Source organism: Blastococcus sp. TF02-8, from assembly GCF_003319175.1.
In the GTDB taxonomy this organism is placed as follows: domain Bacteria; phylum Actinomycetota; class Actinomycetes; order Mycobacteriales; family Geodermatophilaceae; genus Blastococcus.
The window spans coordinates 112,018-226,428 of sequence record NZ_QOHK01000007.1 but is presented as its reverse complement, the minus strand read 5'-3'; the positions used below and the strand labels follow the sequence as shown (position 1 = coordinate 226,428).

Sequence of the window (114,411 nt, the reverse complement as noted above, 5' to 3'; positions counted from 1 at the left end):
TGTGGCGGGCACTGGACGAGCCCACCGACGAGCTCGTCGCCTCCTGCCGCTACGCCGACCGGCGGCACTTCCTCGACGCCACCCGAACCCTGCGCGACGCCCTCGGCTCCCTGGTCAAGGGCTCCCTCGCCGGGCTGTTCGACGACCACACGTCGATCGACGTCGACTGGCGCGCCCCGATCCAATCCCTGTCGCTGTCCCGCCTCGAGCCGCTCGGCGACCAGGCCGTCGGCATTGCGCTGACCTGCCTGAACTCCTGGGGCCAGGCGATGCGAGAGATCGCCGACCCGGGCGACCTGCGCATCGTCATCCGCGACGAGACGTGGCGGCAGATGCGCCTGGGTGCCGAGGCGATGAAGAGCCTGGACGCCAACCTGCGGTTGTCCCGCCGCGACGCCGATGTGCAGATCCTGCTCGCGCACAAGCCCTCGGACATGCTCACCGCCGGCGACGCCACGTCCCAGGCGGTCGCCATCGCCCGCGACCTGCTGCACCTGTGCGACGTCAAGGTGCTGCACGGCCAGGACCAGGCCGTCGCCGACGAGCTCGGCAGCATGCTCGGGCTAACCCCGATTGCCCAGCGGGTGGTCACCGGCTGGGCGATCGCCGGCAAGGGCCGTGCCCTGTGGCTGGTCGGCGACCGGACCTTCAAGGTGCAGACCGTCCTCACTGCCCCCGAGCTGGCCCTGACCGACACCAACGAGGCCCTGACAGGACCTCCGGCATGAGCGGGACGGCGGAAGGACTGGCGCGGGCGTACGCGAAGCGGTGGCTGTGGAAGGTCGCCGCTCCCGTCGCCGTCCCGATGTTCTGCGTACTGACGCTGCTGCTGATCCCTCTCGCGGTTCTCGCCGGTCCGGAGGCATCGACGGCGGGGGCGTCGTCGGCCTGCTCGATCGGCGGCACCGGCGCCACCGTCGCCGGCATCGAGCTGGACGCCGTCCAGATGGGCCACGCGCAGACCATCGCCGACGTCGCCGCCGCGCGGGGGCTGGATGCGTACGCGGCCACGGTGGCGCTGGCCACGGCCTACCAGGAGTCCCGCATCCGGATGCTGGCCAACGACGGCAGCAGCCCCGAACTCACCGCCGAACAGGCCGCGGTGACCGCCACCAGCCTGACCTATCCGCATGACGGGCTTGGCTCCGACCACGACAGCGTCAACACCTTCCAGCAGCGCTGGCTCGCCGGCTGGGGCACCGTCGCCGAGCTGATGGACCCCGTCTACGCCGCCGAGGCCTTCTACGCGCGGTTGGTTGAGGTGCCCAACTGGCAGACCATCCCGCTCACGCAGGCGGCCCAGGCCGTGCAGATCTCCGCCGCCGGCGGCGCCTACGCCCGCTGGGCGCCGCTGGCCCGGGAGCTGACCGCCATGCTGTGGCCGACCGCCCAGGCCGCAGCGGCCGCCCCCGCCGGCGCGGTGGCCGGCGTCTGCCCAGGCCTCCCGGTCCCAGCCGGATCGTGGATCCGGCCCACCGCCGACACCGTCACCTCCGGTTACGGGCCCCGTGGGGGCACCCTGCACGCCGGAGTCGACATCGCCGGCCCCCGCAACACCCCCGTCTACGCCGCTGCCGACGGCACCGTGCTTCGAGCCGAGTGCACCAGCGACTACTGCGACCGCGACGGCAGTCTGAGCCTCGCCGGCTACGGCAACCTGGTCGAGCTCGACCACGGCGACGGGGTGACCACCCGCTACGGGCACCTCTCCGCCTACACGGTCACCGCCGGCCAGCCCGTCGCCGTCGGAACGCTGGTCGGCTTTCAGGGCTCGACGGGAAACAGCACCGGTGTCCACCTGCACTTCGAGGTCCGCCAGGACGGCACGCCGCTCGACCCGGTCCCGTGGCTGGCCGACCGCGGCGTCGATCTGCACGCCTCCGATCCCCGATGAGCCGCCTGGACTGCAATGAGGGAGAAGGCATGCACCACGTGAACGCAGGCGGTCGGCGATGAACGCCGGCCGGGCGCGGCCCGACGTCGGCCCCACCAGCTGGGAGATCCCGCTCGCCGCCGCCCTGGTGTGGGTGACGGCCGCCGCGTTATTGCTGCCCGCCGGCCGCGCAGCCGCGGCACTGCTGGCCGGCGGCGGCTGGGTATGGCCGCACGGGTCGGCCGCCCTGGTTGCCTCCGTCGGCGGCTTGCTCACCGCTGAGCCCACCGCCGGGCTGGACGCCGCGCAGACGGCGGCGCTGCCGCCGTCCGCGGCTGTGTACACCGCCATCGCCGGGTGCCTCGCACTCTTCGTAGGCGGCAGCGGGGGAGCGGCCTGGGCTGGGCACCGATGGCTGACCGGGCGGTCGGGCATGGCCACCCGCGGCCAGGTCGCCGACGTGCTCGGCAGTGATCGGCTGCGCCGGGTCGGCCCCGTCGTCCGTCCCGACCTGACCTCGGCTCGTCGGCGCAGCCCTCACCGCGTCGTGAACACGGACGTGGGATGGCGGCTGGGCGACGCCGCAGTCCCCGCCGCCGGGCAGCTGTGGGTGCCCTTCGATCGCACGACCGGCGTCTACGGCCCGCAGGGGTCGGGCAAGACCCTCGACCTGCTCGCTCCTGCTCTGCTCGATGCGCCCGGCGCGGCGCTGGTCACCCTGACCAAGGCCGAGGATCTGCTGCTCACGGTCGACGCCCGCGCCGCCGGCGACCGTCCGGTCGCCGTGCTCGACCCTTTTGGAGCGGTTCCTGGACTGCCGGAGCTTGTGTGGGACCCCGTCGCCGGCTGCGTGGATCCCATGACGGCCGAGCGCCGCGCCAAAGCATTCACCGCCGGCACGGTTCCCGGTGCGGTCACCGGCGGCACCACCGACTCGGCGGCCCGCTTCTACGCCTTCGAAGCCGCCAAGGTGCTCCAGGGCTACCTGCACGCCGCCGCGCTGACCGGCCGTACCATCGAGGACGTCCTGGAATGGGCCGCTCACCCTCAGGGGGCGACCCAGCCGGCCGACGTCCTGCGCGCTCATCCGCACGCCGCGCCCTTCTGGGACGGGCTGCTGCACGGTGCTCTCCACGGCGACCCGCGCACCGCCGGGAACACCGCCACCACGGTGCAGCAGGCGCTGACCCTGTTCTTCCAGGCCGACATCCGCCGCCGGTGCACTCCCGGGCCCGGTCGGCCGGCCACCGACATCGCTGCGCTGCTGGCCGCCGGCGGCACCGTCTATCTGCTCGGCCGCGAAGATCCCTATGCCTCGGCGGCGCCGCTGATGACGGCTTTGGCCGAGCACGTCCTCGACACCGCCCTCCAGCTGGCCGGCGACGCGCCGACCGGGCGGCTGTGCCCACCGCTGCTGGCCTGCCTGGACGAACTGCCCTCCACCGCGCCGCTGCCCACGCTGCGCACCCGGATGGCCAACGACCGGGCCCTCGGGGTCGGCTTCCTCTACGCCGCACAGACGTGGCGGCAGCTGGTGCTCATCTACGGCGAGGACGAGGCCCGCGCCCTGTTCGGGCTCACCAACGTGCTCGTCGCCTTCGGCGGCGGCAAGGACGGCGGCTTCTACCGCGAACTCTCCGAGCTGCTGGGCAGCACCCGGGTCCGGCGCACCTCCTACAGCTACCGGGGCACCGGATGGTCCCGATCCACCCACGGCGAGACCGTGCCCGTGCTGCGCCCGGAAGAGATCCGCCAGCTGCCGCCCGGCCGGGCCCTCGTGGTCGCGGAGAACGCCCCACCGCTGATCGCCGGGCTGACCCGTTGCCTCACCGGACGCCGCGGCGCGCAGCTGCTCGCCGCACAGGCCTCGGCCCGCGACCGTGTCGCTGCCGCCCGCGAGCACACCCTCAGCATGGTCGAGCGCACCGGTCGCGCGCACGCCGCTGCCCACCGCACAGGTCTCACCCCGGTCGAGCGGGGCCTTCGATGACCGCCTCCCTCGTGGCCATGCCATTCCCTCCGCCGCCGCGGGAGATCCGCCGGGCCTTCGAGCAGCTCCGGCAGGCCGAGGACGCCGGCCTCGAGCCCCCCGGCCTGCGACTGCTGGACCGGCCCTGGGACCCGGCGACCTGCTCGGCTCATGTGCGCACCCGGCTGTGGCCGTGGCTGGACGACGTCGTCGCCTGGCTCAACCGCAGCTACGCCTGGCAGACCACGCAGGCCGTTCCCTCGTGCTGGCCGGCCCATCCCCACCTCGTGCAGGAACTCGCGGTCCTGGCCTGCCTGCGCGCCATTGCCGGCGACGCGGCGGCTCCGCACGCGCTGGAGGAGTGGCACCGCTACGCGTTGCCCGCCTTCCACGCCCGCCTGGCCGAGCGGATCGGCATCGGCTGTCCACCCGGCCGGCACACCGACTGGCCCGCCCGCTCCTGGGCTGCCGAATACGACAGCCCGCAGGCGACCGCAGCGCGTCGAGCGTTGTTCGACGGCGACCTCGGCGCCACCGCGACCGGCCGCGCCCCCGAAGCGGCAGGAGGCCAGTGATGCCCATCGCCTTCCCGTCCGACCGCGGCGACTGGGTGTCGATGCTCGACGGCGTGCGGATCAGCCGCGCCTGGATGGTCCGGCACACTCCAGAGCTGGTGGCCGCCTGGTGCGACGCGGCGACCGCCGAGGGCCGCCGCGCGATCGCCACGCGCATCCTGCAGATCGCCGCCGACCTGGAGAGCGAACCCGAGCACGGCGATGACGACGCAGCCACCGACCCGGCCTGGCGGCAGCTGGTGGCCGGCATCGACGCCCGCCTCGTCCGCGGACCGGACTGGCTGCCACTGGCCGCCGCCCTCGCCCGTGCCGCGGCCGCCGGCTACGACGTCGCTGCTCGGCTGCCTGTGCTGGCCGCCGCCGCTCCGCTGCCCACCCGGCACCCGGCTCGCGAGCTGCACTGGCGGCTGCTCGATGACTGCGTCGCCGCCCTTCCCACGCGCGGCGCCACCGATCACCGCCCTTCGAGCGCACACAGACCGGACGGTCCTCCACAGATGTCCCCCAACAGCCCTGCAGCCCACCGCGGCGACGCAAGCGTCGGCAGAGACAACCCCTGAGAAAGGACGTGCCCCATGGCCGTCGACACGGTCAGCGACCCGCTCGGCTACGCCGCCTCCCTGCTCGACGCCGTCGGCGCCGACAGGGAGCAGGTGCCGGCCGACATCGCACTGGAGTGCCTCTACGCCGCCGAACTCCTCGAGCTCGCCGGCGGACGCGCCCAACCCGTCCCGCTGATCGACGGCGACCCCGCCGCCAGCATCCGCGCAGCGATGGGCGCACTCGGCCTCCTCGACGAGCAGGCCTTCGCCAGCACACCAGTCCTCGACGCCGCGCGGGCCGCCCGCCACGCCCTGCGACGGCTGGGCTGAACGGTGGTCACCACCCTGCGACAGCTGCTCGACGATCTCACCGCTAGCGCCGGTGTACGCCCCGCGGCGACGACCATCGAGGACGCCAGCGGAGCAGTGGCTCACCTAGGCCGGGCGCTGTCCGGACTGGCCGAAGACGGGCTCACCCCCGGCGACAGCCACCGGCAGCGCAACGTCACCGCGCTCGCGGCCGCCTGCATGACCGCCGGCCGACTGTGGCCGCACAGGGGCGGGCCGCTCACCGACCTCGCCGGCGCCACCGCCGACCTCATCGGCCGCGACCGGTCCGTCATGGGCCGCTCCCTCCGCTGGGCGGTCACCGTCGAGGTGGCCGAGGTCGCCGACCAGTGCGCACGGCTCGGTCGCCGTCTGCTGCCGGAGGCGGCAGCTCCTGAGCTGAATGTCGTCCGCCAGTGGGCCGCCACCATTGAGCGTGACGCGCAGGCCGATCCGCCGACCGCCGCGGCCTCCGTGGTGCTCGAGCGTCTGGTTCCCCTGCCTGGCCCGCCGTCAGGAGAGGCCGAGGTGACCGTCCTGAATGCCGCCGCCGGCCTCCTGTCTGCGCTCGACCGTGCACAGCGAGCCGACGACCTGACACTTCGGGACTTCCGTGCTGCCGTCGCCGCCGCCGAGCTCACCAGTCGCTACGCCGCCCTCGCGGCGGGCATGACCGGAAGGGACGCCGGACCGCCGCTGGTCGCCGGGCTGGCCTGGCAACTTGCCGGTCGCGCCAGCACGGTCTTCCACGACGGTCACCGAGGAGCGCCCGGCGACCGCGGAGGCGTCGTCGCGTCGTCGCAGGCGCTCCTCCGCGCCCTGCGCAACGAGGTCGGCGCGCCCGCCGACATGGGCGAGCAGCACGGCCAGAGGACGCCCGCGGACGTGGCCTCGGTCCAGCAGGTCGCGAGCCACATGCCGGTCCTTGCTGACCGCCTCATGATGGCGGTCGAGCACTGGTCCCGCACCGGTCAGCTGTTCGCGAACGCCCGAGACCTGCCACGCATGGAGGCCATGCCCGAGAAGCGAATCGAAGCGGTGATCGCCGGAAGGCACGTGCGGGCCAGCGGCGCCGACTTCGACGACCTCCGGCAGGTCGTCGGTCGGGCTGCTGATCTGTCGACAGGACTGGCCGATGCGCTGAACCGCGTCACCGGGACAGGGGCAGTGGTGCAACGGCATCAAACCGACCGGCGGGACTGGGGAGCGAAGGTGCCGGGCGACGCCGAGCGCCTGCTCACTCGCGCCCGCACCGTCGACCGCGACAGCACGGGGACCCGGCTGCTCCATTCGCCGCGACAGATCCCGCCGTCCCGATAGTCGCCCTCACGCGGGAGGAGAGCCCACTTGGCCAGCAATGCAGGGCCGTTAGACCGGCTGCCAGTGCTCCATGGAGCCTGCATCGTCCAGCGTAAGACCACGTCTTGGCGTCGACGATTCTCGGACGGGGCGGGTGGCGAACCACTCAAGCCTTCCTCCTGGGCAGCCTAGGCACCGGATCTGTCGGAGGGTCCTGAGAGGATTGCTGTGTCGCCGGTCACGGCGCCGATCGAGAGGAGTCTCATGCCTGGGCAGCCGCATAAGCCCGACCACCCGGAGCACCCGGAGCACCCGGAGCACCCGGAGCACCCGCACAGCCCCAAGCCGCCGCCCGGGCCGCCCCCGGGCCCGCCGAACCCGCCGCGTCCGCCGAAGGACCGGCCGGTCGGTTGAGCGCGCGTCCCTGGTGGGAGGAGTTCCCCGGCCGCCTCGAGAACGAGCTCGAGCGCCTCGAGGCGGCCGGGGTTCGCCATGTCATCGACGAGGGCGCACGCGCGGCGGGCGTCGTGCAGCTGCGAGTCACCGCCATCGGTGGTCAGCCGACCGACCTCACTGTCACGTTCCCCGACCTGTACCCGTTCGTCCGGCCGTCGGTCCGTCTCACCGGCGCGGACGCGGCGACGATGACGCACCACGTCCATCCGTTCAGTGGGGACCTGTGCCTGCTCGGCCGAGCGACGGCGTTGTGGCGCACCGGCGACACCCTCGCGTGGCTGCTGACCACCCAACTGCCCAGGACCCTGACCGCCGGTCAGGCCACCACCTCCTCGGCGGAGGAGATCGCGGCCATGTCGGGGGTGGAACAGGCGCAGGCCGAGCCGTGGACGGACTACTACACCTGCTTCGCACCCGGTTCGATGATCCTCGTGGACAGCACCTGGACGCTGCCGGCGGCGGCGACCCAGGGGCGGCTCCAGCTCAGGCTGCACCGCCTGGACCCGGCGGGCGTCGACAATCCGCCGGGTATCGGGTTCCTGCACGGCGCGGCGTTCACCATCGCCGACAAGCACGGTCTGCCCGTCGGCCGGCTCTCCGGCCAGAACCCGGACCGGTTCCCGCTGCCGTACACCGGGCGCTGGGCCCGGTTGAACGCTCCCGTGCACGCCGACACCCCGGCGGCGTTCCTGGAGGCGGCCAAGAAGGTCGTCCCGGACCTGTTCGACGGAGGGTGGCAGCCGGCCCCACGCTCGGCCCCGGGGTGGGACGTGCAGATCGTCGGGCTGACCTTCCCGGAGGAGCGGGTTCACCGGGGCACCGGTGACGGGTGGGTCTTCCTCGTCCGCCTTCGCCAGGGCGGCGCACGTCCGCAGCCGCCGCGAACCGGTGGCCGCAATCGCCGCCCGCAGGCGCCGACCGGGAGGATCACGACCCACCTCGTCCGCGCGGGGTATGCCGGACGGGCCGACATGGCCGACCGGGTCCCCGAGCTGGCCGGCTTACGCGCCCGTCATGTCGCCGTGTTCGGCGTGGGCGCGTTGGGCGGCACGGTCGTCGAACATCTGGCGCGAGCCGGCCTGGGGCAGCTCACCGTGGTCGATCGTGACCACCTCGAGCCGGGAAACCTCGTCCGGCACGCCGCGCACCTGGACATGGTCGGCTGGAGCAAGGCCGCCGTCGGGTCGCAGATCGCGCTGCGCGTCGCACCCGAGGTGATCGTCTCTACGGCGGGGTACTCACTCGGCGCTCCGCGCGCCCAGCGGAGTCCAGACGAGCGCAACGAGATCGACATCTGGAACGACGTCATCGACCAGGTCGACCTCGTCGTGGACTGCACCGCGGAGAAGGGGCTCCAGCAGGCGCTCGCCTGGCTGGCGCGTCGGCGTGGCAAGCCCTACCTCGCGGCGTCGGCGACCAACGGCGGCTGGGGCGGCCGAATCGTCCGCCTGCGCCCGACGCCGGGAGCCGCGTGCTGGGCGTGTCTGGAGTACGGCCTGGAGGACGACTCGATTCCGGACCCTCCCGCCGCACCGGCGACCGCTGGCGTCCAGCCGGTCGGCTGCGCCGACCCGACTTTCACCGGAACGGGATTCGACATCGCCGAGGTGGCCGTGCACGCCGCCCGCATAGCTGTCGCCACGCTGCTGGCCGGCCAACCCGGCGGGTACCTCGACAGCGGCCATGATCTGCACATGCTCGCTTTGCGCACCCATGACGGTGTGCCGGTCCCGCCCGCGTGGACAGGCCTGGAGTTGGCGGTCCACCCATCATGCGGCGGCGAGCACTGACGTTCGGTCGCACCGGACACATCTGGTGGGCCGGTGTGGCCCTGGAGGAGGCGCTCCGCGAAGCGCAGCGGGCGTTCCCGCTGGAGACCGGCGGGCTGCTGCTCGGCTGGTCTACCCGCCCTGGCAGCGTGCTGATCAGCCGAGTCATCGGCCCCGGCCCGGACGCCGCCCACCAGCCCACCTCGTTCACCCCTGACACGGCGTGGCAGGAGGCGCAACTCGCCCAGGCGTACGCGCAAGCAGACCGGCGGCTGCAGTTCCTCGGCGACTGGCACACCCACCCACGAGGCACAGCAAGGCTGAGCAACACCGACCGGGCTACCCTGCTTCGCATCGCAGCCCACGCCGACGCCCGCGCCCCATACCCAGTGATGGCACTGCTGGCCGGCGGGCCGATGTGGCAGGTCGTCGTCCGCCAACAGATCAGCCGGCGGAGGCCTCCCCCCCGCTTAACGCTGCACGTTTGGCAGTAGCCGCGAGCCGCGCCATCACCGACATCGCGAGACAGAACGCGTTTTCGTCGACGGGCGCGATCGACGAAACCTCGGAGCGCGCGACCCGCTTGCTGGCCATGAGCCTCGTGAATGCCAGCGGCTCAACGCGCCCGGCGAGCAGCCCTGGCCCACCACTGTGACCCATTCCAGGCCTAGCCCGAGCTGACGCCAGCCACGATCGTCGTGCCCGGGGGGTCCTTCGGTCGGCGTCGCCGAGACCACGCGCGGAGCGAACGCCCCGGCGAGGCCGACGTGTTCAACCCAGAGGCGAGCGGATGCCAATCTGTGCCGACGGATCCCCGGCCTTTCTGGCCAGTCGAACAACCGAAGGCAGTTCCGTCCGACCAACTGTGATCATGTGCCGCTCGCCGAACCATCACCGGGAAAGACCCTTTGGGCGAGTTGCCTCACGGCACCTGTCCCGTAGGGCTGTCCGTGAATAACTTTCGCGTGTAGGCGTCGGGCGGGACGCTCGTTCGGGAGCAGCCGTGCTCCTGCGAGGCACCGAGGTGTTGGAGTCGGCGCCGAGTACGGCCTTGTGGACGGTGCCGGGCGGCACGCCGAGCACCTCGGTGACGCGGTCTATGTGCGTCAGCCACCGGCCGGGTGACAGGGCGGCAATGATCGCGCCGGCCTCGCGCAGTGCCGCATGGATGTCCGAGTCGCTCCTTTCGTGCGAAGCCGAGCCGATGCGGGCGGCGAGCAGGATGTCGGCGAGGCTGCGTGAGGAGTCGATTGCCGTCCGCAGCCCGATGGCGCCGTCACGGTGAACGAGGTCGGCGGGATCGAGTCCCTCGGGTAGGGCGAGGCGCCGCGGGGCGTCACCGCGACTGGTGAGTTGCCAGTAGATGCGCTCGGCGGCGCGCTGACCGGCCAGGTCGTTGTCGGTGGCCACGAGGATGCCCGGACCGTCGTCGCGGATGTAATGGCCGAGGAGGTCGGCCTGCCGGTCGGTGAGGGCGGTGCCGAGCGTGGCCACGCCGACGGTCTGCCCGGCGCCGGCCATGGTGAGGGCGATGGCGTCCAGCGGTCCCTCGACGAGAGCCGGAATGGCTTCAATGGCGAGCGCGGCTCGGGTCTCGTAGAGGCCGAACAGGTGCTCGCCCTTGCGGTAGAGGTCGGTACCTGGGGTGTTGAGGTATTTGGGTCCGGCGCGTCCGTCGTCGGCTGCGGTGGGGTTGCGGCGGGCGATGAAGCCGACGATCGCCCCGTCGGCGTCGTGGATGGGAAAGGTGAGCCGGTCGCGGAACCGGTCGATCAGCGCACCCGTTCGGGCGCGCTGGGCCAGTCCCGTACCGACCAGTTCGGTATCGGTGGCGCCGAGGCCACGCAGGTGATTCACGAGCGCCGTCCAGCCGGCGGGGGCGTAGCCGGGGGTGAAGCGAGGATCACCGGCGAGGTCGGTGCCCAGCCGGTCGCGCAGGTAGCCGGGTGCCCAGGAGGTGGAGCAGCGGTCGGTGAAGAAGGCGGCGGCCTGGGTGTTGAGTTCGATCAGCCGGTCGCGGCCAACGACGGCGGTGGCCCAGAAGTGCTGCTCGAGCAGGTAGTCAGCGTCGTCGGCGGCCTCGACCGCGCCGGTGAGGGTGAACGGGTCCGGTGTGAGGTACCGCGGCGGCGACGCCGGGGGAGGGGTGTGGTAGTCGGGGTCGAGCGGCGCGTCCTCGTCGCCGGGCGGCACCTCCGCCAGGCCGATGGCGGTCGTGGGGGCGGGCACGGGCGGCAGCAGGTGCGCGTCGTCGGGTGGCTGCAGATCGGCCGGCAGGGGTTCGGGGTGGTGCACCGGGGCCAGGTCGGTGAGGGCAGCGATTCGGAAGACGAGCGCCTCGGCCAGCCCAGTCGCGTCGGCGGTCACCGCGGGTGGCAGCCCGGCGAATGCGGCGGTGAGCAGGTCGGCGGGGGACCAGCCGGTGCGGATGCCGTTGGTGACCGCGGCGACCAGCGCCGGCCACGCGGGGTCGGCCAGCACGCGCCCGGCCTGTTCGTCGGGCAGCCGGCCCAGCAGGGTGGCGCACCAGTCCGGGCGCGGTCCGGCCGCGCCCGGCGCCGCGGGAACGGTGGCCGGGGCAACGTGGGGCGACAGCCGCCACCACAGGGCCGCGGCGGGCAGGTCGTCGGGCAGGGGGCGCTGCGCGGCGACGGCGGCGAGCATGCCGGCGGCATCGAGACCGGCGCGGTCGGCGGCGGCCAGCCGGTCGGCGAGGACCGGCCAGTGCTCGTCGCGTCGGATGCGGGGGTCGATGCCGTCGGCCAGCGCTGCCCACACCGAGCTGTCCCGGGCGGGAGCGGCGGCGGTCACCGCCTCGTCGAGTCGCGTCTGGGATCGGCGTTCCGGAGCCGGCCGCCGAGGCGGTCCGGTGGGGCGCCGGTCGCTGTCGGGAACGGCGAGTGCTGCGCGCCAGACGGCGAGATCGGTCCGCAGTGCCTCGTAGTCCGGGTCCAGCAGGCGCTGAGCCCAGACCGGTGCAATGGCCGCGGTCATCTCGATGACGGCGGAGGCGACTCGTGCCGCGCAGGTAGTGACGTGATCCGCGCGGGCGGCGAGGTAGGGACCCCACTGCGGATCGTCGGCCAGGGCGGCCGGGATACCGGGCAGCCACGGCAGCGGGCCGACGGGGCCGAACTCGGGCAGCCGGTGGTCGAGGACGGCAGCGGGGTCGTTCGCCGTCTCCAATTCCCGCGCTTCCACCGTCGTCCTCAGGGCGGCGACTGGGTCGGCACCGGTGAGTGCGAGTAGCGCCAGGTGTCCGCGCAGCGCCGGCCACGCCGGCGCGCTGCTCAGTCCCGGGTGCAGGCGCTCGGCGGCGTCCTCCAGTTTCTCTGCAGTCGCAGCATCCAGGCGGTGGTCGGCGGCGACGCGTAGCGCGTCGGCGTACCGGGTGGCGGCGGAGTGCAGCTGCTCGGCCGGGTCGGCCAGCGCCCGGCGGGCGCCGGCCGCGGAGGTCTGAACGCCGTCACTGGCCAGCATGCCGGCCAGCAGGTCGGTGGCGGTGGGCGGGAACACGGCTGCGGGGGTGACGATGCTGTGCGGATCGCCATCGCCGACGGTGGCCACATACAGGTGGTTGGCGGCGCGCCCGCGGGAGAGCGCGACGTAGAGCAGCTGTCGCGACTCGCCGCCGGTGAGCACGGTGTGGCAGACGTCGGCGGTGACGCCCTGGGCGCCGTGCACCGTGGTCGCGTAGCCTAGCTGCACGTGCTCGGCGACGTAGCCCGCCGGCAGGGTGATCCGCCGTCCGGTGCCGGTGTGAATCACGTCAAGGGTGCCGTCCCGGCCGACGGCCCGGACGGTGAAGCGGTCACCGTTCTTCACCCACTCGGTGGCGGTGATCGGCAGCCGTCGGTTGTTGGCGCGGGTAATCACCGGGTCCCCGGTCCCGGCGCGAGTGCCGTCAGCCAGCTCGACCTCTGCACCAGGGGAGGAGGCGGTGCCTGCCAGCCGGTCGGCCCGCGCCCGCTCGTTCAGTTGTGTGACCAGGTCCCGGGTGGCGGCCAGCAGCAGTGCGTCCATGCCGCGGGCGGAGTCGGCGGCCCAGGCGGCGTAGGCCTGCTCGGCGCAGGCGGCCAGGTCCCCGACGTGCACTCGGCCGGAGTCGAGGTAGAAGGCAAGCCCCAGGGTGTCGCCGTCCCGGACGGCGACGGTGGCCGCGGCCTCGGCCGGGTCGGTGAAGCGCACCAACTGGGTGAGGGTAACTGCGCCGCGGTTGGCGGCGATTTCGGCCAGCACGCCGCCGGCGGCGACCGAGGTCAGCTGCTGGTGGTCGCCGACCAGCCGCACCGATCCGCCTCGCCGCAAGACGTGCTCGACGGCGCGCGCCAGCTCGCGGGTGCCGGCCATGCCGGCCTCGTCGACGACCACCAGCGTAGTCGGCCCGATGTCGGCCACCCAGTCGGGTGCCTGTCCGGCGTCGAGGCACCAGATGAGCTTGGCCAGCGTGTCGCACGGGGCTAGCAGGGAGTCGCGCAGCCCGGCGGTGGCCACGGCCGACGGCGCCAGGCCGAGCACCGTGCCACCGCCGGCCGTCCAGGCGCGGGCCAGGGTGGCCAGCGCGGTCGTCTTGCCCGCGCCGGCCGGGGCCAGAGCCAGTTGCACCCGGGTGCCACTGCCCGCGAGCTCGCGGACCAGCTGTGTCTGGCCGGGATTGAGTTCGGCGCCGTTGGCGGTGGATTCCAGCAGCGTCAGCTCCACGGTGGCCGGATCGGTACGTCGTCCGTCGCTGCGGCCGGCGGCGGTCAGCAGCAGCGCCTCGGCATCCAGCACCGCCTGGCTGGTGTAGAGCCGAGCACCCGCCACGGTGTAGACGCTGGCACCGTCCGTGCGGCGCAGCTCCGGGGGCTCGACCACCGGATCCGACTCGCCAAGCGGAACAGACAGAGCAGGGGAAAGCACCCCCTCGGTGACCCGGGTGACCGCGGCGTCCACGTCATCCGGTGCCAGGGCGGCGGCCCGCACGACCCGCTCGGCCTCAGCGCGCACGTGCCACACCTGCCAGGTGGCCCGCGCCTCCGAGACGGTGTCCAACACCCGGACGGCGGCCGACCGGACCCAGGCCTCGGTGAGCCCCGGGCGCGGGGACCCTCGAGCGCCCAATACGCGGCCGAGCATCCGGGTGATGCGGTCGGTGCCGCCGAGGACGGCGGTGGCCTCCCGCCGCCAGGTGGCCCGCTGCTCGGCTAGGGAGCGAGGGTCGTGCTTGGGGCCACGCGTCTCCAACGTCGCCTGCTGCGCCAACGCGATCGACTCCACCGCCGTCGGCGGCCGGCCGTGGTCGCGTTGAAAGTCGCCGGCCAGCACCGCGCGGCGAGCGTCGATGTCCCGACGCCGCGACGACCATGCCGCCTGGAGTCCCTCGTCCATACCGGCGATCTCCCGCACCGCCCGCCGTCCCGGCTGAGGGCCAGGCCGGTCGGCGAACCGGAGCCCCAGTCGCGTGACCAGGTGTGCCTCCAGCCGGGTGTCGTAGCGCTCGGAGGCGGCGACGGCGGCCTTGTGCAGCACCCGCCCGTCCAGCGCCCGCCAGTGCCCGTCGGGGGTCTGCACCTTGTTGCTCACCGCTACGTGGCTGTGCAGATCGGGATCGCCGGCGCGGGAGTCGCGGTGGGCGAACACCGCGGCGACCAGCCCGGTGGTCTCCACTTGCCGCACCCCGTCGGTGCCCAGCCGGGTGAAGCATGCGTTCTCCTCCAGCCACGCCATTGCGTCGGCGACCGCGGCGGCGTGAGCGGCCTCGACCTGCTCGGCCACCGCCCGCGGTGCCAGCGCCCACAAGGCTGACACCGACTTGACCGGGGAGAAGGTGAGGTCGTAGCCGGCCACCGCCGTCGTTGCCGGCCGTGAGACCCGGGCGAGGAACCCCGACAGCTCGCGGGCGTCGCGCGGTGCGCGGCCGTAGGCCTCGGCGAACATGGCGTGGCCGAGGGCGCTGCGGATTCGCGCGCGGTCGCCGTCCGGAACCGGGGCGGTAGCCGGCTGTCCGCGGGCAGTGTTGAAGGCGGCGAGCTCCTCCGCACAGCGGGCTCGAAAGCCATCGACTTGAGGAGTGAAGACGTAGAAGGCCCGCCCCAGCGCTCCTGCCGCCCGCGCCTCCTGCGGCGTCTGTCCCCGGGCGAGGGCCTCCTTCGCCAGCCGATCGGCGTCGGGGTGTCGCCCCTCGCCGAAGAGCGCCTTCATCTGCTCTTCGGCGACGGGCTGACCGTCGCTCACTCCGCTGAGCCCGGCCAGGCCGTTGCCGGTCCACCTCCCTGGGGATTCGCCGCGCTGGGAGTAGTAATCACACAGGCCGGCGTGACCCCGTTCCGTCGCGTCGAAGGCTGCCACCTGCCGCGTCAGGTATGTGTAGCCGTCCCCGGCGGTCAGCTTGTGCAGCGTCATCACGGCCGCGGACCGTAAGGGGGTGGACTCCACTGCGGCTGCCGCACTTCTCCAGTAACCCCGTGGCGCGCCGCGGGACCGATCCGCCGCCGTCCGTCGGCCTACAGGAATTGCTGGTACGAAGCCCTGGATGTGCGACCAACCTTGAGAAGGCCTCCCTTATGCACCTGAGTCTTGCCCGGAACTCTTGGGCGGGAAGTGCCGCACCATCTCGCTGATGTTGAGACGACAGCCACTGAGGCAGTCGAACTCTGTGGGATCTACGAAGGCACCCGCCTCGTTCCAGCCGACCGCCGCACGTTCCCCGCAGCGAGGGCAGGACTCCCAGGTGATCCACTCACTCCAGCTCACCGCCACCCCACCGTCTGTGGCCCCAACCGCGGCACATCTTTACCCGTCGCGTGCGGCCGAACACACCTCAGGCCACCCGGACTCGGGGGGGCGCGGTGGGCACTCGTCACCCGCCCACGGCCCGTCACGGAGCGAACGACCGAAATGCAAGACGTGTGTGGCACTTGATCTTGACGTTCTCCAGTGACCTTGCGAAGCCGGCGCTCGCTGGCCTCCGGCGAGCACGTCGTCGAGGGGGCATGTCGGGGTGACGCGCACGAAAATTTTGGACGCAGGTGACCGAGCGCAGAACCGGCCGCTGCCTTGGCCTTCGCCAACAAGTCGGCGCGCGGCACATATCTCTAGAGGTCAGGGGCTCCCCAGCCAGGCTCGGGCGGCGGTTGCGTGGGGGCGCGTCTCCCGCAGCACCGGTGCAATCTCAGCCAGCCGACGAGGAAGCCGATCGAGTCGTCCGGGTCGGCAAGTTGGGCGGTCCCTCCTCACCGGCGGAGCGCCGCAAGAGGCCGAAACCCGCGTCGCGATCGGCTCTTCTGTGAAGCGGTAGCTATTGATTCAAGGTGCACTCGACACGAGCTTTTCTCGCGAGGCCAGCTGCTTAAGGTAATCCTTTAGGGCGTCATCGGGGTTGTAATCGGGCTGAGGCTCGATGCATTGTTCGAGAATTCCCAAGAAGCCGAGAGCGGCGAGATGCCACTCCTCTGGCCCGTCAGGACCCGGAATCATAATCTGCCTATTGACGATATCGGGAGTTAAAGACTGGCGGAGTCCCAGGCCCTCAACGACGGATGCCCCAACGGCAGCAAGCGTTTCGTACGAATTGATGTAGCTCTTCAGGCGAAAGCCGAACATGATGGACATGTCGGCGTAAAAATTGCTCATGCGCTCAATAAAGACTCGTTCAGCAGCTTGGAGGGCATCGCGGACACGTGTGCGCGCCTCATTATCAGACAAAGACATCACGGTAGCCGTCAAGGCAACGTAAGTGCGCCATTGACTTGAAGCGACAACGGCATTGAAGTTCTGTCGTGCCGCTCTTCTCACCGTTTCGCGCAGGACACGACGACGGCCCTCTTCGGTGCGCAGTTCTTCGATCCGTTCGGCGACGATACTCCGCGCCAATCGGATGGTCTCCTCATCGAACGCGGCAGTTCCTTGCCAGCTTGGCCCGGCGAGATCGCACAGCAGGTCGACGTAAAAGTCTTCCTTCTTGTCCCATTCGCGGTACACCGATGTGCGAGACACTCCAGCTTCTTTGATGACCTGGTCCAAGGTCATGCTTTCCAGACTGACGGTTAGTCCGCCGGCGCGATCTACGAGCCGCTGGGCGGCGTCGAGCATTCGCCGCCGAACCTTGGAGACGTACTCATCCTCGTCCCCGGCTGCCCGCAGGACTCGGGAGCGCTGCGGTGCTGCCACGTCATGTCTCCTCAGGTGTCGCCCCCGAAAAGGGCACAACGGCTCGCTCTACACCTTGCTCCGCGTGAACACAAGTTTCTCCGGGCAGGCACGCCTTGATCAAATGCTCACCCACCGTGTCCCCAACATGGGGAGATCGGCATCTTAAGTAATCATCTGTACCAACCTGGGACGCCGTGTTGCAACTGCCGGACGTGCGGGTAGAGTGACGCACGTCACGCAGCCAGGCGAGACGGCTGCTCCGGGCGGCGTCACCCGGACAGGGGCGACCGCCCCGCCGACGAGGGGAGGGGGTGAAACGAGTGAGCAACGGCCGATTTGACACCTAGGACAACAACCCGGACGCGTGGGTTGGCGTCACGGAGGGCTTCCACCGCGACACCAACCAGCAGATCCAGGACTTCATCGTTCAGGACAAGCAGGCGAACGAGAAAATCCACTTGGGGATCGACATGGACGGGAACGAGGTCTTCAGGACCCCGTGGCACCGAGGCTGATTCGTCGTCCGTAGCAACGGAGGACTGGGGCGGGCTCGTGGAGTGTGACGAGCGCTCGTCCGCAAGACCAGAAGGCCCGGGCCGTTCACGCCGGCCCGGGCCTTCTGTGCTTCATTCTAAGCACGCCAGCTTGGGGTCATTTCATGATGTGGACGGGTGTGCTCCGTCCCGCATCCCGCAGCCATTGGCCGCCCGATACATTGCCCGGACCGACCGACCGCTGCCTGAGAGGGAGGAGCGCGATGAGCCAGGCCGGTGATGCCGACCTGACGGTCCGTCCTTCACCGAGTGTCATGCAGCACGCCGTCAGGCTGTTGGTTCTCCTCGACGGATGCGGCGAACCGGTCGTGCAGGGCGACCCTGACGGGTGCGTCGCGGTAATTCGGGCAGAAGTACGCCTCCAGGCCCTCGACTTCTGGCTCAGGAACCCCGACTACCTCGCGGGCGAACTCCTCGCGATGGTTGAAGCCGGTGCGCTCCCCGCTGACGAGTACGTTCCGGTGATCGAGAATCTACTCGAGAGTCCCGAACCGGACTTGCACTGGTACCCGATGCCGCGATGGCACCACGGCGCATATGAGGCCATCGACGATGCCTTCTCCATGCTGTCCGCGTACGGACTTGCGCAGGTGCGCCGCAAGGGCAACATCCGGAAGACAGCCCGCAGCCAGTTCTTCTTGACCGAGGCCGGCCGGGCTGCCGTCGACGACCTGAGGACCGAGACGGTCTTGTCGTGGTACACCGACCAGGTCAAGCTCGTGGCCCTGGTCGCGGGCTCGGACGTGGGCAGCAAGCTGAAGCAGCGCCAGTACGAGCAGGCCGAGTACGCGCGCACCGAGCTCGGCACGAACATCGCGCCTATCCACGCCGGAGTTCGTGAACGCCTGGACGCGATGAAGACGACAATGGCGGGCAGCGCTACCGGCGCAGAAGGATTGTCATGACCATCCTCGGTAAGGCGGTCCTCGCTGAATTGCAGCGCCGCGGGGTAGAGATCGACCCAGACCTCATCGACAAGGTCCTGCTCGACGCGGACGTGTCCTCGACGGCGTCGCGGGGCGTGCCAGCCCGATTGCGTGTCCGCCGCCTCCAGGTCACCGGCACCAAGCACTACTCCGAAACGCCGGGCGAAGAGACCGAGCCAGCCGAGCTGAAGACCGCGCCCATCAACCTTAACTGGACGCCGGGCGACGGCGTGAACGGGGTGGGCAGTGAGAAGAACCTTCGCGGAAAGTCGTCGGTGCTGCACCTCACGATATGGGCGCTGACCGGGCGCAGCCATCTCCAGGCTGACGTCGCCTCCTGGGTCGACCACGTCGACGCCGAGTTCCACGTCGACGGTGTCCCGTTGTACGTCGAGTTCGACGTAACCGACGGTGTGCCGGGCGGGAAGGTGGAGCAACAGCTACCCTCCGGTGGCCGGACCGTCCTCGGGACGTTCGCCGGCGAGGCCGAGTTCGAGTCCGTTATGGGATCGGTCATGCTCGAGCGGCTCCGCCTCGACGCGATTTCGGTGTTTTCTAACGGTGTAGAGACCGAGCACGCGTGGCCCTCCTACGCCGCGGCCCTGACCGTGCACGCCGACAAGCTCGACCCGATCATCGGCAACGAGAACACCCTGAAGACCCGCATCCTGCAGATGTTCGTCGGCACCAGTTGGGCGCCGGTTGACGCGCAGGTTGCCACCGCTCTGAACTCCCGGACGTTCGAGCAGGACGAGCGTAAGACTCAGCGCCAAGCGGCGGCCTCTGTAGCCGCTGCCGCCCTGGAGCAGGCCGAGAATCGGGTAGCGGCCGCGAAACAGGTCCTTGAGGAATTCGACCCGGAGGACCCCGACGTCGACACCGTGTTCGCACTCGCGTCCGCGGCTTCCGAGCGGGCCCGGGAGGCGCACAACCTGTCGCTGCAGCTCATGACCGCCGACACCGCGGCCTCCGAGGTCCGAGCCCAGCTCCGGGTCGAGGAACTTCGTCAGCAGGCCGCCGTCGAGGACGCTGTCGCGCGGCGGCTGTTCAACGGAATGACGCCGACTGTGTGCCCGCGGTGCTCGACCAGGGTCGACGCGGAACGGTACGCCGCCGAGCCGACGACGCACGAGTGCTCCCTGTGCCTTCACGAGCTCGAGTTGGACGAGCACGTGACCTTTCCCGAGCCAGGCAGCGGCGGCCCTGGCGGCGATGCTACTGAGGCAGACAGCACCACCGAGGCCGACGAGGCCGTCGATCCGCTCGACGCGCTGCGAGTTGCGGTCGCCGACGCCGAACTGGGCGTCTTGGGCCTGCGGGAGAAGTACCGGGCCGCCGAGGCGCAACGACGCGAAGCCGAAGACGCGGCAGTCAAGGGTCGGGAGAAGATCGATTCCGCCCGTGCGCGCCTGAAGGCAGAGCTAGAGCTCGCCCGGGCACAGAGCGCGCTCGACACTCTCCGCGATGCCGTCAACGGGCGGCCGGTCGCGCCGGTCGCGGACGAAGCGCTCATGGTGTTGGGCGCGGCGTCGGACCTGACCAAGAGGTGGGTCAAGGACGACCAGGGGCCGCTGCTGGAGTCGGTCTCTGGTGCGATCGCCGCACTCGCTCGACGATTCGGGTCCACCAACATCACGTCGGTCAAGCTCAAAGGCAACGGCAACATGGATGTCCTCAAGGGCGGCGCGAATACCACCTACAGCGGCCTGACCAACGGGGAGAAGCTGCGTATCAAGCTGGCGGCCGTCATCGCGCTCATCGAGCTCGGGCACCGCGATGGCGTCGGTCGTCACCCGGGCCTGCTCTTCGTCGACTCGCCCGCCGCCGAGGAGATCCCCGAAGCAGACCTGAAGATCATGCTGGAGGCCATGACCGCGGTCGCCGAGGAGACCGATCTGCAGATCGTGGTGGCCACCACCCACGGCCCGATGCTCAGCGCCGTCCTCCCGGATACCAACCTGCTTGTCGCCACCGGGACCGACTTCGTCTGGTGAACCCGATGTCCGCCCCCCGCTGTACATAGTCCACAAGCGCGCGACCGTGTCGACGAGGAGACGCAGTGCCGGATCGGCTCGATCCAGGTGTCATCATCGCTTCGCTCCGGGCTGCCTTCACCGGTGCTGAGCCCCCCGAAGATCTGCTTCAGCAGCTCGGTGGGTGGGATGCGGTCCAGGCTGTCGCTCCGACCCTGGTCGATGACCCGCTCCTATTGCCTGTGACGGCTCTGCTCGCCCGGGACGCCTACGCCGCGGCAGGGGCCGGAGAAGATCTTGAGGCGCTCAGGCCTGCCGCTACTGCGGTCGCTGCCGCTGTGCTCGACACGGCCGACCCGGGCATCTTTGCCTCCGGCGTGGACCTGTTCTGTGGCGACGGCATCCTCTCTCGGGTCGCCGGGGAACCGATCGCAGCCCGCTGCCTGACGTTGGCGGCACCCCCAACCGGTGAAGAGCACGGACTCACTGAGGCGTCCGTTGTTCGCCGCGCCGTCGCCCTTGAAGGAGCGGCCCGCCTCGCGGTCAGTGGTCGCGGTTCGAAGAACAAGCTTCTCGGGCTGCTGGAGGACGTCCTCGAACCGCAACCCCGCAGGTATGCGCAGGCCGTAGCCCGGACGGTGGCGATGGCGTTCGACCATTGGTCGCCCGACGACGAAGTTGCCGACGTCATCGACATCCTGACTGGTGTCACCTCGCCGAGTTACGACCAAGCCCCGGGGCGTGAGGTGTTGACGCGCAACGAGGAGTTCCGCAAGGACGCGGCGCCAGATGCCGAGTGGACCCTCGCGAACGTCGCCGTAGCCAAGGCGCTACGCCTCACCACGGTGGCGGACATTTGCGTGGCACTCGACACCGCGCTGGAGCACCTGGCAACCGTAGTCGCGCTCGACGACCGCGATGATGCCGAACTCCTACGTGCGACAGTCTTACTTCTGCGCAAACTTCTCTCGTCACTGCCGACCGGGGACGGCCCTCACGACGCCGCGACTTGGGACATCGAGCTAGCCGACGCGCAAGCACTCGCTGCCCGCGCGACGGAGTTCACCCTCGATAGACACGGGCTCAACCACTGGAGCGGCGACCGGAAGGTAGCCGTCCTTCAAGGCTGGAGCAGGTTCGCTGACGACCTCGCGTTCCTCGGTGATCAGCTAACCCGCGACAGCCTTTACGCCGCATCGGTGGTGCTGGACGACATCACCTCCATCTACTCGGCCTCCCGTGCCTACGAGCTGACCACCGGAACCCACGAAGCCCAGAACGTCGTCGCGGTCATTCGTCCCGCCATCGCTAGCGGGTTCGCAGCACGAGCCGGACTTCTGCGACACCTCGTTGACCACACCGACATCCTGAAGGGCCGGCTCGCTAACGCTGAGGGCACCGATGAGGCCGATGACCTGCGGGCGCGGCTGGCGACCGCGGAACAGGTCCTAGAAGCAGCTCAAGCGAGTTTCGCTACACCGCCGGAGCCGTCGGGAAAACCGCCCGAGCAGGCGGCGAAACTCCCGCCCCTGCTGGCTGACCTTCTCGGCCCCGTCCCCGCGGTGGCCGAGGCTCTCGGAGGCGTGCCCGAAGAAGAGCTCGGGCGTCTCGCGGCAGGCATCGCCGACCTGCAGGCCGCCACCGCCCTCGACCCCGACGTGATTGTCACGGCCACCCGGAAGCGGATGCTCGCAGCGCTGGCGAGCGCCGAGGACTTTCGCGACGACGTCGTACCCGCTGTTGCCGCCGTGCTCGACCAACTCATCAAGTTCGTCAGGCAGCGGCTGAACTCCCAGGAGTCATGGAAGGGCTACCAGTTCGATCCGGACGCGAACGAGCACGACCTGCATGTTGACCTGTATGAGTGGCTGTGCCAGGGCCAGTTCGGCAGTTTCACCAACGTCGAGGTTCAGGAAGTCGGAGCCGGCCGGGTAGACATCCAAATCCAGTTCTCGGGATTCCACTTGTATCTGGAGCTCAAGGTCGACGACACAGCGGTCCCCGTCGACGGCAAGGCTGCATACATTAGGCAGACCGCTTCGTACCGAGCCTCCGACGTTCGCATCGGATTCCTTGTTGTGCTGCGCATGACTCCGCCGAAGGACAAGTCACCGTTTGAGCACTTGACCGAGTACGTGTCACACACGACTGTCCCAATCAAAGGCAGCGCAACCGAACGGCACGTTGTGATGCTGGAGATTCCCGGCAACCGAACAAAGCCCTCAAGCGTGCGCTGACGTATGTACCAGCCCGTCCTTAGCGGAGGCCTCGGAGCCCCCCACGGAGTCAGCGGGTGATCACCGAGCGGATACGGGACCGGTCCATTCGGGTCCAAAGCTCTCCCGGGCACTCACCCTTCAGATACTTCGGCGATGGGTGGGGCAAGCCCAGGTTGGCCGCCGGCGCCTGGACCCGCCTCATCGTCGAGGTTAATCGCCTCGTCTTGAGGCGGGTAGGAGGGTAGAAAGCCTCCGAGCCCACGGTCTTGCGACGGCTGTCGGAATCGGCCGGGACATGGATTCATGCCCAGTATCCGACAAGGCATGAGCACGCCGCCGGAAGGAATTTGGAGTCAGGGGATCCACCATGGCGGGTATTCAACTTGTGGGGTCGATGCTTGCATCGGCCCATCCGCGTCCTTGCGGTCTGTGTGGGGACGTTCGGCGGCTGTCCCGAGCGCACGTTCCGCCACAGGTTGCAGGCAACGCGGCGAGCGTCCTTCGCGCCCCCGATGTGATCGACGGCGGCGTGCGCAGGGCGGGTCGTTGGAGTCAAGGTGGCATGTGGGTTCGCGGCCTGTGCCGAGATTGCAACAGCCTTGCAGGGATCGCCTACGACCGTGCGTACGCCGACTTCGCTGGTCAGGTGGCGCGACTCACAAGTCCCTTGGCAAGGAGGCTAGCGGTGATTCCGGGCGAGCCGCCTGGCGTGCGCTTCGCCCCAGGCTTGGTTGCGCGCTGCGTGCTATTTGGAATGTTCGCCATCAATCCCCGCCTCCGAATCCTGTTTCCCGACCTAGCCGCGGATCTGCGTAAGGAAACTCCTGCCGGGGCTGGTCCAGTGCGCTGGCCGGATCAGTTGCTGTTGCGGGTGGGTCGCAGCCATCCGTCACTCCCGCGCGAAGGAGTGTTGTCGAGCGGGGTGTGGTCGATGCGAGTACTGACAGAGCGCGTAGTTCACTTCTCTTTCGGCGACATCGTCTTTGCACCACTGGTGTGGAGTCTGGTGCCGGCACATTCAGGCAGCGAACGGGACGGACTCGGCCCCCAGATCACCAAGAGGCTTGGCGATGCCAGTGGATGGGTGCATTATGGACCAGACCGAACATCGGTCGATCTTCGCTCCCTTACTCGCACGTTCCCGTCAATGGCCCATCCGCTTCATGTCAAGATGGACGACTGGGTTGAATTACTGACCCGGGATGGCAGTGATGCGGATGCGGTGATGGTGTTCGGCCGTCTTCCCTGACGTCGCGAACTCAGACACTCTCAGCTTCGCCCCGACGAACCAGGCGTTCACCGGTTCGATGGGCGCCCTGGGTGTTCTTGGTGCCACCGTGGTGGCCAGTGGCGGAGGTCCGGTGCTGGCTCACTCCCACAGCGTGTTGCCCATGCGGATCGCGGCGTCGCGGCCGAGGGCCGGCATGGCTGTGCGTTTCCAGGTGTTCCGGTTGCAGCCGGTCGAGCCGGTGGTGGCCGATGCCCGGATGCAGATGCAGCCGCACGGTGCTCCAGTGTCCTGGCGCGGACCTTGCGCGCCCGCGATGTTGTTCAGCCAGTGGCCCAGCCACTCGCCGACCGAGGGTGCGCGCCCTGCCGCCTCCCCGGTCCCGGCGTCCCGACTGGCCTCAAGAGCGCGGACCTTGGTCACCACGTCGCCCCGCCTGGCGCCCGAGACGGGGCGTCGGTCGCGCCGTCCGTTCTCCTACTTGCCCATCGACACGAAGCCGTGCCACTCCGCGTCCTGGTAAATGGAGGACTCGCCGCTGGCGCGCTGTCTCTACGGCACTCTCCGACAAAGGGCCTGAGCCTGGCCTCCATCCTCCGCGCGCATCGGCTCCTCTCCCGCGCTCTACGCGTCGCCTCGCAACGCGCCAAGGTCGCCCCGAAGCGTTGCCACACTCGTCGATCCGCCCACGGTCAAGACGCCGGAGACCGCCCTGCCGCTAAGCGAGCATGAGGCCAGAAAGGTGATGGCCGCTGCGCGGACGCGTCGCAACGCCGCCCGCTGGACCGTGGCGCTGGCCGTCGGACTGCGTCAGTCCGAGGTGTTCGCCCTGCGGTGGAGCGACGTCGAGCTGGACTGACAGGCGACCCAGACCTGCTGAGAGGCGCGCCACTCAGACTCAGCAGGGTCTGCCGCCCACTTTCTCACAACTGTGGGCGACGCCAGCCTCCCTGGCGAGGTCGGCTGGGTTGGGATCGACGCCGCCCATGGCCGCCGCACCGGCGCCCCGCCGGCCCACGGGCAGGATGGTGCGCTTCTGCCCACCTTCGAGCTCGAGCGCCAGGGCGGCGTAGATGGCCAACACGGCAAGAGCGAGGCCCACCCACCCCGCAGCTGCCTTCCAGCCCGCGGCGTTGGTCAGCTCGTAGCCGCCGGTGACGAGGAAGCGGACGCTAGCCAGCCCCATCACGGCGGCCGGTACCAGCTTGCTACCTACGGCCGCGGCGGATGGCACGAGCAAGGCCAAGCCTGCCGTCAGCAGCAGCACGCCGAGGCCGGCGCTGACCGCGCCCGGCGGCGAGGTTAACGTGGTGAGTCCAATGACGGCCCACGTTCCGGACAAGACGCCCATCCCCGTCGCCGCCACCGGGTCCCTGGTGAGCAAGCCGAGCACGCAGGCGAGGGTCTGGAGAGGCACCGTCGCCACGATTGCCGTGAAAGCCGCCACTCGGGCCTGCGACGGCGGTATCCACCCCAGCTGTACCGCGGCGAACATCGTGGCCAGCGCCAAGAAGCCCAGGGGAAGCGGCGTGGCCAGCGGCCGGAGTACGACGCGCGTCGCGGTCGACCTTATCAAACGGGACCGTTCATCAGGAACCGGGAGAGCCGGTAGGCGCCCCAGCCGTCCGTGTCGCGCGTGGACGCTCAGGCAGGCGGTGGTAGTGCGCCATCGTTCCTGGCGCGAGCTCGCCGACACTGCGGCAGTATGACCCCGATGAACGGTGGTGAACGATCGTCGAAGCGGCAGGGCGCCTTGGTCCATCAATACGCAAGTGGATTGAACACCGCGGTTACCGGGAACGCTCAGGCATTCGGCTTCTCGACCACGATCACAGCGACTTTCGGCGCCATCTCCCTCGACGAAGGCAGTCTGTCGCTCATCGAACTCTTGGCATTTGCTGTGTCCGCGATCGCCGCATTCTCACTACTCAATCTACTGGTCGCCCGGCTGGGGGATGAGGGCTCGAACGCGATCTCGTCCCGGACCTTGCTGATCGGAACGGCGACCGACTTCCTTTCTGTCGGTGCCGGCCTCGGTGTGGCCATCGGGCTGGGTCAGCTTCTCGACGGGTGGCTGCCGTGGGCATTGGGCGCGTTCGGCGCCAGCCTCGTCTACGTGCTGGTTCAAGCCGTGGAGATGACCCTGGGACGCGAGCGGGAGCAGAACTCCCGTGACGATGAGGCGCGAGCATGAGCCTCGCTGCTTCGGGAAGGCCAGTTGCCAGCCTGCGCTGACTGTTCCCCCCTCGAGCGTCGAGGTGGAGGGGGAGGAGACAACAAAATCAGACCGCGTCGGCGGCCCGGGGCAGGTGGACCGAAGGTGTCCGGCTCACGGTTTACGTGAACGGTCACGCCCCTGTTGCTCGCGGCGTGCCCAACACCGATTGATCCACCACGCAGGGACGGGGGTGGTGGCAGCCGAGCGTGTCGGGACGTCGCTCACGGACGGCGCCGGGGCTCGCCCGCGGTGGGCGAAGGCTTCTCGCCCAAGTCGCCGCCGGGCTGCTGGCTGGCGGTGGTCGACCCGTCGCGCCGTCGCTGGCCGGGAAAGCGAAGTACCAGGCCGGTGGTTGCGGCGTCGACGTGGGCTTGAGATCCACCGGTCATCGGGACGTACAACACGTTGCCCAGGTCGTCGCGGGCGGGTCGGCCGGTGCGGCGCTGCCGGACGAGGCGGTACAGACAGGAGGATTCGCTGACGGGCAATTCGACCCAGGCCGGCGGTTCGCTTGCGTCCACGGTCCACCTCTGGCCGTGCGCCGGGCCGCAATAGGCGCGTGCCTCGACATCGGCGTGGGCCTCCGGGCCGCCTTCACGTGGGCGGCAGTGTTCAGCGTACGAGGCGGATCTGTCGGCCGACGTCGTGACGACCAAGTCGCCGAGCCCTGCCAGTTGCAGCATGCGGACCAGAAGAGAGCTGGCATTGACCAGCACGATTCTCCGACCGCGGCCGAGTGCCTGGCTGCGGACACGCGCCAGGGCGTGTAGGCCTTCGACATCGCAGAAGGTCAGCTCAGAGACGTCGACGATCAGCAGGGAATGGGGCGCGATGTCCAGAGCCGAGACCGCATCGGTCAGGCGTTCGACACGGAATCGGTCCAGCTCTCCGATGAGCCTGAGCTGACCGGCACGCCAGTCGATGGACAGCTCCAGCGGACGCTGAGTTGCCTTGTCCAGTGATGACATCCAGGTCTCCCGGGGCTGCGATCGGCGAAGCCATCGCGATCCGGCGCGAAGTCGGGTGCGGCGCCGAGGCCGGTGTCTCGACCCGTTGACGATGCTCAATGTTCTTGTCCGAAACCGGTCCGTCCGTAAACACGAATGCTGCGGGCCACGGCGTGTCGGCGTGACACGCCGACGCCGTAGTCGCCGGCTACACAGCCCGAATCGATGCGGCCGGCGCGGAAGACCACTTCAAGGATCGGGCTGAGGCGGTCCTCGCCACCCCATGGACGATTCGCGCTTCGTTGTTCCGAGCCGTGCGGGGGTGGAAAGGCAGAGCAGATCGCCGTGGCCATCCCCGACAGGTGTGAGGTTCCGAGACTGGGTAGAGGTCGGAGTCGCGAATGCCGAGGCTCAGGGGGGCACGTGGTTCAGGTTGTGGTGAGATCGCGGGCCCAGCTCGAGGATGGGCTCGACCGATGGGCGTGCGCGATGTCGTCGACCGGCTGGCTCCGGGCCCCCCGCGCGACCGGGATCTATCGGACGGCAGTGAGGTTGGCGCAGCCGTGATGGCCGCCAGCAACCGGTTTCTCAGCCGTGGGGAGACGCCGACTCGCGAAGGTCCCGCTTACCCGCGTTGGCTGGACCACGGCGCCGGTATCGCCACGCGGTTCCTGATGATCCTCATCGCGGTTGCCGCGGTGTTGTGGTTGGCGTTGCAGGTGTCGACCATCGTCACCGGCGCAGTGCTCGGCTTCGCCGTGGTCTCGCTGCTGTGGCCCGCGGCGCGGTGGCTGCGTCGGCATCGTGTACCGCCGGTCCTGGCCGCCCTGCTGACCGTGGTTCTTTTCCTGGGCGCCTTCGTCATGCTGTCGTGGTTCGTGGTCGTGCAGGTGGTCGCCAGTGTTCCCGAGCTCGTCGATGCCGGCTCCTCGCTGGCGGACTCGTTCACTGACTGGCTGGCGGGCCTGCCGTCGAGCGAGGACTCGCCGGTCGTCCGAGAGGTCCTCACAGAGCTGGAGTCCTCGGTCGGCACCCTGCTCGCAGGGCTTGGGAGTGCTGTGCTTAGCGGGGTGGGCGCCGTGGGCAACGCCGCCACGGTTTTCGGCGTGGCCGTGTTCTTCGCCATCTTCGCGCTGACTGGCGGCGACGCACTGTGGCGGCAGTTCCTCCAGGTGCTCCCGCGTGAGCGGCGGGACCCGGCCACGGACTCCTTACGTGCGGTCATGGACACCCTCGGAGGGTGGTTCTACGCCTCCACGCTCACCGGCTTGATCGACGGCCTGTTCATCGGAGCCGGTCTTCTGTTTCTGGGCGTGCCGCTAGCGGTGCCGATCGGCGCCCTGACGTTCATCCTCGGGTACATCCCGATGGTCGGGGCCACGCTCGCTGGCGTTGTCGCCGTGGCCGTCTCGTTCCTGGCCGGCGGCTGGGCCACTGCGCTGTGGGCGCTGCTCATAGTGCTAGCGGTGCAGCAGATCGAGGGCAACGTCCTGGCTCCGCTGCTGCTGTCGCGGGCGGTCAACTTCCCGCCCCTGGTCACGCTGCTGCTCACCACTACCGCGGCCTCAGCCTTCGGGATGGTGGGGTTGTTCCTCGCGGTGCCGGTGGTCGGGGCGATCGTGGCCGCAGCGGCCGCGTACCGCCGGGCTCTCGATGAGCGGCTACTGGGCCCGCCGACACCCGATCAGTCACCGCGGCCGGAGGCGACGCCGCTACCCTCCGAGGAGTAGAGACATCGGCGGAACGGGCAGCCCGGTCGTCGTCGATGATGGTGCTTCCGAGGTCGTTTCCGGCGTCGGCGTGGGCGACCTGGCGAGAATCGTCGTCCTCTTGCGCGCCGACAGCGTCCCCGATCGGCGTACGTGAACCGCCTGGTGCCGGGTAGGGCGCGCACATGGAAGAGCTGCTTGCCGACGTCGTCGGCGTCCTGGTCGTCATCGTGGAGGCCTGCGGTGCCGCCGTCATCATCGTGGGAGCGGTACGGGCCTTTCTTCGTTTCATCTGGGCCGGACTGCGCGAGCGCAGTTCCTCCGCGTTCGTGCCCGTGCGACTCACGCTCGGTCGCTTCCTGGCACTGGGGCTCGAGTTCCAACTGGCTAGCGACGTGCTGCGGACGGCGGTGGCGCCGAGCTTCCGTGATCTGGCGCAGCTGGCCGCCGTGGCCGCGATCCGCACAGCGCTGAACTATTTTCTCGGCCGGGAGATCGAGGAGGAACGCCGCCAGGTCGCCGCGGAGCGCGACGTGCGCGCCCAGGGCGTGCCCGCGACCGATCCGGCCGACCGGGTGCGAGGGCGGATGGTGTGACGACGCTGCAGGAAGTGACGAGCACCGCTGCGACGCTGATCGTTGCGGCCGGGGTCGTGTCCGGCCTGGTCGTCGTGGTGGTGATTCGTCGTCCGCCGCTGGCGCTCGGCGTGCTGCTGGACATGCTGGTCGCCGCTGGTCTGCTGAGACTCGTGGGCACGCCGGGTTGGCCGGTGCTCGCGACCACCGCAGTGATCCTGCTCCTTCGGCGAGTGGTCTCGGCGGGGTTCCGAGCCGCCCGGCACAGCTGGTCCGACGATGGCGACGGCGCCGACGGCGGTGCGCCGGCACAGGGCTGGCCGCTCTCGATGGCGCGGCTGGTCCATCCGGCCTGGCGCCGGTGACCGGGCGCTCTGCCGCAAGGGGCGAAGCACGCGTGGCCCCGCGGATCCGGCGCGCAGTGTCGCTGGCGTCGCTCCGCGAGGCCTGAGGGTCAGTATCCCGGTCGGGTCCCTACGGCGACAGCCTCGCTGTGGCTTGGGCTTGCGTGGTCGGTCTGACGGGGAATAGGCAGCATGGCGTCAGACGACGTCGCCGAGTATGGCGTTGCAGGGATTCGCATTGCGGGGAGAGGGAGTGAGTGATGGTCCAGTCACTGGAGCCAGACCGCAGCCACGATGACGGTGACACCACAGACGAGCAGAGTTCCGGCGGTCCGGAGAATGCGGGGGCCACCGACCAGGTTGTGCCGGACAAGCAGATCTACCGTTGGAAGGATGACGGCGGCGCGGTGATGCCCGACAGCTGACCCTGTCGCAGCCAGGGGCGCCGAGTCGACGGTTGCGGCCCGGCCGTTAGAGGGCAAGGTTGTCCAGGGGCGGCAGCGGGCAACGGGCCGCCTGCGGGTAACAAGCGCCGGCGACGGTCAACGCGGCGCGCGGCCGCTGTGCTCGGCCGGGTCGGTGGGGTCGTGCGCGATGGCGGCCAGCCGGGACACGTCCGCCGGAGGCAACCCGCTGCTGGCGCCGACGGCGTCCATCAGGCGGTCGATCTGCCCTTGGAGCGCCGGGACGAGCTCCGGCCGGCCGCTGCTGCCGACGTGCGCCTGCAGCATGCGCAGCACCCGCAACAGGGACGCTGCGACCTGGCTCTGCGGGGGCGCTGCCTGCCGGAGCTGGTCGAAGGCGTGCGCGATGTACTCCTCGTGCGACAGGTCCCACGGCCGCAGCAGCACCTTGCCATCCGGCCCGGCCACCGTCCGGGGCGGCAGCTCGATGACGAGCACCTTGCGCAGCAGGCTGCCCAACCGCAGGGTCACCTCGACCGCCGTCGTGGGGTCGTTGATAGCCGAACTGAGGGCCCGCAACCCGATGTCCACCAGCTGCCGGATCGCGAAGTCGACGTCTTCCTGCATGGTGCGGGTGTCGGCGACCAGCACCGTCCTGGCCAACGCCTCACATACCGCATCCGCGTCGGCCGGCACCGGCCAGATGGTGACCAGCGGTTCTCCTTCGTGGATGTACGCACCGTTGCGCGTGTCGAAGCGGACCGTGCTGCGTGGAGGGACGACCGCGAGTATCTGGCCGCTCGGCGCCTGCGTCACCCAGCCGTCCCGTGGCGCCGGCACCACCAGGCCGCCGTCGGAGTCCGGCGGCGTGGTGGCGGGCCCTGGAAGCTCGTCGCACGAGGAGCGCACCAGGGCGTCGATCACGAGCTCACCCTCGGCGGCGATCGTGCGCACCACTTGGCCGACCTGCAGGCCGCGGGCCAGGTGGTCGAGGTGGGCCACGATGAGCAGGACCGTGGTCACGGTCAGCGCGATCGCCATGGTCATCGAGATGCGCGGCGCCGGGGTCGCCGGCTCGTCATCGATGTGCCGCAGGGTCAGCACGCTGAAGACGAAGGTCGCGATGAGCAACCCGATGACCACCTGACTGAGCCGGTCGCGGATGAACGAGCGCATCACGCGCGGGGAGAACTGGCTGCTGGCCAGTTGCAGGCTGACGACGGTGAGCGAGAACACGACACCGGCGGTGGTGATGGTCGCGCCGGCCACTGTGCTCAGCAACCAGGTTGCGGCGTTGCTGTTGATGTCCAGGGTCAGCGGGACGGCGTGGCCCGCGGCCAGCCCCCTATCTATCGCTGCCGCCGCCTCCGCGAGGACGGCGCCGAGGACCACGAGCAGGGCCGGCAGAAAGAAAAGGCTCTCCCGGAAACGGTAGAGAGCCGCTGCTATGCGCAGTTGCGGTAGCGGCACAGGTCGTCTGCTCACCCGCGCAGATATGCCCGACGCGCCGGCGAATAGACGCAGGTACACAGGGCAGCGCGTACGTTCTTGTGGGTAGGTGCCGGATCCCGTGCCGTGGTGTGGCGCGGCCAGCCGATCTCCAGCTGGTTGGAAGTCTTGCTGACCGAGCTGGCCAAGCGCGTTCAGCGGATCGAGCTGGTCGGCGAGCCAAAGCCGTACCTGCACGACCCGCTGCGCGGCTGCCTCGCAACCGGTGCGAGTGCCCCCACGTGGACCCGGGCGGCGGTCAGGAGGCGGCTCCGAGCCACCCGACCGCCGCCGGCAGTCGTGCGGCGCGCGTCGTGGGAGTGTTCGTGCTCACACCGGCGCATGGCTTGTCACGTGGTCGGCCACGGTTTCAAAACGGCGCCGGAGCAGACCAGGTCGGCGGCCGCGCGGATGCGCGGGTACATCACGACGTCGCGGGTGATGTGGCCGATACCGCGGCCATCGCTGGTCGGTGTGGAATGAAACCGGCATGAGGGCTCCGTTTCCGGCTCGCGTCCACCTCAGTCTTCACCCTGTTCGGATTCGCGGAGGGCCCGGTCGAGGGTCAGCCGCAGAGGGGAGGAGACGACCGCATCGACGGTCGCGTCGCCGGCCCCGGCGAAGGTGAAGGTGATCGGAAGGTATTTCGCAGTGCGCAGGGTCGCGTTAATTCCGGTGAGTATCAGGACGCGATCGCCGGAATCACCGGAGAATATCGTTTCCCCGGGCCGGATCGCGATCGATAGGGCTCCGTCGCTCGGGGCTCCGTCGACGACAACATCGGAGAAGTCCGGACCGGTCACGCCAATCAGCTTCTCCTCTGCTCGACCCGTGTTCACGACGGCGAACTCCAGTCGAGCGGCGCTGCTGACCTCGTACACACCTTCCGGCGGCGGGGCGAGCTTGATGTCGCGCATCTCGATATCGCCCACCGAGGCCTGGACGTCGGGGGCACGAGTGTATGTGCGCTCCCCGCACCCAGCGGTGCCGCCCGCCATCAGCAGCAGCCCGATCAGTGCGAATGCACCCACTTGCTCGCGCAGGCGTTCCATGTCGATGTACTCCCTGAATCGAGGCCGGCCCATTTCCGGGACTACCCCGTGCGTTCTGAGATAGCCCACGCTCACCCGACCCGTTCCGATCAGCGGCTATCTCCGCTGGTCATGTGAGGTTTGCTCTGGCATGGTGGGCAGCATCCCGGGTGTGACCGAGCGCACAGGCCGGCAGGCGGGGCGGCGATCCCACGACAGCACCGAGTGTGCTGGCGCAGCTCCGCCGAGTTTTGGTCTCACGAGGGGAGTCGCCGATGCTGCTGTCGCTGCATGAGCGGGAGCGCTTGATGATTTACACGGCGGCCAAGCTTGCCGCGGAGCGCAAGGACCGTGGCTTGAAGCTCAACCTCCCTGAAGCCACCGCGTTGATCACGTCGTTCCTCCTCGAGGGGGCGCGCGACGGGCGGATGGTCGAGGACCTCATGAGCGCCGGCCGTGACGTGCTGCACCGCGACGACGTCATGGAGGGCGTGCCGGAGATGCTCGCCCAGGTGCAGGTGGAGGCGACGTTCCCCGACGGGACGAAGCTCGTCACGGTCACGGCACCGATCTCATGACAGCCCGCGGCGAACACCCCAGCGACGACCCCGGCGGCAAGGACAGCCGCCGTCGAGGCGGGACGCGCCATCCGCACAGCGGACCGAACAGTCCCAGCCAACCTCGCCGCCCGGGCACGGGTGAACGTCAGGCCGAGCGGCGGCACTACACCGGCGACGACCCGCACGCCGACGAGCCGCTGATCCCCGGCCAAGTGCTGTACGGCGACGACCCGGTGGTGATCAACGCCGGCAAGGACGTCGTCACCTTGCGCGTGGAGAACACCGCCGACCGGCCGATCCAGGTCGGCTCCCACTACCACTTCGCCGAGGTCAACCCCGGCCTGTCCTTCGACCGCAAGGCCGCGTGGGGACGTCGGCTCAACGTGCTCTCCGGAGGCTCCATGCGCTTCGAGCCCGGTGCCGCCGAACAGGTCGAACTCATCCCGATCGCAGGGCAGCGCATCGTCGCCGGGCTGCGTGGCGAATGCGGAGGTCCGCTCGATGGCTGAGATCAATCGGCAGGAATACGACGCCTCCTTCGGCCCGACCACCGGCGACCGCATCCGGCTGGCCGACACCAACCTGTTCATCGAGGTCGAGGAGGACCGCTGCGTCGGCGGCGACGAGGCCGTGTTCGGCGGCGGCAAATCGATCCGCGAGTCCATGGGCCAGTCCCGCGCCACCCGCGCCGAGGGCAGCCCCGACCTGGTCATCACCGGCGCCGTCGTGCTGGACCACTGGGGCGTCATCAAGGCCGACGTCGGCATCCGCGACGGCCGGATCACCGCCCTGGGCAAGGCCGGCAACCCCGAGACGATGGACGGCGTCCACCCGGACCTCGTCATCGGCCCATCCACGGAGATCGCGTCGGGCAACGGCCTCATCCTCACCGCCGGCGCGATTGACACCCACGTGCACTTCGTCGACCCCGCCTCCTTCGAGGTGGCGCTGGCCGCCGGCACGACCACGGTGGTCGGCGGCGGTACCGGACCCACTGAGGGCTCCAAGGCAACCCTCGCGACGCCGGGGGCGTGGTGGCTGCAGCGGATGCTGGACGCGGTCGACCCGTGGCCGGTCAACGTGCTGTTCCTCGCCCGCGGCAACACCGTGTCGCATGAGGCGCTGTGGGAGCAGCTGCGGGGCGGGGCGGGCGGCTTCAAGGTGCACGAGGACTGGGGCGCCACCCCGGCCGCCATCGACGCGGCGCTCAGCGTCGCCGACGAGTCCGGCGTCCAGGTCGCCATCCACAGCGACACCCTCAACGAGGCCGGCTTCGTCGAGGACATGCTGGCCGCCGTGAAGGGCCGGACTTTCCACAGCTACCACACCGAGGGGGCCGGCGGCGGGCACGCGCCCGACATCATCCGCATCGCCGGCGAGCCCTACGTGCTCCCGGCCTCGACCAACCCGACCCGGCCGTTCACGCACAACACCATCCCCGAGCACCTCGACATGGTCATGGTCGCCCACCACCTCAACCCGCAGGTGTCCAACGACCTCGCGTTCGCCGAGAGCCGCGTCCGCGCGGGCACGATCGCCGCCGAGGACGTGCTGCAGGACCTCGGCGCGCTGTCGATCATGTCGTCGGACGCGCAGGCGATGGGCCGGATCGGGGAAGTCGTGATCCGCACGTGGCAGACCGCGCACCGGATGAAGCAGTTGCGCGGCCCGCTGCCCGGTGACGGGCGAGCCGACAACAACCGCGCCCGCCGCTACGTCGCGAAGTACACAATCTGCCCCGCCGTCGCCCACGGCCTCGAGCACGAGATCGGGTCGGTCGAGCCGGGGAAGATGGCCGATCTGGTGCTGTGGCAGCCGGCGCTGTTCGGCGTCCGCCCCACGGCGGTGTTCAAGGGCGGCATGGCCGCGGTCGCCGCGCTCGGCGACCCGAACGCCTCCATCCCCACGCCGCAGCCGGTGCTCCCGCGGCTCGGGTACAACGCCCACAGCCCCGCCAGCGCCGACACCGCCGTCGCCTTCGTCTCCCAAGCTGCGGTCGACGACGGCCTGGCCGAGCGGCTCACCACCCGCCGGCCACTGGTCGCGGTCGGCAACGTCCGCGGCCGCACCAAGGCCGACCTGCCGGAGAACACCGCCCTGCCCCGCATCGAGGTCGACCCGGACACCTACAGCGTCCGCGTCGACGGCGAGCTCATCGAGCACGAACCGGCCACCGAACTGCCGATGACCCAGCGCTACTTCCTGTTCTAGTCCGACCTGGGGGAGTCCGGGATGCTGTTGACACTGAAGGAACGCGATCGGCTGATGATCTTCACGGCCGCCCTGGTGGCCGAGCGCCGCAGGGAGCGCGGGCTGAAGCTCAACCTGCCGGAGGCCACCGCGATCATCACGGCGTTCCTCCTGGAGGGTGCGCGCGACGGCCGCACGAAGGCCGACCTGCAGAACGACGCCCGGAACGTGCTGAGCCGGGACGATGTGCTCGACGGCGTCCCGGAGATGCTGGCTCAGGTGCACGTGGAGGCCACGTTCCCTGACGGCACCAAGCTGATCACCGTGCCAGAGCCGATCCAATGAACATCGGCCGCACGATCAAGGACACGTTGACCAACCAGCTGGACAAGCCGGGGCCGTTCGGGCTGGCGAGCACCGCCGTCTCCTGGGCGCAGAGGGCCGCCCAGCGCACGCCGGTGCTGAACAGGCTCGCCGGGCGGCTGGAACCGCCACCGCTGACCCGGCAGCGACCGGGCACCGGTAGACACGTGGTCCTGGGCTCGGGCAAGGGCGGCGCGATCGCCATCACCCATCCCGGCGCGGACTCCTCGGCGAAGGCGGGGACTCCCGGCCAGATCCTGTATGGCGAGGGACCGGTGCACATCAACATCGGTCGGGAGGCGATCACCCTGACGGTGGTGAACACCGGCGACCGGCCGATCACGGTGGGCTCGCACTACCACTTCGCCGAGACGAACGCGGCGCTGGAGTTCGACCGGAAGGCCGCCTGGGGACGACGGCAAAACATCATGGCCGGCAGCATGACCCGGTTCGATCCCGGCGCCTCGCAGACGGTCGAACTCGTTCCCTACGCCGGACGGCGCGTGATGCCCGGTTTCCGCGGCGAGAGCTCCGCTGGCGAAAGAGAGGGCGGGTCCCATGCCTGAGATCGACCGGCAGATGTACGTGTCGATGCTCGGGCCCACGACCGGCGACCGGCTGCGCCTGGCCGACACGAGCCTGTTCATCGAGATCGAGACCGACCACTGCGTCGGCGGCGACGAGAACGTCTTCGGCGGCGGCAAGTCCGGGCGCGAGTCGCAGGGGCAGTCGCACACCCCGCGCACGGAGGGCACGCCCGATCTCGTGGTGACCAACGTGGTGGTGCTCGACCACTGGGGCATCGTCAAGGCCGACGTCGGCATCCGCGACGGGCGGTTCGTCGGCATCGGCAAGTCCGGCAATCCCGACATCATGGACGGCGTCGATCCCGCCCTGGTCGTCGGACCGTCGACCGAGGTGATGAACGGCACCGGCCTGATCATGACGGCGGGGGCGATCGACACCCACGTGCACATGGTGTCGCCGGACATGTGCACGGTGGCGCTGGAGGCGGGGACCACGACGCTCGTCGGCGGCGGCACCGGCCCGACCAGCGGCTCGCAGGCCACCCTGGCCACACCGGGCGCCTGGTGGCTGGAGCGGATGTTCGAGGCGTTCGACCCCTGGCCGGTGAACGTGGCCTTTCTCGGCCGGGGGACGACGGTGTCGCAGGAGGCTCTTCGGGAGCAACTGCGGGCCGGCGCCGCGGGGTTCAAGTGTCACGAGGACTGGGGGGCCACGCCGGCGGTCGTCGACGCCGCACTGACCGTCGCCGACGAGTCCGGTGTGCAGGTCGCGATCCACAGCGACACCCTCAACGAGGCCGGATTCGTCGAAGACCTGCTGGGCACCGTGCGCGGCCGGACGTTTCACAGTTTCCACACCGAGGGTGCCGGCGGTGGGCATGCGCCCGACATCATCCGGATCGCTGCCGAGCCGAACGTGCTGCCGTCGTCCACCACGCCGACCCGGCCGTTCACCGTCAACACCGTCGACGAACAGCTGGACATGATCCTCGTCGCCCACCACCTGAATCCCAAGGTGCCCGTGGAGCTGCAGTTCGCCGAGAGCCGGGTGCGGGCGAGCACGATCGCGGCGGAGGACGTGCTGCAGGACATCGGGGCCATCTCCGGGATGCAGTCCGACGCCCAGGCCATGGGCCGGCTGGGGGAGACCATCCAGCGCACCTGGCAGACCGCCCATGTGATGAAAGAACTACGCGGGGCGCTGCCGGGCGACGGGCGCGCCGACAACAACCGGGCCCGCCGCTACGTTGCCAAGTACACGATCGTCCCCGCGGTCATCCACGGGCTGGAGCGGGAGATCGGCTCGATCGAGGTGGGCAAGCTCGCCGACTTCGTCCTGTGGGAGCCGGCCCTGTTCGGCGTCAAACCGACGTCGGTGTTCAAGGGCGGTATGTCCGCGATGGCGCTCCTGGGCGATCCCAACGCGTCGGTGCCCACCCCGCAGCCGGTGTTGCCCCGGCCCGGGTACAACGTGCACACCCGCGCGGCGCAGGCGACGAGCCTGGCCTTCGTCGCCCCCACGGCGCTGGAGGACGGCCTCGCCGACCGGCTGGCCGTGCACCGGCGGCTGGTGCCCATCGAGAACGTGCGCGGTCGTACCAAGGACGATCTGCCGCTCAACTCGGCCCGGCCCAGCATCGAGGTGAACCCCGACACCTTCGCGGTGCGGATCGACGGGGAGACGGTCACGCACGAGCCGGTGGACGCGCTCCCCATGACCCAGCGCTACTTCCTCTTCTGATGACGGGGGAGACCACGGCTGCGCTGCTGCTGCTCGCGGACGGGCGGCTGCCGGCGGGCGGTCACGCCCACTCCGGTGGCCTGGAGCCCAGCGTGGCCGCCGACCGCGTTCGCGACGTCGCATCGCTCGAGACATTCCTGCGGGGCCGCGCCGTGACCAGCGGGCTGCTGGCCGCCGCGTTCGCCGCGAGCGCCTGCGCTGCCGTACTCGCCGGCGACAACGGCCGGCTAGGCGTGCTGGAGGAGGAGCTCGACGCCCGCCAGCCGTCCCCGGTGCTCCGACAGACCTCGCGCAAGCTCGGCCGGCAACTGGTGCGTGCCATGCGGGTGATCCGGCCTCATGACTGCTGGGCCGGGCTCGGTCGCAGCCCCCACCACCCCATCGTTCTCGGCGCCGCAGCAGCCGTCTCCGGCCTGAGACCGTACGCGGCGGCGCTGGCCGCCGTCCACGACGCGGTAGCCGGCCCGGCGACCGCCGCCGTCCGGCTCCTCGGACTCGACCCGTTCGCCACCCACGCCGCCCTCGCCCGGCTCGGCCCGCTGCTCGACGCCATCGCCGCCGACGCCGAGCGGTACGCCGACGCCGACCCCGCCCACCTGCCCGCCGGCAGCGCCCCGCTGCTGGACCTCGCCGCCGAACACCACGCCACCTGGGAGGTGCGTCTCTTTGCCTCATGACCACGACCACACTCACGACCACCCGCATCCGCACGTCGACACCGCCGGTGTGCTGCCCCGCGAACCGGGTCGAGCGCTGCGCATCGGGATCGGCGGCCCAGTCGGCTCCGGCAAGACCGCGCTCGTCGCCGCCCTCTGCCGCTCACTAGGGACCGAGGTGAACCTGGCTGTGGTGACCAATGACATCTACACCACAGAGGACGCCGATTTCTTGCTCCGCAACGGCGTCCTGCCGAACGAGCGGGTGCGGGCGGTGGAGACCGGCGCCTGTCCGCACACCGCGATCCGCGACGACATCTCTGCCAACCTCGAGGCTCTGGAGGATCTCGAAGAGAGCATCCCCGGGGTGGAACTGCTGCTGGTCGAGAGCGGCGGGGACAACCTCACCGCCACGTTCAGCCGCGGCCTGGTGCACAAGCAGATCTACGTCGTCGACGTCGCCGGCGGGGACAAGGTCCCCCGCAAGGGCGGGCCCGGTGTCACCCGCGCCGACCTGCTGGTGATCAACAAGACCGACCTGGCCGACCGGGTCAACGCCGACCTGTCCGTCATGGACCGCGACTCGCGCGCCCAGCGCGGCGACCTGCCGACGGTCTTCCTGTCCCTCACCGAGGACCCGACGGCGGCCCCGGTCGCCGCCTGGGTGCGCGGCTGCCTCGCCGAGGGAACGGCGGAACCCTCGGGCGTGGCGTCGGGGAACGCCGCCACCGGCTGATGCGCGCCGCTGCCGCGCTCGGCGTGGAGGCCGTCGCGCTCCGCGGCGGCGCGGTTCGTAGCCGGGTCGCGACGCTGCGGTCCCAGGCACCGCTGATGCTGCGGCTCACTCACCCGAAGGGCCCCGAGCCATGGACCAGGCTCGGCGACGGAGCCGCCCGCGTCTGCCTGGCCGCGGGCGCCGCGGGCCCCATCGGCGGTGACGCGTACGCACTGGACATCCAGGTGGGGGATGGCAGCACTCTGGTCCTGCGGGAGATCTCCGCGTCGCTGCTGCTGCCCGGCCCGCTCGGCGGCCAGTCAACGCTGCACACCACTGCGCGGGTTGGGGCCGGGGCGACGCTGGTCTGGCTGCCCGAGCCGATGATCGCCGCGCGCGGCTGCCACCACCTCACCGACGTGCAGGTCGACCTCGCCGCAGGTGCCAGGCTGGTGCTGCGCGAAGAGCTGCTCCTCGGGCGGCACGGGGAGCAGCCCGGCGATGTGGTCGCGCGCCTGCGGATCCGCCTAGATGGCCGGCCCCTGTTGCACCAGGACCTGGCGCTCGGGCCCGCGGCGGTGGGCTGGAACAGCGCGGCGGTGACGGGGGGACGGCGAGCGCTCGGTTCGCTCGTCGTCGTCGACCCCGCTTGGGCCGACGATCCGCCGCCGCCGACATTGGTGGGGGACACCGCGGCCGTGCTCCCTCTGCCTGGTCCGGCAGCACTGGTGTCGGCGCTAGCGGACGACGCACTGCAGCTGCGCGCCTGCATGGACGCGGGACTGGCGCTGCTCACCGCGTCCAGCGAGGACCGACGGCCCGGGGTCGCCTCGTGAGACGCGAACGAGCGAGGGGGCAGCTGACGGACGGACGAAGTGGGTCGCCGAACTACCGGAGGCCGCCCTCGTCGGTGGACCCAGAGGAGATGAAAGGGCCGGCTGGTGGGCGACTGGCGAAGTCGTGCGCCGCAACCTCCACTGGGCCCGCACCCATGCCGTGCCGTCGGTAACGGTCAGTCCTTCCTTCTGCTCCCATCACCGCTGCACGCACCGCGTCGAACTGTCCCCTCGTAGCGTTCACATCGGCGGTGGATCGGATTTCCGGCAGCCGGGTGGCGGCCAGGAGGCAGACGTCGTCGTCACGCTCGTCTGAGACCGCAGACCCGGCGATCGCGGCACGCAGCAGTTCCGCGGCCCCACCTGTGCCCTGGGACGAAGCGAGGATCGCGCGGCGGAGGCGGGCCAGCCCCGTGTCGAGATCCTCTCCGCGGGTCTCGATGAGTCCATCGGTGTACAACAGCACCGCGGCTCCGCCATGCAGCCTTGCGGACGCGCTGGCGTAGAAGGAATCAGCCGTTGCGCCGAGAATCATGCCCTGAGCCTGGTCCAGCACTGCTGGTGCGGCACCGGGGGCGCACATCAGCGGGTAGGGATGGCCTGCGCTGGCGTACTCAATGTCTCCGCCGGCCCGCTCCAGGTACAGGATGGCGGCGCTAGCCAGGGCCGGGAAAGGCGCAGCGTTGAGCAGCCGATTGAGCTGGGTGAGGACCTGCCCCGGCCCGTGACCGGCGGTCACGTAGGCGCGCATGGCTCCACTGAGCCGTGCCATGAGGCCGACCGCAGCAGGTCCGTGCCCGACAACATCGCCGATCGCCAAGACCAGTCGGCCGTCGGGCGCGTGAAGGACGTCGAACCAGTCCCCGCCCAACTGGATGTCGATCGAGGCCCCGAGGTACTGGGCGGCCAGGTCGAAACCAGGAGTGTCGGGCAGTGTCGGGAGCAGGCTGGTCTGCAGTTCGTGCAGCACCTGCCGCTGCCTCGTCAGGGTGGCCTGCAGCTCCGCCTGGAGCTGCAGCACCTCGGTGACGTCGCGCGCCACAGCGGCGACGCCAATCGTTGGCCCGCCGGGTGCCCGGACTGGGAAGAAGCTCTCCAGCCATGTCCGCGTCGTGTCCGGGTCGGCCGGGGTCGTCCCGACAATCTGTACGTCACGCAGGGGTTCGCCAGTCTCAAGCACTCGACGTAGCAGCGGTTCCGCGCCGTCCCGCAGGTCCGGCAGCAGTTCGAACACCAGCGCACCCTCGTGCTGGTCGACGGTGAAGCCGTTCATAGCGGCCAGCTCGTTGTTGATTCTGACGAAACGCAGTTCCGGATCGATCAACGCGAAACCTATCGGGGCGTCCTCAAGGAGCGAGGAGACGATGGCGGCCTCCGACTGGACCAGCCGGCGCAACCGCTCCTCCCGACTGAGATCGACGACGATGGCAACCCATTCGTAGGGATCCCAGGACACTGCAGCCACAACCGCCAGCACCGGGATGCGGCTACCGTCCGGGCGCAGGAAGTCCTTCTGCACGACCGCCGACCCGGAACGACGGACGTCCCCGATGGCCGCGGCATCCCGCTCGGCATGGTCAGCCGGCGTGATCGTCGGCCAAGCGATGCCTTCCGCCAACCCGGCACGCCCGCGACCGAGGATGCGTAGCAGCTCGTCGTTAGCCTGTTCGATGACATCTCCGCAGCCTGAAGCCATGCCGACTGCATCTCCGGCGAAGAGCGCACGCAGCCGCGCCGCCTGCCGATGCGCCTCCGGCGTCGGAACGGCCTCGTCTGTCACGACGGCGAGTCTGCCAGTACCGGCTGCACATTCACTGCCACCGTCCCACTCGGGGGCGGCCTTCCCCGGAACCAGCTACCCTTCGAGTCTCCGATGGGGAGAAGAGTCCTTTGCCCTGAACAAGGCACTCCCACGCCGTCTACGGCCCTCGGGCCGGGGCGAGAATTCCCGATGACCACCACCGGCGAATTGTTCTACGCGTCCACGCTCACCGACTCTGTCGACGGCATCGCTATCGCTGGCGGGCAGCTCAGCTTTCGTCGTTGGTGACGACCACAGCGGGGCTCGCATTGGGTGTCGTGGGATTGTTCCTCGCCGTCCCCGTGGTCGGCACCGATGTGACGCGACCATCACCTACTGCCCGGACGCCCGTGACTACCGCCCCACCTCCAGCGGCGCTCGATCGACCGCTCCTCTCCGGCGACCGCCGCGGCCCCCTAGAATCAGCACCCTGACTCTGCGCTTCGCTCATAGGGGCTCGGCCTCTCCGATACCGAGCTCGGTCCCGCATGAGCGGCCTTCTGCGATGTCCTGCGGTTGCAGATAGATCGTTGAGGCGGCGACGTCGCTGCCAAAGCCTTGTGGATCCGCCGCTTCCGCCCGCGAGGTCTCCTCGGGGCGGATGGAGCGGATCTGGAAGCGGATCACCCGGGTGAACTGGCAGTCCTCGGCGACGGATTCGATGGTGAAAGCCACCGGTGGCCGTGCGGCGCCCCGCACGATGTTGTCCAGCCCGCCGGCGCCGGTCGAGCCTTCGACGAGGTCGATGCCGGCGTCGCTCTGGACGTCGGCGGGCTCGTTCTGCGCGTGCACGTGGCCGGTATTGGTCTGCCGGATCCGGTCGCCGAGCAGTTCCCGTGCCTCGCCCGCCATGACTGACCCGTGGGCGGCGAAGATGTCGAGGAACGGGCGGTCCCGCTCGTTCTCGCCGGTCACGTTGGCGAGGGCGTCGGCAGTGGCGGAGCGCTGGAGGGGGCCGGTGACCGAGCCGTCATCGGAGCCGTAGGCGCCCGGGCCGCCGTAGGTTCGGGGATCGGACACCCCGGCAACTGTCAGGCCGAAGGCCCGCACCATCCCGGCGGTCACTGCGAAGCCATCGGCGGTGGACTGCTTGCCGCCGAGCACCGTGACGCCGGGGATCGTACGCATCACGTCCGCCGTGTCGGGCGAATCGTGGTTGCCGGCGATCCAGAGCATCGGGGTGTCGGCGGTGACGGCCCTCATGGCGTCCAGGTACGTCGAGGTCAGCTCGATCGACGTGCCGAACTCGCTCTCGTCACCGGTATTGACGATGAGGTCTACGTCGTAGCTCTCCGCGTAGGCCTGCACCAGCGGATAGTTCGCGGCCAGGTGCATGTCCGAGATGAACATGATCTGCAGCGCTGTTCCGGCCGCCCGGTCCTCGTCGATCTGTTGCTGCAGGGACGCCTGCAGGCCGACGATCGAACCGAGGACGTCGGACACCTTCGACTGCTGCGTGTAGTAGTCCGCGAGCTGCCCGGGGAACAGCTGGGCGGCGGCCAGGGTTCCGGTCAGCCGTGACTGGCGTGCCCAGTCGGGGTTGTAGGTCACCCAGCCGTACAGCGCGACGGCCATGACGACGGCGAGCGCCGAGCCGAGCTGGCGCATCCGGTGCTGTAGCTCGTCGGGCCGGCGCGGTCGCCCCCGCAGATAGCGCAGGGACATGTTGATGGCGGCGGCGGCGAGCAGGCCGAGCGCGACGCCGAGCACCACTTCGGCGACCAACCAGGCGGCGATCCGCGGGAACTGCTCGGCAGCGTCGGCTTGCAGCCGCTGCGCGAAACCGGCCCGGTCCTCACCGGCCGCCCGGGCCAAGTCGAGGACATCAACGTCCGAGGGCGTGATGCGCACGCCGACCGGCAGCCCGCTGAGGTCGGGGAAGACCCAACTGCCTAGCGTCGTCTCGGCCGAGAGGCCGGGCCGGGTGAGCAGCGAACCCTCCACCCGAAACGGCACGCCTTGCACCGTGGCTCGGTACGGAAAGGAGTGCAGGAGGGCAGCCGCGCCGGCGAGGGGGAGGGCGAGGCGCAGCATCCAGCGAACCAGTCCGGCGAGCACGACGGACAGCGCCGCGGCCGCCCGCCGGGCCACGCGTGCGGCCACCGTGCCGTCAGGAGGCAGCGTGCCCGGGCGCGCAGCGTCCTGCTCTGCATCTCGCTGTCCCTCGCCGTTCCGATGGCCGCTGGGCTGCACCCAGCCATCATCTCCCGGTCGTCCCACCCCGGCCCGGCCACGGCGACATCCGTGCTCGGACATCGGTCTCCGGTGCCCTTATGGTGCGACTGCCGGCCGCAGGTGTGGACCGTGCGGACGTCGACGCGTTCGTGCACCGAGCGAGATCAAGGGTCTGAGGCCGGCGGGGCAGTGGCGGGTCGCGGTCGGTCGCGCTGTCGTCAGCACGCAGCGCGTGGTTCGCCCGATGGGGAAGTCCGCCAGGCGCTCCGCCCATCGGAGGGCGGCCGGCCCAGCGGACGAGGTCCGGGTCAGGGGTTCAGCATCGCGTCGATGCGCGCCGTGTCGTCGTCCGTCCAACCATCGGGCGGCGCGACCGCAGCCCAAGCGTCGAGCAGCAGGTCGTCGTAGTTGTGCCCGTGCCCGTCGGGCACCGATTGGGCGTGGGTCAGGTCGGCGGTCACCTGCCAGAAAGTGACGATGGGGTACCAGCTCATCGAGGGGGAGACGTCCGGGCCGCGGGTCTCGGCCAGCCAGTCGGGTCGCTGGAACAACAGCTCCGGTGTCCACCACACGATGGGGTCCGAGGCGTGCTGCAGGTAGAGGACACGCGGGGCCTCCCACGGAGTGGACGGTTGCGTCAGCTCGCCCGCATTGCCGGCGAAGCGGACCACCAGCCCGTCGGCGTACACCGGCTTCACCTCCGGCGTGCCCGGATCGCGCCGAGCCACCAGCGTCGACCAGAGTTCATTGGAGTGCGGCGGCCCGACCCACAGCACGCCGTCGGCCTGGGCGCGGATGTCGGCCAGCGAGCTGAAGGCGGCCTCCGATCCCTGCGAGCCGAGGCTCTCCCCGTAGACCAGCAGGCGCGGGCGGGCGCCCTGGGGGAGCTGGTCCAGCCGGGCGTGCACCGCGTCGAACAGCAGCCGGCCGGTCTGTTCGGCCCGTGAGCGGTCGACCAGGAAGGACAGCCAGCTGGGCAGGTAGGAGTACTGCGCGGACACGGCGGCGGTGTCCCCGCCGTACATCAGCTCCACGCTGCTGACGGCAGTGTCGTTGACCCAGCCGCTGCCGGTCGAGGTGGCCACCAGCAGCACGGAGCGGTCGAAGGCGCCGGTCCGCTCCAGCTCGGTCACGGCCAGGTCGGCGCGCTCTTGCGGCGTCGGCGCGCTGTCCAGCCCCGCGTAGACCCGGATCCGCTCCGCCGCGCCGCGCCCGGTGACGGCGTCCAGCTGCTGCGGTGTCGGGCCCCCGGTGACGAATCGCCGCCCCTCCCTGCCCAGGGAGTCCCACGAAACGAGGGAGTTCGGCGAGCCGGAGCGAGTGGCGCTGGATGGCTTCTCGACGCCCTCGTGCGTCAGCGAATCGGCGGCGCGGAAGGCGGCGTCGGCCGCCGTCAAGGCCCGCTGCAGCAGCACGTCGTCGGTGACGGAGGCAACGACGACGGCCACCAGGACTGCGGCGACCACCGAGGCCGGCCGGTGGGGCAGCCCCACCCAGCGACGCAGCAGCCGCGCCACCAGGCGGTACAGAGCTCGGACGATCCGGGACAGGGTGATGAGCACGACGGCGACGAGCAGCAGCACAGGTCCGGCGCGCAGCCAGCCGGCGGTCGTACGCCGGTCGATGCCGACGAGCGCGGCGATCTCCCGCTGCCAGCCGGCCGAGACGAGCAACATGACGGTCAGGACAGTGGGGATGGCTCCCAGCAACAACCACCAACCCCAGGCCCCGGCGCGTCGCCGCAGCCGGCGTCCGCCCGCCTCCCGGAGGCGGCGCCACCTGGACCAGCGACGCAACGCCCAGGCCCCCACCACGCCCACGCCATAGCCGGCCGCCGCCGAGATGCCGGATACCACCCCCTGGAAGAGCCAGTCGCGGGGCAGCAGTGACGGCGTCATCGCCAGTGCCGCGAACGCCGTCGCCGTGATCAGCCCGCCCGGATGCGCCCGCAGCCAGGAATTCCCGTGGTCCGCGGGCCACGGCGTTACCTTTGCGCCGGCGAGAACTGGACCATCCTCGGCCGGAGGTCCGTCGGCAGTCACCGTCGTCGGGCGGGAGGAGTGCGGCAGAGGATTCCGGCGGCCTCGGTGTCGGTCTTCGCCGGCCCGGCGTCGGAGGGCCGGCCCTGGGCGGTAAGCATCATCGAGGTGGCTCCATTGCTCGTTCCTACCCGGCGCTGCCCGGCCGAGACGCCTGGGAAGCATGTGGGGGGGCGGACCGGGCGTCAGTAGGTGCGGCGCAGCCGCATGCTCAGCGGGCGGCCATCGGGGTCCAGCACGGACCGGTAGAGCGGATCGATGATTCCCCGACGCCAGAACGGCAGATCGGCGGCCCCGGCCGGAAGCGGGTGGCAGCGCAGCCGGCCCGGCGGGCGGTCCCCGCATCCCCGCGCGTGCCACGTGTCCAGAGCGGCAGCGCTGGCCCTGACGGCGTCGGCCGCGGTGTCGGGGTCGAGTAGTGCGTCGTCGACATCGGTGCCGAGGTGCTCGCGCATCAGCCGCAGCCGCAGATCTCGTGCGAAGCAGCGGGCGCCGTCGCCCAGTCCGCCGGGATCGTGTGGTTCCCGGCCGTCATGGCGGTCGTCGACGACCGCCGCGGCCAGTTCGCTGTCGTGCGTCCAGGAGCGGACGTTGAAGTTGTCGCTGCCGACGACGGCCCATACGTCGTCGACGATGCAGACCTTGGCGTGGACGTAGATCGGCGTGCCGGCGCGGTTCTCCACGTCGAGGACCTGCACTCGTTCGCCGCCGGCGGAGCGGACCATGGCCAGTGCCTCGGCGTGGCCGTGTCGGGCGGCGGTCGCGTAGGACGCGCCGTCCCCGTCGGGATGCCGGGGGACGACGGCGATCAAGTGCAACCGCGGAGCGCGACGCAGTGCGGTGGCGAAGGTCCGGGCGACGTCGACCGACCACAGGTACTGGTCCTCGATGTACACCAGCCGCTGGGCGCGGTCGAGGGCCTTGGCGTAAGCCCGGGCGATGCTGCGCTCGCCGCGCGGGGCGAAGGGGTACGCCGGCCGGCGGCGCGGATAGGTGCGTAGCAACTGCACGGCACAGGATCCCTCGGCCGGCGGGTCGTCGAGAGGTGCGGGCAGTGGCCGGGCGGCGCGGTCCACCCCGTGCAGCCGGTTCGGGAGCAGGTGCCAGGGCAACCGCACCAGCGCGGCCGGATCGTTCCAGCGCTCCCGGACGACCTCTTCGGCGTCTCGGACGGCGGGGCCTCGCAGCTGCAGCTGCACGTCGTGCCAGGGTGGGGTCGGGCCATAGGCGGCGGCCAGGGGCGCGGTCTGCGGATCTCCGGTGTGAGCGGCGTCGTCACCCCGGCTGTGTGCCAGGTCGATCCCGCCGAGGAAAGCGACGTCCCGCTCGAGCCGGCCGGGGTGCCGCACCACCACGAGTTTCTGGTGGTGACTGCCACGGCTGCGGATCCGCATGTCGAGCAGAATCTGCCCGCCGACCTTCCGCAGCACGGTGGCCACCTGCCGGTTCTGCCGGGCGGAGTAGGTCAGTGCGCTGGCGTGCGAATGCCAAAGCAGGCCTCTGACCAGCGCACCACGGGACGCCGCCGCGCTCAGCAGCTCACCCAGGGTGCGTCCGGTACCAGCGAGCCGTTGACTCGTGTCGGCCCGCCAGCCCAGGAGTAGCACCAGATCGTCAGCGTCGGTGCCGTCGAGCTCCTCGGCCAGGCGAGTGAAGTAGGAACGGCCGTCCACCAGAGCGCGTACCCCGTTGCCCTCGGTGAACGCGCGCAGCCGGGTCGAGTCGTTGCCCCGCTCCGCTGCGCTGAGCAGCCAGTCCCGGGGCCCTCGACTGCCCGGTCGGGTCAGGTCCAGCGCCCGGCGTACGAGCGGCAGCAGTTCCTCGGCGTTGGGCGCCCACACCACAGGCACACTGCCGGCTCCAAGGGTCGGGGATGCCGAACGGCTCTCGTCAACGGGAGTGGGCGCCGCGACCGAGCGGAGCACGATCGCGGCGACGCGAGCGGGGTGTTGTCGCGCGAGCTGGTCGAACAGCTCAGGGTCGTGCCCGCCGTCGTCACCGACCAGCACCCACCTGCGGATCGGGTCGGCAGCCATCAGATCCAGCATCGCCTGGAGCTTGCCGGCTCGACCCCGGCCCAGGAGGTACCCGGCGAGCGGGCCACGACCGGTCAGGTGCAGCGCTCCGGGGGGATGCGCCTCCTCGTGGAGCAGCCGCAGCAGCGGACGGTGGGCGGCGGCCGGCAGGGCGCTGACGTAGTGCACGGGGGTGCCCGGAGCGCTGTTGAGCAGCCCCTGCACCAGCCCGGACATGCCCAGCACGGTGCGCCGGTCCCGGCTGGCGTGCACGAGGAGCCCACGCAGCCGGCGGGCGTGCGTCCGCATCGATCCGAACGGCAGCGCCCCGTCGAGGTCGTACACCACCCCCAGGCCCCGTGCGCTCACCGGATGGAACCTGCGGCTGTCTGGTTGCCCGAGTCGCAGCTCTCCGGGAGTCGGTCGGGCCGGCGGGCGGTCAGCCGCTGGTAGCGCTGGGCGGCGAGCTGCGCCGGCGCGCTGAAGGCGGCCGCGAACTGGTTCACGTAGAAGACCAGCAGGTTCACCGGCGCCTGAGCGGTCTGAGTGAGCTCGGTCGCGCCGCGGGTGCGCTTTCGGAACAGGAGAACGGAGCCGACGAGGAGGGTGGCGCCCACGTCGGGGTCGAGCACTGCTCGTTCCAGCAGCAGGAGCACACCGCGCCTGTCCTCGATGCCGACCCAGGCGGACCCGTCGGTCCACGTCAAGACCGTGCCGGTGGATGCGTTGCCAGAATCGAGGGTGATCGCGCCGATGGTCACCAGGTCCGCCAGAGCCGACAGCCCGAGAACTCGCAGCGCCACAACTAGAGCGGGGCGGAGCCGGGAGCGGGTCAGCCAGCAGTCCACGAGCGCCCGGACGTCTGTGTGCGTGCGGCTCACCCCGAGGGCCCTCGCGGCTCGGGTCGGCAACGCCCCCGGTGGACACGTGTCCAGCAGTGCGCCGGCCAGCTGCTGCCGATCCGGATCTCGCGCGTCGATCGACGTGGGCATGCCCCACTCAAGCCGACAACCAGGTGATCGACCAACCGGGTGACGGAGCTCGGGAGAGGAAACCGGCTCCAGTGAGACCTGAGGCATCCTGCGGCGGGTTCTTGTCGCGGGCCGGGCGTCTGACCACTCGGACCCGGCTCGGAGGTCAGAAGCTGCACGGCGACGTCCGGAGGGGACCGGAGGTCGGCGCGACCGCGCGGACGTCGAGCCGGACTGATCAGTGCAGCAGCACCATGATGGCTACCAGAACGGTACCGACGCCGGAACCGGGCGCGACATGGCACACGAACTCGAGCACGCCCAGGTGCGAGCGCAACCCATCCAGGAGCGCCCACCCGGCGAGGATCGCCGTGATGGTCCACAGGCCGGCCAGCGCAGCCGCGTTCGGACCGGCACCGAGTACGTCGGCGAGCACGACCACGGCCAGTGGAAGGAACGAGGCGCCGACCAGCGTCCACTCCTCCGCGAGCGGAGGTCCCACCTCTCGTCGGTCGACCCGTCGCCCCGACTACAGGTGGCGCCCGACGAGTTCGGCATAGACGTGCGCGCGCCAGTAGACGATCTGCGTCAGGAGGGTGAGGGTGATCAGGAGGGAGACTCGACCGGCTCTGGGCGGCGATCAGCGCATCGGCCAGCAGGGAGCCATGTACAGCACCGGCTGGGTTGCGAGTGCGCTGGGTCTCCGAACGTCCGGGCCGTCAGGCTGCCTGGGTTCAGCATCGCCGCCACGAATGCCGGTGGCATCTCGCGCAGATGCAGCGGCAGCTGGCCGCGGCCAGCCGCCGATGATCGCCCGGCGCTCGTGGTCGGCCTCGCCCAACCCGAACCTCACGTGCAGATCCAGAGGTGCGGCGACGGCCCGGCGGACACGATCAGCCGGAAACGGCGATGTCGCCCTGCGCCACCGCACACAACACGGTCTCGCCGTCACGCACAACGGAGACGTCGCAGCGGCAGACGACCCGGCTCCGTCCCGCCCGGACGACGTAAGCCTCCGCGCGAAGCAACTTCCCCTGCGCCGGGCGCAGGTAGTCGATAGAGAACCCGCCGGTCAGGACCCTGCCGTCGGTAGCGGACCCGGCCGCGAAGGTGAGGGCGTTGTCCGCGGCATAACTCAGCACGCCGCCGTGCACGAAGCCGTGCTGCTGGAGCAGGTCCTCGCGGACGTCGACCTCGAGGACCGCGTGCCCACCGCCGAAGGCGGTGATTCTCGCGCCCACGAGCACGCTGAAGGGCTGCTTCGCCAGGACCGCCTGGGCCTGCTCCACGCTCGCGGCTCCCACACCTCAACCCTAGAGCAGAGCCAGGATGACCCCGGCGAGGTCAGCACGGATCTATGAGCCGCTGGAGACGTCCGATACGCCGATCCTGTTCCGGACGACGCTTGGGGACGGAGCTGGAGTCCGCACCAGCCCCGAAGGTCCGTTCCTATAGGCTTGGTCGAGCCACCTTGCGGTCAGGAGGCGGGGCGCTGAGTCCGAGAGGCGGACGTCCTCTTCGGGGCGGGCGGCGTCGGGCAGCAGGCGGTCGAGCCAGGGCGTCGCAGATGTGCTCGGGCGGGTGGTGGCGAGGTAAGCGGCGGCCTGGTGCAGGGCGTGGAAGCCGGCGTCGAGGTCGAGGTTGCGACGTTCGATCACTCCGTCGGTGTAGAGCACGAGGGTATCGGCGGTGCCAATCGGCGTGCGGGCGTCGGTGAAGGAGATCTCGGAGTGCACGCCCAGCATGGCGGCGCCGCGGGGTGGTTGCAGCAGCCGGGGCCCGGCGGGGGTGATCAGCAGGGGTGGCAGGTGGCCGACCTGCGACCAGGAGAGGGGGGCGACAGGAAGAGCTGGTCGTCGCCCTGAGGCCGACGTGGGTGGACGGGTGCCCAGACCCTGTCCTGACTGGAAGCCCACGTGCCAGGCCCTTCGCCCGGCACGTGCGGCCGATGATCCTGACGGGGCACCCGGCGAGATCGGTCACGACGCCGGCCCGAGAAGCAGGCCAGGGCGTGCCTTATCCGTGCCTTAAGCACCGGCCAAAAGGGGCGGTCAGCGGTCAACAAGGGTCAGCACCGTCAGGGCACGGGAGCGGCGTCACAGCCCAGTTGAGCTGCGCCGACGGGCAAACGAGCTGGCTAGAGCATGGAGCGGGTGACCGGGATCGAACCGGCATGGCCAGCTTGGAAGGCTGGGTCCCTCCACCCGTATCTTTGCTGGTTCTAGCCTAGACCGCCAGTGTTCGTGCCTTCCGTGTGCCTTTTGAGCGCGGCGCCCGATTCGCTGGTCAATGCCTACGGTGCACCGTTCGGCCGAGGTGCATGGGCGGCGCCGGGCGCTTAGCTCGGTGAAGAGTGTGGGAGGGGTCGGCACCCACTCCTCGCTCAGCCATGGGGGCTCGACGTAGCGCGAACGACACACGGGCGTCGGGGCCTACAGGCCGTCGAGCGGCCCGGTCGCCTGTGAGCCAGCGAGAATGAGCTGCCGGCCTCGGCGCCGTGCGGGTTGAAGTCAAAGCACTGCGCGTAGTGGCCGGCCCGATCTCTCGGGGGAGGTCTGCTCGGACGGTCACACCGCTGCCGAGCAGGTCCGGGCGGTCCCGCACCGCTGTCGAGCGGACCGCAGACACGACCCGCTCTGTCCGGGCTCCGCGCCGTTCCGACCACGCCGCACGACGGGTCGAGCCACCTTGCGAGGCCGCTGCCGGTCAGTCCTCCAAGCCCTCCTGTTCGGCGTAGGTGTCCAGCAACGCGCGGGCGCGGGCACCCGCAGCGCCCTCCTGATCCAGTGCAGAGCGGAACGAGTCCAGCTTCTGCTCGCCTGCCGGGAAGGGAGGCAGCAGGGGGACGTCGGGGTCGGTGCGTACCTCGATGACGACAGGCCGGTCGGCGGTCAGCGCTCGGTCCCATGCCGGCCCGAGATCGGCGGGATCCTCGACTCGGATGCCGGTCAGCCCTAGCAGGTCGGCGTAGCCGGCGTAGGGGAAGTCGGGCAGCGCCTGGCTGTCGTCGAAGCGCGGGTCTCCCTCCATCTCCCGCTGCTCCCAGGTCACCTCGGCGAGGTCGCGGTTGGTCAGGACGCAGACGACGAACCGCGGGTCGACCCACTGCCGCCAGCGGTGCGCGACCGTGACCAGCTCGGCGTTGCCGAGCATCTGCATGGCGCCGTCGCCGGAGAGTGCGACGGCCGGCCGATCCGGTGCGGCCAGTTTCGCTGCCACTCCGTAGGGCACCGCGCAGCCCATGCAGGCCAGCGTGCTGGACAGGTGCGCGGGCACACCGCGGGGCAGCCGCAGCTGCCGGGCGTACCAGTAGGTGACCGAGCCGACGTCGACGGCGACTTGGGCGTCGACCGGTAGCCGCGGGCTCAACTCGGCGAAGACCGCCTCGGGGTTGACCGGCGTGGCCGGCGTCGCTGCCCGCTGCGCGGACAGCTCGTGCCACGACCGAACGGCGTCCTCGACCTCGGCCCGCCACGGCGACCCACTGCGGTCCTCGAGGAGCGGCAGCAGCGCCCGCAAGGTCTCGGCGGCGTCGCCAGGCAAGCCGACCTCGATCGGGTAGCGGTCCCCCAGGTGGCGGCCGTCGACGTCGACCTGAACGGCCCGGGCCTGGCCAGGAGCGGGGTAGAACTCGGTCCACGGGTCATTGGTGCCGACCATCAGGAGGGTGTCGCAGCCGCCGAGCAGGGCGGCGGACGCCGTCGTGCCCAGGTGGCCCATGACCCCGGCGGCGGCCGGGTGCGCCTCGTCGACGTAGGGCTTGCCGAGCAGGCTGGTGGCGATCCCGGCACCCAGCCGGTCGGCGACGGCGACGACGTCCTGCTGGGCGCCGCGGGCGCCCTGGCCGACCAGCAGGGCCACCCGCTGCCCGGCGTTGAGGACTTCCGCGGCGGCGCGCAGGTCCTCCTCGGCGGGCAGGTGCCGCCCGCGCCGCCAGGTCGGCGCGGTGACGACGACGCCGTGCTCCTGCTCCGGCTCGGGAGCCGGCTGCTGCTGCACGTCGTGCGGCAGGACGACGACGGTCGGGGAGCGGGTCTCCAGCGCGGTGCGGAAGGCGCGGTCGAGCACCAGCTGCGCCTGCTGGGGGGCGGTGACCGTCTGGGCGAACTGCGCGGCGACGTCCTTGACCAGCGAGAGCAGGTCGATCTCCTGCTGGTACTCCGCGCCCAGCACGGTGCGCTGCTGCTGGCCCATGATCGCGACCACGGGCACGCTGTCGAGCTTGGCGTCGTACAGGCCGTTGAGCAGGTGCACCGCCCCCGGCCCCTGCGTGGAGAGGACGACGCCGACGCCGCCGGTGTACTTGGCGTGCCCTACCGCCATGAACGCCGCGGCCTCCTCATGCCGGGCCTGCACGAACGCGGGGTCGCCGTCGGCCCGGCGCAGCGCGCCCATGACCGCGTTGATGCCGTCGCCGGAGTAGCCGAACACCCGCGGGACGCCCCAGGCACGCAGCCGCTCGACGACCAGGTCCGCGACCAGCCGCTCGCTCATCGCGGCATTCCGGCCGCGCGCCGCACCAGGTCGTCGTAGACCGACGGGTCGTCGGAGTCCACCACCGGGTAGCCGGCATCGGAGGAGTGCTGCTCGGTGCCGGGATTGTGCACGTCGGACCCGTCGGCGAGGAAGAAGTGCGGGCTGCCCTGCACCTCACCGGCGTGCGCGCGGTAGTCGGCCATCATCGGGCCCCGCGCGCGGCCGTCGTCCAGCGCCGCGGCCAGCGCGCCGGCGTCCACGGCGTCGCAGCCGCGGGCCACGTCCACGATCTCGTGCAGCATCGAGATGCACCGGCTGTCGCGGAAGAAGGCCAGCCGCAGCGCCATGTCCAGCTGCTCGGCAGCGGCGGGGGACTGCGCCTTGGCCGCGCGCACCGCCTCGTTCGCCAGCAGCACGGTCACCGGCCAGTCCGAGGGCTGGCCCTGCCACGGGGTGATGCCGAGGTCGGGCTCGAGCTGACCGACGACCGGCAGCTCGGCGTTCAGCATGCGCATGGGGATGGGGAAGGAGTTGACGTCCTCCAAGAGGAAGAGCCGGTGGTCCACCCGGACGGCGTCATCCAGGCCGAGCCGCGACCGCGCCGCGTAGAAGCGGTGCAACGCGACGGTCGACCACGCGCAGATCACGTCGGTGTAGACGGCCACGGTCCCGGGGGTGACGTCGACGGTCATGGTCGCGCCCTACCCGCGTGACGTCCCGGCACGCACCCGGGCGCCACCTTGCCCGGCCAGCGCCCGAGCGGGGACGTGGACGTCGCTGCGCGTGGTGAGGCCGGGCGAATCAGCTCTTGTTCCCCGGCTCGTTGCGACGGGTCTCGAAGGTCTTGTGCCCGTTGGGGCAGGGCGGGATCTCGTCGCCCTGCTGCACGTGCACCTTCTCGCTGCAGTGGGCGCAGTAGAAGTCGCCTGTCTTCTGCGCCTTCTCGCCGGCGTGGGCGGCCATGGATGCCTCCTGGGTGGGATGGGAGATAGGCGGTCAGTGCAGGGCCAGTCCGCCGCCCTGCGCCCGGCTGTCCGGATCGATGCCGAGCTCGCGGAGGAGGTCGGCATCGCGCACGGTGTCGACCTCCACGTCGAGCTCGTCCGCTGCCCGACGGGCCGCGTCGACACGTCCGCCTGTCCGCAGCACCTGGACGACGTGCGACCTGTCGATGTTCACGCGGTACCTCCCGTTCCCGGCGGATCTCCGGGTGCCGGTGTGATCGGACGTGCCGGCGGCGCCCGCCGTGATGCGGTCTGACTGGGTCAGGACGACGGGTCGAGGACGACCTTGGTCCAGCCGGTCTGCCGCTGGTCGAAGGTCTCGTAGGCGTCGAGCACCGAGGGCATGTCATCGACCTGGGTCAGCACCGTCGAGGGGTCGATCGCGCCGGTGCGCACCAGGTCGAGCAGGTGCGGGATGTAGCGGCGGTGGTTGCAGTTGCCCATCTTCACGGTGAGGTTCTTGTTCATCGCCGCACCGGTCGGAAAGCTGGTCATCTGCGGCGGGTAGACGCCGATGATCCCGATGCTGCCGGCCTTGGCGACGGCCTCGACGGCCCACTGCAGCGACTGGCTGGGCGCGTCGCCGGGCACCCAGGTGTCGCCCTGCGGGTTCTGCTCGGGGGCCACCTGCGAGCGCTCCTGCTCGAACTGCCCGGCCTGCTGCTCGGCCGCTTCGGCCGCCGGCCCGCTCTTCGGGCGCTGCGCGTCCACGCCGACGGCGTCGATCACCCGGTCGACGCCGATGCCACCGGTCAGCTCCTTGACCACGGCCACTGGATCCTCGGCGTTGAAGTCGATCGCCTCACCGCCGCGGGCACGGGCCTGGTCCAGCCGCGAGCCGATGCCGTCGACGACGAGCACCCGCCCGGCCCCCTGCTGGAAGGCGCTGGTGACGGCGAACTGGCCGACCGGCCCTGCGCCGAGCACCAGCACGGTGTCGCCCTGGCCGACCTCGGCCAGCCGGGCGCCGAACCAGGCCGTCGGGTAGATGTCCGACAGCATGATCGCCGCGTCGTCGCCGACCTCGTCGGGCAGCCACACCGGTCCCACATGCGCGAAGGGGATGCGGGCGTACTGCGCCTGCAGGCCGTCGACCGGGCCGGTGGTCTGCGGCCCGCCGAAGAAGCAGGTGCCCGCGTCGGCGCCGTTGGGGTTGGCGTTGTCGCACTGGGCGTAGTAGCCGGCCCGGCAGTACGAGCACGTGCCGCAGGCGACGGTGGAGGGGATGACCACCCGGTCGCCCGGCCGCAGGTTCCGGACCCCCGACCCGACCTCGCGCACGACGCCGACCGCCTCGTGGCCGAGGATCGTGCCCTCGACCATCCCGCTCATCGTGCCCCGCACGAAGTGCAGGTCGGTGCCGCAGATCGCGCTCGCGGTGATCTCCACGATCGCGTCGGTCGAATCCTGGATGGTCGGATCGGGGACGTCGTCCAACCGGATGTCCCCGACGCCGTGCCACACCACTGCCTTCACGTGTCCTCCTGGAACGAGCATGCACCGCGGACCTGGGCTCGATCGCGGCCGTCGCCGTTCGCGCCCTACCCGGTCGGACGGCGCTCACCCGTCCCCGTCGCGATGCGTCCCGTCGAGGAGAGGCGGGTAGGGGCGCCCTGCTCGAGCAGCCGGGCGCCGCAGACCACCGGCAGGAGCCGCCGTGAAAATCGTCATGTCCCTGTACCCCGCGCCCGAGAGCGGCGCCCCGCCAGAGCTGCTCGGCTGCGCCGAGAACGCGCTCGGGCTGCGCGAGTGGCTGGAGGGCGAGGGGCACCAGGTCGTCTCCACGTCGGCCCGCGAGGGCGAGGAGCTCACGAAGGAGCTCGCGGACGCCGAGGTGCTGATCACCACGCCGTTCTGGCCGGTCTACGCCGACCGGGAGCTGCTCGAAGCCGCTCGTGAGCTGAAGCTGGTGCTGACCGCCGGCGTGGGCTCCGACCACGTCGACCTGCGCGCCGCCGCGGACCGCGGCCTGCTCGTCGCCGAGCAGACCGGCAGCAACGTGGTGAGCGTCGCCGAGCACGCGGTCATGCAGCTGCTCGCGCTCGTGCGCAACTACGTGCCGGCCTACCAGCAGGTCGTCGACGGCCGCTGGGACATCGGCGAGATCGCCGCCCGCTCCTGGGACCTGGAGCGCAAGACCGTCGGCATCTACGGCGCCGGCGCCATCGGCCAGCTCATCGCGATCCGGCTCAAGGGCTTCGACGTGGAGACCCTCTACTACAAGCGCACCCGCCTGGAGCACCCGCAGGAGCAGGTCATCGGGGCGCGGTACGCGCGGCTGGAGGAGATGCAGGAGCGCTGCGACGCCATCGTCATCACCGCGCCGCTGACGCCCGAGACCGAGAAGCTGTTCGACCGCGACGTCCTGTCCGGCATGAAGAAGGGCGCCTGGATCGTCAACGTCGCCCGCGGCGGCATCGTCGACACCGAGGCCCTCGTGGAGGCGCTGGAGTCAGGGCATCTCGGCGGCTACGCCGGCGACGTCTGGTACCCCGAGCCCGCGCCCGCCGACCACCCGTGGCGGCGGATGCCGAACCACATGCTGACCCCGCACGTGTCCGGGACGACGCTCGACGCCCAGCGCCGGTACGCCGCCGACACCCGGCTGTGCCTGGAGGCCTACCTGGCGGGGGAGCCGCTGGAGAAGGACCACGTCATCGTCCAGGACGGCGAGATCGTCGGCGGCGCCTACAAGGCGGCCTTCTCGGGTTGATCGGCCTGCCGGCCAGGTCGCCCGCGACCGGGCCGGCACGTCACCCGGCGATCGTCTGCCGTTCGGGCTCGATCCAGACGATGACGCGCTCGGTCTTGATCTGGTCCGGGGGGTACGGCTTGCCGTCGTACTTCTGCGACAGCTCGTCGATCTGGTCCCGCGCGGCCTGACCGCGCTCGGTGCCCACCACCCGGCCCCGCACCTCGGCGTACCGGTAGGGGTCCGCCTCGTCCCGGATCGCCAGCGTGACGCGGGGATCCCGCTCCAGGTCCTTGAACTTCTGCCGGTGCGGCTCGGTGTTGACGTACAGCCGGTCGCCGTCGGTGCCCACCCAGATGTACTGGGTCTGGATGTGGCCGCTGGGCATGAGCGTGCTGATCGCGGCGTAGTTGGGGCCGTCGGCCAGCTCGCGGGTCACCGGGTGCAGTTCTGGTCCGTCCTGGGTGTCAGCCATGCGGCTCGGATACCCGTCGCGCGGTGGCGTACTCCCGCGGCACGGCCTCGCTGGCGTGCCGCGGGAGCAGGGCAGATCAGGCGGCCGGGTGCAGCAGCACCTTGGTCCAGCCGTCCTCGCGCCGGTCGAACCGGTCGTAGCCCTCGACGGCCTGCTCCAGGCCCAGTTCGTGGGAGACGATGAACGACGGCGTGGCCCGCCCGGTGAGGATCAGGTCGCGCAGCTGCCGGTTGTACCGCTTGACCGGGCACTGGCCGGTGCCCATCGACTGGCCCTTGGTGAAGAACTGGCCGTACTGGAAGGGGATGCGGCCCTCCTTGGCGAGGTCGGTGGCTGCACCGGGATCCTGGGGCATGTACACACCGACGACGCCGATCCCGCCGGTCGAGCGCACGACCTGCACCAGGTTGTCGAGCACCAGCTCCGGGTGCTCCTGCCCGGAGGGGTCGTGGGCCTGGTAGCCGACCGCCTCGACGCCGCGGTCGACCCCGCGCCCGCCGGTGGCGTCCATCAGCTGCTCCACCGGGTCGCCCTGGGAGAAGTCGACCGGGGTGGCGCCGATGCTCCCGGCCAGCCGGAGCCGGTCGGGTTCCTTGTCGACGACGAAGACCTCCGAAGCGCCGCGCAGCAGCGCGCTGTGTGCCGCCATGAGCCCCACGGGACCCGCGCCGAAGACGGCCACCCGGTCGCCGGGCTGCTGCCCGGAGAGCTCCACGCCGTGCCAGCCGGTGGGGAAGATGTCCGACAGCATCGTGAAGTCGTTCTCGTGCTCGGTGCCCGGTGGCAGCCGCAGCAGGTTGAAGTCCGCCCACGGCACCCGCAGGTACTCGGCCTGGCCGCCGTCGTACGGGCCCATGTTGGCGTAGCCGTAGGCCGCGCCGTCCATCCCCTCGGTGGGGTTGGCGCGCAGGCAGAACGACGTCCATCCGGTGGTGCAGTTCCGGCACGTGCCGCAGGCGACGTTGAACGGGACGGAGACCCGGTCGCCCACCGTGATGCGGTCGACGCCGGGACCCACCTCCTCGACGATCCCCATGTTCTCGTGGCCGAGGACCTTGCCCTCCTCGACGCCGGTGCGGCCCTCGTACATGTGCAGGTCCGACCCGCAGATGTTCGTCGTCGTGATCCGGATGACGGCGTCCGTGGGGGACTGGATGGTCGGGTCGGGCACGTCCTGGATCGCGACGTCCTTCGGGCCTCGGTAGACGACGGCCTTCATGTGCTTCCTCCTGGGAGCTCGGGGTCCCCGCCCTACCCCCGACCGGTTGGCACACGCATCCACACGGGGGTGTACCGGTGAGGTCGCCGGGTAGGTCGCGGACGACCAGTCGTCGACAGGCGATCCCGATCCCGATCCCGATCCCGATCCCGAATCCGAGGAGTTCCCGTGGCCCTGGACTATCCGACCCTGCCCGGCGACATCGACCACCTGATCGCCGACGACCATGCCGCCGTGGACCGCCAGTTCCAGCACCTGGAGGCCGGCCGCGGGAACCGGCGGGTGCTGGTGGACCAGATCTCCTTCCAGCTCGCGCTGCACGCCTTCGCCGAGGAGACCGTGCTCTACCCGATCTGGCCCGAGATCGGCATGACCGACGAGCACGACGACGCCGAGCACGAGCACCAGCAGATCAAGGACCTGCTCGTCGTCCTGGGCCGCACGGACCCGGGGGAGACCCAGTTCGAGGAGGCGCTGGCCAAGCTCATCGGCGTCGTCCGGCACCACGTCGACGACGAGGAGAAGGAGGAGCTGCCCGAGTTCCGGCAGAAGGCCGGCGCCGAGCGGATGGCCCAGCTGGGCAAGGAGTTCCTCGCCGCCAAGCGGCAGGCGCCCACCCGGCCACACCCGCACGCCCCCGACGAGGGCATCGCCGAACGGATCGCCGGGATGCTGGCCAAGCCGCTGGACCACGTCCGGGACCTGCTCTCGGGCAAGCAGAAGGAGATGGCCACCGACCCCTCCGGCCTGCTGACGCCGCAGGCCCAGGCCATCGTCGACGCCCACTCATCCCTCGGCCCGCTGCCATTCGAGATCCTCGAGCCCGACCAGGCGCGCAAGCAGCCCGGCCCGAAGGAAGCGGTCCAGAAGGTCATGGCCGAGAAGGGGCTGGAGGGTCCGGAACCGGTCGGCTCCGTCGAGGACCTGGTGATCCCCGACGCCGCCAACGGCCAGATGCGGCTGCGCGTCTACAAGCCCGCCGACGCCGGCACCGAGGCACTGCCGGTGATCTTCTGGATTCACGGCGGCGGCTGGGTGCTGTTCGACATCGACGACCACTACGACGACTCGTGCCGCGGGTTGACCAACAAGGCCCGGGCGATGGTGGTCACCCCCGACTACCGCCGGGCTCCCGAGGCGGTGTTCCCGGCCTCGCACGACGACGTCCTCTCCGCCTACCGGTGGGTTGTCCAGCACGCCGCCGAGATCGGCGGCGACCCCACCCGCATCGGCATCGGCGGGGAGTCCGTCGGCGGCACCATGACCGCCGCGACGATCCTCCGGCTGGCGCAGGCGGGTGAGTCGGTGCCGGCGGCCGCGGTCTGCGTGTACCCGCTGACCACGGGCGAGCAGTTCGGCGAGTCGATGGACGACGCCGCCGACGGCCGTCCGCTCAACCGGGCCCTGCTGTCCTGGATGGCCATGCACGCCTTCCAGGGCGTGCCCGACGGCGCGAAGGACCCGCGCGTCGATCTGCTCGGCTGGAGCCGCGAGCAGCTGGCGCTCATGCCGCCCACGCTGGTCATCACCGACGAGCGGGACGTCCTGCGGAGCCAGGGGCAGCAGTTCGCGCAGAACCTGGAGGCGGCGGGCGTGGCCACCACGCACCGCCACTACGACGGCGTCATGCACGAGTTCTTCGGCGCCGCGGCCGTGCTAGACGAGGCGGAGCAGGCCCAGCAGGAAGCGGCCACCCACTTCACCCGCGCCTTCGGCGCCGCCCGCGCGACCGCTGGTGCCGCGCCGCTCGGCGGGACCTCCCGGTGACGGCGGCGCTGCGGCCGGCGGTCGACGAGACGATCGGCGGGCTGGAGGTCGTCCACCAGTTCACGGGTGCCATGCCCACGGGCGTCACGGTGTCGCACGGCGGACGAATCTTCGTCTGCTACCCCAAGTGGGGCGACGACGTCGGGTTCACCGTGGGCGAGCTCCGGGACGGCCAGGAGGTGGCGTTCCCGAACCAGCAGCAGAACGACAACGTGAGCGACGCAGACCCCGACCGGTTCGTCTCGGTGCAGAGCGTCGTCGTCGACCCGGCCGACCGGCTGTGGGTGCTCGACACCGGCAGCCCGCTGTTCCAGCCGACCGAGCACGGCGGCCCGAAGCTGGTCTGCGTCGACCTGACCACCGACGAGGTCGCGCAGACCATCCTGTTCCCGACCGACGTCGCGCTGCCGACGACCTACCTCAACGACGTCCGCTTCGACCTCCGCCGCGGGGAAGCGGGGACCGCCTTCATCACCGACTCCTCCGACCAGGGACCGAACGGGATCATCGTCGTCGACCTGGCGACGGGGGAGTCGTGGCGACGGCTGCACGAGCACCCGTCGACGAAGGCCACGACGCCGCCGGACCTGCGGATGGTCGTCGAGGGCGTCGAGTTCCTGGAGCGGTCGCCCGACGGGAACACCTCGCCGGTGACGATGGGCGCCGACGGCATCGCGATCGCCGCGGACGGCAGCCGGCTGTACTACTGCCCGCTGGCAGGCCGCCGCTGGTACAGCGTCTCGGTGGACGCCCTGGTCGACCGCGACCAGGACGACGACGCCGTCGCGGCCACCGTCCAGGACGAGGGCGACAAGGGCTGCGTCAGCGACGGCCTGGAGACCGACGACCAGGGGCGGCTCTACGTCACCGACGGGGAGCACGACGCGATCCACCGCCGACTGCCCGACGGGACGTGGGAGACCGTCGTCCACGACCCGCGGCTGCTCTGGCCGGACACCATGTCCGTCGCCGCCGACGGCTTCCTCTACGTCACCGCCAACCAGCTGTACCGGCAGGACAAGTACCGCGGCGGTGAGGACCAGCGGCGCAAGCCCTACGTCTTGTTCCGCACCCCGATCGACGCCGGTCCGGTTCTCCTGCGCTGAACAGGCGGACGTCGGACATCTCTGCGCGCTCGAACTGGGTGGCGATGTCGGCCGTGGTGCTGCGGTAGGTGGTCAGCATGTCGAGGGGCATGCCGGCCGCCCCGCGCGGAGAACCTGGTCGCCAGATCCTGACCGCGCGGAGCAGCAGCGGCGATGGCTGGAGAGGTGCGTCAGCCCAGCGAGGCGACGAGCTCTCGGCAGGCCTGCTCGCAGCGGCGGCACGCCTCCGCGCAGACCCGGCAGTGCTCGTGCATGGAGGCGTGCTGCCCGCACTCGTCGCCGCATGCCTTGCAGGCCGCGGCGCAGGCCTCGAGGACCGCGCGGGTCAGGTTGGCGTCGTAGCCGGTGTGGCGGGACAGCACGCGGCCGGTGGCGTCGCAGACGTCGGCGCAGTCGAGGTTGGTGCGGATGCACGTGGTGAGCTCGGCGACCGAGTCCTCGCTCAGGCAGGCGTCGGCGCAGGCGGTGCAGGCCTGAGCGCACTCGACGCACGCCTCGATGCACTCCCGCAGCTTGTCGCGATCCACCCCGCCGAGGTCCTTCGGGTAGGTCTCGAGCATCTGGCCTGCAACGGTCACGGTGTCCTCCTCGAACGTGCCGGCGGTGGGCGTCGTCGGGACGCCTGTGGCTGCCGCCTGGCGCAGATCGACCTACCCCGGTCAGGCGTCCGCCGCACGGATGTCACGAATCAGTCATGCCCCGCGATGTCCTGAGATGCGCGGCGGGAGAGGGCGTGGTCGGCTCGACCGGATAGCCATGCAGCGGAGGAGGAGTGCGATGGGGCGCATCGACCGGATCGCCGAACCGTGGGGGACTCGCACGCCGTACGGGCCGGGAGAGACCTGGCCGACGCGGGTGGACTCCTACCTGGCCGACGGGCTGACCGAGGACGACGTCGACCGCTGGGTCCAGACGGCGTCGATCCTGCACTCCAACGGCGATGCCTACGACATGGCGGTCAAGGATGGGCAGATCGTGGGCGTCCGCGGCCGGGCCGTCGACCGGGTCAACCACGGCCGGCTGGGACCCAAGGACCTCTACGGCTGGCAGGCCAACAACTCCCCGGACCGGCTGACCAGGCCGCTGATCCGCCGGGACGGCGAGCTGGTGGAGACCGACTGGGACACCGCGATGGACGCCGTCGCCGGCCGGGTCAAGGAGTTGCTCGACGAGCGCGGCCCGAGCTCGATCGCCTTCTACACGACCGGGCAGCTGTTCCTCGAGGAGTACTACACCCTGGGCCTGATCGCGCACGGCGGGATCGGCACGAACCACGTCGACGGCAACACTCGGTTGTGCACGGCCACCGCTGCGGCGGCGCTGAAGGAGACGTTCGCCTCCGACGGGCAGCCCGGGAGCTACACCGACGTCGACCATGCCGACGTCATCGTGCTCTACGGGCACAACATGGCCGAGACGCAGACCGTGCTGTGGAGCAGGGTGCTGGACCGGCTCGCAGGGCCGAATCCGCCGCAGGTGATCTGCGTCGATCCCCGAGAGACGCCGGTCGCCCGTGCAGCCACCGTGCACCTCGCCCCGCGGCCGGGCACCAACGTGATGCTGATGAACGCGCTGCTGCACGAGATCATCGGCAACGGCTGGGTCGACCGCGGCTACGTCGACGCGCACACCGTCGGCTTCGACGAGCTGGCGAAGCGGGTGCAGGACTACCCGCCCGAGGTCGCCGCCGAGGTGTGCGACGTCCCGGTCGAGCAGATCCGGGAGGCCGCCCGCATCATCGGGCAGGCCCAGCGGCTCCTGTCCACCGTGCTGCAGGGCTTCTACCAGTCGCACCAGGCCACCGCCGCGGCCGTGCAGGTCAACAACATCAACGTCGTCCGCGGCATGCTGGGCAAGCCGGGCTGCGGGATCCTGCAGATGAACGGCCAGCCCACCGCCCAGAACACCCGCGAGGCCGGCGCCGACGGCGACCTGCCGGCCTTCCGCAACTGGTCCAACGACAGCCACATCCAGGACCTGGCCCGGGTCTGGAATGTCGACCCCATGGACATCCCGCACTACTCGCCGCCGACGCACATCATGCAGCAGCTGCGCTACATCGAAGAGGGCTCGATCCGGTTCTTCTACGTCACCGCCACCAATCCGGCGGTGTCCCTGCCTGAGCTGACACGCATCCGCTCCCTGCTCTCCCAGGAGCGGCTGTTCCTGGTCGTACAGGACCTGTTCCTGACCGAGACCGCGCAGCTCGCCGACGTCGTCCTCCCCGCGGCCACATGGGGGGAGAAGACCGGCACCTTCACCAACGTCGACCGAACGGTGCACCTGTCGGAGAAGGCCGTCGACCCACCGGGGGAGGCGCGACCGGACCTCGACATCCTGATCGACTTCGCCCACCGGCTGGACCTCCGCGACAAGGACGGCGCCCCGCTGGTGAAGTGGTCGGACCCCGAGGGCGCGTTCGAGGGGTGGAAGGAGTGCTCGAAGGGCCGGCCCTGTGACTACAGCGGTCTCTCCTACGACAAGCTGCGAGGTGGCAGCGGCATCCAGTGGCCGGTCACCGACGAGCACCCCGACGGCACCGAGCACATCTACGTCGACGGGCAGTTCTGGGCGCAACCCGACTACTGCGAGAGCTACGGCCGGGACCTGGTCACCGGGGCCCCGCTGGACGAGACCGAGTACCGCGCGCTCAACCCGACCGGTCGGGCGGTGCTCAAGGCCGCGGAGTACCTGCCGCCGCACGAACTGATCGGCGTGGACTTCCCCTTCCAGCTCATCACCGGCCGCACGCTCTACCACTTCCACACGCGCACCAAGACCGCCCGCGCGCCGCAGCTGCAGGCGGCGGCACCGGAGGTGTGGGTGGAGATGTCGGCCTCCGACGCCGCCGACCGCGGCTGGTCCGAGGGCGACCTGCTTGCGGTGACGACCCCGCGGGGCCGGGTGGAGGCGAAGCTCCGGATCAGCGGCATCCGGCCGGGGGTGCTGTTCTTGCCGTTCCACTACGGCTACTGGGACGAGCCCGCCGGGCACGAACCCGACGGCCACGGACGGGCGGCGAACGAGCTGACCCTCACCGACTGGGACCCATGCTCCAAGCAGCCGATCTTCAAGACCGCCGCGGCCAACGCCACCCGGCTGGCCCCCGGCGACGGCCCGGCAGCGGCACCGACGACCACCGGCTCGAGGCCCGTCGCCGGGGACGTGCCCCCGACCCGGGGCGGAGCTGCGGCCGAGGCCGTCGAGGAGCTCGCCACCGGAGGTGCGCGATGAAACTGGGACTGGCCATCGAGGAGCTGCACCGGTCGGAGAACCACCTGGCCCGGGTACTGCTGGCCGTCTCCGACCGGCACAAGGCCGACCACGAGGTCTTCTACGTGGCCCGCGACATCGCCGGCTGGTCGCAGCGGCACGTCGCCGAGCTCGCCCGCATCGGCGCCGACTTCGGCGTCGACCTGGATGCCGAGCCCGAGGGCGAGCCGGGCATCCTCGAGAAGCTCCAGCAGGCGACCTCGGATCTGCTCGGTCGTCGTCCCGAACCTGGGCTGCTTCTGCTCGCCGACCTGCGGCACGTGCACCGGGAGGCGGCTGGGGTCTCCCTGGACTGGGAGCTGCTGGCGCAGGCGGCGCAGGGCGCCCGGAAGCGGGAGCTGCTCGGCCTGGCCGAGCGCTGCCACCCCGACACGTTGCGGCAGATGCGCTGGGCCAACGCCAAGCTCAAGGAGTCCGCGACCCAGGCCCTGGTGAGCTGACCATGACCACCCCGCAGACCCGCGTCGTCCTCCGACCGCTGGCCACACCGCTGCCACTCGGCTTCCTCGCCCTGGCCCTGGCCACAACGGTTTTCGCCACCGTCCAGCTCGGCTGGATCCCGCCCACCGAGGGCCGGGTGGCCGCCCTCACCGCGCTGGTCGCGACCGTGCCGCTGCAGCTCACCGCGGCGGTCATCGGCTTCCTGGCGCGCGACCCGGTGGCCGCCACCGGGATGGGCGTCCTCAGTGGCACGTGGGCGGTCGTCGGGCTCACCACCGTGACCTCCCCGCCCGGCACCGCCAGCAAGGGCCTCGGAGTCCTCCTGATCGTTGCGGGGATCTCGATGTTCGTCCCCGCGTCCGCCGGTATCTCCAAGCTCGTCCCGGCCGCCGTCATGGCGCTGGCCGGCATCCGCTTCCTGGTCACCGGCGCCTACGAGCTCACCGGGTCTGCGAGCTGGAAGACGACGGCCGGCTGGGTGGGCCTGGCCCTCGCGGTGCTGGCCCTCTACGCGGCCCTGGCTCTCGAACTCGAGGGGGCCCGCGGGAGGACCGTCCTCCCAGCCGGCCGGCACGGTCCGGCCGAGGCCGCGGCCCGCGGCGAGGGGTCGCTCGAGCCCGACGCGCTGGCTCGAGAGGCGGGGATTCGACCGCAGCTCTGAGCGAGCCGCGCCGCTGAGCAGTCCCCGGGTCCTGACCGGCACCCTGCTGGCTGTGCTGCTCCGACTGCGGGACCGCCGCTACCGGGCGCATCGCCGAGGCCGAGGCGCGCGATATGGACGCCGACGCTGTCCCCTGCTCCCCGCTGCGTCTCGGGCCGCGCGAGGTTCTCGCCGACCGTGGGTTACGGCCACGACAACTAGCGGCAGATCCTGCGGGCCAGGTACATCCCCCGCATCGCCCGCTTCGGGGTCGCGGAGTGGCCTGACGTCAGAGCCAGGACCGGGCTCGCCGTTGTTGTGGCCGCGATGTCGATGCACCTTCGTATCCCTACGGCCATCCCCGCTCGAGCAGTGGGGTGATGGTGACCTCGTTGAGCACCACGTCCGGTGGGGTGGAGGCGACCCAGCTGATCAGTCGGGTGACCTGATCGGGAGCCAGCGCGTCGGCGGACAGGGCCGGCTCAGCGGAGCCGGCCCGATCTTCCGGTGACCAGACCCCCAGCTGGTGTCCATGGCGCCGGGATACAAGACACAGGCGCGGATGCGGTGCGGCCTGCCTTTGGCCGCGTGCCTGGGTGAGACCGGTGAGCCCGAACTTGGCCTAGCAGTAGGCCGCGGCGTTCGCCCAGCCGCGCCGGCCGGCCACCGAGGACACGTTGACGATGGGTCCTCCGCCGTTGTCGCGCATGTCCGGCCAGACCGCCTTGGCCAGCAAGAATGACGCGCGCAGATTGACCGCGAGCACCCTGGCCCAGGCCGCGACGTCGAGCTCGACCACGGGACCGGGCACATCAGTCCCGGCCGCGTTGACCAGGAGGTCGACGGTGCCCAGGTCAGCGCGCACCTGGCCCATCGCCCACTCGATCGCCTTGGCATCGGCGAGGTCCACCACGACCGCTCTCGCGCGGACCCCTGCGGCCCGCACCTGCTCCGCGGTCTCCTCCAGGTCGGTGGATCCGCGGGCCAGAACCGCGACGTCGGCGACGTCGGCAGCCAGTGCCAGAGCTGTGGCTCGGCCCAGACGGCTGCTGCCGCCGGTCACCAACGCGATGCGCTCACGCAGCCGAGGTGAATTGCTCATTCCTGCCTCCGGTGTCCCCGTCACGGCCACTGGGGCCAGCCTGCCCGCCACGGGCAACTGGTGCTGAGCAGGGTCGACGGGCAGGGTCGTGACACCCGCTGGCGGAGCTGACCCGGCCTTGCGCCGGAACCTTCAGCAGCGGAGCCTGACGGGTATCGTCCAGCCGATTGCCGCCACCGCGCGGGCAGCTCCATCAGGAGGACCGCACGATGGGCCGCTCATCCGCGTCACGGGGACCAGGAATGGCGCCTTGCGCTATGCCATGGCTGCGCGGGTCCCGCTTCACCGGTTGGGGCCACGTGGGACCACGGGACATCGGATCTCCAAGTCGACCCCACCGGTGGTGGCGTTGCCCCGCCGCCACGCCCCCGGGCGCGTCGAGCTCGGAGTCCGGTTGACCGCGGCGGAGGAGGGCCCTGTGCGCACGGTTGTCGAAGCGTCCCAGCTCATTCGGCGCCGTGCAGTCCGGGCCGGGTGCAGCTGTGCCAGCTCGGATGCATGCGGGAACAGACTCAGCGAGCGTCCGTTCGGCCGCTGGTGCTATTCGCGACGCTGTCCCTGCAGTCGTCATCGGGCACTCTCCGGCCGGCGATTCCGCTATCAGGCGTCCTGGTGTTCGCGGTGTGGGACCAGGCTGCAGCTGCCCAGATCCCGAAGGTTCTCGTTGAGCGTCTGGGCGAAGTCGTGCTCAGCGTCCGACCAAGCGGCACCGCCGACCAGGTAAGCAGCGAGTGCGGAGCGCGGCTGAGCTCCAACGAGACCGGCGTAGCCCCACCACAAGTCGGTCGGCGGCAAGGCGCCCAGCCGCCACGAGAGGACGGTCAACGGGCAGGCAGAAGTCGCACGAGGTGCGCGCACGCGCAGCATGGTCTCGCTGAGATGTACGGCCGTCCCCCGTCGGCGACCACTCCTGAGCCGACCGCCGCCGGCGCCCGGGAGCACGCAGGAGGTGCTCACCGTCCCGACGGCCCCCGACGCCAGCCGCATCACCGCGGCGGCGACGTCGGGCACGTCGCGGCTCTCCCGCGTGGACGGCGCCGCGCCACCCACGACTTCGTGGACTCGGCGTGGCGGTGATCCGCCTGCTGATCGGTGCTTGGAGGTGGAGCGGCACCATCGCGGAAGGGAAGGACGCCCGACCGGACGAGGGCCGTTTGCCCGTCAGCCGCGAACGGGTAGCCGCAGGCCACGCGGGCGACCCAGCCGGCGGCGTGCTGCCCGCGAGAGGAGACCGGCGTGACCGGCTCGGTGTTGCGCGCAGGGCTGGCCGCCGCGGCGGCGGTGCTGGCTCTCGGGGGATGTGCGAGCACGCAGGAGGGCGACGTCCGCGACGTCGCGGCGGCGTTCGTCGACCCAGCCGCGACGCCGGACGACCGGTGCGACCTCCTGGCCCCGGCCACGCGTGAAGCGCTGGAGTCCCAGGAGTCGGCGCCCTGCCCTGACGTCCTCGGAGAGCTACCGATGGACGGCGGCACCGTCGAGTCCGTGGAGATCTGGGGCGGCAACGCCCAAGTGCGGATGACCGGGGACGCCGTGTTCCTGACCGAGACCCCCAATGGCTGGGGGGTGGTGGCGGCCGCCTGCGAGTCGCGTGGTGAGGCGCCCTACGACTGCGAGGTAGAGGGGCCATGAGAGGCGTCCACCGGCTGTACGTCATCTACCCGACGGTGATCCTCCTCGGAGTCGCCTACGTCACCCTGCTGGGGCTGATGGGGCGATGACCGGCCGCCGCGGCTTCGTGAAGGACAACGCCCTCGGCCTGGCGTTCGGCGGGCTTTTCGTCCTCACCCTGGTCGGCCAGGCGATCTCGGGGACGGCGGACTACAACGCGCAGCAGGTCGCCAACGGCCTGGAGCCGGTTTCCTTCCTGGATTACGTGACGTCGTCGTCGTTCGGAGTCGACGTGATGGAGAACTGGCAGTCGGAGTACCTGCAGTTCTTCCTCTACATCTTCGCCACGGTGTGGCTCGTGCAGCGAGGCTCGGCGGAGTCCAAGGAGCCGGGCGACGAGGGCATGGAGTCCGACGAGGAACAGCGGGTGGGCGCCCACGCTCGGGCGGACTCCCCGGCGTGGGTGCGCGCCGGCGGCTGGCGGACGACGGTCTTCTCCCGCTCCCTCGGGCTGGTGATGGGCGGGATCTTCCTGCTCACCTGGGCGGCGTCCTCGATTGCCGGCTGGGCTGCCTACAACAGCGAGCAGCTGGCCGACAAGCAGGACCCGGTGAGCTGGGTCGGCTACCTCGGCGAGGCCGACTTCTGGAACCGCTCCTTCCAGAACTGGCAGTCGGAGATGCTGGCCGTCGGGTCGATGGCGGTGTTGTCGGTGTACTTGCGCCAGCGTGGATCGCCGGAATCCAAGCCGGTCGGCGCAGCGCACGCTGACACCGGCGAGACCGGGTGATGCAGTCAGCGCTCGGCGGTCCCGACAGGTGTCGTTCAGTTCTGGTGCCTGTCCTGACCGGCGACACCGTCGACGATTCCCTGCGCGATGTCGCGCAGCTTGCGGTTGGACCGCTGTGAGGCGGCGGCGAGGAGATCGAACGCCTCCGTCGCGTCGCAGCGTCGTTGGCTCATCGGGATGCCTTTGGCCTGTTCGATGACGGCACGGGTGCGCATCGCGATGTCGAGGTTTTCGGCCAGCTCGCGGGCGCTGTCGTAGAGGTGCATGTTGTGGACCGCGACGGCGGCGTAGGAGGCGAACGTTCGGGCCGCGCCTTTGGCGTCGTCGTCGAAGGCGTGGGCCTCTACCGCGTAGAGGTTGAGGCCACCGTGGATGCCTTCGCGCACCGGCACGGGCACCGACAGGGAGCTCAGCGATCCGCGTTCGACGCAGATCCCGGCGTAGTCGGGCCAGCGCGTCTCCTCGCGGGCGTCAGTGATCTCCCTGATCTCCTCGCCGACAGCCGCCTCCAGGCACGGGCCGTAGCCGCGGCCGTACTGCGTCTCGTCGAGGTCGAGGGCGAGCCTGCCGGTGTAGGCGGCTGTCGTGGCCTTGTCGTTGGCGATGAGGCTGACCGAGGCCTCCGCGACCCCGGGGATGAGATTGACACCGGCCGCCATCCCGATCCGGGTTCGCGGCTGGTGACGCCAGTGTGCGCGCTGCGACGGCGGAGAGCCAGCCGCTCGACGTTCCCATTGGGCAGGGTGGTCGGCGGGCGCCGATGTGGACATTCGAGTGCCGCGTGCGCGTAGAGTGTGGGGAACCAGGCGGTCACACGCTCACGGCGAGTTGGCGCCGTCCCGATGACCGGACCCCGGACGCTGCCGAACTCGGCCCCCGGTTCCTCGTCCCGCCCGTCCGCTCGTGGACGACCGGTGACGCCAATCTTGGACTGTCGCGAGGTGCGATCCCGCAGTCCGTCCTAGAGCCGAGACCGCCGTGTCCACGCCTGACCCGGGCGACATCGAACCGCCGCGCGACCCCCGCGCCGCCTTCGCCGAACTGAGCAAGATCATGCTCGGTGAGCAGCCGCTGTCGGCGACCCTCGAACGGGTCGCCCAGCTGGCCAAGCAGACCATCCCCGGGGCCGCCGACGTGTCGGTCACCCTCCTGCAGGACGGCGAGGTGGCCAGCGCGGCCTTCACCGGGCCGCTGGCCGCTCAGCTCGACCGCCAGTACGAGGCCGGGTTCGGGCCGTGCATGGACGCCGCGACGTCCGGCACGACCATCACCATCGACGACACCGCCCACAGCCGCCGTTATCCCGACTTCGCCCGCGCCGCCGCTCGCAAAGGCGTCCGGCACACGATGTCGATCGGTCTGCCCGTGCAGCGCCAGACCATCGGGGCGCTCAACTTGTACGGCACCGACGACGTCCCGTTCGACGAGGCGACGCAGGAACTGGCCACCGCGTTCGCCTCCTACGCGGCGGTGGCCGTGGCCAACGCCGGCGTCTACGCCAGCACCGCGACCCTGGCGGCCAACCTGCAGCGCGCCCTGGAATCCCGGGCGGTCATCGACCAGGCGAAGGGCATCCTCATGGCCCGTCACCCGGGCATGTCCGCCGACGCCGCCTTCGATCTCCTGTCGAAGCAGTCCCAGCTGAGCAACCGCAAGCTGCGCGACATCGCCGCAGAGCTGGTCGACGAGGTCCAGCGCGGCGGCCAGGACTGACGTCGGATCGGCCGCACCAAACACGCGGCCGGTCAGCGGGCGCACAGCGCGGTCCGTCCCGTGGGGAAGTCGGGCCGGCAGCCCGGAGACGACAGTGCGCAGCGCCCGCAGGCCGCCGGTACTGGCGGCCTGAACGACGACAGAGAAGTCGTGCCGACGGTCGAGAGCTCTCGGCGTAGCGACCCGAGCGAAGGTTGCCTGTGTCAGGCACCTGACGCAGCGGCGCTTAGGCATGCAGTGTTCAGTGGCTGGTACCGCGTCCCCGACACGACCACTCTTGGTGCCACCGTGGTGGCCAAAGGAGTGCGTTCAGGGGTGTTCGGAAGGGTCCGCCTCTGACCGTGCGTGCGCCTGAACTGCGGGGATGTACTTCAGTGAACACCCCCGGACCCCCTCAAGCCGCCCTGGCAGTGTGGGCGCCGGGCGGCCGCTCGCTGAGCTTTCTGTTCCTCGGTCAACTGGGCCAGGTCGCCTCCGGGGTAGGCCATAGGGTGGGGCGTGCTCCATCTGCTCGTTGACACCTCCACCTGGCTGGACCTGTGCAAGCGCCGCGACGGGCAGCGCTGGATCGTCGCGCTCCGAGTACTCGTTCACCAGGGGCGGGTCGAGCTGCTCGTCCCACGACTCGTCATCGACGAGTTCGAGCGGAACCGAGATCGGGTTGAGACTTCGATGACAGCGAGCATCGCCCAGCGGTTCAGGCTTATCAAGCAAGACCTCGACGACTACGGCGGCTCGGACAACGAGCAGGCGCTCAAGGTCATCACGGACCTTGCCCGCCATGCGCCGCTCATCGGAGCCATGACGACCCGCAACTTCGACGAGGTGCTCGACCTGCTCCGAGCCGGCCGTGGCCTCGAGCCAGGGGACGAAGAGAAGCGCGGGGTGGTCGAGCGCGGGCTGTCGAAGCAGGCGCCGTTCCACCGGTCCCGCAATAGTGTCGCCGACGCCTTGCTCATCGAGCTCTACGAAACGACTCTCCGCGGCGTCGACCTGGACCACGAGCCGCACGCATTTATCACGAGCAACAGCGACGACTTCTCCTTGCCCGCCGGAGACATGCGGCAGCCGCATCCTGACCTCGCCGGTCTGTTCGCAGCGGAGGGGTCGACGTACGGGCTGGGAGTCGACGGCCTCAATCAGGTCCTCCTGGACTACTTCGGCGACGAGATCGAGGAGTTGTTCGCGGAGACCTACTTCGAGGAGGAGCCCCGACGGCTGGACGAGATCGTGGAGGCAGAACGGGAGCTGTTCGACCGCATCTGGTACCACCGTTCCCTCCAGCACGAGTACCGGCTCGAGGACGCTGGGGACGACGCCGAGCTGGAGCGCCTACTCGCGATTGCAGGGCCAGGGCGCCGGCGTGTTGAGGGGCTGAACACAGAGCCTGGTCAGCTGGGCCCGTACACGGATTTCGAGCTCGGGATGCTCAACGGCAAGCTTTCGACCCTGCGCTGGGTCCTCGGCAGCGAATGGGACTTCCTCGACACATGATGGCGATTCCCGGAGCCGTGGCGCCCCAGCCGACGGCCACCTCAAGTAAGAAGAGCCGGTTTCACCTGGCAGTGCAGCGAGCCGTAGGACAACGCGCTCGTAGCTCGGCCCGCTCGAGGACGTGCCTTTTCCGTGCCTTAAGCACTGGCCAAAACCGGTGGTCAGCGGTCAACAGGGGTCAGCTCGGCAAAGGCACGTGAGCGGCGCTAAGGCCGCGCTGAGCTGCGCAGACGGGCATACGAGCCGGTCAGGGCGTGGAGCGGGTGACCGGGATCGAACCGGCATGGCCAGCTTGGAAGGCTGGGGCTCTACCATTGAGCTACACCCGCGAGGTGCCCGGACAGCCTAGCGGCTGTCGTCCCGTGGCCCCGCAGTCCACCCTCGCCCGGGCGCGCGGCGGGGCGCCCGGGGTACGCGCCTAGACTCAGCCGGGCTACGGGGTGTAGCGCAGCTTGGTAGCGCACCCGCTTTGGGAGCGGGGGGCCGCAGGTTCAAATCCTGTCACCCCGACCGTGGGCGCTGCGGGCGGCGCATCCCGCCCCGGCGCCCCAACCCCCGACGTCCGTAGACTCGGGGGTCGACCGGCGCCGTCGGAGCACTCCGGCGCCCCATCCGCTGTCTTACCGAGGAGCACTGCCGCTGTGAAGAGCACCATCGAGGAACTGAGCCCGACTCGGGTCAAGATGGCGATCGAGGTGGCATGGGGCGACCTGGACCACGCCTTCGGTGAGGTTTACAAGGAGCTGGGCAAGCAGGTCCGCGTCCCCGGCTTCCGCCCCGGCAAGGTGCCCAACCGCGTCCTCGACCAGCGCATCGGCCGTCCCGTCGTCCTGGAGCAGGTCGTCCAGCACGCCATCCCGGAGCTCTACGCCGAGGTCGTCCGCGAGAACCAGGTGCGCGTCCTCGGCCAGCCCGAGGTCGAGGTGACCCGCCTGGACGACAACGAGTCCCTCGCCTTCACCGCCGAGGTCGACGTCGCCCCCCAGCTGACCCTGCCGGCGCTGGACGAGCTCGCCGTGACCGTCGACGACGTCGAGGTCACCGACGAGGAGATCGACCAGCAGGTCACCGTCATGCGCGAGCGCTTCGGCATGCTGCAGGCCGTCGAGCGCCCCGCCCAGCAGGGCGACTTCGTCTCCATCGACCTCGAGGCGAAGCTGGGCGGCGAGGTCCTGGAGGACGGCTCGACCACGGGCATGTCCTACGAGGTCGGCTCGGGCAACCTCATGGAGGGCCTGGACGACGCCGTCGTCGGCCTCTCCGCCGACGAGTCGAAGACCTTCCAGACCGCGCTGCTCTCCGGCCCCAACTCGGGCGAGATGGCCGACGTGACCGTCACGGTCCGCTCGGTCAAGGAGAAGGAGCTGCCGGAGCTGGACGACGACTTCGCCCAGACCGCCAGCGAGTTCGACACCCTCGCCGAGCTGCGCGAGGACGTCCGCACCCGCCTGGCCCGCACCAAGGTGATCCAGCAGGGCGCGCAGGCCCGCGACAAGCTGGTCGAGCACCTCCTCGAGACCATCGAGGTGCCGATGCCGGAGAACCTGGTCGAGCGCGAGATCGAGTGGCGCAACCGGTCCTTCGAGCAGGAGCTGCGCCAGGCCGGGATGGACTGGGACGCCTTCCTCCAGATGACCGGCGCGGAGAGCCGCGAGGCCTACGACGCCGAGCAGAAGAAGAACGTCGAGGAGGCGGTCAAGACCCAGTTCATCCTCGACGCGATCGCCGACGCCCGTGAGGTCACCGTCGACAACGACGACCTCTCGGCGCAGATCATGGCGCAGGCCCAGCGCAACCGGGTGAGCCCGGAGCAGTACGCCCAGCAGCTGCAGCAGTCCAACAACATCGCCGAGTTCGTCGCCGACGTGCGCCGGACGAAGACGCTGGCCCAGCTGCTCGAGCAGACGACGATCACCGACGCGTCGGGCAACAAGGTCGACCTCGAGGCCCTGCGCCCGAAGACGGTCCAGGCGACGTCCGACGAGGACGCCGAGCTCTCGGCCGAGGCCGCCGCCGTCGAGGCGGTCGAGGGTGCCGTCGAGGACACCGAGGCGGTCGACAAGGCCTGATCCGCCTCCCCGCTCCACCGACGACGCCGTCCTTCCCCGCTCGGGGAGGGGCGGCGTCGCGCGTTTCCGGCTGCTTCGCTGCGCCGACGGCGAACACCGCCCTGATCGGGACTGCGACGTCGGAGGTCCGCGTTAGGGTCGACAGGACTCAGGCGACCACCGGGGGCACCGCTCCCGGAGGGCCGTTCGAAGCCCGCACCACCCACCGAGACCGACTGAACAGATGAGTCCTACGGAGGTCACCGCACCCGTGAGCACTACCGACCCGAACCTGGCGAGCGCGCCGATGCTGCGTGGCGCCGCCGGGGGGATGAACCTCAACGACTCGGTCTACGAGCGCCTGCTGCGCGAGCGGATCATCTTCCTGGGCACCCAGGTGGACGACGTCATCGCCAACCAGCTGGCCGCGCAGATGCTGCTGCTCTCCGCCGAGGACCCCAAGCAGGACATCCACCTCTACATCAACTCGCCCGGTGGCTCGGTCAGCGCCGGCATGGCGATCTACGACACGATGCAGTTCATCGACTGCGACGTCGCCACCTACGGGATGGGCCTGGCCGCCTCGATGGGCCAGTTCCTGCTCACCGCCGGCACCAAGGGCAAGCGCTACGCCCTGCCGCACGCGCGGATCATGATGCACCAGCCGTCCGCCGGCGTCGGTGGCACCGCGGCCGACATCGCCATCCAGGCCGACCTCTTCCGGCGCACCAAGAAGGAGCTCAACGAGCTGCAGTCCTTCCACACGGGGCAGAGCGTGGAGCAGATCGAGCAGGACTCCGACCGCGACCGCTGGTTCACCGCGCAGGAGGCCCTGGAGTACGGCTTCGTCGACCACGTCGTCAGCCGCGCCACCATGACCGACAGCGCCAACCCGGTCTCCGACAACTGAGCGCCTGAGGACAGACACAGATGAGCTTCCAGATGCCCTCCAGCCGCTACGTCCTCCCCTCCTTCGTGGAGCGGACGAGCTACGGCATGAAGGAGTCCAACCCGTACAACAAGCTCTTCGAGGAGCGCATCATCTTCCTCGGGGTGCAGATCGACGACGCGTCGGCGAACGACGTGATGGCGCAGCTCATCACGCTCGAGTCGAACGACCCGGACCGTGACATCACGATCTACATCAACTCGCCCGGTGGCTCCTTCACCTCGCTGATGGCCATCTACGACACGATGATGTTCGTCCGTCCGGACATCCAGACCGTCTGCATGGGCCAGGCCGCCTCGGCCGCCGCCGTCCTGCTCGCGGCCGGGACGCCGGGCAAGCGCCTCGCGCTGCCCTACTCCCGCGTGCTGATCCACCAGCCCTCGGGCGAGGCCGGTGGACAGGTCTCGGACCTGGAGATCCACGCCGCCGAGATCGAGCGGGTGCGCACCCAGATGGAGGAGATCCTCGCCCGGCACACGGGCCGTTCGGTCGAGCAGGTCCGCAAGGACATCGACCGCGACAAGATCCTCACGGCCCCCGAGGCCAAGGAGTACGGGATCGTCGACCAGGTGATCCAGAGCCGCAAGCTCAACGCCCTCCCGACCCCGTGATGCCGGTACGGGCCGGGGGCGCGCGTGGCGCGTGTTCGGCCCGTACCGTCGGTGGTCTGAGGGCTGCGAGACAGAAGTGGGACGGCCGGGACGAACCCGGGTGAGTCATTGCCCGGGGCCGTCGGCGGCGGCAGGTACGTTCGGCGAACGCCCGATCCCCGGACAGCACAACCGGGAGGAGAGCCTCGCGGGGCAGCCTGTCAGCGAGGTCGAGCAGGGGCACAGGAGCACGAGCAGCACGGTCAAACCCGCGGGTACCTGACACCAGGACCGGCGACTGTCGAGGTGGAGGTCAGCAGGTGGCACGAATCGGTGAGAGCGGTGACCTGCTCAAGTGCTCGTTCTGCGGGAAGAGCCAGAAGCAGGTCAAGAAGCTCATCGCGGGCCCCGGGGTCTACATCTGCGACGAGTGCATCGATCTCTGCAACGAGATCATCGAGGAAGAGCTCTCGGAGTCCTCGGACCTGAAGTTCGACGAGCTGCCGAAGCCCAAGGAGATCCACGACTTCCTCGACCAGTACGTCATCGGCCAGGACAAGGCCAAGCGGACGCTCTCGGTCGCGGTCTACAACCACTACAAGCGGATCCAGGCGGGCAACGCCGGATCCCGCGAGGACTCGGTCGAGCTGGCCAAGTCCAACATCCTGCTGATCGGCCCGACCGGCTGCGGCAAGACGCACCTGGCGCAGACCCTCGCCCGGATGCTGAACGTCCCCTTCGCGATCGCCGACGCCACGGCGCTGACCGAGGCCGGCTACGTCGGTGAGGACGTCGAGAACATCCTGCTGAAGCTGATCCAGGCCGCCGACTACGACGTGAAGCGCGCCGAGACCGGCATCATCTACATCGACGAGGTCGACAAGATCGCCCGCAAGAGCGAGAACCCGTCGATCACCCGCGACGTCTCGGGTGAGGGCGTGCAGCAGGCGCTGCTGAAGATCCTCGAGGGGACGACGGCGTCGGTGCCCCCGCAGGGCGGGCGCAAGCACCCGCACCAGGAGTTCATCCAGATCGACACGACGAACGTCCTGTTCATCGTGGGCGGTGCCTTCGCCGGCCTGGAGCAGGTCATCGAGGCGCGTGCCGGCAAGCAGGGCATCGGCTTCGCCGGTGAGATCCGTGGCAAGGCCGAGATCGAGGAGGCCAACTCCTTCGCCGAGGTCATGCCCGAGGACCTGCTGAAGTTCGGCATGATCCCCGAGTTCATCGGCCGTCTGCCCGTGATCACCAGCGTCAAGAAGCTCGACCGCCAGGCGCTGATCAACATCCTGACCGAGCCGAAGAACGCCCTGGTGCGCCAGTACCGGAAGCTCTTCGCGCTCGACGGCGTGGAGCTCGACTTCACCGACGACGCGCTCGAGGCCGTCGCCGACCAGGCGATCCTCCGTGGTACCGGCGCCCGCGGGCTCCGCGCGATCATGGAGGAGGTCCTCCAGTCGGTCATGTACGACATCCCCAGCCGGGAGGACGTCGCCTCCGTGGTGATCACCAAGGAGGTCGTGCTCGAGCACGTCAACCCGACGATCGTGCCGCGCAAGCCCACCCGCGCCCCCCGCGAGAAGTCGGCCTGACCGACCGCTGAACGCCTGCGAGCCCGTCCCCGACCCGGGGGCGGGCTCGCTGCGTTTCCCGGGGCCCGCCCGCGGGGCTGACGGGAGCCATGCCCCAGCACCGGACATTCGACGTCATCGAATGTCCGGCCACGGGGCAACGCCCTGGCGGCTGCGGTACGTCCGGGCGATCTGGGCACGGCAGGCCGGCGCCTCCGTCGTGGCCCGCCGGAAGCTGAAGCGCAGGGTCTGCCATCCGAGTGCCGCGAGTGCGGCGTCGCGCCGCAGATCGCGCTCCCGGGCCGGAGCCGAGCGGTGGAACGCAGCCCCGTCCAGCTCCACCGCCAGGCGCACGTCCGGCCAGGCGGCATCGAGGAACACCGGACCGTCCGGGAGGTCGATCCGGTACTGCCGCCGGCACTCCGGCAACCCCGGCACCGACAGGACGTGTCGGACGCCGAAGATCTCCAGCTCGCTGTGGCTGCCGCCGGCGACCAGGCGCAGCAGCTCCTGCAACGCGGCGCGACCCGGCAGGTTGGGACGGCGGCCCAGCTCGGCGGCCATGTGCTCCGGTGCGACTCGCCGTTCCCGCACCGCCCGGATCACGGCACCGCGGGCGAGGTCGGGGTAGCCGCGCCGCGCTCCCGGCTGGGCGTCCCCCCAGGTGTCGACCAGGGACCTCGCCAGGGGGTGACGACGAGCCCGCGGGCAGCTGTCAGGCCGAACGGCCGACCACTCCGGTGCACGCGCAGCCACCGCGAGCTCCGGATCCTGGAGTCCGACGACACGGTGACGTCCAGCCGGGTGAACTCGTCCACGAGACCGTGGACGGCGAGGGCGCTGCAGTGGCTCAGCGGGCCACCGCAGTACGACGTCGCCGCGTGGGCGCGAACGGTCCAGTCGTCGGCGAACGCCGGAACGGTCACCCAGCCCGGGTGCAACCGCACCAGCTGCCCGGTGCCGAGCCATCGGGTGACGGTGCGTGGCGCGACGCGCCCGGCGAGGAAGGCGGTCGAAGCGACCCGGGTGGGGCCGAGCAGCTCCAGGACGTCGTGCATCCGGTCAGCCTGCGCCGTCGCGGGCGCCGGGACGGCGACTGCGGCGAATCTGTGGACGGCGGGGGGAGGCGTTGCCCCGTTACCGGTCATCCGACGGCGCCGAATGGCGGGTGGAGGGGCATTGCTCGGCGCGACCGCGCAGCGCCGGCCGGCGCGGACCGGGCTAGCCTCCCGCCGTGATGACGTCGTACGTCGCCCTGCTGCGGGCCGTCAACCTGGGGCCCACCCGCCGGGTGGCGATGCCCCGCCTCCGCGAGGTGCTGGGCGAGCGCGGCTACGGGTCGGTCCGCACCCACCTGGCCAGCGGCAACGTCCTGCTCGAGAGCGACCTCCCCGAGGCCGAGCTCGCGCGGCAGCTGTCGAAGGTGATCGAGGAGGAGTTCTCCCTCGACGTCCCGGTCGTGCTGCGGACCGCCGGCGAGCTGGCCGACGTCGCGGCTGCCGACCCGCTGGGCCACCTCGTCACCGACCCGAGCCGGTACTCGGTGACCTTCTTCCCGGAGCCGCTGGACCCCGAGCGGGTGGCGGCGGCTCCGGAGGCCGAGGGCGGCGAGTACGTGCTGCGCGGCCGCGAGCTCTACCTGTGGCTCCCCGACGGCCTGATCAACAGCCCCATGGGCACGTGGAAGTGGGACCGGATCCTCGGCCAGGCCGGCACGAACCGGAACTGGAACACCGTCACCAAGCTGGTCGAGCTCAGCCGCTGAGCACTCTGCGGCGAGGGCGCGTCCCCGGCCCGGGAACGCGCCCTCGCCGCACGAGGCCCAGCGGTTACTCGGCCACCTCGGCCAGGACGACGTCGACCCGCAGGTCGCCCTCACCGGGCTCGATGACCAGCGAGGCGATCCGCCCGGCGTTGGCCAGGTCCACCCGAGCCGCCTCGACGAACGGCACCTGGTCGGCCGGCGCCGTGACCGTGGCGGTCTCCACCTCGGCGCGCATCGACTGCTTGGCGTCGGACTTCGCCTTGCGCACCCCGGCGAGCGCGGCGGCCACGGCGGGGATGATCGCCGGGTCGCCGTCGGCCGGCAGGTCCGCGGCGGCCGGCCACGGCGCGCGGTGCACCGAGCCGGTCTGCCACCACGACCACACCTCGTCGGTCACGAACGGCAGCACCGGGGCGAACAGCCGCAGCTGCACGTCCAGCGCCACCGCCAGGGCGGCCTGCGCCGAGGTCGCCGACGCCCCGTCGCCGTACGCGCGGGTCTTCACCAGCTCGACGTAGTCGTCGCAGAAGGACCAGAAGAAGGTCTCGGCGACCTCGAGCGCCCGCGTGTAGTTGAACGCCTCCAGCGCAGCGGTCGCCTCCTCGACGACCGCGGCCAGCCCCGCGAGCAGCGCGCGGTCGATCGGCTCGGTCACGTCGTCGGCCGTGAGCGCGGCGGAGGCGCCGAGCCCCAGCACGAACTTGCCGACGTTGAGGATCTTCATGGCCAGCCGGCGGCCGACCTTCATCTGCGCCTCGTCGAACGGCGAGTCCGCGCCCGGGCGGGCACCGGCCGCGCGCCAGCGCACCGCATCGGTGCCGTAGCGCTCCAGGACGTCGATCGGCGTCGTCGCGTTGCCCTTCGACTTCGACATCTTCTTGCGGTCGGGGTCGACGACGAAGCCGGAGATCGTGGCGTTCGACCAGGGCACGGCGCCGTGCTCGAAGTGCGAGCGCACGACGGTGGAGAACAGCCAGGTGCGGATGATGTCGTGCGCCTGCGGTCGCTGGTCCATCGGGAAGACCTTGGCGAACAGCTCCGGGTCGGTGTCCCAGCCGGAGGAGACCTGCGGCGACAGCGACGAGGTCGCCCAGGTGTCCATGATGTCGGGGTCGGCCATGAAGCCGCCCGGCACGCCGCGCTGCGACTCGTCGAACCCGGGCGGGACGTCGGAGGACGGGTCGACCGGAAGCGACGCCTCGTCGGCCAGAATCGGCTCGTCGTGGATCGGCTCACCCGACTCGTCCAGCCGGTACCAGACCGGGAACGGGACGCCGAAGAACCGCTGCCGGCTGATCAGCCAGTCGCCGTTGAGGCCCTCGACCCAGTTGTCGTAGCGGTGCCGCATGTGCTCGGGCACCCACTGGATCTCCCGGCCGCGGGCGATGAGCGCCTCCCGCAGCGACGCGTCCCGGCCGCCGTTGCGGATGTACCACTGCCGCGTGGTGACGATCTCCAGCGGGCGCTCACCCTTCTCGAAGAACTTCACCGGGTGGGTGATCGGCTTGGGGTCGCCCTGCAGGTCACCGGACTCCCGGAGCAGCTCCACGATCCGCTGCTGGGCGCTGAACACGGTCTTGCCGGCCAGCTCGTCGTACGGGGAGGCCGGGACGCCGGCCGGCGGCTCGGCCAGGATGCGGCCGTCCCAGCCCACGATCGGGCGCGTGGGCAGCTGCAGCTCGCGCCACCAGGTGACGTCGTTCAGGTCGCCGAAGGTGCAGATCATCGCGATGCCCGAGCCCTTGTCCGGCTCGGCGAGGCGGTGGGCCACGACCGGGACCTCGACGCCGAACAGCGGCGTGGTCACGGTCTTCCCGAACAGCGGCTGGTAGCGCTCGTCGTCGGGGTGGGCCACCAGGGCGACGCAGGCCGGGAGCAGCTCGGGACGGGTGGTCTCGATGTGGACCGGGCCGGAAGCGGATTGGAAGGAGATCCGGTGGTAGGCGCCGGGGCGCTCGCGGTCCTCCAGCTCGGCCTGGGCGACGGCGGTGCGGAAGGTGACGTCCCAGAGGGTCGGGGCCTCCTGGGCGTAGGCCTCACCGCGGGCCAGGTTGTGCAGGAACATCCGCTGGGCGGTGGCGCGGGAGGTCTCGGAGATCGTCCGGTAGACGTCGGACCAGTTCACCGACAGGCCCACGCGGCGCCACAGCTTCTCGAACTCCGCCTCGTCCTCGGCGGTGAGCGCCATGCACAGCTCGACGAAGTTGGGCCGGGAGATCGGGACCTGGTCCTTGCCCGGCTTCTCCGGGGGCACGAACGAGGGGTCGTAGGGGAGCGCGGGGTCGCAGCGCACGCCGTAGTAGTTCTGCACCCGGCGCTCGGTCGGCAGCCCGTTGTCGTCCCAGCCCATCGGGTAGTAGACGTGCTTGCCGCGCATCCGCTGGTACCGGGCAACGATGTCGGTGTGCGTGTAGCTGAACACGTGCCCGACGTGCAGCGAGCCGCTGGCCGTCGGCGGGGGAGTGTCGATCGACCAGATCTGCTCGCGCGGGGCCCGCAGCGCGGCCTCGCGGTCGAAGCCGTAGGTGTCCTGCTCGGCCCAGCGGGCGATCCACTTCTCCTCGAGGCCGTCGAGCGTCGGCTTCTCGGGTACCTCGACGGTCGCTCCCTGGGCAGCGGTGTCCGGGGTCGCGGGGTCGGCAGCCATGTGGCTCAGTCTAGGAACCGACCGGCTGGCATCCTGGACGGGATGAGCAACGGCAGCACCGGTGACAGTTCCCGGGACATGGCCCGGGTGGAGGACGAGCTCCTGGCGAGGTGGCCGGAGAGCCGGCTGGAGCCCTCGCTCACCCGCATCAACGCCCTGGTGGACCTGCTCGGGTCGCCGCACCGGGCGATGCCGGTCATCCAGGTGGCGGGCACCAACGGCAAGACGACGACGGCACGGATGATCGACGAGCTGCTGCGCGGCTTCGGGCTGCGGGTCGGCCGCTTCACCAGCCCCCACCTGCAGTCGATGCGCGAGCGGATCGTGCTCGACGGCGAGCCGGTCAGCGCCGAGCGCTTCGTCGAGACCTACCGCGACATCGAGCCCTACGTGCAGATGGTCGACGCCGCCGGTGAGATCCCGATGTCCTTCTTCGAGGTCATGGTGGGGATGGCCTACGCGTTGTTCGCCGACGCCCCGGTGGACGTCGCCGTCATCGAGGTCGGCATGGGCGGCCGGTGGGACGCGACGAACGTCGCCGACGCCCGGGTCGCCGTCGTCACCCCGGTGGACATGGACCACGCCGAGTACCTGGGGCCGGACGTGCCGACGATCGCGGGGGAGAAGGCCGGGATCATCAAGGCCGACTCGATCGCCGTGCTCGCCCACCAGCAGCCCGGCGCACTGGACGCGCTGGTCCGCCGCGCGGTCGAGGTCGAGGCCGTGGTGGCCCGCGAGGGCACCGAGTTCGGCGTGCTGGAGCGCAAGGTCGCCGTCGGCGGCCAGCAGGTGCGGCTGCAGGGCCTCGGCGGTGAGTACGACGAGGTGTTCCTGCCCCTGTTCGGCCGGCACCAGGCGCAGAACGCGGCGACGGCGCTGGCCGCGGTCGAGGCGTTCCTCGGCGCGGGCGCGGCGACCGGTCCCATCGAGCAGGAGACCGTCCGCGCCGCCTTCGCCGGCGTGCGCTCGCCCGGCCGGCTGGAGAAGGTGCGCACCAGCCCGACCGTGCTGATCGACGCCGCCCACAACCCCGCCGGCATGACGGCGACGGTGGAGGCCTTGCGCGAGTCCTTCGACTTCACCCGGCTCGTCGGCGTCGTCGGGGCGGTGCACGGCAAGGACGTCGCCGGCATGCTCGCCGCACTGGAGGACGTCTGCGCGGAGCTCGTCGTCACGCAGAACACCTCGCCGCGGGCGATCCCGGCCGACGAGCTGGCGACGCTGGCGGTCGAGGTGTTCGGTGCCGACCGGGTGAGCGTGCAGCCGGTGCTGCGCGAGGCGGTGACCGAGGCGATCGAGCTGGCGGAGGCCGGCCCCGACGACGCGCTCGGCGGCTCGGGTGTGCTCGTCACCGGCAGCGTCGTCACCGCCGGCGAGGCGCGCACCCTGTTCGCGGGCGGCGGCGCGTGATCGCACCCGACCCGCTGCGCGCGGCCAAGGCGCTGCGTGGCGCGGCCGCCGCCGTGCTGGTGCTGGAGGGGCTGGCCGTGCTGTTCGTGCCGCGGGGCATCGCGCAGACGGAGGAGGGGCTCGGGGGGGTCCGGCTGACGCTGCTGCTGGTGCTCTCCCTGGTCCTGATCCTGGCGAGCGGGGTCCAGCGACGGGAGCGCGGACTCGCGATCGGCACCGCGCTGCAGGTCCCGCTGCTGCTCACCGGGCTGATCAACAGCGTGATGTGGTTCGTCGCCGGTGCCTTCGTGCTGATCTGGCTGTACCTGCTGCAGGTCCGCAAGGAGCTGGTCGGCAGCCGCTTCGGCGCGGTGGAGGGGGCCCGCACGAGTGACGCCGACGGAGAGGGCGCGGCCACCCCGTAGGCTGCGGCCCCGTGACTGAACGCACTCTCGTCCTGGTCAAGCCCGACGGCGTCGCCCGTGGCCTCGTCGGCGAGGTGATCACCCGCCTGGAGCGCAAGGGCCTGCGCCTGGTCGCCGCCGAGCTGCGCACGCTGACCGCCGATGTCGCGCAGACGCACTACGCCGAGCACAGCGAGCGGCCGTTCTTCGCCGACCTCGTCGAGTTCATCACCAGCGGCCCGCTGATGGCGCTGGTGGTCGAGGGCCCGCGGGCGATCGAGGCCTTCCGCGCCCTTGCCGGCGCGACGGACCCGGTGAAGGCGGGCCCGGGCACGATCCGCGGCGACTTCGCCCTCGAGGTGCAGAACAACATCGTGCACGGCTCGGACTCCCCGGAGTCGGCCGCGCGCGAGATCGGGCTGTTCTTCCCCGACCTCGGCTGAGCCGGTCGCGGTCGTGCGCTCAGCGGGTCGAGCGCACGACCGCGACGGCGGCCAGCACGATCCCGGCGACGAGCCCGGCCCAGCACAGCAGCAGCAACGTGCCCTCGGACCCGCCCGGCGTCGACTCGAGGAAGACGCCGATCAGCACCAGTCCCAGCAGCGAGAGCACCGCCAGGACGCCGCCGCCGAGCCCGAGCGCGCCGCCCCGGGACGTCCGCTGCTCCACCGGCATCTCCTCGCCCTGGTCCACGACCGCCAGTCTGCCTCCCGCACGCTGGGGCACGCCGCGCCGGGAGTTCGGGAACGAGGGACGGAGGTGCCGCCGGACGCCGTCTACCCTGGACCGGTCATGACTGCAGAGCTCCGCACCGCTGCCGGCGAGTCGCTGTACCCGCGACTCGAGCCGCTGCTGGCCCAGGTCCAGAAGCCCATCCAGTACGTGGGCGGTGAACTCAACGCCCAGCTGAAGCCGTGGGAGACCGTCGACGTCCACTGGGCGCTGATGTACCCCGACGCCTACGAGGTCGGGCTGCCCAACCAGGGCCTGATGATCCTCTACGAGGTGCTCAACGAGCGCCCCGACGCCCTGGCCGAGCGCACCTACGCCGTCTGGCCGGACCTCGCCGCCCTGATGCGCGAGCACGGAGTCGGCCAGTTCACCGTCGACGGCCACCGCGCCGTCCGGGACTTCGACCTGCTCGGCGTCAGCTTCGCCACCGAGCTGGGTTACACCAACCTGCTCGAGGCGCTGGACCTCGCCGGCATCCCGCTGCACGTGGTCGACCGCGACGAGAGCCACCCGGTCGTCGTCGCCGGCGGCCACGCCGCCTTCAACCCCGAGCCGGTCGCCGACTTCGTCGACTGCGCCGTGCTGGGTGACGGCGAGCAGGCGGTCGGGGACATCACCGACGTCGTCAAGGCGTGGAAGGCGCAGGGGCGCCCCGGCGGCCGCGAGGAGCTGCTCGCCCGGCTGGCGCGGATCGACGGCGTCTACGTGCCGCGCTTCTACGCCGTCTCCTACGGTCCGGACGGCACCATCGCCGCGGTCACCCGCACCCGGGACGACGTGCCCGAACGCGTCGGCAAGCGCACCGTCATGGACCTCGACGAGTGGCCGTACCCGAAGACGCCGCTGGTGCCGCTGGCCGAGAGCGTGCACGAGCGGATGAGCGTGGAGATCTTCCGCGGCTGCACCCGCGGCTGCCGCTTCTGCCAGGCCGGGATGATCACCCGCCCGGTGCGCGAGCGGACGATCACCGGCATCGGCTCGATGGTCGACCAGGGGCTGAAGGCGACCGGCTACGAGGAGGTCGGGCTGCTGTCGCTCTCCAGCGCCGACCACTCCGAGATCGGGCAGGTCGCCAAGGAACTGGCCGACCGCTACGAGGGCACCAACACCGGCCTCAGCCTGCCCAGCACCCGGGTCGACGCCTTCAACATCACGCTGGCCAACGAGCTGTCCCGCAACGGGCGACGCAGCGGCCTGACCTTCGCCCCCGAGGGCGGCAGCGAGCGGATCCGCCGGGTCATCAACAAGACGGTGTCCAAGGAGGACCTCGTCCGCACGGTGACGACGGCCTACGCCAACGGCTGGACGCAGGTGAAGCTCTACTTCATGTGCGGTCTGCCCACCGAGACCGACGAGGACGTGCTGGAGATCGCCGACCTCGCCGTCGAGGTGATCCGGGCCGGCCGCGAGGCCAGCGGTCGCAAGGACATCCGCTGCACCGTCTCCATCGGTGGCTTCGTGCCCAAGCCGCACACCCCGTTCCAGTGGGCCGCGCAGGCCAGTGCCGAGACCATCGACCACCGGTTGAGGGTTCTCCGCCAGGCCATCAACGCCGACCGGCGGATCGGCCGCTCCATCGGCCTGCGCTACCACGACGGCAAGCCCGGCGTGATCGAAGGCCTGCTCTCCCGGGGCGACCGCCGCGTGGGCCGGGTCATCGAGCGGGTCTGGCGCGAGGGCGGGAGGTTCGACGGCTGGAGCGAGCACTTCTCGTTCGACCGCTGGACCCGGGCCGCCGCCGAGGAGCTCGCCGTCTTCGGTGTCGACCTCGACTGGTTCACCACCCGCGAGCGGACCGAGCACGAGATCCTGCCGTGGGACCACCTGGACTCCGGGTTGGAAAAGGAGTGGCTCTGGGACGACTGGCAGGACGCCATCGCCGAGGAGGAGGTCGCCGACTGCCGGTGGACCCCCTGCTACGACTGCGGCGTCTGCCCCACCATGGGCACCGAGATCCAGATCGGCCCCACCGGGCGCAGCCTGCTGCCGCTGACGGTCGTCTGATGGCCCGACAGCCCGACGGGCCGCCCCCGCCGCCGACGGTCCAGAAGCTCCGCATCCGCTACGCCAAGCGGGGGCGGCTGCGCTTCGCCTCCCACCGCGACCTGGCCCGCGCCCTGGAGCGGGCACTGCGCCGCGCCCAGGTGCCGATGGCGTTCTCGGCCGGGTTCAGCCCGCACCCGAAGATCTCCTACCTGGGTGCCGCTCCGACCGGGTCGGCCAGCGAGGCGGAGTACGTGGAGATCGGGCTCGCGGTGGCCTGCGACCCCGAGGCCGTGCGGGCGGCTCTGGACGCCGCGCTGCCCGAGGACATCGCCGTCCTGGAGGCCGTGGAGGCCCAGGAGGGCACCGGGTCGCTCGCCGACCGGATCGACACCTCGGTCTGGCGGCTGGAGATGCCGGGTGTGCCCCTGGCCGAGCTGCAGCCGGCCGTGGAGAAGTTCCTCGCCAGCGAGATCGTGACCGTCGCGAAGCGCACCAAGAACGGCCTCAAGGACGTCGACGCCCGCGCCGCCGTGGCCGGCGCGGAGGTGGGCGAGGAGGCCGGCTGTGCCATACTGCACATGGTCGTCCGGCAGGTGACGCCCGCTGTACGACCTGACGACGTGTTGGCCGCCCTGGCTGCCGTCGCCGACCTGCGCCCGCCGTCGCCCCCACGGGCCGTGCGTGTGGCGCAGGGCCGGCTCGACGACACCGGGACCGTGGCCGATCCGCTCGGTCCCGACCGCGCGGCGCGCCCCCTCCGGGAGCACGCGGCGATCTGACCAGGTGGGTCCCCGGAGGCCGGGCGCCGTCGAGCGCCACGGCTGCCAGGCGTGACGCACCGATCCGGGCCAGCCGGTCCGGTCGACGCAGACCCCGCACCACCGAAGACTCGAACCACCCGCTCGGCACCACCGCCCCGGTCCGCCGGGACGCGCACCACCAGCACTGCGGTCCCCGCCGCGGCAACCGTCGCGCGGGAACCGACATCAGACTTCTGCAGGACGAGCCACCCGCCGTACCCCGTGCGACGGCTCATCCCGCCCAACCCGTGCCCCTGCGCGGCCGCCAGTCGAGACCGATCGGCGCCCGGGAGCACCACACAGGAGGCGAGAGCCCTCGTGGCTGACACCGACCACACGAACGACACCGACCACTCGAACGACACCGGCCACACGAACGGCACCGGCCACACGAACGACGACGTGACCGACCCGGGCACGGTGGTCGCGCCGAACACCCCGCAGCCCGCCGAGGCCGAGGCCACCGGCGTTCCCGCGACCCCGGACGAGGGCGCGCCCGCCGAGGAGCCCGAGGCGGAGGAGACCGCGGAGGCCGAGGACGTCGCGCCCGGCACGCCGCAGCCAGCCGAGGCCGAGGCCACCGGCATGCCCGCGACCCCCGACGAGGGTGCGCCCGAGGAGGACCACGAGCCGGTCCACTCCCGGTTCGGCGCGCAGTTCAGCTCGCCCGAGCCGACCGCCGTCGTCGCCCGCCCCCGTCGGCGTGCGACCCGCCCGGCCGCCGCTCCCGACCCCGACGCCGCACCGCCGGCGACCCCGCCCGCGCCGGCGGCCGCCGCCCCGGCGTTCGTCAGCTTCGTGGCACCTCCGGCCGACACCCCTCCCGCGCCCCGGCGCCGGAGCCGTCGTCCCGTGGAGTCACCGGATCCCGACCTGCTGGACGACGTCGCCGACGAGCACGAGGACTCCGACGAGATCGCCGACGAGGCGTCTCGCCCCCGACGCAACCGCTCGCGCAACCGCCGCCCGGCCGAGGACCTCGCCGAGAGCGAGGCGGTCGACGCCGACGACGAGAGCGACGACGAGGACCGCGACTCCACCGACGACCGCGAGGAGGGGGGCAGCTCCGGCAGCCGCCGCCGTCGCCGCGGACGCCGGGGTCGCGGCCGCGGTCGCAGCGGCGAGGACTCCGCGGACTCCGACGACGAGTCCGACGAGCGCCCCACCGACGCCGGCTCCGACGAGGACGACGACACCGGCGCCGACGACACGGGCGACTCCGAGGACGACGGCGAGGGCGAGGAGGGCTCGACCGGGTCGAGCACCCGCCGTCGCCGGCGGCGTCGTCGCCGCAGCGGGAGCTCCTCGGGCGAGGACTCCTCCGACGACGGCGATGACGACGACCGCCCGGAGCGCGCGGGCCGCAACGGTCGGGCCACCAGCGACGACGACGTCCGCGGCATCACCGGCTCCACCCGCCTGGAGGCCAAGCGCCAGCGCCGGCGCGACGGGCGGGACACCGGACGCCGCCGCCAGCCGATCCTCACCGAGGCCGAGTTCCTGGCCCGCCGCGAGGCCGTCGACCGCAAGATGGTCATCCGCCAGCGGGGCGAGCGGACGCAGATCGCCGTCCTCGAGGACGACATCCTCGTCGAGCACTACGTCACCCAGGCGTCGGCGACGTCCTTCGCCGGGAACGTGTACCTCGGCCGCGTGCAGAACGTGCTGCCGAGCATGGAGGCGGCGTTCGTCGACATCGGCAAGGGTCGCAACGCCGTCCTCTACGCCGGTGAGGTCAACTGGGACGCGGCCGGCCTCTCGGGCAAGCAGCGCTCGATCGAGACCGCGTTCAAGTCCGGCGACAAGATCCTGGTCCAGGTCACCAAGGACCCGATCGGGCACAAGGGCGCCCGGCTGACCCAGCAGATCAACCTCCCGGGGCGCTTCCTGGTCTACGTGCCCGGCGGCTCGATGACCGGCATCAGCCGGAAGCTGCCCGACACCGAGCGCCAGCGGCTCAAGGACATCCTCAAGCGGATCGTCCCCGAGGACGCCGGCGTCATCATCCGGACCGCCGCGGAGGGTGCCTCCGAGGAGGAGCTCACCCGCGACGTCAACCGGCTGACCGCGCAGTGGGAGGTCATCAAGCAGAGGTCGGAGTCGACCTCCAACGCCCCGACCCTGCTCTACGGCGAGCCCGACCTGGCCATCCGCGTGATCCGCGACGTCTTCAACGAGGACTTCAAGGAGCTCGTGGTCCAGGGCGACGACGCCTGGGACACCGTCGAGGCATACGTCGCGCACGTCAGCCCCGAGCTCACCGAGCGGCTCAGCCGCTACACCGGTGAGGGCGACGCCTTCCGCGACCTGCGCATCGACGAGCAGCTGGCCAAGGCGCTCGACCGCAAGGTCTGGCTGCCCTCGGGTGGCTCGCTGGTGATCGACCGCACCGAGGCCATGACCGTGGTCGACGTCAACACCGGCAAGTTCACCGGCTCCGGCGGCAACCTCGAGCAGACCGTCACGCGCAACAACATGGAGGCGGCCGAGGAGATCGTCCGTCAGCTCCGGCTGCGCGACATCGGCGGCATCATCGTCATCGACTTCATCGACATGGTGCTCGAGAGCAACCGCGACCTCGTGCTGCGGCGGCTGACCGAGTGCCTGGGCCGGGACCGCACCAAGCACCAGGTCGCCGAGGTGACCTCGCTGGGCCTGGTCCAGATGACCCGGAAGCGGGTCGGCCAGGGCCTGCTCGAGGTCTTCTCCGAGCCGTGCGACCACTGCCGCGGCCGGGGCATCATCGTCAGCACCGACCCGGTGGACGAGAAGCGCCGCGGCAACGGTGGGGGCAACGGCGGCGGCGGCGGCAAGGACCAGTCGAAGGACTCCGGCGGCGGCCGCAACCGTGGCGGTGGCGCGGGCAAGGACCAGCCGAAGGACCAGCCCAGGGATCAGCAGGCGAAGGACTCCGCCACCGAAGAGCCCGCGGACACCCCCGCGGACCAGGACGGGGCACCGGCCGCCGACGCGGCGGTCGACACCGACTCCGCCGAGGGCACGCCGCGCAGTGGTGGCCGCCGCAACCGTGGCCGCCGCAACCGCGGGCAGTCCGGGGAGGACCGTGCGGCCGAGGACGCCGCCGTGCTCGCCGGCACCCGGCCCGAGGACGGCGTGCCGGCCGAGCCGGCCGCCGACGGGTCGGCGGAGACCGTGGAGGACGTCGCGCCCGAGGCGGAACTCCCCGCGGCGCTCCCCGCGGAGACCGACGTGCTGCCGGCCGGCGAGGTCGGGGCGGTGGAGGTGCCGGAGCAGGACGCGGTGCCGATCACCCCGGCGACGACCACGGCGGACGTGACCCCGGACGGGGTGGCGCACGCCACCGACAGCGGTGCCGAGGCGGCAGCGGGGGAGACCGACGCCCAGGCCCCCGCCGCGGCCACCCGTCCGCGTCGTCGGAGGGCTGCCAGCCGGCCCGCGGGTCCGCCGCAGTAGGCCCGGCCCGGGTCAGCAGGACCACAACCAGGGCGTGTCGACCGGCCGCGGGCCGCTCGGGTACGCTGGTCGGGTTGCTGCGCCACCGCGCAGGCGCCTCCGGGTGCCGCCGGGACGGCGTGAGCGGCCCGTCCAAGCACCCGGCGCCAGCTCCGGTCGTGCGCGCCGGACACAGAGCTTGACGTAGAAGCGAACGAGGAGTCAGTGGTGTACGCAGTGGTGAAGGCCGGCGGCAGCCAGCACAAGGTGGCCGTGGGCGACACGTTCACGATCAACCGTCTGGCCGGTGCGGCGGGCGACACGGTCGCCCTCCCGGCCATCCTGCTGGTCGACGGTGACACCGTCACCAGCGACGCGGCGACCCTGGCCAAGGTGACCGTGACCGGTGAGATCGTCGAGCACGGCAAGGGCCCGAAGATCCACATCCACAAGTTCAAGAACAAGACCGGCTACCACAAGCGGCAGGGGCACCGTCAGCCCCTGACCAGCGTCGTGGTCCGCGACATCTCGAAGGGCTGACGACGACATGGCACACAAGAAGGGCGCTTCGTCCTCCCGCAACGGCCGCGACTCGAACGCTCAGCGCCTCGGCGTCAAGCGCTTCGGTGGCCAGGTCGTGAAGGCCGGCGAGATCATCGTCCGCCAGCGCGGCACCCACTTCCACCCGGGCCTGGGCGTCGGCCGTGGCAGCGACGACACGCTGTTCGCGCTCGCTGCCGGCGCCGTGACCTTCGGTACGCGGCGGGGACGCAAGACGGTCTCCATCTCCGCGGTCGAGGCCTGAGCACTCCCACGATCCGCTTCGCGAGCGCACGGGCCGAGGCCCGTGCGCTCGTGGCGTTTCAGGAGTAGCTGACACATGGCCGCGTTCGTCGACCGCGTCACCATCCACGTCGCCGCCGGTAACGGTGGGCACGGCGTGGCCTCGGTGCACCGCGAGAAGTACAAGCCCCTCGGTGGGCCCGACGGGGGCAACGGAGGGGACGGCGGCGACGTCGTCCTCGAGGTGTCGCCCAACGTGCACACCCTGCTGGACTTCCACCACCGGCCGCACCAGAAGGCCGCGAACGGGCGCCCGGGCGCCGGCAGCAACCGGCACGGCGCCCGCGGCGAGGACAAGGTGCTGCACGTGCCCGAGGGCACGGTCGTCAGCACCTCCGACGGGCGGGTCATCGCCGACCTGATGGGCGTCGGCACCCGCGTCGTGCTGGCGCACGGCGGCAAGGGTGGCCTCGGCAACGCCGCGCTGGCCAACGCCCGCCGCAAGGCGCCGGGCTTCGCCCTGCTCGGCGAGCCGGGGGAGGCGTTCGACGCGGTCATCGAGCTCAAGAGCGTCGCCGACGTCGGTCTCGTCGGCTTCCCCTCGGCCGGCAAGTCCTCGCTGATCGCGGCCATGTCCGCCGCGCGGCCCAAGATCGCCGACTACCCGTTCACCACGCTGGTGCCCAACCTCGGCGTGATCCGCTCCGGCGACACCGTCTACACGATGGCCGACGTCCCCGGCCTGATCCCGGGGGCGTCCACCGGCAAGGGCCTCGGCCTGCAGTTCCTCCGGCACGTCGAGCGCTGCGCCGTCCTGGTGCACGTGGTCGACATGGCCACGATGGAGCCCGGCCGCGACCCGGAGACCGACATCGAGGCCCTCGAGCACGAGCTGGCCATGTACTCGAGTGACGCGACCGGCGGCGACGAGCTCGACCTCGTGGGGCGGCTGCGCATCGCCGTCCTCAACAAGATCGACGTGCCCGACGGCCGCGAGCTGGTGGACCTGGTCCGCGGGGCGCTGGAGGCCCGCGGGCTGGCCGTCTTCCCGGTGAGCGCCGTGACGGGAGAGGGGCTGAGCGCATTCGGCTACGCCCTCGCGGCCGCCGTCGAGGAGCACCGCGCGTCGCTGCCCGCGCCCGAGCCGGTCCGCATCACGCTCACCCCGCGCGCCGTCGACGACAGCGGTTTCACCGTCGAGCCCGACGCCGACTACCCGGGCGGGTACGTGGTCTGCGGCGTCAAGCCCGAGCGATGGGTGCGCCAGACCGACTTCACCAACGACGAGGCCGTCGGCTTCCTCGCCGACCGGCTCAACCGGCTCGGCGTGGAGGAGGAGCTGGCGAAGGCCGGTGCGCAGGAGGGCGACGCCGTCACCATCGGCGGGGTCACCTTCGACTGGTCGCCGACGCTGCCGGCGGGCACCCTCACCGCCGAGGAGTCGGCCGGGCTGGGCGGTCGTGGGACCGACAACCGGCTCGAGGACAACCGCCGCATCGGTGCCGCCGAGCGGTTGGCCGCCAAGCGGGCCCGCCGGACGCCGTTCGAGATGTCCGAGGAGGGCTGGACCGACGAGGACCTCGAGGGCCTCGAAGGTCTGGCCGACGAGGACGAGGTCGAGGACGACCCGGTCGACGACACCGAGGACGTCCTGGCGGACGGCGAGCGGTGACCGCGCGTCCGGAGATCGCCGGCGCCGACCGGGTCGTGGTCAAGGTGGGGTCCTCCTCGCTGACGACCCTGCCCGGCGGGCTGGACGCCGACCGGCTCATCGCACTGGTCGACGTCCTCGCCGCCGTCCGGGCGTCGGGCCGGCAGGTGGTCCTGGTGTCCTCCGGCGCGATCGCCGCGGGGCTCTCCCCGCTCGGGCTCGAGGGGCGGCCGCGGGACCTGGCCACCGCGCAGGCCGCGGCCAGCGTCGGGCAGCTGCGCCTGGTGCAGACCTACGCCGACGCGTTCGACCGGCACGGGATCACCGTGGGCCAGGTGCTGCTGACCGCCGACGACCTGACCCGGCGCAACCACTACCGCAACGCCCGCCAGACCGTCGAGCGGCTGCTGGACCTGGGGGTGCTGCCGATCGTCAACGAGAACGACACGGTGGCCACCGACGAGATCCGGTTCGGGGACAACGACCGGCTCGCCGCCCTCGTCGCGCACGTCTCGCGCGCCGAGGCGCTGGTGCTGCTCTCCGACGTGGACGGCGTCTACGACGGTGATCCGCGCACCGGCCCGGCGCAGCTGGTCGACACCGTGCGGGAGCCGGCCGACCTGGCCGCTGTCACGCTCGGCTCGGCGACCCGCAACGGTGTCGGCACCGGGGGGATGGCCACCAAGGTGGAGGCGGCGTTCATCGCGGCGCACGCCGGCGTGCCCGTCGTCGTCACCTCCACGCCGCGGGCTGCCGGCGCACTGGCCGGTGACCAGGTGGGCACGATGTTCGCCCCGATGGGCAAGCGGCCCAGCGCCCGCCAGTTCTGGCTGCGCTACGCCAGCCGCCCGCGCGGTCGGCTGCTCCTCGACGCCGGTGCCGTCACCGCCGTCCGCGAGCGGCACGCCTCGCTGCTGGCTGCCGGCATCACCGGGCTCTCGGGGGAGTTCCTCGCCGACGACCCGGTCGAGCTGGTCGGTCCCGACGGCGCCGTGGTCGCCCGCGGGCTGGTCGCCTACGACGCCCGCGAGATGCCGGCGCTGCTGGGCCGCAAGACCGGCGACCTCCCCCCGGAGCACCGGCGCGAGGTCGTGCACCGCGACGAGATGGTGCTGGTCGGACGCCTGCGCTGAGGCTCGGCCGGCGGCTGAGAGACTGCCCGGGTGACGATCCGCCCCATCCGCGAAGTCGGTGACCCGGTCCTGCGCACACCCTGCGACGAGGTGCGCTCGTTCGACCGCGACCTGGCCGCGCTCGTCCGCGACCTGCTGGAGACCGTCGACCATCCCGGCCGGGCCGGGCTGGCGGCCAACCAGATCGGGGTCGGCCTGCGCGCGTTCTCGTACAACATCGACGGCGTCATCGGGCACGTGGTGAACCCGCGGATCGTGGAGCTGTCGGAGGAGACCCAGGACGGCGACGAGGGCTGCCTCTCGGTGCCCGGCATCTGGGCGCCGACCGTGCGGGCGATGCACGCCGTCGTGGAGGGCGTGGACCTGAAGGGTGAACCCGTGCGTGTCGAGGGCAGCGGCCTGATGGCCCGCTGCCTCCAGCACGAGGTCGACCACCTCGACGGCAAGCTCTTCCTCGACCGGCTGACCGGCGAGGCCCGCAAGACCGCACTGCGGGCGTTGCGCGACCGCTGAGGGCTCAGCTCCGCGCGGCGGCCGCGCAGTCGGCGCAGGTGCCGAACACCTCGAGGTCGTGCTGCACGTCGACGAAGCCGTGCTCGTCGGCGATGCGCGCCGCCCACCGCTCGACCGGAGGGTCGGCGACCTCCTCGGTCCGGCCGCAGGAGCGGCAGACCAGGTGGTGGTGGTGGCTGGGGGAGCAGCGACGGTAGGCGGCCTCGCCGTCGGGGCTGCGCAGCACGTCGACCAGACCGTCGTCCACCAGGGCCTGCAGGGCGCGGTACACCGTCGCCAGTCCGACGGTGTCGCCCCGCCCGCGCAGCAGGCCGTGCAGGTCCTGGGCGCTGCGGAACCCGCCGAGCTCCTCGAGCAGGGCGAGGACGGCGCTGCGCTGGCGGCTGGGCCGGCGGGAGGTCCCCTCGGCCGGCCCGGACGCGGTCATCGGGGGACCTCCGTGCCGTGCTCGTCGTAGTGCACCCCGCTGGTGGTCAGGTGCGGCGCGTGCAGGTGCCCGTCGTGGTCGTAGTCGACGTGGTCCCCGTGCGGCACCGGCCGGTGCCCGCAGCCCTCGCCGTGCTCGTGCGGGTGGGCGCCGTGCACGTCACCCCGGCGGTGGTGGCGACGGCGGGAGGTGGCCTCCCGCAGCGCCACGGCCGCGGCGACGACCAGGAACAGGGCGATCGCGAGCAGCACGATGGTGCCGCCGGAGGGGGTGCCCGTGTAGTACGACGTCGTCGTCCCGGCGACGCTGACGACCAGGCCGATGGCGCAGGCGAGGTAGAGGGCCTGCCGGAAGCTGCGGGCCACCAGCTGGGCGACCGCGCTCGGCACGATCATCAGCGCGCTGATCAGCAGCAGGCCGACGACGCGCATGGACAGCACCACGGTCGAGGCGACGAGCGCGGCCAGGACGACGTTCAGCGCCAGGACCGGCAGGCCCACCGCGCGGGCGTACTCCTCGTCGTCGCTCACCGCGTACAGCCGCTGGCCCAGGAGGCCCACGACGACCACCACCGTGAGCGCGATGACCGAGAAGACGGCGAGGTCGCTGCCGCTGGTCGTGGTGATCGCGCCGAACAGGTAGGCCTCGAGGTTGGTGGCCTGGCCGCGCGGGGCGAGGCTGAGCAGCACGACGCCCCCGGCGATGCCGCCGTAGAAGAGCACCGCGAGCGCGACGTCGCCGCTGGTGCGGCCGCGCGCGCGGACCAGCTCGATGAGCACCGCGCCCAGGACGGCGGCGACCAAGGCCGCGCCCACCGGAGCGGTGGAGGTCAGCACGCCGATCGCGACGCCGGTCAGGGCGATGTGCCCCAACCCGTCGCCGAGCAGGGAGAGTCGGCGCTGCACCAGGAAGATGCCGACCGCCGGCGCGACGAGCCCGACCAGCAGCGAGGCGAACAGCGCCCGCTGCATGAAGCCGTACTGGAGGACCTCCACGTCAGCGCCCCCCGCCCAGTGCCCGGGCCGACCGGGAGGTGACCGTCGGCTGGTCGAGCCGGTACCCGGGGGAGGAGGGTTCCTCGCCGGGGTCGCAGTGGTGGTGACCGTGACCGGCCGCCTCCTCGGCGCCGGCCAGCGGGCCGTCGTAGCGGACGCCCCCCTGGTCGACGACGACCGCGCGGGTGAGCACGCCGGTCAGCGGTCCGGTCTCGTGCGTGACCACCAGGAGGGTGGTCCCCGCGGCGGAGATCCGCGCGAGGACCCCGGCCAGCGCCTCCTGGCTGGCGGCGTCCACACCGGCGGTGGGCTCGTCCATGATCAGCAGCTCCGGCTGGGCGGCCAGCGCGCGGGCCACCAGCACCCGGCGCTGCTGCCCACCGGAGAGCGAGGCCACCGGTTCCTCCATGCGGTCGGCGAGGCCGACGGCGGCCACCGCCTCGCCGACGGCGACCCGGTCCGCGGCACGCAGCCGGCGGAACAGGCCCAGGCGGGCGAGCCGACCGACCGACACGACCTCGCGGACGGTGGCGGGTACGGCGCCGCTCACGGTGTGCCGCTGCGGCACGTAGCCGACCCGCCCGCGATCGCGCAGCCGCCCGACGGGCGCACCCAGCAGTTCGACCTCGCCACCGAGGACCGGCGCCAGCCCCAGCATCCCGCGGGCGAGGGTGGTCTTCCCCGAGCCGTTCGAGCCCAGGACGGCGACCGCCTCGCCGCGCTGCACGGTGAGGTCGACGGAGGTGACGATCGGGACGTCGTCGTAGCCGATGCTGGCGTCGCGCAGCCGCACGGCCGGGGTGTCGCTCACGAGCAGGACTGCCCTTCCCGGAGGGTGGCGAGGTTGGCGCGCATGACCTGCAGGTAGTCCTCGCCGGGCGACTGGTCGCCGAGACCCTCGAGGGGGTCCAGGACGGCGGTCCGGACCCCGGCCTCCTCGGCCACGGTGTCGGCGACGGCGGGGTCGACGAGGGTCTCGGTGTAGACGGTGGTGATGCCGCGGTCGCGGACCAGGGCGGTGATCCGCGCGAGATCCGCGGCGCTCGGCTCCTGGGACGGGCTCAGCCCGCTGATGCCGACCACCTCCTGACCGTAGCGGTCGGCGAGGTACCCGAAGGCCTCGTGGCTGGTGACCAGGGTGTCGACGGCGCAGTTCGCCAGCCCGGCGGTCATGTCGGCGTCGAGGGCCTCGAGGTCCTCCCGCAGGGCGGCGGCGTTCGATGCGTAGACGTCGGCGCCCTCGGGGTCCAGCTCGGTGAGGCGGTCGGCCAGGGCGTCGCCCACGGCGGCGAGGCGGGTCGGGTCGAGCCAGAAGTGCGGGTCGACGGCCTCGTCCCCGTGGTCGTGCTCCTCGTCCCCGTGCTCGTCCCCGTGTGCGGCCTCGAGGAGGTCGGCGGCCTGCCCGGCGTCCCACGCGGCGTCGCCGGCCTCGGTGGTGGCCGCGTCGTCCAGCCCCGGCTGGAAGCCGTCCAGGTACACGAGCAGATCGGCCTCGGAGACGGCGGCGACGTCGCGGGGCGTGAGCTCCAGGTCGTGCGCCTCGGCTCCGGCGGGCGTGAGCGAGGAGACCGACACCCGGTCCCCACCCACCCGCTCGGCGGCCCACTCCAGCGGGTAGAAGCCGGCGACGACGGTCAGCCCGTCACCGCTGGAACCCCCGCCTGCGTCCGTGCCGCAGCCGGCCGCGACGAGTGCCGTCGTGGTCAGCGCGGCGAGGGTGGCGGTGCGCGCCAGTCGACTGCTCATGAGAATCATTCTCGCATACGGTGCAGGTGCGTCGTCCGATCGGGTCGGGACGCCGAGGTCGCAGGCACTCCCGCGTAGGCTCGGGGCGTGACCGAGGTCGCCGAGCTCCCCCTGATCGGTGCCGCCGCGCTGCGCGCGAGAGCGGCCGCCCGGGTGCTGCGCGCCCTGCCCACCGACACCAAGGACGCGGCACTGACCGCGATGGCCGAGGCGCTGGTCGAGCGGACCGAGGAGATCCTCGCCGCGAACGCCGCCGACGTCGACGCCGCGGCCGCCGCCGGAACGCCGGCGTCGGTGCTCGACCGGCTGCGACTGGACGCCGCCCGGGTCGCCGGGGTGGCCGACGCGCTGCGCCAGCTGGTCGCGCTGCCCGACCCGGTGGGCGACGTCGTCCGCGGTTCCCGGCTGCCCAACGGGCTGGAGCTGAAGCAGGTCCGCGTGCCCCTCGGCGTCGTCGGCATCGTCTACGAGGCCCGGCCGAACGTGACCGTGGACGCCGCCGGGCTCTGCCTGAAGAGCGGCAACGCGGCACTGCTGCGCGGGTCGGCGTCGGCCTTCGCCACCAACACCGCGCTGGTCGCCGTCCTCACCGAGGCGGGGGAGAAGGCCGGCCTGCCGGGAGGCTCCGTCGAGCTGCTGCCCGCCGACCGGGCCTCGGTCGGCGAGCTGCTGAACGCCCGCGGCCTGGTCGACGTCGTGATCCCGCGCGGCGGCGCCTCGCTGATCCAGCGGGTCGTGCGCGAGTCGCGGGTGCCGGTGATCGAGACGGGGGAGGGCAACGTGCACGTCTACGTCGACGCCTCCGCGGACCCCGGGATCGCCGAGGCCGTCGTCCTCAACTCCAAGACCCACCGGGTGAGCGTCTGCAACAGCGCGGAGACGCTGCTGGTGCACCGCGACTACCCGCACCTTCCCCGGCTGCTCGCCGCCCTCTCCGGCTCCGGCGTCGACCTCCACGGGGACGACGCCTCCCGGGCCGCCCACGACGCCGTGGTGCCCGCGACCGACGAGGACTGGGCCACCGAGTACCTCTCCATGGACATGGCCGTGCGGGTGGTCGACGACCTCCCGCAGGCGCTGGAGCACATCGCCCGCTGGAGCACGGGGCACACCGAGGCGATCGTCGCCGACTCCGCCGCGGCGATCGCCGCGTTCACCGCGGGCGTGGACTCCGCCGCGGTGATGGTCAACGCCTCGACCCGGTTCACCGACGGCGGCGAGTTCGGCTTCGGAGCCGAGATCGGCATCTCCACCCAGAAGCTGCACGCCCGGGGCCCGCTCGGGCTGCCGGAACTGACCTCCACCACCTACGTCGTCACGGGCAACGGCCACACTCGCTGACCCGCACCCCACCGCCCCGAGCAGGAGCCCGATGCCCCGCCAGCAGTCCCCGAACTTCTCCTCGGTCGCCGACGTCAGCAAGCGGCTGTCCGGGGCGGGTTACCTGCCCGACGCGCAGATCGCGACGACGGTGTTCCTGGCCGACCGCCTCGGCAAGCCGCTGCTGGTCGAGGGGCCGGCCGGCACCGGCAAGACCGAGCTGGCCAAGGCGCTCGCGGCGGCCACCGGCTCGGAGCTGATCCGCCTGCAGTGCTACGAGGGTCTCGACGAGGCGCGGGCGCTGTACGAGTGGAACTACAAGAAGCAGCTGCTGCGCATCCAGGCTGCGCAGTCCGGGGCAGGTCCGGGCGACGGCGCCGACTGGGACACCGTCCACGACGACATCTTCGGCGAGGAGTTCCTGCTCTCCCGCCCGCTGCTCACCGCGATCCGGCGCACCGAGCCGACAGTCCTGCTCATCGACGAGACGGACAAGGCCGACGTGGAGGTCGAGGGGCTGCTGCTGGAGGTGCTCTCGGACTTCCAGGTGACGATCCCCGAGCTCGGCACGGTGACCGCGACCCGCCGGCCCACCGTCGTCCTCACCTCGAACGCGACCCGGGAGCTCTCCGAGGCGCTCAAGCGGCGCTGCCTGTACCTGGCTCTGGACTACCCGACGGCCGAGCGGGAGCGCGAGATCGTGCTCTCCCGCGTGCCCGACCTCGCGCCCGGTCTGGCCGACCAGCTGGTGCGCACCGTCCGGGCGCTGCGCGGGCTGGAGCTGAAGAAGTCGCCGTCGATCTCGGAGACCCTGGACTGGGCGCAGACACTGCTCGAGCTCGGCCTGGACACCCTCGACGAGTCGGCGATGAGCTCCACCCTCGGCGTGGTGCTCAAGCACGCCAGCGACCAGACCCGCGCCGCCGCCGAGCTCCGGCTGAACTGATGGGCGCGGCGGTCGGCGGGCTCGCGGGGCACCTCGACGGCTTCGTGCGGGCCGTCCGCGAGGCCGGGATCCCGGTGGGGATCAGCCAGGCGGTCGACGCCGCGGAGATCCTGACCGTCGTCGACCTGCTCGACCGGGAGCAGCTCCGGCACGGCCTGGCAGCGGTCCTCCTCCAGCGGGCCGCCCAGCGGCAGACCTACGACGTGCTGTTCGACCTCTGGTGGCCGCTGGGCGACCGCCCGGCGGCCGACGCCGCCGCCGACGGTTCGGCCGAGGGCGGGGAGTCCACCCTCGACGTGCCGGACGACGCCGCGCTCGCGGACCTGATGCGCGCCGAGCTGCTCCGGCTCCTCACCGACGGTGACCCGGAGGAGCTGCGCCGGTTCGCCCGCGAGGCGGTCGACCAGCTGGGCCAGGGGCAGCCGACGCCCTCGGGGCAGTCCTACTTCAGCTACCGCGTCATGCGGGCGCTCTCACCCGACACGCTGGTCGCCCAGCTGCTGGCGGGGTTGCTGGGGGATGCCGGGCGCGGCGGGCTCGCCGAGCAGGTGGCCCGGCAGACGGTGCGCGACCGGCTGGCCGCCTTCAAGTCCGCGGTCGAGGCCGAGGTGCGCCGCCGGACCGCGTCGGAGAAGGGGCGGGACCGGGTCGCGAAGAACGCCGTCCGCCCGCTGGCCGACCAGGTCGACTTCCTCCGGGCCCAGGCCGCGGACCTCGCCGAGCTGCGCCGCGCGGTCACCCCGCTGGCCCGCCGGCTCGCGGTGCGGTTGTCGGCCCGGCGCCGCCTGGGCCGCGAGGGCCGGCTGGACTTCCGCAAGACGGTGCGGGCCTCGCTCGGCACCGGCGGCGTCCCGGTGGTCACCCACCACCGGCCGCGTAAGGTGCACAAGCCCGAGCTGGTCGTGCTCTGCGACGTCAGCGGCTCGGTCGCGGGGTTCAGCCACTTCACGCTGATGCTCACCCAGGCGCTGCGCGAGCACTTCAGCGGCGTGCGGGCGTTCGCCTTCGTCGACTCCACCGACGAGGTCACCCGCTTCTTCCGGCCGGGTGCCGACGTCGCGGACGCGATCGCGCGGATCGGTCGTGAGGCCCAGGTCGTGGCCTACGACGGGCACAGCGACTACGGGACCGCCTTCGATGTGTTCGCCGACCGCTGGGCCTCGGCGGTCGGCCCGAAGACGTCGCTGCTGGTGCTCGGCGACGGGCGGACCAACTACCGCCAGGCCGGCGTCCCCGTGCTCGCCGAGCTGGTGCGACGGGCGCGCTCGGCGCACTGGCTGAACCCGGAGCCGCGTCGGCTGTGGGGGAGCGGCGACTCCGCGGCCGACCGGTACGGCGAGGTCATCGACATGGTCGAGTGCCGCAACGCGGCCCAGCTGACCGAGTTCGTCACGACCCTCTGAGCAGGCCGCCCGGGGCGACACGTCGACGTGTCGCCGCCGCGCCAGGTCGACACCTCGACCTGCGTGGCGTGGGCCACAGCGTCGTCCCGGGACGTATCCGTAACCGGAAGGCACGGTCTCGCGTTGTCAACGCGGTGTCGACATGTCGGCACCGGTCGACCGCAACGACGCGGCAGACCGCGACCGGCTGCACGGGGGAGCCGGTCGCAGCAGACCCGTCCGCTCCGGTCCGAGGGCCGGGGCGGACGGGTCCGCGGGGCCGGGGCCGGTCCTCACGGGGCCGGCCCCGGAGCCCCCGGATACGCTCGTTCGGTGGCAGGGCGACGAGTCGGTGTGATGGGCGGGACGTTCGATCCGGTCCACCACGGCCACCTGGTGGCCGCCAGCGAGGTGGCGGGGCTGTTCGGGCTCGACGAGGTGGTGTTCGTCCCGACCGGCGAGCCGTGGCAGAAGAGCGACCAGTCGGTCAGCCCCGCCGAGGACCGCTACCTGATGACGGTCATCGCGACCGCGTCGAACCCGCGGTTCTCCGTCAGCCGGGTGGACATCGACCGCGGCGGTCCGACCTACACGTTCGACACGCTCACCGACCTGCACGCCCAGCGGCCGGACGACGAGCTCTTCTTCATCACCGGCGCCGACGCGCTGGCCCAGATCATGACCTGGCGCGACGGCGCCCGGTGCTTCGAGCTGGCGCACTTCATCGGGGTGACCCGGCCCGGCTACGCCCTCGGCGACGCGCACCTCCCCGAGGGCGGGGTGAGCCTGGTCGAGATCCCGGCCCTGGCCATCAGCTCCAGCGACTGCCGCGCGCGGGTCGACCGCGGGATGCCGGTCTGGTACCTGGTGCCCGACGGTGTCGTCCAGTACATCGAGAAGCGCGGCCTCTACCGCACGCCTGCCCGGCGCCCCGCCGGGGACCGCACTCCGTCCGACCGTCCCCCGTCCGGGTCGACCGGGAACACCTCCACCGGCGCCGGCGCTGACCCATCAGCTTCTTCTCACCTCCAGGAGGTACCCCGATGACCGCCTCGGCCGAGGCCCGGGAGACCGCGCTCGTCGCCGCCCAGGCGGCTGCGGACAAGCTGGCCACCGACGTGTCTATCGTCGACGTCAGCGAGCGGCTCGCCATCACCGACGCGTTCGTGCTCGCGTCGGCCCCCAACGAGCGCCAGGTGCAGGCGATCGTCGACGAGGTCGAGGAGCGGCTCCGCGAGCACGGCGTCAAGCCGGTGCGGCGCGAGGGCGTCGCCGAGGCCCGCTGGGTGCTGCTGGACTTCGTCGACGTCGTGGTGCACGTGCAGCACGCCGAGGAGCGGGCCTACTACGCGCTCGAGCGGCTCTGGAAGGACTGCCCCTCCATCCCGTTCGTCGACGCAGCCCAGCCGGCCGGGACGGTCGCCTCGCCGGCCGCGGAGACGACCGGCTCGTGACTCCGGCGGGCCCGCTCGACCTGCCGGTGCCCCGTCTGGTCGTCTGGCGGCACGGGCGGACCGGCTGGAACGCCGCGGGCCGCTTCCAGGGCCAGCTGGACCCTCCGCTGGACGAGGTCGGCCGGGCGCAGGCAGCGCACGCAGCCCCGCACGTGCTCGCCGCACTCGGTGGGCGGGAGACGGTCGTGGTCTCCAGCGACCTGGTGCGCGCCGTCGACACCGCGCGGGAGCTGACCGCGCTCACGGGCACCGAGCTCCGGCTCGACGAGCGACTGCGCGAGCACGGCATGGGCTCGTGGGAGGGGTTGACCCGCGAGGAGATCGCCCAGCGGTTCCCCGAGCAGATGGCCGACTGGCTCGCCGGCCGACCGGTCCGCGGTCGCGGGGGCGAGGAGACCGCCGCCGTCGCCGAGCGGGTGCTGTCGGCGCTGCAGGAGCTGCCCCCGGTGGAGGTCGCCGTGGTGGTGACCCACGGCGGGACCAGCGGGCGGCTGATCGAGCGGCTGCTCGACCTGCACCCGGAGCAGCGCCGCCTCTTCGGTCCGCTGGGCAACTGCGCGTGGAGCGAGCTGGCCCGCCAGAGCGGTCACTGGCGGCTGCTGCGGCACAACCACTCCGCCGGTCCGCTGCCCGAAGGCGACCTCGGGCCTCGGCCGGCGCAGGACGCCGACGCGGTCGGCTGACCCGCACGCTCCACCGTTCGAGGGGCACCTGGACCCGACACCCGCCGCTGCCGGTTAGCCTCGCCGGGTGCCCGTCGCCGTCCTGACCGATTCGGCGGCCTACCTGCCCCGCGACCTCGTCGAGGCCTACGGCATCCACGTCGTGCCCCTGTACGTGCTGCTCGCCGGACGCTCGGGGCGCGAGGGCGAGGACATCACCTCCGACGACGTCGCCAGGGCGCTGGCCACCCGCGGCCAGCGGGTCTCGACGTCGCGGCCCACCCCGGGGGACTTCGTCGCGGCCTACCGCGCGGCGCTGGACGCCGGTGCCGACCGGCTGGTGTCCATCCACCTGTCCTCGGAGCTCTCGGGCACCTGGGACGCGGCCCGGGTCGCCGCCTCGCAGGTGGGGGAGCACATCGTCTCCGTCGTCGACTCCCGGTCCACCGCCATGGCGACCGGCTTCGCCGTGCTCGAGGCGGCCCGGGCCGCGGCCGACGGCGCGGACCGCGACACCGTCGACCGGATCGCGCGCGAGACCGTCGAGGCCACCCGCACGTTCTTCGTCGTCGACACCCTGGAGCACCTGCGCCGCGGTGGGCGGATCGGCTCCGCGGCGGCCATCCTGGGCTCTGCGCTGGCGGTGAAGCCGGTGCTGCACGTCGTCGACGGCCGGGTGGTGCCGCTGGAGAAGGTGCGCACCTCCGCGCGGGCGCTCGGCCGGCTGGTGCAGCACGTGGCCGACTACGCCGGTGACCGCGACGTCTCGCTGGCCGTCCACCACCTCGCCGCACCCGAGCGGGCCGAGCGGCTGGTGTCGGAGTTGCGGGGGCGGGTGCCGGCGGTTCGCGAGCTGCACGTCAGCGAGCTCGGTGCCGCGATCGGCGCGCACGTCGGCCCGGGCGCGGTCGGTGTGGTCGTCGCGCGCCCGGGTGCGCGCCCGGCGGACTGAGGCGGACGCGGGGCATCGGGTCGGCCTCCTCCGCGTCCGCGGCGCGGCACCGTTCCCCGTCCACAACCGGGAGGCACGTCCACAGATCCGGCGGAGCCGTGCGGGTGGTGCCCGGACCTTCCTAGCGTCGGCCGGGTGCGCCTCCCTCTCCGTCGCGACGACGACGCGGACCTGATCCGGTCCCGGCTGCGGGCGTTGCTGGCGCAGCACGGCGAGGTCCCCGGCGGGTGGGTGCCCGAGGACGACGACCCCGAGCCGTACGGAGAGCCGGTGGACGTCCCGGACGGGATGCCGGAGGGGATCGGACGGCACCGCGCGCCGGGAACGGCGGTCCGCTGGGACGCCGGTCGCGGAGGTTCCCGGGCGCTGTGGGGCGCCGCGGTGGCTGCCGTGGCCCTCGTGCTCGGCTGGACCTGGCTGGACCGGCCCGCGGTGGAGCCGGTCGGTGGCGCCCCCGCGGGAGCCTCCGCGCCCCCGTCCACGCCGGTGGGGGAGATGGCCGAGACCTCGGACACCGTCGTGGTGTCGGTGGTCGGCCAGGTCGCCCGGCCGGGGCTGGTCACCCTGCCCTCCGGCGCCCGGATCGCCGACGCGCTGGACGCGGCCGGTGGGCTCCTGCCCGGAGCTGATCCGGCGTCGGTGAACCTCGCCGCACCGGTCTCCGACGGAGAGCAGATCGCCGTCGCACTGCCGGCCGCACCACCCGCACCAGGCGCGGTCGCCCCGGCGGCAGGAGGGCGCGTGGACCTCAACGCCGCGGGGGTCGCGGAGCTCGACGCGCTACCGGGCATCGGGCCGGTGCTGGCCCAGCGGATCGTCGAGTACCGCACGCGCAACGGCCCGTTCGGCAGCGTCGACGAGCTGGACGACGTACCGGGCATCGGGCCGGCGATCGCCGCCGAGCTGGCCGAGCTGGTGGCAGTGTGAGACCGGTCGAGGAGGACGAGCGGCCCGACCGGCGGTGGAGCTGGCTGGACCTGCGGCTGTGGCCGGCCGCCACCGCGGTGTGGGGGGTGTCCCTCCTCGCCCCTCGGCTGTCGGCCGGCGCGCTCGCCGCCGTCGCTTGCGGAGCCGCGCTGCTGGGGGCGGCGATGCTGCGCGCGCACCGGCCGGGTGCGCGCATCGCCTCCACGGCCCTGGCCGCCCTGGTGGTCGCGGCCGGAGCGGGGGCGGTCCGGGCGGCGGAGCGGGAGAGCTCGCCGCTGACCGACATCGCCGCGGACCACGGAGCGGCGGACGTGCTGCTGACCGTCGGCGGGCCGCCGCACCCGGTCCGGGGCGCGGGGGAGCCGCGGGTGGTCCTCGACGGGATGGCGGCCCTCGCCGGGGCGGCGGCCGGCCCGGTGCTCGTGTTCGCACCCGCCGAGGGCTGGGCCGACCTGGTGCCGGGGCAGGAGCTGCGCATCCGGGCCACGGCGGCGCCTCCACGGCCGGGCGACGACGTGGTGGCCGTGCTGTCGGTCCGCGGCCCTCCGGGCGACGTCGGCGCGGCGCCCGTGACCCAGCGGGTGGCGGCGACGATCAGGAGCTCGCTGGCGGCGGGCTCGGCGCGCACGCTCGACGACCGGCCGGGCGGACTGCTGCCGGGACTCGTGGTGGGTGACACCAGCGCCATGGACCCGGTGCTCGACGAGGAGTTCCGGCGCGCCGGTCTGTCGCACCTGACGGCGGTGTCCGGCGCGAACGTGGCCGTCGTCGTGGCCGGGGCGCTCTGGCCGCTGCGGCGGCGGGCGGTCGACCGGCGGATCCAGGCGGCGACCGGGGCCGCGGCGGTGATCGGCTTCGTGGTGCTCGCGGGACCGAGCGCCAGCGTGCTGCGCGCCGCGGCCATGGGGGCGGTGACGCTGCTCGCCCTGGCCTCGGGGCGGTCACGCGCCGCGTTGCCGGCGCTCGCCGCGGCGGCGACGCTCCTGCTGCTCGCCGACCCGTCGCTCTCCCGGGACCCCGGCTTCGCGCTGTCGGTCGTCGCCACGGCTGCCATCGTGCTGCTCGCCCCGCGGTGGTCACGGCTCCTGCGGCGCCGGGGGTGGCCCTCCTTGCCCGCGGACGCGGTCGCCGTGAGCGCTGCGGCAGGGCTCGCCACGGCGCCGCTGGTGGCGGGGCTGTCCGGAACGGTGAGCCTGGTGACGCTGCCGGCGAACCTCCTCGTGGCGCCGGCGGTCGCCCCGGCCACGGTGCTGGGACTCCTGGCGGCCGTGGCCGGGGTGGTCCTGCCACCGGTGGGGGACGCGTTGGTGTGGCTGGCCGGCTGGCCGGTGCGCTGGATCGTCCTGGTCGCGGAGCGCTCCTCGGAGCTGCCGGACGCGGTGGCGGGCTGGCCCGGTGGCCTTCCGGGTGCGATGGGGCTCGCCGTGCTGCTGGGTGCGGGCGCCTGGGTGCTCGTACGGTTCGCCGCCTCGCGACCCCCGGCGTTGGCCGCGCTCGCCGGGCTCGTCCTCGTCGGCTGGCCGCTCCGCCAGCCGCTGGACGGCTGGCCTCCGGACCGGCCGGTCGTCATCGCGTGCGACGTCGGTCAGGGCGACGCGCTGGTGCTGCCGGTCGGCGGCGGCGCCGGGGTCCTCGTCGACGCCGGACCGGAGGTGGGCCCGGTCGACGCGTGCCTGGACCGGCTGGACATCGACGAGCTGCCGCTGGTCCTGCTCTCCCACCTCGACGCCGACCACGTGGGCGGGCTCGCAGGCGCGCTCTCCGGCCGCGACGTGGGGGTGGTGGCCACCGGAGCGCTCTCCCCGGCCGACGAGCGGGCCGGCCCGCTGGCAGAGCTGGTGCGGTCGGCCGGCGGGACCAGGGAGGTCCTGACGCCGGGTGACCTGCGGACCGCCGGGGACGCGGTGCTGGAGGTCCTCGCGCCGTCGCCCCGGTGGGCGACCGCGGCCGCCGAGCCGAACGACCTGTCGCTGGTCGTCCGGGTGACGGTGCGGGGTGTGCGGGTGCTCCTGACCGGTGACCTGGGAGCCGAGGCCGAGGCCCGCCTCGTGCGGGACGGCACCGATCTGCGCGCCGACGTGCTCAAGGTGCCCCACCACGGCAGCGCCGACGTCGACCCGGGCTTCCTCGCCGCCACGGGAGCGCGTGTCGCCCTGGTGTCCGTGGGGGCCGACAACACCTACGGGCACCCCGCTCCCCGGCTGCTGGACCTCCTCACCGGACTGGGGGTGCAGGTGCACCGCACCGACCGGGAGGGCGATCTCGCGGTGGTGGGGGAGGCGGGCGACTGGGGCGTCGCGGCCCACGGGCTGCCGTTCGGGACCGCCGCGCACGCACTCGACCCCGCCGTCCCCACCGGAGCCGGCGGCTGGGCGCCGGGCGGCCGGGACGGTCGGCACCCCGTGACACCATGCAGGGGTGCCAGCCTCACCGGTCGAGCCCACCTCCCGGCTGCGCGTCGTCATCGGCGAGGAGGAGCTGCTGCGGTCCCGCGCGGTGAGCGCCGTCCGTTCCGCGGTCCTCGGCCGCCACCCCGACGTCGAGGTGCACGAGCTGGCCGCGCTGGGTCTGCCGGTCGGCCAGCTGGCCGACGTGCTGGCGCCCTCGCTGTTCGGCGGGCACCGGCTGGTCGTCGTCACCGGTGTCCACGAGGCGGCGAGCGCGCTGGCCGACTCGCTGACCTCCTACGCCAAGGAGCCCGACCCCGACCTGACGCTGGTGATCGTGCACGGCGGCGGCAAGCGGAACGAGGCACTGGTCAAGGCGTTCAAGGCCGCCGGGGCGGCGGTCGACGAGTGCCCCAAGGTCAGCTCGGTCGGCGACCGGATCGCCTTCGTGCGCAACGAGGTCCGCACCTTCGGCGGCCGGATCACCCCCGATGCCGTGACCGCGCTCGTCGATGCCATCGGCGCCGACCTGCGGGGGCTGTCGGCCGCGGCCAGCCAGCTGGTGAGCGACTTCGGCGGGAGCATCGACGCCGACGACGTCGCGCGCTTCCACCGCGGACAGGCCGAGGTCACCGGCTTCACCGTCGCCGAGCGGGTGCTCACCGGCGATCGGGCCGGCTCGATCGAGATGCTCCGCTGGGCGCTGGAGCGGGGCGTGGCACACGTGCTCATCGCCGACGCGATCGCCGACGGAGTGCGCACCGCTGCCCGGGTCGCCTCGCTGAGCTCCAGCAATCCCGGTGACCTCGCCCGCACGCTGAAGATGCCGCCGTGGAAGGTCAAGAAGGCCCAGGCGCAGGCGCGCGGCTGGAGCATCGAGGGGCTGCAGCTGGCCCTCGGCGTCGCCGCCGACCTCAACGCCGATGTGAAGGGCGCCGCGGCGAGTGCGGACTACGCGCTCGAGCGGGCGATCCGGCGCATCGTCACCATCCGCACCGAGACCGGTCGAGGGCGGGTGCGCGCCGGCCGCTGAGCCGCGGCACCGAGGTCCTGCCCGGGAGCCGCGCCCAGGAATGCGACGAGCCCCCGTCCCGGCAGGGACAGGGGCTCGGTCGGTCCGCGCGGGGCGCGAGGCCGGATCAGAGACCGGCGGTGAGCTTCGCCAGACCCGACTTGCGGTTGGCAGCCTGGTTCTTGTGGATGACGCCCTTGCTGGCGGCCTTGTCGAGCGCCTTGTTGGCGGTCTGCAGGGCAGCGGTCGCGGCGGCGGCGTCCCCGGCCTCGGCGGCGGTGCGGACGCGCCGGACGGCCGTCTTCAGGGCGGACTTGACGGCAACGTTGCGCTGGCGCGCCTTCTCGTTGGTCTTGATCCGCTTCATCTGGGACTTGATGTTCGCCACGCGTGAGCCTCGGTGTCTCGACAGGAGGGAGTACTTCTGACAGTCGTTCAAAGTTCTGCGTCCGGGCGCGCACAGGCACCGAGCGGACCGGCCTGCAAAGATACCAGCCCGCCGGGAGGCGACCCAACCCGCGGTGGGCGACCTCCCGCACACCTCGGACGCACCGGGTGTCGCGCCCGTTCCCGGGCCCGGGCGACGGCGTGGGACGATAGCGGCACTGTGACGACTCCCGCTGCCACCGATCCGGCCCTCATCCGGAACTTCTGCATCATCGCCCACATCGACCACGGCAAGTCGACGCTGGCCGACCGGATGCTCGAGGTCACCGGAATCATCGAGGCACGGCAGATGCGCGCCCAGTACCTCGACCGCATGGACATCGAGCGCGAGCGCGGCATCACCATCAAGGCCCAGAACGTCCGCCTGCCGTGGGAGGTCGGGGGCACCGAGTACGTCCTCGACATGATCGACACCCCGGGCCACGTGGACTTCACCTACGAGGTGTCCCGCTCGCTGGCCGCCTGCGAGGGCGCCGTGCTGCTGGTCGACGCCGCGCAGGGCATCGAGGCGCAGACCCTGGCCAACCTGTACCTGGCCATGGAGAACGACCTCACGATCATCCCGGTCCTCAACAAGATCGACCTTCCGGCCGCCCAGCCGGAGAAGTACGCCGCGGAGATCGCGCACATCATCGGCTGCGACCCCGACGACGTCCTGCGCGTCAGTGGCAAGACCGGTGAGGGCGTACCGGCGCTGCTCGACGCGATCGTCGCCCAGATCCCGGCGCCCGAGGGCGAGGCCGAGGCGCCGGCCCGCGCGATGATCTTCGACTCCGTCTACGACATCTACCGGGGTGTGATCACCTACGTCCGCGTGGTGGACGGCCGGATCTCCGCCCGCGAGCGGATCAAGATGATGTCGACCGGCGCCACGCACGAGCTGCTGGAGATCGGCGTCATCTCGCCCGAGCCCAAGCCCGTGGACTCCCTGGGCGTCGGCGAGGTCGGCTACTTCATCACCGGCGTGAAGGACGTCCGCCAGTCCCGCGTGGGTGACACGGTCACGCTGCAGCACAAGCCCGCGGCCGAGGCCATCGGCGGCTACAGCGACCCGAAGCCGATGGTCTACTCCGGCCTGTACCCGATCGACGGCAGCGAGTACCCGCTGCTGCGCGAGGCGCTGGACAAGCTGCTGCTCAACGACGCCGCGCTCACCTACGAGCCGGAGACCTCCGCGGCACTGGGCTTCGGGTTCCGCGTCGGCTTCCTGGGCCTGCTGCACCTGGAGATCGTCCGCGAGCGGCTGGAGCGGGAGGCGGGCATCAGCCTGATCTCGACCGCGCCGAACGTCGTGTACCGCGTCGTCATGGAGGACCGCTCCGAGATCACGGTGACCAACCCCAGCGACTGGCCCGAGGGCAAGATCGACAAGGTCTACGAGCCGATCGTCAACGCCACGATCATCGCGCCCAGCGACTACACCGGCGCGATCATGGAGCTCTGCCAGAGCCGCCGCGGCCAGCTCGGCGGCATGGACTACCTGAGCGAGTCCCGCGTCGAGCTGCGCTACACGCTGCCGCTCGGCGAGATCATCTTCGACTTCTTCGACGCCCTGAAGTCGCGCACGCGCGGGTACGCCAGCCTCGACTACCAGGAGGCCGGTGAGCAGGAGTCCTCCCTGGTCAAGGTGGACATCCTGCTGCAGGGTGAGGCCGTCGACGCCTTCAGCGCGATCGTGCACAAGGACAAGGCCTACAGCTACGGCGTGATGATGGCCGGCAAGCTGCGCGAGCTCATCCCGCGCCAGCAGTTCGAGGTGCCCATCCAGGCCGCCGTCGGGTCCCGGGTCATCGCCCGCGAGACCGTGCGCGCGATCCGCAAGGACGTCCTCGCCAAGTGCTACGGCGGTGACATCACCCGCAAGCGGAAGCTGCTGGAGAAGCAGAAGGAGGGCAAGAAGCGGATGAAGATGGTCGGCCGCGTCGAGGTCCCCCAGGAGGCCTTCGTGGCCGCGCTCTCCACGAACGAGTCCACCGCGTCCAAGAAGTGAGCGACCGGGGCCCTGGCCTGGTGACCGCGGTCTGCGTCTCGGGAGCGGACCTGCTGCCGCTGCCCGACCGCCGGCCGAACCGCAGCGGTATCGACAAGCACCCGGTCGAGGGTCGGGTCGCCGTCGGCGAGCTCGGGCTCGACGGCGACGTCCAGGTCAACCGCAAGTACCACGGGGGCGACGGCCAGCAGGTCTACGCCTACGCTCAGGAGGACGCCGACTGGTGGGCCGTCGAGCTCGGCCGCGAGCTGCCGCCGGGCCGGTTCGGCGAGAACCTGCGGACCTGCGGGCTCGACCTCACCTCCGCCGTCCTGGGGGAGCGGTGGCGGGTCGGGACGGCGCTGCTCGAGGTCACCGCCCCGCGGATCCCGTGCGCCAACTTCGCCCGGTTCTGGGACGTGCCTCAGCTGGTCAAGCGCTTCACCGCGCACGGCGCCCCGGGGGCCTACCTCCGGGTGCTGGAGACCGGCGAGCTCGGCGCCGGCGACGGGATCGAGCTCGTGCACCGGCCCGACCACGGCGTGACGATCGACCTCACCTTCCGAGCGTGGACCACGCAGAAGCACCGGGCCGCCGAGCTGGCCCCGGCCCTGGCGTTCCTGCCCGAGCGCAACCGGGCCAAGGCCGCCGCGCGGGTCGCCGCGCGCACCGCTCCCGCCGTCTGAGGTCGCGCCGCGCTACTGTCCGCCGTCGGTACGCCGGGTCCACCCGGCTCACGGGAGGTCGCCATGTCGCTGCGCCACCGGGCTGTCCCGCTGCTCGCGCTCGCCCTCGTCGCCGGTCCGGTGCTCACCGGCTGCAGCAGCGACGACGCGGGGGAGTCGGCGGGGGACCTGCTGACCAAGGCCAAGGGCACCCTCGACGACACGTCGAGCGCGCACTTCGTGCTGGACAGCGAAGGCGCTCCGTCCTCGGGTACCGCGCTGGTCGGGGGTGAGGGCGACATCGCCCGCCCGTCGTCCTTCGAGGGCACCCTGCAGGTCGTCGCGCTGGGCTCGACGGTCGACCTGGACGTCGTCTCGGTCGATGGGACCGTCTACGCGCAGCTGCCGTTCGCATCGTCGTTCAGCGTGATCGACCCCTCCCAGTTCGGCATCGGTGACCCCGGGGCGCTGCTGGACCCCGAGAACGGGATCTCCCAGTTCTTCACCGAGGCGCGCTCGGCGAAGCTGGGGAAGGAGCGCCGCGTCGGCGGCGAGGTCGTGCGCGAGGTGACCGCCGAGCTCCCCGGCGACCTGGTGGAGCAGCTGCTCACCAGCAAGGACCCGTCGAAGCCGGTGAAGGCGACGTTCTCCATCGCCGACAAGAGCGGGGAGCTGCGCCGCGCGACGCTGACCGGCCCGTTCTTCACCGCGGACGCCGACGGCACGTACACGCTCGAGCTCAGCGACTTCGGGGCCGATGTCGACATCACCGCACCCACCACCGGCTGAGGTGCCGGCCGCGGGCAGCGCCCGCGTCCCGGGCCTCGCGGCGGTCGTGCTCGCCACCCTCGCCGTCCTCGTCACGGCGGCCGACACCTACGTCGTCGTCCTGGCGCTGCCGGACATCCTCACCGGCGTCGGGGTGGGGCTGGACGACCTGCAACGGGCGACGCCGATCGTCGGTGGCTTCCTGCTCGGGTACACGGCCACCCTCCCGCTGCTGGGCCGGCTCGCCGACCTGCGCGGCCGCACCCCCGTCCTGGTGGGCTGCCTGCTGCTCTTCGCGCTCGGCTCCCTCCTGACCGCGACGGCGGAGTCCCTCGGGCTCGCCGTCGCGGGGCGGGGACTGCAGGGGATCGGTGCCGGCGGGCTGGTGCCGGCGACCCTGGCCCTGGTGGCAGACCGCTGGCCGCCCGAGCGGCGGTCGGTGCCGCTGGGCGTGGTCGGGGCCGTGCAGGAGGCCGGCGCGGTGCTGGGGCCGCTCGCCGGCGCCGCCGTCCTGGCCGCGGCGGACTGGCGGGCCATCTTCTGGCTGAACCTCGCCCTGGGGATCGGGCTGGCCGGCGGGATGGCCCTCGCCGGTCGGGTACGCCGGCCCGACCCCCTCGGCCTCGGCCTGGCTGTCGTGGCCGGCCTGGCGCTCGCCCTGCAGCTGGCCGAGCCGACCGCGCTGGCCGAGGACGTCACCCTCGGTCTCCTCTACGTCCCGCTGCTCGACGCCTGGCCGTGGAGCACCCCGCTGGTGCTGGCGGCGTCGATGGCCACGGCCGCGCTGGCCGTGCGCAGCTGGTGGCACCCGGACGGCGCGGTGCTCCCGCTGCGGGGTCTGCGCTCCCTCGCCCGCGAGGTCGACGTGCTCGGCTCGGCGTTGGCCGTCGTGGCACTCGGCGCGCTGGTCTGGGCCTTCGCCGCCGCCGACGTCGACGCCGAGGTCGTCGCGCACGGTTGGGTGCTGCTGCCGCTGTCGGCCCTCGCCGCGCTGCTGTTCGTGCTGCACGAGCGGCGGATCGCCGA

99 protein-coding genes, 3 tRNA genes and 2 pseudogenes (1 of these 104 only partly in view) are annotated in these 114,411 nt (G+C 71.6%); 68 read left to right on the top strand and 36 right to left on the bottom strand.

Annotated features, from left to right (window positions below; translation table 11 throughout):
- From DQ237_RS15295 to DQ237_RS15255, 9 genes and pseudogenes are all read left to right on the top strand, one after another.
- Nucleotides 1-728: pseudogene (locus DQ237_RS15295) on the top strand (ATP-binding protein); the annotation flags it as partial.
- On the top strand, nt 725-1,894 hold the full coding sequence (locus tag DQ237_RS15290; RefSeq protein ID WP_113800989.1) for a M23 family metallopeptidase: 1,170 nt from the start codon (nt 725-727) through the stop codon (nt 1,892-1,894). The pseudogene DQ237_RS15295 and the gene DQ237_RS15290, both read left to right, overlap by 4 nt.
- A gap of 58 nt (nt 1,895-1,952) precedes the next feature.
- Nucleotides 1,953-3,863, top strand: coding sequence for a type IV secretory system conjugative DNA transfer family protein (locus DQ237_RS15285; RefSeq protein ID WP_113800988.1), 1,911 nt, complete (start codon nt 1,953-1,955; stop codon nt 3,861-3,863).
- A 17-nt stretch (nt 3,864-3,880) separates the two neighbouring features.
- Nucleotides 3,881-4,417, top strand: a complete 537-nt coding sequence (locus DQ237_RS15280) for a hypothetical protein (protein ID WP_240619660.1) — start codon at nt 3,881-3,883, stop codon at nt 4,415-4,417.
- Complete coding sequence (locus DQ237_RS15275) at nt 4,417-4,977, top strand: hypothetical protein (RefSeq protein ID WP_113800987.1); 561 nt, start codon at nt 4,417-4,419, stop codon at nt 4,975-4,977. Before DQ237_RS15280 ends, DQ237_RS15275 begins: the two co-directional genes overlap by 1 nt.
- Nucleotides 4,978-4,992: 15 nt before the next feature.
- Nucleotides 4,993-5,289 carry a hypothetical protein gene (locus tag DQ237_RS15270; RefSeq protein WP_113800986.1) on the top strand — a complete coding sequence of 99 codons (297 nt, stop codon included), beginning with the start codon at nt 4,993-4,995 and terminating at the stop codon, nt 5,287-5,289.
- A gap of 3 nt (nt 5,290-5,292) precedes the next feature.
- Nucleotides 5,293-6,606 carry a hypothetical protein gene (locus tag DQ237_RS15265; protein WP_113800985.1) on the top strand — a complete coding sequence of 438 codons (1,314 nt, stop codon included), beginning with the start codon at nt 5,293-5,295 and terminating at the stop codon, nt 6,604-6,606.
- Nucleotides 6,607-6,995: 389 nt separating this feature from the next.
- Nucleotides 6,996-8,831 (top strand): ThiF family adenylyltransferase, encoded by a 1,836-nt coding sequence (locus tag DQ237_RS15260; protein ID WP_113800984.1) that lies wholly within the window; start codon nt 6,996-6,998, stop codon nt 8,829-8,831.
- A 35-nt stretch (nt 8,832-8,866) separates the two neighbouring features.
- Nucleotides 8,867-9,304 carry a Mov34/MPN/PAD-1 family protein gene (locus DQ237_RS15255; protein WP_166509638.1) on the top strand — a complete coding sequence of 146 codons (438 nt, stop codon included), beginning with the start codon at nt 8,867-8,869 and terminating at the stop codon, nt 9,302-9,304.
- A gap of 397 nt (nt 9,305-9,701) precedes the next feature.
- On the opposite strand, the gene mobF is transcribed toward DQ237_RS15255, so the two are convergent.
- Both mobF and DQ237_RS15245 read right to left on the bottom strand, forming a co-directional pair.
- Nucleotides 9,702-15,194 (bottom strand): MobF family relaxase, encoded by a 5,493-nt coding sequence (gene mobF, locus DQ237_RS15250; protein WP_240619664.1) that lies wholly within the window; start codon nt 15,192-15,194, stop codon nt 9,702-9,704.
- Nucleotides 15,195-16,097: 903 nt separating this feature from the next.
- A complete protein-coding gene (locus tag DQ237_RS15245) occupies nt 16,098-16,961 on the bottom strand; it encodes a TetR/AcrR family transcriptional regulator (protein ID WP_147251835.1) in 864 nt (287 codons plus the stop codon).
- 739 nt (nt 16,962-17,700) lie between these two features.
- On the opposite strand from DQ237_RS15245, the gene DQ237_RS15240 reads away from it, so the two are divergent.
- The 4 genes from DQ237_RS15240 (at nt 17,701) to DQ237_RS19490 (ending at nt 23,864) form a co-directional block, all read left to right on the top strand.
- Nucleotides 17,701-18,402 carry a hypothetical protein gene (locus DQ237_RS15240; protein ID WP_113800980.1) on the top strand — a complete coding sequence of 234 codons (702 nt, stop codon included), beginning with the start codon at nt 17,701-17,703 and terminating at the stop codon, nt 18,400-18,402.
- Complete coding sequence (locus DQ237_RS15235; protein ID WP_113800979.1) at nt 18,399-20,417, top strand: hypothetical protein; 2,019 nt, start codon at nt 18,399-18,401, stop codon at nt 20,415-20,417. Before DQ237_RS15240 ends, DQ237_RS15235 begins: the two co-directional genes overlap by 4 nt.
- Before the next feature lie 65 nt (nt 20,418-20,482).
- Nucleotides 20,483-22,633 carry a hypothetical protein gene (locus tag DQ237_RS15230; RefSeq protein ID WP_113800978.1) on the top strand — a complete coding sequence of 717 codons (2,151 nt, stop codon included), beginning with the start codon at nt 20,483-20,485 and terminating at the stop codon, nt 22,631-22,633.
- Between the two features lie 667 nt (nt 22,634-23,300).
- Nucleotides 23,301-23,864 (top strand): hypothetical protein, encoded by a 564-nt coding sequence (locus DQ237_RS19490; RefSeq protein ID WP_147251834.1) that lies wholly within the window; start codon nt 23,301-23,303, stop codon nt 23,862-23,864.
- A gap of 120 nt (nt 23,865-23,984) precedes the next feature.
- Here the strand turns inward: DQ237_RS19490 and DQ237_RS19485 are convergent, their stop codons facing one another.
- Nucleotides 23,985-24,269, bottom strand: coding sequence for a hypothetical protein (locus tag DQ237_RS19485; protein ID WP_166509637.1), 285 nt, complete (start codon nt 24,267-24,269; stop codon nt 23,985-23,987).
- A 472-nt stretch (nt 24,270-24,741) separates the two neighbouring features.
- A complete protein-coding gene (locus tag DQ237_RS15220; RefSeq protein WP_147251832.1) occupies nt 24,742-25,353 on the bottom strand; it encodes a hypothetical protein in 612 nt (203 codons plus the stop codon).
- 195 nt (nt 25,354-25,548) lie between these two features.
- Between DQ237_RS15220 and DQ237_RS15215 the strand changes: the two genes are divergently transcribed.
- Entirely contained in the window at nt 25,549-26,037 is a 489-nt protein-coding gene (locus DQ237_RS15215) for a hypothetical protein (protein ID WP_113800975.1), read from the top strand.
- A gap of 245 nt (nt 26,038-26,282) precedes the next feature.
- Here DQ237_RS15215 and DQ237_RS15210 read toward each other — a convergent pair whose 3' ends face one another.
- A complete protein-coding gene (locus DQ237_RS15210) occupies nt 26,283-27,029 on the bottom strand; it encodes an STAS domain-containing protein (RefSeq protein ID WP_113800974.1) in 747 nt (248 codons plus the stop codon).
- A 545-nt stretch (nt 27,030-27,574) separates the two neighbouring features.
- Between DQ237_RS15210 and DQ237_RS15205 the strand changes: the two genes are divergently transcribed.
- The 4 genes from DQ237_RS15205 to DQ237_RS19810 all read left to right on the top strand — a co-directional run bounded on the left by DQ237_RS15205 (nt 27,575) and on the right by DQ237_RS19810 (nt 30,061).
- Entirely contained in the window at nt 27,575-28,738 is a 1,164-nt protein-coding gene (locus DQ237_RS15205; protein ID WP_166509636.1) for an AI-2E family transporter, read from the top strand.
- A 164-nt stretch (nt 28,739-28,902) separates the two neighbouring features.
- Nucleotides 28,903-29,313, top strand: coding sequence for a DUF1622 domain-containing protein (locus DQ237_RS15200; RefSeq protein ID WP_113800972.1), 411 nt, complete (start codon nt 28,903-28,905; stop codon nt 29,311-29,313).
- Nucleotides 29,310-29,657, top strand: coding sequence for a hypothetical protein (locus tag DQ237_RS19965; RefSeq protein ID WP_205730238.1), 348 nt, complete (start codon nt 29,310-29,312; stop codon nt 29,655-29,657). The genes DQ237_RS15200 and DQ237_RS19965 overlap by 4 nt, the downstream gene beginning before the upstream one ends.
- Before the next feature lie 239 nt (nt 29,658-29,896).
- A complete protein-coding gene (locus tag DQ237_RS19810; RefSeq protein WP_166509635.1) occupies nt 29,897-30,061 on the top strand; it encodes a hypothetical protein in 165 nt (54 codons plus the stop codon).
- A 117-nt stretch (nt 30,062-30,178) separates the two neighbouring features.
- On the opposite strand, the gene DQ237_RS15190 is transcribed toward DQ237_RS19810, so the two are convergent.
- Both DQ237_RS15190 and DQ237_RS15180 read right to left on the bottom strand, forming a co-directional pair.
- On the bottom strand, nt 30,179-31,510 hold the full coding sequence (locus tag DQ237_RS15190; protein WP_205730237.1) for a DUF2254 domain-containing protein: 1,332 nt from the start codon (nt 31,508-31,510) through the stop codon (nt 30,179-30,181).
- A gap of 539 nt (nt 31,511-32,049) precedes the next feature.
- Nucleotides 32,050-32,580 (bottom strand): hypothetical protein, encoded by a 531-nt coding sequence (locus DQ237_RS15180; protein WP_147251831.1) that lies wholly within the window; start codon nt 32,578-32,580, stop codon nt 32,050-32,052.
- 254 nt (nt 32,581-32,834) lie between these two features.
- On the opposite strand from DQ237_RS15180, the gene DQ237_RS15175 reads away from it, so the two are divergent.
- The 9 genes from DQ237_RS15175 (at nt 32,835) to DQ237_RS15135 (ending at nt 40,147) form a co-directional block, all read left to right on the top strand.
- Nucleotides 32,835-33,137, top strand: a complete 303-nt coding sequence (locus DQ237_RS15175; RefSeq protein ID WP_113800969.1) for an urease subunit gamma — start codon at nt 32,835-32,837, stop codon at nt 33,135-33,137.
- Nucleotides 33,134-33,628 carry an urease subunit beta gene (locus DQ237_RS20285; protein WP_113800968.1) on the top strand — a complete coding sequence of 165 codons (495 nt, stop codon included), beginning with the start codon at nt 33,134-33,136 and terminating at the stop codon, nt 33,626-33,628. The genes DQ237_RS15175 and DQ237_RS20285 overlap by 4 nt, the downstream gene beginning before the upstream one ends.
- Nucleotides 33,621-35,330, top strand: a complete 1,710-nt coding sequence (locus tag DQ237_RS15165; RefSeq protein ID WP_113800967.1) for an urease subunit alpha — start codon at nt 33,621-33,623, stop codon at nt 35,328-35,330. The genes DQ237_RS20285 and DQ237_RS15165 overlap by 8 nt, the downstream gene beginning before the upstream one ends.
- Nucleotides 35,331-35,351: 21 nt before the next feature.
- Nucleotides 35,352-35,654, top strand: coding sequence for an urease subunit gamma (locus DQ237_RS15160; RefSeq protein WP_113800966.1), 303 nt, complete (start codon nt 35,352-35,354; stop codon nt 35,652-35,654).
- 221 nt (nt 35,655-35,875) lie between these two features.
- A complete protein-coding gene (locus DQ237_RS20635; RefSeq protein WP_369832224.1) occupies nt 35,876-36,238 on the top strand; it encodes an urease subunit beta in 363 nt (120 codons plus the stop codon).
- Nucleotides 36,231-37,940, top strand: a complete 1,710-nt coding sequence (locus tag DQ237_RS15150; protein WP_113800964.1) for an urease subunit alpha — start codon at nt 36,231-36,233, stop codon at nt 37,938-37,940. Before DQ237_RS20635 ends, DQ237_RS15150 begins: the two co-directional genes overlap by 8 nt.
- The gene (locus tag DQ237_RS15145; RefSeq protein ID WP_113800963.1) at nt 37,940-38,617 is read left to right on the top strand and encodes an urease accessory protein UreF; all 678 of its coding nucleotides are present in this window, start codon (nt 37,940-37,942) and stop codon (nt 38,615-38,617) included. Before DQ237_RS15150 ends, DQ237_RS15145 begins: the two co-directional genes overlap by 1 nt.
- Nucleotides 38,618-38,666: 49 nt before the next feature.
- Nucleotides 38,667-39,332 carry an urease accessory protein UreG gene (gene ureG, locus DQ237_RS15140; RefSeq protein WP_205730240.1) on the top strand — a complete coding sequence of 222 codons (666 nt, stop codon included), beginning with the start codon at nt 38,667-38,669 and terminating at the stop codon, nt 39,330-39,332.
- Nucleotides 39,332-40,147, top strand: a complete 816-nt coding sequence (locus tag DQ237_RS15135; protein ID WP_113800961.1) for an urease accessory protein UreD — start codon at nt 39,332-39,334, stop codon at nt 40,145-40,147. Before ureG ends, DQ237_RS15135 begins: the two co-directional genes overlap by 1 nt.
- 52 nt (nt 40,148-40,199) lie before the next feature.
- Here DQ237_RS15135 and DQ237_RS15130 read toward each other — a convergent pair whose 3' ends face one another.
- The 14 genes from DQ237_RS15130 to DQ237_RS15070 form a co-directional block, all read right to left on the bottom strand.
- Nucleotides 40,200-41,927, bottom strand: coding sequence for a PP2C family protein-serine/threonine phosphatase (locus tag DQ237_RS15130; RefSeq protein ID WP_113800960.1), 1,728 nt, complete (start codon nt 41,925-41,927; stop codon nt 40,200-40,202).
- A gap of 468 nt (nt 41,928-42,395) precedes the next feature.
- A complete protein-coding gene (locus tag DQ237_RS15125; protein WP_240619659.1) occupies nt 42,396-44,141 on the bottom strand; it encodes a metallophosphoesterase in 1,746 nt (581 codons plus the stop codon).
- Between the two features lie 290 nt (nt 44,142-44,431).
- Entirely contained in the window at nt 44,432-46,021 is a 1,590-nt protein-coding gene (locus tag DQ237_RS15120) for an alpha/beta-hydrolase family protein (RefSeq protein WP_166509634.1), read from the bottom strand.
- 326 nt (nt 46,022-46,347) lie between these two features.
- Nucleotides 46,348-48,546, bottom strand: a complete 2,199-nt coding sequence (locus tag DQ237_RS15115; protein ID WP_113800958.1) for a phosphatase domain-containing protein — start codon at nt 48,544-48,546, stop codon at nt 46,348-46,350.
- The gene (locus DQ237_RS15110) at nt 48,543-49,169 is read right to left on the bottom strand and encodes a hypothetical protein (RefSeq protein WP_166509633.1); all 627 of its coding nucleotides are present in this window, start codon (nt 49,167-49,169) and stop codon (nt 48,543-48,545) included. The genes DQ237_RS15115 and DQ237_RS15110 overlap by 4 nt, the downstream gene beginning before the upstream one ends.
- A 217-nt stretch (nt 49,170-49,386) precedes the next feature.
- The gene (locus DQ237_RS15105) at nt 49,387-49,650 is read right to left on the bottom strand and encodes a hypothetical protein (protein WP_113800956.1); all 264 of its coding nucleotides are present in this window, start codon (nt 49,648-49,650) and stop codon (nt 49,387-49,389) included.
- A gap of 391 nt (nt 49,651-50,041) precedes the next feature.
- A complete protein-coding gene (locus tag DQ237_RS15100) occupies nt 50,042-50,437 on the bottom strand; it encodes a PaaI family thioesterase (protein WP_240619658.1) in 396 nt (131 codons plus the stop codon).
- Between the two features lie 66 nt (nt 50,438-50,503).
- Nucleotides 50,504-51,064 (bottom strand): SpoIIE family protein phosphatase, encoded by a 561-nt coding sequence (locus DQ237_RS15095; RefSeq protein WP_166509632.1) that lies wholly within the window; start codon nt 51,062-51,064, stop codon nt 50,504-50,506.
- Between the two features lie 229 nt (nt 51,065-51,293).
- Nucleotides 51,294-51,355, bottom strand: a tRNA-OTHER gene (locus tag DQ237_RS19800).
- 499 nt (nt 51,356-51,854) lie between these two features.
- Nucleotides 51,855-53,642 carry a thiamine pyrophosphate-requiring protein gene (locus tag DQ237_RS15090; RefSeq protein ID WP_113800953.1) on the bottom strand — a complete coding sequence of 596 codons (1,788 nt, stop codon included), beginning with the start codon at nt 53,640-53,642 and terminating at the stop codon, nt 51,855-51,857.
- Nucleotides 53,639-54,316 carry a DsbA family protein gene (locus DQ237_RS15085; protein WP_113800952.1) on the bottom strand — a complete coding sequence of 226 codons (678 nt, stop codon included), beginning with the start codon at nt 54,314-54,316 and terminating at the stop codon, nt 53,639-53,641. Before DQ237_RS15085 ends, DQ237_RS15090 begins: the two co-directional genes overlap by 4 nt.
- A 109-nt stretch (nt 54,317-54,425) precedes the next feature.
- Nucleotides 54,426-54,587, bottom strand: coding sequence for an alpha helical protein (locus DQ237_RS15080; RefSeq protein ID WP_091378987.1), 162 nt, complete (start codon nt 54,585-54,587; stop codon nt 54,426-54,428).
- A gap of 33 nt (nt 54,588-54,620) precedes the next feature.
- Nucleotides 54,621-54,803 carry a hypothetical protein gene (locus DQ237_RS15075; protein WP_113800951.1) on the bottom strand — a complete coding sequence of 61 codons (183 nt, stop codon included), beginning with the start codon at nt 54,801-54,803 and terminating at the stop codon, nt 54,621-54,623.
- A gap of 86 nt (nt 54,804-54,889) precedes the next feature.
- A complete protein-coding gene (locus tag DQ237_RS15070) occupies nt 54,890-56,104 on the bottom strand; it encodes a zinc-dependent alcohol dehydrogenase (protein WP_113800950.1) in 1,215 nt (404 codons plus the stop codon).
- A 181-nt stretch (nt 56,105-56,285) separates the two neighbouring features.
- Between DQ237_RS15070 and DQ237_RS15065 the strand changes: the two genes are divergently transcribed.
- Nucleotides 56,286-57,341, top strand: a complete 1,056-nt coding sequence (locus tag DQ237_RS15065) for an NAD-dependent formate dehydrogenase (protein ID WP_205730236.1) — start codon at nt 56,286-56,288, stop codon at nt 57,339-57,341.
- A gap of 40 nt (nt 57,342-57,381) precedes the next feature.
- Here DQ237_RS15065 and DQ237_RS15060 read toward each other — a convergent pair whose 3' ends face one another.
- Nucleotides 57,382-57,795, bottom strand: coding sequence for a PPOX class F420-dependent oxidoreductase (locus DQ237_RS15060; protein WP_091378997.1), 414 nt, complete (start codon nt 57,793-57,795; stop codon nt 57,382-57,384).
- A gap of 76 nt (nt 57,796-57,871) precedes the next feature.
- Nucleotides 57,872-59,014 carry a glutathione-independent formaldehyde dehydrogenase gene (locus DQ237_RS15055; RefSeq protein WP_091379000.1) on the bottom strand — a complete coding sequence of 381 codons (1,143 nt, stop codon included), beginning with the start codon at nt 59,012-59,014 and terminating at the stop codon, nt 57,872-57,874.
- A 168-nt stretch (nt 59,015-59,182) separates the two neighbouring features.
- Here DQ237_RS15055 and DQ237_RS15050 point away from each other — a divergent pair, with 168 nt between their 5' ends.
- Both DQ237_RS15050 and DQ237_RS15045 read left to right on the top strand, forming a co-directional pair.
- On the top strand, nt 59,183-60,781 hold the full coding sequence (locus tag DQ237_RS15050; RefSeq protein ID WP_113800949.1) for an alpha/beta hydrolase fold domain-containing protein: 1,599 nt from the start codon (nt 59,183-59,185) through the stop codon (nt 60,779-60,781).
- The gene (locus DQ237_RS15045) at nt 60,778-61,887 is read left to right on the top strand and encodes a major royal jelly family protein (RefSeq protein WP_240619657.1); all 1,110 of its coding nucleotides are present in this window, start codon (nt 60,778-60,780) and stop codon (nt 61,885-61,887) included. Before DQ237_RS15050 ends, DQ237_RS15045 begins: the two co-directional genes overlap by 4 nt.
- Nucleotides 61,888-62,057: 170 nt before the next feature.
- Here DQ237_RS15045 and DQ237_RS15040 read toward each other — a convergent pair whose 3' ends face one another.
- Nucleotides 62,058-62,465, bottom strand: coding sequence for a four-helix bundle copper-binding protein (locus tag DQ237_RS15040; protein WP_091379006.1), 408 nt, complete (start codon nt 62,463-62,465; stop codon nt 62,058-62,060).
- Between the two features lie 199 nt (nt 62,466-62,664).
- Between DQ237_RS15040 and DQ237_RS15035 the strand changes: the two genes are divergently transcribed.
- From DQ237_RS15035 to DQ237_RS15025, 3 genes are read left to right on the top strand one after another with little or no spacing between them, the layout of a single operon-like run.
- Nucleotides 62,665-65,121 (top strand): molybdopterin oxidoreductase family protein, encoded by a 2,457-nt coding sequence (locus tag DQ237_RS15035; protein WP_113800948.1) that lies wholly within the window; start codon nt 62,665-62,667, stop codon nt 65,119-65,121.
- Nucleotides 65,118-65,600: a hypothetical protein gene (locus DQ237_RS15030; RefSeq protein WP_113800947.1), complete on the top strand. Its 483-nt coding sequence runs from the start codon at nt 65,118-65,120 to the stop codon at nt 65,598-65,600. Before DQ237_RS15035 ends, DQ237_RS15030 begins: the two co-directional genes overlap by 4 nt.
- Before the next feature lie 2 nt (nt 65,601-65,602).
- Entirely contained in the window at nt 65,603-66,262 is a 660-nt protein-coding gene (locus tag DQ237_RS15025) for a GPR1/FUN34/YaaH family transporter (protein WP_113800946.1), read from the top strand.
- A 601-nt stretch (nt 66,263-66,863) separates the two neighbouring features.
- On the opposite strand, the gene DQ237_RS19960 is transcribed toward DQ237_RS15025, so the two are convergent.
- Nucleotides 66,864-67,343 carry an SDR family NAD(P)-dependent oxidoreductase gene (locus DQ237_RS19960; RefSeq protein WP_205730235.1) on the bottom strand — a complete coding sequence of 160 codons (480 nt, stop codon included), beginning with the start codon at nt 67,341-67,343 and terminating at the stop codon, nt 66,864-66,866.
- Between the two features lie 1,236 nt (nt 67,344-68,579).
- Here DQ237_RS19960 and DQ237_RS15010 point away from each other — a divergent pair.
- Nucleotides 68,580-68,975: a hypothetical protein gene (locus DQ237_RS15010; RefSeq protein WP_113800944.1), complete on the top strand. Its 396-nt coding sequence runs from the start codon at nt 68,580-68,582 to the stop codon at nt 68,973-68,975.
- 85 nt (nt 68,976-69,060) lie between these two features.
- Nucleotides 69,061-69,744 carry a DUF6766 family protein gene (locus tag DQ237_RS15005; RefSeq protein ID WP_113800943.1) on the top strand — a complete coding sequence of 228 codons (684 nt, stop codon included), beginning with the start codon at nt 69,061-69,063 and terminating at the stop codon, nt 69,742-69,744.
- A gap of 35 nt (nt 69,745-69,779) precedes the next feature.
- Here DQ237_RS15005 and DQ237_RS15000 read toward each other — a convergent pair whose 3' ends face one another.
- Complete coding sequence (locus tag DQ237_RS15000) at nt 69,780-70,403, bottom strand: GAF and ANTAR domain-containing protein (protein WP_113800942.1); 624 nt, start codon at nt 70,401-70,403, stop codon at nt 69,780-69,782.
- 319 nt (nt 70,404-70,722) lie between these two features.
- Between DQ237_RS15000 and DQ237_RS14995 the strand changes: the two genes are divergently transcribed.
- On the top strand, nt 70,723-71,457 hold the full coding sequence (locus DQ237_RS14995; protein ID WP_205730234.1) for a GAF and ANTAR domain-containing protein: 735 nt from the start codon (nt 70,723-70,725) through the stop codon (nt 71,455-71,457).
- Nucleotides 71,458-71,955: 498 nt separating this feature from the next.
- Nucleotides 71,956-72,951 carry a PIN domain-containing protein gene (locus DQ237_RS14990; RefSeq protein WP_113800941.1) on the top strand — a complete coding sequence of 332 codons (996 nt, stop codon included), beginning with the start codon at nt 71,956-71,958 and terminating at the stop codon, nt 72,949-72,951.
- Nucleotides 72,952-73,206: 255 nt separating this feature from the next.
- Here the strand turns inward: DQ237_RS14990 and DQ237_RS14985 are convergent.
- Nucleotides 73,207-73,280 (bottom strand) — tRNA-Gly (locus DQ237_RS14985).
- 107 nt (nt 73,281-73,387) lie between these two features.
- Here DQ237_RS14985 and DQ237_RS14980 point away from each other — a divergent pair.
- The 5 genes from DQ237_RS14980 (at nt 73,388) to clpX (ending at nt 78,130) form a co-directional block, all read left to right on the top strand.
- Nucleotides 73,388-73,461 (top strand) — tRNA-Pro (locus tag DQ237_RS14980).
- Between the two features lie 131 nt (nt 73,462-73,592).
- On the top strand, nt 73,593-75,020 hold the full coding sequence (gene tig / locus DQ237_RS14975; protein ID WP_113800940.1) for a trigger factor: 1,428 nt from the start codon (nt 73,593-73,595) through the stop codon (nt 75,018-75,020).
- Between the two features lie 250 nt (nt 75,021-75,270).
- On the top strand, nt 75,271-75,909 hold the full coding sequence (locus tag DQ237_RS14970) for an ATP-dependent Clp protease proteolytic subunit (protein ID WP_369832222.1): 639 nt from the start codon (nt 75,271-75,273) through the stop codon (nt 75,907-75,909).
- A 20-nt stretch (nt 75,910-75,929) separates the two neighbouring features.
- Nucleotides 75,930-76,559 carry an ATP-dependent Clp protease proteolytic subunit gene (locus DQ237_RS14965; protein WP_113800939.1) on the top strand — a complete coding sequence of 210 codons (630 nt, stop codon included), beginning with the start codon at nt 75,930-75,932 and terminating at the stop codon, nt 76,557-76,559.
- A gap of 299 nt (nt 76,560-76,858) precedes the next feature.
- On the top strand, nt 76,859-78,130 hold the full coding sequence (gene clpX / locus DQ237_RS14960) for an ATP-dependent Clp protease ATP-binding subunit ClpX (RefSeq protein ID WP_113800938.1): 1,272 nt from the start codon (nt 76,859-76,861) through the stop codon (nt 78,128-78,130).
- Nucleotides 78,131-78,244: 114 nt separating this feature from the next.
- On the opposite strand, the gene DQ237_RS19795 is transcribed toward clpX, so the two are convergent.
- On the bottom strand, nt 78,245-78,673 hold the full coding sequence (locus DQ237_RS19795) for an endonuclease domain-containing protein (RefSeq protein ID WP_166509631.1): 429 nt from the start codon (nt 78,671-78,673) through the stop codon (nt 78,245-78,247).
- Nucleotides 78,674-78,711: 38 nt separating this feature from the next.
- On the bottom strand, nt 78,712-79,167 hold the full coding sequence (locus DQ237_RS19790; protein WP_166509630.1) for a hypothetical protein: 456 nt from the start codon (nt 79,165-79,167) through the stop codon (nt 78,712-78,714).
- Between the two features lie 179 nt (nt 79,168-79,346).
- Between DQ237_RS19790 and DQ237_RS14950 the strand changes: the two genes are divergently transcribed.
- On the top strand, nt 79,347-79,874 hold the full coding sequence (locus tag DQ237_RS14950; RefSeq protein ID WP_113800936.1) for a DUF1697 domain-containing protein: 528 nt from the start codon (nt 79,347-79,349) through the stop codon (nt 79,872-79,874).
- A 64-nt stretch (nt 79,875-79,938) separates the two neighbouring features.
- Here DQ237_RS14950 and valS read toward each other — a convergent pair whose 3' ends face one another.
- Nucleotides 79,939-82,521: a valine--tRNA ligase gene (gene valS / locus DQ237_RS14945; RefSeq protein ID WP_113800935.1), complete on the bottom strand. Its 2,583-nt coding sequence runs from the start codon at nt 82,519-82,521 to the stop codon at nt 79,939-79,941.
- 42 nt (nt 82,522-82,563) lie between these two features.
- Between valS and DQ237_RS14940 the strand changes: the two genes are divergently transcribed.
- Genes DQ237_RS14940 through ndk form a run of 3 tightly spaced genes read left to right on the top strand, consistent with a single transcriptional unit; the run spans nt 82,564 to nt 84,757 of the window.
- Complete coding sequence (locus tag DQ237_RS14940; RefSeq protein ID WP_113800934.1) at nt 82,564-83,931, top strand: folylpolyglutamate synthase/dihydrofolate synthase family protein; 1,368 nt, start codon at nt 82,564-82,566, stop codon at nt 83,929-83,931.
- Nucleotides 83,928-84,335 carry a DUF4233 domain-containing protein gene (locus tag DQ237_RS14935; RefSeq protein WP_113800933.1) on the top strand — a complete coding sequence of 136 codons (408 nt, stop codon included), beginning with the start codon at nt 83,928-83,930 and terminating at the stop codon, nt 84,333-84,335. Before DQ237_RS14940 ends, DQ237_RS14935 begins: the two co-directional genes overlap by 4 nt.
- An 11-nt stretch (nt 84,336-84,346) precedes the next feature.
- Entirely contained in the window at nt 84,347-84,757 is a 411-nt protein-coding gene (gene ndk / locus DQ237_RS14930; protein WP_113800932.1) for a nucleoside-diphosphate kinase, read from the top strand.
- 19 nt (nt 84,758-84,776) lie between these two features.
- On the opposite strand, the gene DQ237_RS14925 is transcribed toward ndk, so the two are convergent.
- A complete protein-coding gene (locus DQ237_RS14925) occupies nt 84,777-85,007 on the bottom strand; it encodes a hypothetical protein (RefSeq protein WP_113800931.1) in 231 nt (76 codons plus the stop codon).
- A 99-nt stretch (nt 85,008-85,106) separates the two neighbouring features.
- Here DQ237_RS14925 and DQ237_RS14920 point away from each other — a divergent pair, with 99 nt between their 5' ends.
- From DQ237_RS14920 to def, 8 genes are all read left to right on the top strand, one after another.
- Nucleotides 85,107-87,050, top strand: coding sequence for a TIGR03960 family B12-binding radical SAM protein (locus DQ237_RS14920; RefSeq protein ID WP_113801008.1), 1,944 nt, complete (start codon nt 85,107-85,109; stop codon nt 87,048-87,050).
- A complete protein-coding gene (locus DQ237_RS14915) occupies nt 87,050-87,811 on the top strand; it encodes a TIGR03936 family radical SAM-associated protein (RefSeq protein WP_113800930.1) in 762 nt (253 codons plus the stop codon). The genes DQ237_RS14920 and DQ237_RS14915 overlap by 1 nt, the downstream gene beginning before the upstream one ends.
- A 339-nt stretch (nt 87,812-88,150) precedes the next feature.
- Nucleotides 88,151-91,267, top strand: coding sequence for a ribonuclease E/G (locus tag DQ237_RS20530; RefSeq protein WP_304557958.1), 3,117 nt, complete (start codon nt 88,151-88,153; stop codon nt 91,265-91,267).
- Between the two features lie 207 nt (nt 91,268-91,474).
- Complete coding sequence (gene rplU / locus DQ237_RS14905) at nt 91,475-91,786, top strand: 50S ribosomal protein L21 (RefSeq protein WP_113800929.1); 312 nt, start codon at nt 91,475-91,477, stop codon at nt 91,784-91,786.
- 7 nt (nt 91,787-91,793) lie between these two features.
- Nucleotides 91,794-92,051: a 50S ribosomal protein L27 gene (gene rpmA / locus DQ237_RS14900; RefSeq protein ID WP_113800928.1), complete on the top strand. Its 258-nt coding sequence runs from the start codon at nt 91,794-91,796 to the stop codon at nt 92,049-92,051.
- Between the two features lie 75 nt (nt 92,052-92,126).
- On the top strand, nt 92,127-93,701 hold the full coding sequence (gene obgE, locus DQ237_RS14895) for a GTPase ObgE (protein ID WP_113800927.1): 1,575 nt from the start codon (nt 92,127-92,129) through the stop codon (nt 93,699-93,701).
- Entirely contained in the window at nt 93,698-94,813 is a 1,116-nt protein-coding gene (gene proB, locus DQ237_RS14890) for a glutamate 5-kinase (RefSeq protein WP_113800926.1), read from the top strand. The genes obgE and proB overlap by 4 nt, the downstream gene beginning before the upstream one ends.
- Nucleotides 94,814-94,843: 30 nt before the next feature.
- Nucleotides 94,844-95,326 (top strand): peptide deformylase, encoded by a 483-nt coding sequence (def, locus tag DQ237_RS14885; protein WP_113800925.1) that lies wholly within the window; start codon nt 94,844-94,846, stop codon nt 95,324-95,326.
- 4 nt (nt 95,327-95,330) lie between these two features.
- Here def and DQ237_RS14880 read toward each other — a convergent pair whose 3' ends face one another.
- Genes DQ237_RS14880 through DQ237_RS14865 form a run of 4 tightly spaced genes read right to left on the bottom strand, consistent with a single transcriptional unit; the run spans nt 95,331 to nt 98,494 of the window.
- Nucleotides 95,331-95,753, bottom strand: coding sequence for a Fur family transcriptional regulator (locus DQ237_RS14880; RefSeq protein WP_113800924.1), 423 nt, complete (start codon nt 95,751-95,753; stop codon nt 95,331-95,333).
- Nucleotides 95,750-96,748 (bottom strand): metal ABC transporter permease, encoded by a 999-nt coding sequence (locus DQ237_RS14875; protein WP_113800923.1) that lies wholly within the window; start codon nt 96,746-96,748, stop codon nt 95,750-95,752. Before DQ237_RS14875 ends, DQ237_RS14880 begins: the two co-directional genes overlap by 4 nt.
- Before the next feature lies 1 nt (nt 96,749).
- Entirely contained in the window at nt 96,750-97,559 is an 810-nt protein-coding gene (locus DQ237_RS14870; RefSeq protein WP_240619656.1) for a metal ABC transporter ATP-binding protein, read from the bottom strand.
- Nucleotides 97,556-98,494 carry a metal ABC transporter substrate-binding protein gene (locus DQ237_RS14865; RefSeq protein WP_113800922.1) on the bottom strand — a complete coding sequence of 313 codons (939 nt, stop codon included), beginning with the start codon at nt 98,492-98,494 and terminating at the stop codon, nt 97,556-97,558. Before DQ237_RS14865 ends, DQ237_RS14870 begins: the two co-directional genes overlap by 4 nt.
- 87 nt (nt 98,495-98,581) lie before the next feature.
- Here DQ237_RS14865 and DQ237_RS14860 point away from each other — a divergent pair, with 87 nt between their 5' ends.
- From DQ237_RS14860 to holA, 10 genes and pseudogenes are all read left to right on the top strand, one after another.
- Nucleotides 98,582-99,835, top strand: coding sequence for a glutamate-5-semialdehyde dehydrogenase (locus DQ237_RS14860; protein WP_205730233.1), 1,254 nt, complete (start codon nt 98,582-98,584; stop codon nt 99,833-99,835).
- 31 nt (nt 99,836-99,866) lie between these two features.
- On the top strand, nt 99,867-100,760 hold the full coding sequence (locus tag DQ237_RS14855) for a MoxR family ATPase (RefSeq protein WP_113800921.1): 894 nt from the start codon (nt 99,867-99,869) through the stop codon (nt 100,758-100,760).
- The gene (locus DQ237_RS14850) at nt 100,760-102,163 is read left to right on the top strand and encodes a VWA domain-containing protein (RefSeq protein ID WP_113800920.1); all 1,404 of its coding nucleotides are present in this window, start codon (nt 100,760-100,762) and stop codon (nt 102,161-102,163) included. The genes DQ237_RS14855 and DQ237_RS14850 overlap by 1 nt, the downstream gene beginning before the upstream one ends.
- 312 nt (nt 102,164-102,475) lie before the next feature.
- A complete protein-coding gene (nadD, locus tag DQ237_RS14845) occupies nt 102,476-103,189 on the top strand; it encodes a nicotinate-nucleotide adenylyltransferase (protein ID WP_240619655.1) in 714 nt (237 codons plus the stop codon).
- On the top strand, nt 103,186-103,596 hold the full coding sequence (gene rsfS, locus DQ237_RS14840) for a ribosome silencing factor (protein WP_113800918.1): 411 nt from the start codon (nt 103,186-103,188) through the stop codon (nt 103,594-103,596). Before nadD ends, rsfS begins: the two co-directional genes overlap by 4 nt.
- Nucleotides 103,593-104,279 (top strand): histidine phosphatase family protein, encoded by a 687-nt coding sequence (locus tag DQ237_RS14835; RefSeq protein WP_113800917.1) that lies wholly within the window; start codon nt 103,593-103,595, stop codon nt 104,277-104,279. The genes rsfS and DQ237_RS14835 overlap by 4 nt, the downstream gene beginning before the upstream one ends.
- A 67-nt stretch (nt 104,280-104,346) precedes the next feature.
- A complete protein-coding gene (locus DQ237_RS14830; RefSeq protein WP_113800916.1) occupies nt 104,347-105,210 on the top strand; it encodes a DegV family protein in 864 nt (287 codons plus the stop codon).
- 135 nt (nt 105,211-105,345) lie between these two features.
- Nucleotides 105,346-106,137, top strand: a complete 792-nt coding sequence (locus DQ237_RS14825; protein ID WP_113800915.1) for a ComEA family DNA-binding protein — start codon at nt 105,346-105,348, stop codon at nt 106,135-106,137.
- Between the two features lie 164 nt (nt 106,138-106,301).
- Nucleotides 106,302-108,236 (top strand): annotated as a pseudogene (locus tag DQ237_RS20275) (ComEC/Rec2 family competence protein); the annotation flags it as partial.
- A gap of 319 nt (nt 108,237-108,555) precedes the next feature.
- Nucleotides 108,556-109,557: a DNA polymerase III subunit delta gene (gene holA / locus DQ237_RS20270; protein ID WP_240619654.1), complete on the top strand. Its 1,002-nt coding sequence runs from the start codon at nt 108,556-108,558 to the stop codon at nt 109,555-109,557.
- A gap of 106 nt (nt 109,558-109,663) precedes the next feature.
- On the opposite strand, the gene rpsT is transcribed toward holA, so the two are convergent.
- Nucleotides 109,664-109,924 carry a 30S ribosomal protein S20 gene (gene rpsT, locus DQ237_RS14810; RefSeq protein WP_113800912.1) on the bottom strand — a complete coding sequence of 87 codons (261 nt, stop codon included), beginning with the start codon at nt 109,922-109,924 and terminating at the stop codon, nt 109,664-109,666.
- A 219-nt stretch (nt 109,925-110,143) separates the two neighbouring features.
- Between rpsT and lepA the strand changes: the two genes are divergently transcribed.
- The 4 genes from lepA to DQ237_RS14790 all read left to right on the top strand — a co-directional run.
- Nucleotides 110,144-111,973, top strand: coding sequence for a translation elongation factor 4 (lepA, locus tag DQ237_RS14805; protein ID WP_113800911.1), 1,830 nt, complete (start codon nt 110,144-110,146; stop codon nt 111,971-111,973).
- Entirely contained in the window at nt 111,970-112,638 is a 669-nt protein-coding gene (locus tag DQ237_RS14800; protein ID WP_240619653.1) for an MOSC domain-containing protein, read from the top strand. The genes lepA and DQ237_RS14800 overlap by 4 nt, the downstream gene beginning before the upstream one ends.
- 63 nt (nt 112,639-112,701) lie before the next feature.
- On the top strand, nt 112,702-113,406 hold the full coding sequence (locus tag DQ237_RS14795) for an LppX_LprAFG lipoprotein (RefSeq protein ID WP_113800910.1): 705 nt from the start codon (nt 112,702-112,704) through the stop codon (nt 113,404-113,406).
- A 1-nt stretch (nt 113,407) separates the two neighbouring features.
- Nucleotides 113,408-114,411, top strand: partial view of an MFS transporter gene (locus DQ237_RS14790; RefSeq protein ID WP_240619652.1) — the 5' portion only. 721 nt of this gene lie beyond the right edge of the window; the window shows 1,004 of its 1,725 coding nt (coding positions 1-1,004); it begins with the start codon at nt 113,408-113,410; the stop codon falls past the right edge of the window.

What these genes read in the sequence shown, in the direction of transcription:
- DQ237_RS15290 (WP_113800989.1), top strand. Translation starts at nt 725, where the DNA reads ATGAGCGGGACGGCGGAAGGACTGGCGCGGGCGTACGCGAAGCGGTGG.
- DQ237_RS15285 (WP_113800988.1), top strand. Translation starts at nt 1,953, where the DNA reads ATGAACGCCGGCCGGGCGCGGCCCGACGTCGGCCCCACCAGCTGGGAG.
- DQ237_RS15280 (WP_240619660.1), top strand. Translation starts at nt 3,881, where the DNA reads ATGCCATTCCCTCCGCCGCCGCGGGAGATCCGCCGGGCCTTCGAGCAG.
- DQ237_RS15275 (WP_113800987.1), top strand. Translation starts at nt 4,417, where the DNA reads ATGCCCATCGCCTTCCCGTCCGACCGCGGCGACTGGGTGTCGATGCTC.
- DQ237_RS15270 (WP_113800986.1), top strand. Translation starts at nt 4,993, where the DNA reads ATGGCCGTCGACACGGTCAGCGACCCGCTCGGCTACGCCGCCTCCCTG.
- mobF (WP_240619664.1), bottom strand. Translation starts at nt 15,194, where the DNA reads ATGACGCTGCACAAGCTGACCGCCGGGGACGGCTACACATACCTGACG.
- DQ237_RS15240 (WP_113800980.1), top strand. Translation starts at nt 17,701, where the DNA reads ATGAGCCAGGCCGGTGATGCCGACCTGACGGTCCGTCCTTCACCGAGT.
- DQ237_RS15235 (WP_113800979.1), top strand. Translation starts at nt 18,399, where the DNA reads ATGACCATCCTCGGTAAGGCGGTCCTCGCTGAATTGCAGCGCCGCGGG.
- DQ237_RS15215 (WP_113800975.1), top strand. Translation starts at nt 25,549, where the DNA reads ATGACCCCGATGAACGGTGGTGAACGATCGTCGAAGCGGCAGGGCGCC.
- DQ237_RS15210 (WP_113800974.1), bottom strand. Translation starts at nt 27,029, where the DNA reads ATGTCATCACTGGACAAGGCAACTCAGCGTCCGCTGGAGCTGTCCATC.
- DQ237_RS15205 (WP_166509636.1), top strand. Translation starts at nt 27,575, where the DNA reads ATGGCCGCCAGCAACCGGTTTCTCAGCCGTGGGGAGACGCCGACTCGC.
- DQ237_RS15200 (WP_113800972.1), top strand. Translation starts at nt 28,903, where the DNA reads ATGGAAGAGCTGCTTGCCGACGTCGTCGGCGTCCTGGTCGTCATCGTG.
- DQ237_RS19810 (WP_166509635.1), top strand. Translation starts at nt 29,897, where the DNA reads ATGGTCCAGTCACTGGAGCCAGACCGCAGCCACGATGACGGTGACACC.
- DQ237_RS15180 (WP_147251831.1), bottom strand. Translation starts at nt 32,580, where the DNA reads ATGGAACGCCTGCGCGAGCAAGTGGGTGCATTCGCACTGATCGGGCTG.
- DQ237_RS15175 (WP_113800969.1), top strand. Translation starts at nt 32,835, where the DNA reads ATGCTGCTGTCGCTGCATGAGCGGGAGCGCTTGATGATTTACACGGCG.
- DQ237_RS20285 (WP_113800968.1), top strand. Translation starts at nt 33,134, where the DNA reads ATGACAGCCCGCGGCGAACACCCCAGCGACGACCCCGGCGGCAAGGAC.
- DQ237_RS15165 (WP_113800967.1), top strand. Translation starts at nt 33,621, where the DNA reads ATGGCTGAGATCAATCGGCAGGAATACGACGCCTCCTTCGGCCCGACC.
- DQ237_RS15160 (WP_113800966.1), top strand. Translation starts at nt 35,352, where the DNA reads ATGCTGTTGACACTGAAGGAACGCGATCGGCTGATGATCTTCACGGCC.
- DQ237_RS15150 (WP_113800964.1), top strand. Translation starts at nt 36,231, where the DNA reads ATGCCTGAGATCGACCGGCAGATGTACGTGTCGATGCTCGGGCCCACG.
- DQ237_RS15145 (WP_113800963.1), top strand. Translation starts at nt 37,940, where the DNA reads ATGACGGGGGAGACCACGGCTGCGCTGCTGCTGCTCGCGGACGGGCGG.
- DQ237_RS15135 (WP_113800961.1), top strand. Translation starts at nt 39,332, where the DNA reads ATGCGCGCCGCTGCCGCGCTCGGCGTGGAGGCCGTCGCGCTCCGCGGC.
- DQ237_RS15120 (WP_166509634.1), bottom strand. Translation starts at nt 46,021, where the DNA reads ATGACGCCGTCACTGCTGCCCCGCGACTGGCTCTTCCAGGGGGTGGTA.
- DQ237_RS15110 (WP_166509633.1), bottom strand. Translation starts at nt 49,169, where the DNA reads ATGCCCACGTCGATCGACGCGCGAGATCCGGATCGGCAGCAGCTGGCC.
- DQ237_RS15090 (WP_113800953.1), bottom strand. Translation starts at nt 53,642, where the DNA reads ATGAGCGAGCGGCTGGTCGCGGACCTGGTCGTCGAGCGGCTGCGTGCC.
- DQ237_RS15085 (WP_113800952.1), bottom strand. Translation starts at nt 54,316, where the DNA reads ATGACCGTCGACGTCACCCCCGGGACCGTGGCCGTCTACACCGACGTG.
- DQ237_RS15080 (WP_091378987.1), bottom strand. Translation starts at nt 54,587, where the DNA reads ATGGCCGCCCACGCCGGCGAGAAGGCGCAGAAGACAGGCGACTTCTAC.
- DQ237_RS15060 (WP_091378997.1), bottom strand. Translation starts at nt 57,795, where the DNA reads ATGGCTGACACCCAGGACGGACCAGAACTGCACCCGGTGACCCGCGAG.
- DQ237_RS15055 (WP_091379000.1), bottom strand. Translation starts at nt 59,014, where the DNA reads ATGAAGGCCGTCGTCTACCGAGGCCCGAAGGACGTCGCGATCCAGGAC.
- DQ237_RS15035 (WP_113800948.1), top strand. Translation starts at nt 62,665, where the DNA reads ATGGGGCGCATCGACCGGATCGCCGAACCGTGGGGGACTCGCACGCCG.
- DQ237_RS15030 (WP_113800947.1), top strand. Translation starts at nt 65,118, where the DNA reads ATGAAACTGGGACTGGCCATCGAGGAGCTGCACCGGTCGGAGAACCAC.
- DQ237_RS15025 (WP_113800946.1), top strand. Translation starts at nt 65,603, where the DNA reads ATGACCACCCCGCAGACCCGCGTCGTCCTCCGACCGCTGGCCACACCG.
- DQ237_RS19960 (WP_205730235.1), bottom strand. Translation starts at nt 67,343, where the DNA reads ATGAGCAATTCACCTCGGCTGCGTGAGCGCATCGCGTTGGTGACCGGC.
- DQ237_RS15005 (WP_113800943.1), top strand. Translation starts at nt 69,061, where the DNA reads ATGACCGGCCGCCGCGGCTTCGTGAAGGACAACGCCCTCGGCCTGGCG.
- DQ237_RS15000 (WP_113800942.1), bottom strand. Translation starts at nt 70,403, where the DNA reads ATGGCGGCCGGTGTCAATCTCATCCCCGGGGTCGCGGAGGCCTCGGTC.
- DQ237_RS14965 (WP_113800939.1), top strand. Translation starts at nt 75,930, where the DNA reads ATGAGCTTCCAGATGCCCTCCAGCCGCTACGTCCTCCCCTCCTTCGTG.
- DQ237_RS19795 (WP_166509631.1), bottom strand. Translation starts at nt 78,673, where the DNA reads ATGGCCGCCGAGCTGGGCCGCCGTCCCAACCTGCCGGGTCGCGCCGCG.
- DQ237_RS19790 (WP_166509630.1), bottom strand. Translation starts at nt 79,167, where the DNA reads ATGCACGACGTCCTGGAGCTGCTCGGCCCCACCCGGGTCGCTTCGACC.
- DQ237_RS14950 (WP_113800936.1), top strand. Translation starts at nt 79,347, where the DNA reads ATGACGTCGTACGTCGCCCTGCTGCGGGCCGTCAACCTGGGGCCCACC.
- valS (WP_113800935.1), bottom strand. Translation starts at nt 82,521, where the DNA reads ATGGCTGCCGACCCCGCGACCCCGGACACCGCTGCCCAGGGAGCGACC.
- DQ237_RS14940 (WP_113800934.1), top strand. Translation starts at nt 82,564, where the DNA reads ATGAGCAACGGCAGCACCGGTGACAGTTCCCGGGACATGGCCCGGGTG.
- DQ237_RS14920 (WP_113801008.1), top strand. Translation starts at nt 85,107, where the DNA reads ATGACTGCAGAGCTCCGCACCGCTGCCGGCGAGTCGCTGTACCCGCGA.
- DQ237_RS14915 (WP_113800930.1), top strand. Translation starts at nt 87,050, where the DNA reads ATGGCCCGACAGCCCGACGGGCCGCCCCCGCCGCCGACGGTCCAGAAG.
- rpmA (WP_113800928.1), top strand. Translation starts at nt 91,794, where the DNA reads ATGGCACACAAGAAGGGCGCTTCGTCCTCCCGCAACGGCCGCGACTCG.
- obgE (WP_113800927.1), top strand. Translation starts at nt 92,127, where the DNA reads ATGGCCGCGTTCGTCGACCGCGTCACCATCCACGTCGCCGCCGGTAAC.
- DQ237_RS14880 (WP_113800924.1), bottom strand. Translation starts at nt 95,753, where the DNA reads ATGACCGCGTCCGGGCCGGCCGAGGGGACCTCCCGCCGGCCCAGCCGC.
- DQ237_RS14865 (WP_113800922.1), bottom strand. Translation starts at nt 98,494, where the DNA reads ATGAGCAGTCGACTGGCGCGCACCGCCACCCTCGCCGCGCTGACCACG.
- DQ237_RS14855 (WP_113800921.1), top strand. Translation starts at nt 99,867, where the DNA reads ATGCCCCGCCAGCAGTCCCCGAACTTCTCCTCGGTCGCCGACGTCAGC.
- DQ237_RS14850 (WP_113800920.1), top strand. Translation starts at nt 100,760, where the DNA reads ATGGGCGCGGCGGTCGGCGGGCTCGCGGGGCACCTCGACGGCTTCGTG.
- rsfS (WP_113800918.1), top strand. Translation starts at nt 103,186, where the DNA reads ATGACCGCCTCGGCCGAGGCCCGGGAGACCGCGCTCGTCGCCGCCCAG.
- DQ237_RS14795 (WP_113800910.1), top strand. Translation starts at nt 112,702, where the DNA reads ATGTCGCTGCGCCACCGGGCTGTCCCGCTGCTCGCGCTCGCCCTCGTC.